Origin of the sequence: Streptomyces cavernae, assembly GCF_004023625.1 — a bacterium.
Taxonomy (GTDB): domain Bacteria; phylum Actinomycetota; class Actinomycetes; order Streptomycetales; family Streptomycetaceae; genus Streptomyces; species Streptomyces cavernae.
In genome coordinates this window covers 1-113,355 of the sequence record NZ_RPDJ01000014.1, presented here as the reverse complement: position 1 = coordinate 113,355, position 113,355 = coordinate 1, and the positions used below count along the sequence as shown (strand labels likewise).

Below are 113,355 nucleotides of genomic sequence, written 5' to 3'. Positions count from 1 at the left end.
GTCCACGAGTGGGTCGACTTCCGCTCCGCCGCCCACGCCAGCGCGATCGGCAAGAGCCTGCTGGGGCAGCTGGACGTCACCGGGCGCCGCGACCACCTCGCCCGGCACAAGCTGGCCCGGCTCACCTCCCGGACGATCACCAACGAACGGGTCCTGCTGTCCCGGCTCGCCGCCCAGCCTCCGACGGTGCCGTTCCTCGACCTCCAGGAGTACGCGATCGGCACCGTGTGCGCGGCGGTGCCCGTCACCGCCGGGTCCGCCGTGGGATGCCTGGCGCTGTCGCTGCCGGTGGAGCGGGCGCATCGGCTGCGGGAGGCGGCGGACGCCCTGAACAAGGGCGCGGCGCCCGTGCTGCTGTCACTGGCGATCTAGTGCCCCGGCAGGCATACCTGGGCCGCTTCGGGGTGGTCAGAAGCACCCTTGCGGACCAGGTAGTATTTCCTGTGTCGCTGACCGCGGAGGCGGGAGGCGAGAGTCATGCGCCGCTAGCTCAGTTGGTTAGAGCAGCTGACTCTTAATCAGCGGGTCCGGGGTTCGAGTCCCTGGCGGCGCACGAAGTCGATGGCGAGGCGTCTCCACGGAAAGCGTGGAGCGTCTCGCCTTCGTCGTTTTCTGCGCGGCTGCGCCGCGCGTTGTGGGGGCTTCGCCACCCACACCCCTTTTGGGTTGCACGGGGTGGGGCCCATGCGGCGTGGGGCTCATCCGCCGGGGCTTCGCCGGCCACGCCCGCATCGGGTTGACCTCCCCCAAGCTCTCGGCTGCGCTCGAGCAGGGGGACCCCCGTTTCAGCCCCTCCGGCGCTTGAGGAGCGGGGGTCTGGGGGCAGCGCCCCCAGGGATGGGGTGGGTAGGGGCGGAGGGGGCGAGTGTTCATCGTCCGCGAACACGCGATGCCCACCGTGCGGCGCGCCTACGTGTACGTGCAGGGCGATGCCCTCGCCGAACCGGCCGCCGGACTCCTCGCCCGCATCGAGGAGGCCGACCCCGTCAGGCGGTAGCGATCACCGACCCCGGTGAGGGCGTCCGGGCCCGCAGCCGTGAACGCTGCTGACCGCCGCGGGTTTCGCCCCGACCCCGGTCGGCGCCGCGGCCTGCTACGCGGACCTGGCCGCAACGTTCGTCCTCGACCGGGCCGATCTGCCCCTGCTGCCCGCGGTCGAGCGGCAGGGCGTGCGCATCGTCACGGGCGACACCCTCGTCCACCGCGGCGCGGACCCGGCCGCGCTGATCGCGGAGCTCCTCGCAACCTGTGCGGCCGGAGCGGCGAGCTCACCCTGAGACGACGAACTCCGTCAGCACCCGCGCCAGCATCTCGGGGTCCCGGGCGCCGCACAGCTCACGGGACGAGTGCATCGACAGGCCGGGGACACCGGCGTCGACGGTCGACACCCCGAGCCGCGCCGCCGTGATCGGTCCGATCGACGTCCCGCACGGCATCGCGTTGTTCGAGACGAACGGCTGCCACGGCACCCCGGCCCGCTCGCTCGCCGCGGCGAACACGGCGAGACCGCGGCCGTCGGTGGCGTAGCGCTGGTTGACGTTGACCTTCACCACCGGCCCGCCGTTGGGCAACGGCCAGTGGTCCGGGTCGTGGCGCTCGGCGTAGTTGGGGTGGACGGCGTGCGTCATGTCCGCCGAGACGCAGAACGCGCCCGCCAGCGCCCGCTCGAAGTCCTCCCGGCGGCCGCCGCGCGCGGTCACCGAGCGGCTGAGCACCCGTTCGAGGAGCGGGCTCTGCGCCCCGGACTCCGAGCCGCTGCCGACCTCCTCGTGGTCGAAGGCGGCGAGGACGGGGACGTACGAGGAAGGCGCCGCGGCCGCCGCGACCAGCGCGGTGACACCCGCGTGCACCGACACCAGGTTGTCCAGCCGCGCGGAGACGATGAACTCCTCGTCCCCGCCGAGGTAGCCCGGCGGCTGGATGTCGTGCAGCATCAGGTCCCAGCCGAGGATCTCGTCGACACCGGTACCGGCCTCCGCGGCGACCCGCTCCAGCAGCGCGCCGGACCGGGTGCCGCCCAGCCCCCAGAGCGGGGCCATGTGCCGCTGCCGGTCGAGGGAGAGGCCGTCGTTGACGCCGTGGTCGAGGTGGATCGCGAGCTGCGGTACGCGCAGCAGGGGCCGGTCGACGACCACCAGCCGGCTGGAGCCGTCCCGCAGGGTGATCCGTCCGGAGACGCCGAGGTCCCGGTCGAGCCAGGTGTTCAGCGGCACCCCGCCGTAGATCTCCACGGAGATCTGCCGCCAGCCCGCCGAGCTGGTGTCGGGTGCGGGCTTGACCCGCAGGTTCGGCGAGTCGGTATGGGCGCCGACGATCCGGAACGGGGTGTGCGCCGGCAGCCCTTCGGCCACGTGCCAAGCGATCAGGGCACCGCCGCGGACGACGTACCGCCCGCCCGTCGCACCGGTCCAGTCGTGGGTCTCGGTCAGCTCCTTGAAGCCCGCCCGCTCCAGCCGGCGCACGGCACTCGCCACCGCGTGGTACGGCGAGGGACTCGAGCGGAGGAAGGACAGCAGATCGTCGCCGTGACCGCGGTCATGCGTGGGGGACATGGAAGTTCACCTTTCGTTCCGCCCGCGGACATCGTTCTCCGGCCGGTGCCCGGACATAAGGCCGACTCAGCCGTCGTTTTGTAACCTGCACACTTGTGAACGACGATCAATTCCTGGCGAGTGGGTGCGAATGTGACATTTCGTTGCCCTCAAGGTCCGACACGCCATCCCGATCGGGCCCCTGCCGACCGGCGCTCGAGTGCTACCGAAGGCTGGCCGGCGGCGAACGGCTGCCCCGCGCCGAGACGCCCGCCTGTCTGTGGGAACTGCGGCTCGTCGTGGCGGACCCTCAGGCGCCGGATTCGGTGATGGCCGTTCCGCCGGAGGCCGCGGCCTTCTCCGTGCTGACACCACTGGAGGAGTCGATCGCCGGGCAGCAGAGCGCCCTGCGGTCGGCACGGTCGGTGCTGGCCGCGTTCGGTGAGGTGTACGCGGACGTACGACGCGGGGAACGGCCCCCGCTGACCCTGCTCGACGGCGTCGAGCTGATCAACCGCATGCTGGAGGCGGCGGTCGACGCCTGCCGCGAGGAGATGCTCACCGCGCAACCGGGCGGCGGACGCCCCGAGGGCGCGCTGAGCGAGGCCGTCGAGCGTGACGTACGGCTGCTGTCGCGAGGCGTGCGGCAGCGCACGATCTACCAGCACACCGTGCGCTCGCACCCCACGACGCTCTCCTACATCGAGCGGGTCACCGCCGCCGGAGCCGAAGTCCGCACCCTCGCCGAGGTCTTCGACCGAATGATCATCTGTGACCGGGAGGTCGCGTTCATCCCGGTGGCCGAGGAGGACGAGGTGGCACTCCAGGTGCGCCACCCCGCGCTGGTCCGCTTCCTGGCCCGCTTCTTCGACAACGCCTGGACCCGTTCGGTGCCGGTTCTGACCGACTCCCTGCGCACCCCGACGATCACCTCCGACATCCAGCGCACGATCCTCACGGGCGTGGTCTCCGGCGAGACCGACGATTCGATCGCACGCCGCCTCGGGATGAGCCGCCGGAGCGTGGCGGAGCACATACGCAAGGTGTCGCAGCGGCTTGAGACCAACAGCCGGGCCCAGTTGGGGTTCCGGCTGGCGACGTCGGGACTGCTGGACCCGGAGCCGCGGCCTTCACCGTGACGGTTCCCCACCCCTGGCCCGCGCTCGCGGGCAATGCGGTGCGGTGCCTCCCCTGCTCCGGGCGGGCAGCCGTCGGCGTCCGGCGGCAGGCCGAGCAGCCGCCGCCCCTGACACCTACCGCCCCAGCAGCCCCTCCCTCCGCCGCACCCGGTACTCCTGGAGCAACCCCGCCACATCCCCCTCGCCCAGCAACCGGTACGCCTGCTCCCCCGGCGCCCGCCACCACACGGGATCCGCGCAGCGAAACCCCTCCCTCCGCAAGGCCACCCGATGGATCTTGTTGGTGGCGGTCACGGGCATCCGGGCCGTGACCCGTACGAAGCGCGGCGCCATCTTCGTGCCCAGGTCCCCCTGCTCGTGCAGGAACGAAGCGAACCGCTCCGGGTCGAAGGCCGCGCCCTCGCGCAGGGCGAGCGTCGCCATCACCTGGTCCCCGGCCACCGGGTCCGCCACCGCGTAGACCGCGACGGCGGCGGCGTCCTCGTAGCGGGCGAGGATGTTCTCGATCATCGCGGTGGCGAGGTTCTCGCTGTCGACACGGATCCGGTCGTCCGCACGGCCCGCGAAGTAGAGGAAGCCGTCGGCGTCGCGGTAGAAGAGGTCCCCCGTCCAGTACCAGCCGGCGCGCCGACGCGCGGCGTCCGCCTCCGGGTTGCGCCAGTACCCCTCGAAGGGGTTGGGCCCACGGTTCACCAACTCCCCTATGGCCTCGTCCCCGTTGAGCAGTCGCCCGGCCGGGGAGAACCGGGCGGCCGGGCACTCGGCCCCGGTCTCCGGGTCCACCACGGCCAGGTCACCCACCGCACGCCCGATCGCCCCGGCCGGCGTCCCGGGCGACCACTGGACCGCGGCCCCGCCCTCGGAGGAGCCGTACCCCTCCACCAGCCGCACCCCGAACCGCTCCTCGAACGCGGCGGCGTCCACCGCCCCCGCCTCCGTCCCGAAGCCCAGCCGCAGCGGGTTGTCGCGGTCGTCGGGCCGCTCGGGGGTGGCCAGCAGGTACTGCACGGCCCGCCCCACATACGTGAAGTACGTGGCCCCGTACGCCCTTACGTCGTCCAGGAACCGGGACGCCGAGAACCTCCGCCGCAGCGCGACCCCGGCTCCCGCGACGAGCGCGGGCGCCCAGTCGGCGATCACCGCGTTGCCGTGGAACATCGGCATGCACACGTAGTGCACGTCTTCGGCCCGCACCCCGAACTGATCCACGAGCGAGCGTCCGGCGGCGGCGAGCCGGCCCTGGGAGCAGATCGCGGCCTTGGGCGCGCCGGTGGAACCGGAAGTGAAGTAGAGCAGGAACCGGCTGTCGGGCGTGGCCCGCGCGACCGGCTCCGGCTTCGCACCCGCATACGGTGCGACCAGGGTCGCGTAGTCCTGAGTGTCCGTAACCAGCAGTCGCACATCGGGAAGTTCGAGCCCGTCGAGGAGCGGTAGATACCGCTCCTCGGTGACCATGACCCGGCACTCGGTGTGGCGGATGTCGCGGGCCAGTTCGGCTCCGCGCCGAGTGGGGTTGATTCCGGCCACGGCAGCGCCCGCGAGCGCCGCGGCGCCCAACCAGAGCGAATATTCGGGGGTGTTGTCGAGGAGCACCCCGAGATGTGGTTCTGCTCCGTCCGGCAGCAGGTCGGCCAGGAGCGCGGCCCGGGCGGCCGCGCCGGCCGCGACCTGATGGTGACTCAGCGTCTGCTGCCCGAACCGCAGTCCCGGCCGGTGGTCTCCCCACTGCCGCTGCACGAGTTCCGCGACGGTGGACCTCATGGCGCTCATGGCGGCGCACCATAGTTGACGGATCGTCAGATGTGGAGCCTCACGGCATACCCGGGACGCCGCTTTCGGTCGAGACGCCACCGTCGATCACAACGCCACTCTCGTCGATCACGACATCGCCGTCGGTCCAGACCTCGCCGTCGGGCAGGGCACCGCCGTCGGTCCAGCCCTCCTCCACGGAGCCGAAGACGAAGTCGATCCCCGGTCCGACGACCTGGCTGTACTGGAGCATGAACCCGACGCAGAACACGACGACGACCCCGAGGAAAGACAGGGCGCCCAGCGTGGCCACCGTGCTCCGGACGGGGCTGGGCCGACGCGCCGTGGCGAACACCTCCGCACCCTGGCTGTAGTGGACGGTGACGATGTCGCCCTCGAGCGTGGTCGCGGGGCCGTCCTCCTCCTCGAAGCGGATCAGCCGTCCGTCGCGGGTCGTGAACTCGTAGACGTGGTGGAGGGTGGTGCTGACGGAGGTGTCGTTGCTGCCGCCGCGCGTGGTCGTGAACATGCGCAGACAGCGCGCCTCAGCAGTGAGCCCGCTGTTCCAGGCGCCTCTGAGCTGGAGCCAGCGGCGAACCACCCGGCTCGCGATGAAGAGCGTCACCGCCGTGATCAGCGCCGGTACGACGTAGAAGAGAGCGTCCATCACCGTTTTCCCCCGAACTTCGGTCCTGCGCACACCAGTTGGTGTGCGCAGAACCTACCCGTGGCGGGTGCGCGGGAGCCTCAAGTGATCCTCAGAGCTTTCCGACGCCCGAACACGCCCGGAACATGCTCAGGGCACGCCCAGAACACGCGCGGGACACGCTCGCGACATGCTCAGAACGACGCTCGGAGCAGCGCTCGGAACGACGCTCGGAACAGCGCTCAGAAGGTGACGTCCGAGCAGGCGTAGAACGCGTTGCCCGTGTCGGCGATCGTCCACACCGCAAGGATGACGTGGTGTCCGCTCTTGCCGGTGGGCAGGGTGCCCGAGTGCGAGAGCGTCGCGGGCGGCTGGCCGCTGTACGGGACGGTCAGGAACGGCGTGGTCTGCAGCGCCGAGCGGGTCAGCGGGGCGTTCTGGTTCCAGCCGTTCTTGGTGATGTAGTACCTGAAGTCGGTCGTGGAGTGCCGCGCTGTGAACTGCCAGCGGAAGGTGTAGCTCTGGCCGCCGGTGACCCTGGTGGTGGGCCAGGCGCCGCCGCCGGGCTTGGTCGGCGAGTTGAGCTGGTTGAACCGGCTGTTGCCTCCGGAACAGATCTGCCCGTCGGCCGGCCCCCCGGACGGGAAGCCCTTGGGCCCCTCGACGCTCTGGGGCTCGTACTGGATGTCGCCGCAGCCGGTGACCGTGCCGTTCTGGCAGAGCTTCTGACGGCTGATGGGGAGGTCGGTGTAGCCGTGGCCGCTGGCCCCGCCGGCCGAGAGCACGAGCGCTCCGCCGGTGGCGAGCCCGACCGCGGCCGCGTACCACTTCGCTTTCCTGCTGGTCCGTATGCGCATGCTGCCGCTCCTGGAGAAACGTGGGGGAGTTCCGTGAGCCGTGCGGGCGACGCGCCGCTTGAATTTCAGGTCTAGACCAAGTCCAGATTATTGCTGAGCATTGAACATGTCCAGACCAATCGGGGACCCACCTCCACGAGTTGGCACGCCCGGCCCGAACGGTCCGCCGCACCAGCCCCAATGGCCCGCACCCAGCCCGAAGGGGCCCTGCACCACTCCCCAAGGAGCAGCCGCCCACCACCCAGAAGGGCCTGCACCCCCGAACGAGCCGACGCCCACCACCGACAGCCGCGGGCGGGCTCACCGCGCGGCGTCCCCCCGCCCCGTGTAGAACGCCACCGTCAGGTCCCTCACCAGCTCCTTGCGTTCGTGGTCGTCGAGCGCCACGAGCCCGCGCATGGTCAGCCGGGTCACCGTGTCCTCGACCGAGTCGACGACCGAGGAGAGCACGGTGTCGCGGTGCTGGGCGTCCAGCGCGGCGAGCCGGCTGCGGTGCATGACGGCGGCGACCTCGGGTGCGTACTCGACCCGGACCGGCTGCACCGAGAAGACCTCCAGCCCCACCGGCGCCACGTCCGCCGCGACCAGCCGCGTGAACACATCAGCGGCCGCCTCGATCCGGTGCGGGGTGGCGCCACCCCGCGCGGCGGACATCTCCACCGGCACCCGCGCGAGCGCCGCTTCGACGCACTCCCGCAGATACGTCTCGTGGTCGTCGACGCCGAGCACGGCCCGCGCGGTGTCCCGCACCCGCCAGACGACGAGCACGACCACACGCAGGGCCACACCGTTCGGGTCGACCGCCGGCATCGGCTCGCTGCGCCAGTGCCGCAGCCTTACGTCCACCCGGCGGCGCAGCAACAGCGGATTGACCCACAGCAGCCCGGTCCGCCGTACGGTTCCCCGGTACCGCCCGAACAGACCGAGCACCCAGGCGCCTCCGGTCCGGCCGCGCGCGAGTCCACCGAAGCCGAGGAGCGCCAGCGCCCCGGACCCGCCGAGCACGGCCCACTGCTCGTGCCCGAGTCCGGCCTCCACGTACGGCAGCCCGATCGCCCTCACGGCGAAGGCGGGCACCAGCCCCGCCCACCAGGCACCCAGCCCCGCGCCCGCCACACCCGCGCCCCCGGCCAGCACCCCCACGAATCCCGGCAGCACCCGCCCGCCCCGCTCGACCAGTTCCGGATCGGCATCGACCACGGGCCGCGGCGGCTGCGGCCGTACCGGGACGGCCCGGCGCGCCCGGGGCTGCTCCCCCGTGTCCGGGCGCCGCCCCACGAAGGCGGGGCCGGCCGACCCGGCCGCCGGTGCGGGTTCGTCGCGGAAGAGCAGATGGACGGGGATCTCGGTGGTCACCTCGTTGTGGATGAGCCGCTCACCGTGAGCGAGCCGCGCCGGACGCACACCACCCTCGTGCCGCGTCCCCCGCTCCTGCCCCCACTCCGGCTCCCGCTCTCGCTCCGGGGGCTGCGACGCACTCGTACTCATCCGTACCTCCCTGCCTCCGCAAAAGGCCCTGCGGGACGAGTTGCCGCCCGAACCGACGGCCGACGCCATCCCCTGCGGCCAGCCCTCTGTGGCGATAGGGCACGTAACGGCTGGAACTGCTCCAGTAGGCGTAGGGAGTGACCTGCCTCCGGGTGCGCGGCCGGGTCTGCTCGTACGCCAGGTAGTACGTGTGGGTGTGATTCGCCCAGCCGCCGAAAATCACGACGTGTGAACCGTTCAAGGGATCGGCGGAGTTGTGGAAGAGCAGAATGTCACCGGGCTGGAGCTGCTCCCTGGTGATACGCACACCGAATGCCGCGAGGCTCCCCGTCGATTCATTGGCGCCCAGGTTCCAGGCCATCGAGACGAAGCCCGAACAGTCCTGGCGATACCCGTCGGACCAGTAATCCCTCGTGCTGTACGGGACCTTCGCGGTGACCCACTTCCTGGCCCGATCGATGATGTCCGCGCGGGTGGTGGTGGGCGCTTCGGCCGGGTGGACGGGGTACCCCGGGGCCCCGTGGAGTGGTCCTTTCTCGCCTTGCGGGGTGGGGCCGTGGCCGTCGTCCGCGGTGCCCGCGGCGGGGCCCACGGCACTCGTGGAACTCGGGAAACTCGGGGAGCTTGTTGGATTGGTGGCCCCAGGCCGGTGGGGCTTGGGCGCGGCGGCCACGGCGGCGGAGAGAGCCGGGGTGGCGGCGTTGGCGGTGGCGGCCGTCGCCCCGGCGACGGCCAGGGCGGTGCCTGCGGCGGTGCTCGCGGCGGCGGCCACGAGGGCGTCGCGCACACCGAAACGCGCGCCGGTCACGGAATTCACCGTATTACGCCCGCCCAGCGCGCACCCGGGGCAGTCGCACTCGTCCGCCGGGTCGAATTCCTCGAATACCGGAGTATCCATGAGTTTCCCCTTGCGCGCCGGATGAGAATGCCCTCGCTGCGGTACGTCCGACAGTTTCGCAATTGTCCTGCGGTGCCGCATGCTGACGGTCCGAATGATGTACGCCCGGGTGGGCTTCGTCACCGCGCCGCCGTCGGCACGCCGAGCACTCCACGGCGCACACCCAGCCGCTGCGACCACCGACCGCCGCACCGACGGCCTCCCCCACCCACACAGAAGCCCCACCCCACGCAACCCGACGGGAGCTGGGCGGCGCAGCCCCCACACACCAACGCGCGGCACACCCCACGTGCACGCCCACCCCGCGCAACCCGAAAGGGGTGGGTGGCGAAGCCCACACACCAACGCGCGGCACACCCCACGTGCACGCCCACCCCGCGCAACCCGAAAGGGGTGGGTGGCGAAGCCCACACACCAACGCGCGGCACACCCCACGTGCACGCCCACCCCGCGCAACCCAATGAGGGTGTGGGTGGCGAAACCCCCACAAAGCGCGGCGCAGCCGCGCAGAAAACGACGAGGACGGAGCAGGTCCACGCTTTCCGTGGACACACTCCGCCCTCGTCCGAGTGCGCCGCCAGGGACTCGAACCCCGGACCCGCTGATTAAGAGTCAGCTGCTCTAACCAACTGAGCTAGCGGCGCCCGCTGACCCGAAGAGAATACCGGACGCGGAAGGGTGCTGCGGACCACCATCGGGGGGTTCCTCCCGGGACCGCCCACCCCGGCCGCGAGCCGCAGCTACCTTTGCCCCATGGTGCGCGACCTGCGGGAACGGATGGAGAGGCTGATCGTCGAGGAGCGGCTGCCCGCCGCCGGACGGGCCTCCCGGCTCGCGGGGCGGACACCGGAGCATGATCTACTTGAACTCGGGAGTCTCGTGGGCCGTATGGAGAGGCGGGCCGCGGAAGGGATCGGCCTCGCGGAGACCGACCGTGCCTTTCGCGCCACCCAGGTGGACATGCCGCAGGACCTCGAGGTCACCTGTCGGCAGCATCCGGGGGGTCCGGATGCGGTCAGATCCGGCGATTCCGGACGCGCAGAGAGTGCCATGCGTAATCACTTTGGCACCATCCGCGCACGAGCAGGCCCAAAGCAACAATTCAGTACCAATAGCGGCCCCAATTAGCAGGTATGACCGGTAAACACCACGTTTCGCGTCTTGCGATCATGCCGGACGGCGTAGAACCCTGGGCAGCAAGAGGCTGCCGGTACTCGGCAGTTGGGGGCCACAGAAATCGGTTGCGATGGCGCACGGGATGGAGGGTCCAGTGCACGCCGCGATGCCGAGGGGGGCATCATGCAACCGGAAGGTCGTCGTTCCATGTCTATAAGGTGTGGATGATGTGGTGACGGGGGCCCGCCATTGTTACGTCTGTGACGGTTTCAGGGGGACCCAACCGGACGTGAAGACCGACGACCACGCAGGAGGACTGCGTGCGGGGGGATGACTCATGACGTCGACGCCTAGCGGCGCCCGGCAGAACTATGATCCGTCTCAAACCACCCAGCTCAGGGTGCCGTCGAGGACGGGTGGTTTCAAGCGGCTGAAGAAGTCGCTTCCGCGATACGACTACGAGCACTACAGCCGGCTCGCGGGCCCGCTCACGCAGCCCGATCCCACGAAGCCGTACCGGGTGCAGTACCGCTCCTTGCTTTCCCAGGAGCCGCACCGGATCAGGGCCGCGCTCATGCTGGGTGCCGCACCGGTCCTGTCGATCGTCCTGCTGATCTGGCTGCTGCAGCCGGAGCACTGGACCGAGCGCGACTACCCCGCCTTCGAGTGGCTGCCCACCCTCGACGTCGTCATGCTCGTCTCGATCGCCCTGATCGAGCTCTTCCGTTGCCTGAACGTCCTGTCGAACGCGCACGCCACCCTGGTCGCCCGGGACCCGATCCCGGTGGTGCCGGAGAACGGCACCCGTGTGGCGTTCCTCACGTCCTTCGTTCCCGGCAAAGAGCCGCTGGAGATGGTGACGAAGACCCTGGAGGCGGCGGTCAAGATCCGTCACCGGGGTGTGATGCACGTCTGGCTGCTCGACGAGGGCGACGACCCCGAGGTGAAGGCGGTCTGCCAGCGCCTGGGCGTACACCACTTCTCCCGCAAGGGCGTGGCGAAGTGGAACACGAAGAAGGGTGCGCACCGCGCGAAGACCAAGCACGGCAACTACAACGCCTGGCTGGACGCGCACGGCGACAACTACGACTTCTTCGCCTCGGTCGACACCGACCACGTGCCGTTGCCCAACTACCTGGAGCGGATGCTCGGCTTCTTCCGTGACCCGAACGTCGGCTTCGTCATCGGCCCGCAGGTCTACGGCAACTACGACACCTTCGTCACGAAGGCCGCCGAGTCGCAGCAGTTCCTCTTCCACGCGCTCATCCAGCGGGCCGGCAACCGCTACGGCTCGCCGATGTTCGTCGGCACCTCCAACGCGGTGCGCATCAAGGCGCTGAAGCAGATCGGCGGTCTGTACGACTCGATCACCGAGGACATGGCCACCGGCTTCGAGATGCACCGGCACAAGAACCCCGCCACGGGCAAGAAGTGGCGCTCGGTCTACACGCCGGACGTGCTCGCGGTCGGTGAGGGCCCGAACGCCTGGACGGACTTCTTCACCCAGCAGATGCGCTGGTCGCGAGGTACGTACGAGACGATCCTCAAGCAGTACTGGAAGGGCTGGTACTCGCTGCCGCCGAGCAAGCTCTTCAACTACACGATGATGATCATCTTCTACCCGATGTCGGCCCTCAACTGGATCCTGGCCGCGCTGAGTTGTGCGCTGTTCCTGGGTGTGGGCGCCTCGGGTGTGAACATCGACCCGACGATCTGGCTGATGCTCTACGGCAACGCCTCCGCCCTGCAGATCGGTCTCTACGTCTGGAACCGCCGCCACAACGTCTCGCCGCACGAGCCGGAGGGCTCCGGCGGTGTGGCCGGCATGGTGATGTCCGCTCTGTCGGCGCCGCTGTACGCGAAGGCACTGATCGATTCCGTACTGCGCCGCAAGAGCAAGTTCGTGGTCACCCCGAAGGGCGACTCGGCCAGCCCCGACCGGCTGTTCGGGACCTTCCGGTACCACTGGTACTTCATGTTGATCTTCGGTGGTTCGATCGGTGCGGGCTTCTACTACGGCCACTCCCACCCCGCGATGATCATCTGGGCGTCGTTCGCGCTTCTGATCACCGCATCGCCGATCTTCTTCTGGCGCCACATGATGCGCCAGGCCAAGAAGAACCCGAAGCCGCCGGCGTCCGAACAGACGGCCGTGGTGCCTCCCCAGGCCACCACACCGCAGGATGCCCGGGGCCACGGTTCGCAGCACAAGCCCAGCTGGGCCGCGAACCCTGGCTCCGACCAGACCGTACAGATCGCCCTTGGGGGACGTAAGAAATGACAGACCGTTCCGGCCGCCGCCGTGCCCGTCGCATCGCGATAGGCACGGTGGTGGTTCTGGCGCTGGCCGGTATGAACGGGCCGGCGCTGTACCGCTTCGGCTCCGCGAAGTACCACGAGTACAAGATCAACCAGCCGGAGTACAAAGCAGCAAATGGCAAGTGGGAGATAGTCGAGTTCCCCGAGGAGTTGCGGCAGAACACCATTCACGCGGCCCTGCTGCACACCGGCAAGGTGCTGCTCGTCGCCGGATCCGGCAACAATCAGAAGAACTTCAACGCGAAGAAGTTCGACACCCGGCTGTGGGACCCGGTCAAGGGGACGATCAAGGAGATCCCCACGCCGAAGGACCTGTTCTGCACCGGCCACACACAACTGGCCGACGGCAAGCTGCTGATCGCGGGCGGGACGAAGCGGTACGAGAAGCTCAAGGGTGACGTCACCAAGGCCGGCGGCCTGATGATCGTGCACAACGAGAACCCGGACAAGCCGATAACGCTGCCCGCCGGTACCAAGTTCACCGGCAAGGAGAACGGCAAGACCTTCGTCTCCAAGGACCCGGTCCTGGTGCCGCGCGCCAAGAAGCGCTTCGACCCGGAGACGGGCAAGTTCCTGGGCAACGACCCGGGCCTCGGCCGTATCTACGTCGAGGCGCAGAAGAGCGGCCGGAAGTACGAGACGGGCACCCAGGACAACTACACCGTCCAGGGCCTGTCGGGCACGGACGAGCGCAACACGTACGGCATCGCCGAGAAACTCGCCCTGGATAAGAAGGACTTCCAGGGCATCAAGGACGCGTTCGAGTTCGACCCGGTCGCCGAGAAGTACATCAAGGTCGACCCGATGAACGAGGCCCGCTGGTACCCGACGCTCACCACCATGAGCGACGGCAAGATCCTCACCCTCTCCGGTCTGGACGAGATCGGCCAGCTCGTGCCCGGCAAGAACGAGCTCTACGACCCGAAGACCAAGAAGTGGGCGTACACCGAGAAGGAACGCCAGTTCCCGACCTACCCCAACATCTCGCTGATGCAGGACGGGCGGATGTTCTACTCGGGCGCCAACGCCGGCTACGGCCCGGACGACGTCGGCCGTGACCCGGGCATCTGGGACGTGAAGACGAACAAGTTCACCAAGGTCACCGGCATGAGCGACCAGAAGTTGCTGGAGACCGCCGGTACCGTTCTGCTGCCGCCGGCGCAGGACGAGAAGTACATGGTGATCGGCGGCGGCGGGGTCGGCGAGTCCCGGGAGTCCAGCAACAAGACCCGCATCATCGATCTGCTGGCCGACAACCCGCAGTTCGAGGACGGTCCCGAGCTGGAGAAGGGCACGCGCTACCCGCAGGCCTCGATCCTGCCCGACGACTCGGTGCTGATCTCCGGCGGTTCGGAGGACTACCGGGGCCGCGGAGACTCCAACATCTTCCAGGCGCGGCTCTACGACGCGAAGGACAACACCATGAAGCGGGTCGCCGACCCGCTGGTGGGCCGCAACTACCACTCGGGTTCGATCCTGCTGCCCGACGGCCGTGTGATGATCTTCGGTTCGGACTCGCTCTACGCGGACAAGGCCAACACCAAGCCCGGCAAGTTCGAGCAGCGCATCGAGATCTACACGCCGCCGTACCTGTACCAGGGTTCGCGCCCCACGCTCAGCGGCGGTCCGAAGACCATCGCCCGCGGGGAGTCCGGCACCTTCAAGTCGGAGCACGCGTCGTCCATCAAGTCGGCCCGGCTGATCCGTCCGAGCGTCTCCACGCACGTGACGGACATCGACCAGCGGTCGATCGCCCTGGACGTGGAGAAGTCGGCCGACGGTGTCACCCTGACCGTCCCGGAGAACCGCAACCTGGTCCTGCCGGGCTGGTACATGCTGTTCGTCACGGACGACCAGGGGACGCCGAGCGAGGCACAGTGGGTCAAGATCACCTGACGGTGACGAGGGCGGGGGGGGGGGGGCCCGGGCCCCGCCCCGCGGGCCCCCCCCCCCCGGGGGGGCGCCCTCCGTGAAGGAGGGCGCCCCCGGTTGTTTGCTTCGACTTCTCCCCCACTCTCGGCTGCGCTCAAGCGGGGGACCCCCATGAGCAGGGGGGATCCCCATGACGCCGCTCCTTACCGGGCAAACGTTGCCCGCCGCGACACTAGTCGCTGGCCTTGGCGAGCTTCAGGGCGTAGTCCGCCCACCACTCTCCGGCCTTCGGACCGCCCTTGCACGTGCCATCCGACTCACCCGGACGCTTGATCCACAGGTAGGCGTCCACCAGCGGGTCGGCGGTCTTCGTCGTCGGCGTCTCGCCCAGCGCACGGCCCGGCGGGTTGCACCAGCGCTCACTCTCGTCGCCCTTGGTGTAGGGCCCGTTGCCGTTGCGGCCGGTGTCTATCACGAAGGGCTTGCCGCCGACCTTCGCCGACAGTTCCTTGCCGTACGCGATGCTGTCCTCGGTCGAGTAGAAGTTCGCGACGTTGACCGAGAACCCGTCGGCCTTGTCGATGCCCGCCCGCTTCAGCGGCTCGAAGATCTGGTCCGGCTTCCCCCAGCCGGCGTTGCCGGCGTCCAGATAGACCTTCGTGTTCTTCAGTGACTTCAGCTTGGTGACGGCTTCGGTCAGGAGGTTGTAGCGCTCGTCGTGGAACTCGGCGGGTGTGCAGCCGTCCACCAGGTGCAGCACCGCGTCCGGCTCCAGGATGACCGTGGCCGGGCGGTCACCGATGCCCTTGGCCACGTTGTCGATGAAGGCACGGTACTGGTCGCCGTCCGCCGCGCCGCCGCCCGAGTAGTTGCCGCAGTCGCGGTGCGGGATGTTGTAGAGGACGAGGATGGCGTCCCGGTCGGCCTGCTGCGCCGCCTCGGTGAATCCCCTGGCCTCCTCCTCCGCGCTTTCCGGGATCAGCCACTGCCCGGTGGGCTGTTCGGCGATCTTCCGGATCTGCTGGGCGGAGTCCTCCTTGCCGTCCTTCTCGTAGATGCCCACCTGCTGGGCCGCCTTACCGTCCGGGTTGACCCAGAAGGGGTCGCTGGCCTTCGGTTGCTGGCCGATCTCCGTGCCCGTGCTCGTCGGCTTCGCGCCCCCTCCCTTCTCGCCGTCGGAAGAAGAACAGCCCGCAATCAGCAGCGCCGCCCCCGCCAGCGCCACGGACGCCCTGGCCCCGGCCCCCCAGCTCCCGTACATCAACTCCCCCTCGGGTGCATTGTCGAAGTTTCAATCCTGACATAGCGAGGCCCAGACCTAGGCGACAAGTCGGACCTTATACAACAGCTGTTTCGGCGCTGTACGCCGGGGTGAGCGATGTGCGACCGGGCCGTACGCCCGGTGCCGCGTCCGCCGCGAGTGGTCACTCAGAGCCACCGGACGGGGACTTGGCGTCAAACCGCCTCTAGGCCGGAGCGGCCATCCGTCCTATCCTCGGGCACACGCATGCCGCACATGCAGATCACGAACGCCCTACGGGCCCCGATAGGGAGCCGTAGGACGGCGGGACTCGTTGGGGCCCGTTGGGCCCGTCACCAACGGTCCGGGACCGCCGGACGGCCGGGACCCGTCGGACGGATGAGACCCGTCGGACGGCCTGGATCCGTGTTTGGACGGTACGGAACCCGTCGGACGGACGGGACCCGTTCGGACAGCGAGGCCGCTGTGCCTCCCGTGCGGCGCCGGGTTACTCCCACAACCCGTGCGTGCGCGGTCGAGGACCGGCCGGTCGGCGGCTCCAGGGGGAAGCGGGTCGCCGATCGGCCGGGATGCGGGAATCGGACCGTCAGACGCGGTCCACGAGGTCCGCGATCGAGTTCACGACGGTCGACGGCCGGTACGGGTACTTGTCGACGTCCTCGGGCGTGGTCAGCCCGGTGAGCACCAGGATCGTCTCCATCCCGGCCTCCAGGCCCGCCAGGACGTCGGTGTCCATCCGGTCGCCGATCATCGCGCTGGTCTCGGAGTGCGCCCCGAGGGTGTTGAGCCCGGTGCGCATCATCAGCGGGTTGGGCTTGCCCGCGAAGTACGGCTTCCGCCCGGTGGCCTTGGTGATGAGCGCGGCGACCGCGCCGGTGGCGGGCAGCGGGCCCTCGGTGGAGGGGCCGGTCTCGTCCGGGTTGGTGCAGATGAACCGGGCACCGTCGAGGATGAGGCGGACGGCCTTCGTCATGGCCTCGAAGGAGTACGTACGGGTCTCGCCGAGGACGACGTAGTCCGGCTCGTGGTCGGTGAGCACATAGCCGATGTCGTGCAGCGCGGTCGTCAGCCCGGCCTCACCTATGACGTACGCGGTGCCGCCGGGGCGCTGGTCGTCGAGGAACTGGGCGGTGGCGAGGGCCGAGGTCCAGATGTTGTCCACCGGCACGTCCAGACCCATGCGCTGGAGCCGGGCGTGCAGGTCGCGCGGGGTGTAGATGGAGTTGTTGGTGAGGACGAGGAAGGGCTTGGCGGAATCCCGCAACTTCCTGATGAACGCGTCGGCACCGGGAATCGGCACGCCTTCGTGAATGAGCACGCCATCCATGTCGGTCAGCCACGACTCGATGGGCTTGCGCTCTGCCATGTGCGATCTCCTGCCGTACGCCGTACTGCGTCGGGCACAGCCTAGCCACACCCCGGATCATGGTGAATCGTCACCTTCCGGGTACGGGGTTCGGCGGCCGGGTCGCGGGCACGGCAGGGTGCTCGAGGTGGTCGCCTCCGCCGGAGGTGTTCAGCGGCGGCGACCGCGGCGGGTGGTGGTGAAGAGGAGGGCACCTGCGGTCAGCAGGACGGTGACCACCGCGGCGGTGGTCAGCAGCGCGCCCGGACCGGTCGAGGCGAGCTCCTCGCCCAGCGGGACCCCGCCCGCCCCCGGGCGGCCCCCGGCGTTCTGCTCACCCGGCACACCCGGTTGGCCCTGATCACTCCGCTCCCCCGACGCCGCCGGCTCCCCGGGCTCCGACACACGCGCTCCCTTCCCCTGGTCCTTCCCTTGGTCCTTTCCCTGGTCCTTTCCCTGGTCCGCCGTCTGCTGTCCTTCCTTCTCCGGCTCGGCCTTCTCTTGCTCCGCCTTCTCCTGCTCGACCTGCCCCTCCTCCTTCTCCTCGTCCCGATCGCCCACCGGAGGTGCGTCCGCGTCGACGATCCGGAAGCGGTAGTCGTTCGACTCCCCGACCCAGTCGCCGTCGTCGTCACGGCGCTGGACGAGCGCGGCGTTGGCGACGACGTCATTGGCCTCGGTCCCGTCCGCGACGCCGAGCCGCACGGTGACGCTCAGGGTCCGTCCCGGCTGGACGGTGAATCCCGGGAAGTCGTCGAAGACTCCGATGTTCTCCGCCTTGTCGGACACCTCGAACCGGACGGGCCGCTGCCGGCCGCCGTCGAGGAAGTCCATCGCCAGTTGCTCCGGCCGCAGCGTCCGCTTCTCATCGACGAGGACGAGGATCGGGTGCACACCCACGCAGGTCGTCTGCGTGGTGTTGGTGAGCTCGAGCGTCCACATCCCGGGGGCGCCCCCGGCCTCGTAGGTGGTGGGGGCCCGGCGGATACGGGTGGTGAGGGGGAAGTCGTCGGGGTGGTCCGAGGCGCAGGTGGCGCGGGGAGGCGGGTCGGCGGGGTGAGCCACCGGCGCGACGGTCAGGCAGGCGAGTGCCACGGTCACGGGCACGACCACGGTGGCGGTCTTGCGGGCGAGAGGGAGGGACTTGCTCAGTCGCATGGGAGGCCTTTGCCGATCGGGAGTGGACGGGACCGGTGTCGGGGACGTAGGCGGCGGTGCCTGGCAAGACTCGTGACGCTGCCAGGGCCCCGCGCACCACCGCGGAAACCACGCCCTCACACGACCCCGTTCGGCGGCCGAACACCCCTCGCCCGGCCCAACACGGGCTCTTCCCGATTCCCGCCCAGCCGGCCACGGCCGCCCGCGTCAACCGGCCCTCGCCAACGGCCCCGCACGGTCGGCGGACGGTCCCCGCCCGCCAGACGGCCCCGTGCACCGGCCGTGCTGGTTCACCGGCCGTCCTCGTCCGCCGGCCGTCCCCTCCGCCCGCAATCCCCGTCCGCCGGCCGTACCCGTCCGCCAGTCGGCCCGTGCACCGGCCGTGCTGGTTCACCGGCCGTCCTCGTCCGCCGGCCGTCCCCTCCGCCCGCAATCCCCGTCCGCCGGCCGTACCCGTCCGCCAGTCGGCCCGTGCACCGGCCGTGCTCGTTCACCGGCCGTCCCCGTCCGCCGGCCGTCCCCTCCGCCCGCAATCCCCGTCCGCCGGCCGTACCCGTCCGCCAGTCGGCCCCGTCCACCGGCCGTCCCCGTGCACCAGTCGTCCTCGTCCGCACAGACTCGGTCAGCCCGGCAGAGAAACTCCGTGCCTCCGCCTGCCGACCGCGCCCCACCCGTAGGCTCCGTCCTCGCCGGTCAGCTCAGTCCTCGCCCGCCAGCTCCGTCCCCCGGTTAGCTCAGCCCACGCCAGTCGGCTCAGCCCCGCCCGTCACCCCGGTTCTCTGCCGAACACCGGTGCCAGCAGCAGCTGCGCCGCCCCCTCCGCGACTCCGCCGGAGGCGATCCGGACCGGGACCGGGGAGGTCGATCCCGTGCGCCGGGCGCGGGCCAACAGGACCGCTCCGACTCCCCGTTCGAACCGCTCCGGATCCACGGCGATCGCCCGTCCGCCCAGCAGCACCAGGTCGATGTCGAGCAGGCCCACGAGGTTCGCGGCCCCCGTGCCGAGGACGCGCGCCGCCTCGTCCACCGCGCCGCGCGCGACCGCGGCGAGACACAGCGCCTCGATGCACCCACGGTTCCCGCACTCGCACGGCGGCCCGTCCAGCTGGATCACCTGGTGGCCGAACTCGCCCGCCCCGGTCCGCTCGCCCCGGTACACGGTTCCGTCGAGTACGAGCCCGGCCCCCAGCCCCGTACCGAGATGGAGGTAGGCGAAGGAGCCGTACGCCCCGCCCAGTCCGCCGCCGACGGCGATCCCCAACGCCGCGGCATTGGTGTCCTTGTCCACGACGACCTCCATCTCGAGCCGTCGTGCGAGTGCGTCCCGCAGCGGGAAGCCGTCCCAGTCGGGAAACCCGGTGACCCGGTGGAGCACGCCTCGGAGGTGGTCGAGAGGCCCCGGCAGTGCGACTCCCACACCAAGCACGGGGGGACGGGCCCCGCTCCCGGAAGCGAAACGGGCACCGGTCCCAGCGGGCTCGGCGGCTTCAGGGGTCCCAATGGCCCCGCCGACGGCAAGGGCCCCAGTCCCAGCCGCCCCAGTCCCAGCCGCCCCACTGCCAGTGGGCCCGACGAATCCGGCAGGCCCAGCGGCTCCCGCCACCGGCCCAGCCGATCCGTTCGCCCCCTCGGCCCCGGCCAGCAGCGCGTCGACCTCTCCCACCACCCTGTCGAGCACCACCCCGGCCCCCGCCCCCAGGCCCAGTGGCGCCCTCCGTTCGGCCACCACCGCGCCGGTCAGGTCCGCGAGGACCACGTGCAGCTCGTCCCGGTCGAGGTGCACCCCCACCGCGTACGCCGCCCCCGGCTCCAGCCGCAGCACCGTGCGCGGTTTGCCCCCGGTGGACGCCCGGCGGCCCGCCTCCGCGACGAAACCCTCGGTACGCAGCCGGGCCGTGATCTTGCTGACGGCCTGGGGGGTGAGCCCGGTGCGCTCGGCCAGCTCCGTACGGCTCAGCCCCTCCGCCCCGGCGGCACGCAGCAGATCGAGCACCAACGCGGTGTTGTGGCTGCGCAGCGCGTCCAGATTCGCCCCAGCCGTGCCCGCTCCGGCTGCCGTACCTCCTGCGTACGACCCGGCATACGTTCCGGTCTGCGTCCTCTTCACAGGACCATTCTCCCCCGCTTGCACTTAATCAACAGCGTTGCTTAAGTGGACACATGACTGGCACAGGCTCCGGCTCCCCGTTCCGCGTGGCCCTGGTGGGCTACGGTCTCGCGGGCTCCGTCTTCCACGCCCCGCTGATCGCCGCCACCCCGGGCCTCACCCTGGACACGGTGGTCACCGCGAACCCCGAGCGCCGGGCCCAAGCGCACTCCGAGTACCCGGGAATCCGGTTCGCCGAAACCCCCGACGAGTTGTTGCGCCGAGCCGATGAGCTGGACCTGGTCGTGGTCGCCTCCCCGAACAAGACACACGTCCCGATCGCCACCGCGGCCCTCGAGGCGGGCCTCCCGGTCGTCGTGGACAAGCCGCTGGCGGGCACGGCCGCCGAGGCCCGGGAACTGGACCGGCTCGCGGACGAGCGCGGTCTGCTGCTGTCCGTCTTCCAGAACCGCCGCTGGGACGGCGACTTCCTGACCGTCCAGAACCTGCTGCAAAAGGGCGAACTGGGCGACGTCCGGCGCTTCGAGTCCCGCTTCGAGCGCTGGCGCCCGCAGCCGAAGGGCGGCTGGCGCGAGTCCGGTGCCCCGGAAGAGATCGGAGGTCTGCTCTACGATCTCGGCAGCCATGTCGTCGACCAGGCCCTGGTCCTCTTCGGTCCCGCCGCCCAGGTCTACGCGGAGGTGGACGTCCGCCGCCCGGGCGCGCAGGCCGACGACGACACGTTCATCGCGATCACCCACACCGGCGGGGTCCGCTCACATCTGTACGTCTCCGCCATTACCCCCCAGCTCGGCCCGCGCTTCAGGGTGCTCGGCTCGCAGGCGGGCTTCGTCAAGTACGGCCTGGATCCGCAGGAGGCTGCGCTGCGCGAGGGCCGGCGTCCGGCGGCCGACTCGGTTGCGATGGCCGACCAGGAGTGGGGCGCGGAACCGGAGGAGATGTGGGGCCGCCTGGGCGCCGGGGAGTCACCGCTGACCGGCGGCGGCCACCCCGTACCGACTCTCCCGGGCGCGTACCCGGCGTACTACGCGGCGGTCGCGGCGGCCCTGCGCGAGGGCCCCGGGCACAACCCCGTTCCGGCGTCGCAGGCCGCGGCGGCCCTGGGCGTGCTGGAGGCGGCGCGGCGGTCGGCGCGCGAGGGAATCACCGTGCACCTGTGACACTCACGCCTGTGACACTCATTCGATATCGCATCACCCTGGTGAACGATATCGTTGAAAGTGTTCACCTGTCTTGAGGGAGGGCCCGCGCATGTCCCGGACCGTGATCGACCTCGATGACCGGATGGTCGCCGAAGCCATGCGTATTTACGGCACGACCATAAAGGCCAAGGCCGTTCGTATGGCGATGGAAGACGCGGTGAAGCGCCATCTACGCCGGGAGTTCGCTGAGGCGATCAAGACGGGCGAGTTCGACTTCAGTGACATCGTGGCCTCCACCGGCCCCAAGGGCGCGGACGCGGCAAGCGCCACGGACGGGGAGAACTCCTCGGACAGGGGCGGAGCCGTCGCGTGACCGAACGGTTCCTCGTCGACAAGTCCGCCCTGGCCCGCTGGAACCAGAGCACAGTGGCCGCCGTGCTGGACGACCTGGACGAGCGGGGCCTGCTGGCCATCTGTGCCCCCGTCGAGTGGGAACTGGTCTACAGCGCGCGCAACAAGGCCGACGGCGACCGGATCCGTCTCCTGCTGTACGGCTTCGAACTACTGCCAACACCCGACGAGGTCTGGGACCGCGTCCTCACTGTCCAGCGGGAAGCTCTCGCCCGGGGTGTCCATCGTTCGCTGTCCATGGCCGACCTGCTGATCGCCGCCACTGCCGAGCGTCACCGCGTCACAGTGCTCCACTACGACGGCGACTACGAGACCATCGCCTCGATCACCGGCCAGGCCACCCGCTGGGTGGTACCGCCGGGCACGGCAGACCGCTGACCCGGCGGAGGCGCGCTACGCGTCCTTGAACTCCTGCCGCTGCCGCCCCAGCCCCGCGATCTCCAGCTCCACCACATCACCGGCCCGCAGGTACGGCTTCGGCTCCGGGTGGCCCATCGCCACACCCGCCGGGGTTCCGGTGTTGATCACGTCGCCCGGGTAGAGCGTCATGAACTGGCTGAGGTAGCGCACCACTTCGGCCACCGGGAAGATCTGATCCGAGGTGCTGCCGTCCTGCTTCAGCTCGCCGTTGACCCAGAGCCTGAGGGAGAGCGCCTGCGGGTCGGGGACCTCGTCGGCGGTCACGAGCCAGGGCCCGAGCGGGTTGAACGTCTCGCAGTTCTTGCCCTTGTCCCACTGACCGCCCCGCTCGATCTGGAACTCGCGCTCGGAGACGTCGTGCGCCACCGCGTACCCGGCGACGTGCGCGAGCGCCTCCTCGTGCGACTCGAGGTAGCGGGCCGTGCGGCCGATGACGACTGCGAGCTCCACCTCCCAGTCCGTCTTCTCGGACCGGCGCGGGACGAGGACGGTGTCGTGCGGGCCCACGACCGTGTCCGCCGCCTTCATGAAGAGCACCGGCTCGGCGGGCGGCTCGGCACCGGTCTCGGTGGCGTGGTCGTGGTAGTTGAGCCCGATGCAAACGATCTTCCCGATCCGGGCCAGCGGCGGCCCGACGCGGAGCCCTTCCGCGTCCAGCACGGGCAGCTCGCCGGAGTCGGCGGCCGACCGGATCCGCCCGAGTGCGGCGGCGTCGGCCAGCAGCGCCCCGTCGATGTCCGGCACCAGCCCGGACAGATCGCGCAGGTTCCCGTCGGCGTCGAGCAGCGCCGGCCGCTCCGCCCCCGCCGTACCCACTCGCAGCAGCTTCATGGTCTCTCTCCCGGTGCAGCCATCGGATGTCTCGTCGATCCTCTGATCTCGGAGGGCCCGTCCGCAATACCCGTCGACGAGAACCTGCGCTTCTCATGCGGCGAGGGCGGTCGCGCCTGCCGCGCCGGGCATGTCGCGGTAGAGCACCGCCCGCTCCACCGCGCTCCATGTCGTACTGGTCACCACGTACAGCGCGGCGGCCAGCGGTACGACGGCCACCGTGATCAGGGTGAAGAAGGACATCAGCGGCATGATCTTGGTGATCGCGCCGAGCCCGGGCACCTGCTGGTCCCCGCCCGCCCCGGCGATGGGCATCGGCGAGGCCGCCATCATCAGCTTCGTACGGCGGTAGTTGAAGGTCGCGACCGCGACGACCACCGCGAAGAGCCCGAGATAGACCAGGCCGTGCGCACCGAACGGCCCGCCCTCTGCCAGCGCGTCGGTCCATCGGTCCCCGAGCGGGGCCGCGAGCAGCTTGTGGTCGAGCAGGGAGTTGGGCTCCCCGCCGATCGAGGAGTTGGAGAAGAGGTGGTAGAGCAGGAAGAAGGCGGGCAGCTGGATCAGGCTCGGCAAGCATCCGGCCAGCGGCGAGACCTGCTCCTTGGCGTGCAGGTCCATGATCGCCCGCTGCAGTTTCTCGGGGTGCTTCCCGTGCTTCCTGCGCAGTTCGGCGATCTGCGGCTGGAGCCTGGCCTTGGCCCGCTGCCCACGTGCCGCGGCCCGGGACAGGGGGTGGACGAGGAGCCGTACGAAAGCGGTGAACAGGATGATCGCGACGGCTACCGCCGAAGCGTGGAAGAGCGGCTGCAGCAGGTCGGCCAAGTGCTCGACCAGGCTGGCGAAGACGGACATGGGTGAGCCCTCCGGGGTCTCGTCGTGCCGGGAGTTCCGTGGCGCCGGGGTTGCCGGTGCCACGGACTGGTGCTGCGGCAGGCAACGTTTGCCCGGTAAGGAGCGGCGTCCGGTGCGTGCTCTGGGGGCACCCCCTGCTCGAAGAGCTTGGGGGAGTGCCGGGCATCGCGACGGGGCGGACGTTGCCTGTTGCGGCACTAGGACATGCGGCGCGACGGCCACCCGCGGGGCGGGGCCCTTGTCGGAGGGGGAGTCCGCTACGCGGCGGCCGTCAGGAGGGCACGCCCGGGTGCTCGCGGACGCGTCCGGCCCGAGGCGTCGGGATCGCGTTGCGGCAGGAAGGCCGTGCGGTGTTCACGGTCGCGGATGGCCGTCCGCACCCGTGTCGGCGGTACGGCCGGGGCGCAGCGCGCGGCGATGACGGCGCAGAGGGCGAGTGCGGAGCCGGCCGCGGTGGTCGCGGCGACGGCGACGGCGGCGGTGAGGCTGCCGGTGTCGAGGAGGGCTACTTCGAGGAGGAGGATCAACAGCGCGGCCGCGGGACGCAGGTTCAGCCAGGGACGAGCCACGGTGGGCCTCCTTTCCTCTCCTCGATGCTGTGCCGGTCCTGCTTGCCGTTATACAGGATCGTCAGATTGTTCGACGGGGCGGACTTCCGATCACCCTTCTCACAACGGTCATAAGAAACCGTTGCAGGCATCTCGACAACCTCGCCCGCCACCCCCGATGCTTCTTTCCGCCCAGTGACCCTCCCAAGCCCCCTCCCCCTCAGGGGCTTCCATGGCATGCGCGCAACAGACCCACCCCCGGAGGGACGACCGGCAGCCGGCGGGACGACCGGCATTCGAGTGGGACGGAGACGAGACCATGATCCGACGAAGAAGCCTGCTGACCGCGGCAGGCGGAACGCTGCTCGGAAGCGCCCTGGCGACGGGCACCGCGCGGGCCGACGCGACCATCGCCGTCAACCCGGGCCGGACCTACGGGAACTGGGAGGGCTGGGGCACCTCCCTGGCCTGGTGGGCCAATGTGTTCGGCGCCCGGGACGACTTCGCGGACATCTTCTTCACCACCAAGTCGGTGACGTACAACGGCCGGACCCTGCCCGGCCTGGGCCTGAACATCGCCCGCTACAACCTCGGCGCGTGCAGCTGGAACAGCGTGAACGGCGAGAGCATGGTCGCCTCCCCCAACATCCCCGGCTTCAAGCAGATCGAGGGCTACTGGCAGAACTGGAACAACGAGGACCCGACGTCCTCGGCCTGGGACTGGACCGCGGACGCCACCCAGCGCGCCGCCCTGACCAAGGCGGTCGCGCGGGGCGCCACCACCGAACTGTTCGCCAACTCCCCGATGTGGTGGATGTGCCTCAACCACAACCCGTCGGGCGCCTCCGGCGGCGGCAACAACCTCCAGTCCTGGAACTACCGCCAGCACGCCTCCCATCTGGCGGCCGTGGCGCTGTACGCGAAGAACAACTGGGGTGTGAACTTCGCGACGGTCGACCCCTTCAACGAGCCCTCGGCGAACTGGTGGACGGCCACCGGCACCCAGGAGGGCTGTCACATGGACGCCACGGTCCAGGCGGCCGTGCTGCCGTACATGCGCAGCGAACTGGACAAGCGCGGACTGACGGGCGTGCGGATCTCCGCCTCCGACGAGACCAACTACGACACCGCCCGCTCGACGTGGGCGGCGTTCCCGTCCTCGTCCAAGGCCCTGGTCAACCAGGTCAACGTGCACGGCTACCAGGGCGCGGGCGGCCGCCGCGACCTCCTCTACACCGACGTGGTGACGACGTCGGGCAAGAAACTGTGGAACTCCGAGACGGGCGACGCCGACGGCACCGGCCTGACGCTGGCCGGAAACCTCTGCTACGACTTCCGCTGGCTGCACCCGACCGCCTGGGTCTACTGGCAGGTGATGGACCCGACGACGGGCTGGGCGATGATCGCGTACGACGCCAACACGCTCCAGCCGACCACGGTCCAGACGAAGTACTACGTGATGGCCCAGTTCAGCCGCCACATCCGCCCAGGGATGACGATCCTGGACACCGGCGTGAGCTACGCCGCGGCCGCACTGAACACCTCGGCCCGTCGCCTGGTGATCGTCGCCGTGAACACCTCCACCTCGGCCCAGACCCTCACCTTCGACCTCTCCCGCTTCACCACGGTGACCGGCGGAACGGGCGGCCTGGTGCGCCGCTGGAACACGCTCACCTCCGGGACGGGCGACCTCTACACGGCCCGCTCGGACACGTACCTGAGCGGGAAGTCGGTGAGCGTGCCGTTCGCGGCGGGGGCGGTGCAGACGCTGGAGGTGGACGGGGTGGTGGTCTGAGGTAACCCACTGCCGCGACCGTGAACACCGGGGAAGGATCACGAGAAAAACCGGGGGGAGAAAACGGAATCAACGGCACCAGGGGGACCTCTGTCGCCCTGGTGCCGCTCTGGCCTGCGAATCTCTCTTCCTTATTCAGTTGACGGCAGTACGGTGTCCCCCATGCGCCCCGACACCTCTGCCGAGCACGTCGACCACCAGGCCGAAGTGGCCCGCCTGGAGCGGACCGCCGCCCGCTACCCCGAGGACGCCGAACACCTGCTGCTGCAGGCCGCGGCCCACCTCGAACTGTCCGGCGACCGCGCCGCCGCCAGCACGCTCTACGACCGCCTGCTGCAGTCCGCGGCTCCGCTGGAGAGCCCCCAACTGGTACGCGCCCTCAAGGCGTCGAACCTCTGGGAGTACGGCCACGAGGCGGAGGCCAGGGCGATCATCGAGGGCGTACGGGCCGAAGCGCCCCGCGACCCCGCCCCGTGGGTGATCGTGGCGGAAGCCCTGGAAGCCCACGACGAGCTGGAGCAGGCGCAGGAGACCTTCACCCAGGGCGCGACCCTCCTCCTGTCCGACGTGACGGACCCCCCTTACTCCACCCACGCCCTCCTCTTCGGCCGCCACCGCGTGCGCCGCATGCTGGGCGTGCCCCACGACCACTTCGACACCCTGGCCGACACCCTCCACAAGGCCCCGGTCTCCCTGGACGAGCTCCACGACCCGAAACGGGTCTGGGCGCTCGGCTCGGACAACCCGGCCGAACTCCAGGCGGAGATCGCCCGCCTCCAGTCGGAACTCACGGCGGCGCGGGAGGCCCTGTCCCGCCCCTTCCCGGTGGCGGTCCTGCACTGGCCGGCGAACGAACTCTCGGAACTGGTGGAGTCGTACCCCACGCTCCTCACGGAGTACCCGTCCCACGAGGAACACCTGGCGACGATAGAGGCCTCGCTGAGGGAGCTGGCGTCATCCGGCACGTCCAACCTGGGAATCGTCTCGGGAACACTCCCGTCGTACGAGGCCTTCGCCGCCTCGGAACTCGCATCCCCGTCCGACCCGACCCTGCTCCCCCAGTACGCGACGACGCTGGCAGCGCGGGGGCGCGCGGTGGCCTGGCCGCCGCAGCGGGGGGCGTCCTGCTGGTGCGGGTCGGGGAGGGTTTACGGGGAGTGCCACGGGGACGGGGCCTGACGTCTGAGGGCGGGAGCCTGAGGGCGGGAGCCTGAGGGCGGGAGCCTGAGGGCGGGAGCCTGAGGGCGGGAGCCTGAGGGCGGGAGCCTGAGGGCGGGAGCCTGACGGGAGCCTGAAGGCCGAGGGAGGGCAGGAGCCTGACGGGAGGAGCCTGACGGCGTGGAACAGCCCTGGCTCACGTTCGCACTCATCTTCGCGGCGTTCTGGTTCGGCATGGGGGTGCACGTCACCCGCCTCGCCCTCCGGGCACGCCGCGCCGTGCGTCGGCTCGGCGTGCGTGGCGTGCGTACGAACGGCGAAGTGGTACGCGGCCCCCGCCAGGAAGGAACCACGGTCCATCAACCTGAGATCCGCTACCAGGCCCCACCCATCGACCAGCCCGGCGCCCCCGCCACCCAGACCTACCGCCGCGCGCCCCTCAACCCCGAGCAGCACCCACTCAAGCCCGGCGTCCCGGTCACCCTCCGCTACGACCCGAGGGACCCCCGCAGAGCGGTCGTCATCCACACGAACAGCGGCGCCCCCGGCACCGTGTCCTACTCGGCGACGGCCGGCTTGATCTGGGGCGTCTCCTTCCTCCTGTTCGGGCTGGGGATCGGGGCCTTGTCCTTCTTGTAGCGAGCTCGTGAGCGAAGAGGCCCGGGGCCCACACCGGCCACGCCCGACTGCACGCGCCGACGGAGATCCTCACTCGGCAGCACGCAGCAGCGTGACCACCACCGTGTCGAGAACCACGACGCCGCCGAACCACAGGGCGAGGTTGCGGTGCCCGATCGCGACGAGGGCGAGGACAGCTGCGCCGAACACCACCGCCTTCACGACGAGCACCCCCGCCAGGGGCAGGCTGTAGGTGGCCCGAGGCGCGGCGAAGGCTCCCCAGACGACGGCGGCGAGCAGCGGAGCACCGAGCCCCAGCACTACGGAGGCCACCCGCGAGCCGGGCCAGGTGAAACCCCACCAGGCGAGGACGGCGAGCGCCACCAGCTCGAGAAGGAAGGCCAGGCCTTCGGCGGTCCAGGCGAGTGGTGCGGGGATCGTCATGGTGCGTGGCCTCCCGTTGCTCAATCTTGATAGGCGCGTAGTCAGCGGTCAGGACGCAACAACTCGCGCCCCCCGTGCGCTCTACGGGGTCCGTTCCTGGACAGGATCAGGCAGGCGATGCAGATCGAACTGGCAGATCTTGATTTGTGATCCATCCGGTGCAGGCGACTTGGAGACAGCCGTGCGGATAGTTGTGATCTCGTAGAGGCCGTCATAGCGGTAATCATTCGCGAGCGAGTATTTAGGGTCTCTCTTATAGCCGCGAATTACGCGAATGGGATATTTGCGGTCATAACTGTGCTTCAGGGCAGCGTTGTCCTCGTAGTCCCACGACTGACTTCGGAGGAGCTTCCCGCCTTCCCCCTTGTCCTTGTCCGGCGAGGCACCCGTATACCTCACCCACGTCCAGTGGTCCTCGTCGTCTTCATATCCACCGTGAAGCACTATGGCGTCCCCGACCTTGCAGCCGTCCTCATCTATGAGCCAAGAAATGCCATTGCGGTTGGTGCGGTGCAGCTTGGCTGCCAACACATCCGCCCGCCGATGGAAGATCGCTCCAGGGGCGATGCCTTCAATGTGGCCGATGACTCGTTCGATTTCCATGCGCCCATGATCGATCTACATCGATCAGCAATGTCAAACCAATAGGCAAAGTTGACCGATTACTGCGCATCCCGCTCGCAGATCGGCCCCACAATGCTCGATGTCAGTGGCCCCTGTTACACATGGGCACAGTTGCCTGAGTAACCAAGGGGGAGCAGCGTGTCCGAGTCAGCGGATCTGTCACATCCTGTTGCGGGCGTGTACGAGGAGCTCATCACGCTGCGGTTCGAGCAGAAGTTGAAGGAACTCGCGGCCCTCGGGTGGCATCCGGTCAGCGAGGCCGTCGGCGCCGAGTCGGTACCGCACATCCTGGCACTGCACGTCGCCCGCACCGTACGGCGCGTACTCCAAGGCATCCCTTCTGAGGAGCGGGTCTACGCGGCCAACCACATCCTGGAGTCCATCAGCACACTCGAGGGGGCAAAGGAGTGGGTGGATCTAGTGGCCGATGGCCCTCGCCAACTCCTGGCGCTGACACGGCAGGAAGCCCCAGGTGTCTTCGCTGTCCGTCCCGCCACCCCCCTCTCCGACACTGCACTCATCACCAATGCCCCGGAAGACCCCAGCCTGGGCTTCGAGCTACGTGCTGAACTGGCCACTGCTGACCGTGTTGACCTGCTCTGCGCCTTCGTGAAGTGGCACGGACTGCGGATCATCGAACAGTCCCTGAAGGCAGCCCACGAGCGGAATGTGCCTATACGCGTCATCACGACCACGTATATCGGGGCCACTGAGCGGCGTGCGCTGGACCGACTGGTGCAGGAGTTCAACGCTGAGGTCAAGGTCAACTACGAGACTCGGTCAACGCGACTGCACGCCAAGGCTTGGCTCTTCCGTCGGCGGAGCGGCTATGACACGGCGTATGTCGGTAGCTCCAACCTCTCCAAGGCCGCCCTCCTCGACGGGCTGGAGTGGAACGTCCGGCTCTCCTCCGTCGCCACACCGGACGTGTTGAGAAAGTTCGAGGCGACCTTCGAGGCGTACTGGAACGATCCATCCTTTGAGTCATACGACCCTCACATCGACGGAAGTCGCCTCCAGGAAGCACTTGCTATCGCAGGGGGCTCATCCTCGGCATCAGCAGGGGACCGCAGGATCACCCTCTCCGGCCTTGAAGTACGGCCCTATCCTCATCAGCGCGACATGCTGGAGCGCTTGGAGGTCGAACGCGAGATCCATGATCAGCACAGGAATCTGCTGGTCGCCGCGACCGGCACCGGAAAAACCGTGATGGCCGCACTCGACTACAAGGAACTACGAAAGAAGCATGGCCGCGATCTGCGCCTACTGTTCGTCGCCCACCGCAGGGAAATCTTGGAGCAGTCGCTGCGCACCTACCAAGACGTCTTGGTAGACGCGAACTTCGGCGAATCGCTTCATAGCGGAGAGATCCCGGAACGTTGGGCGCATGTCTTCGCCAGCGTCCAGTCCTTGAACGCGAGAGCGCTGGGCAGGCTCGATCCTGATCACTTCGACGTGATCGTGATCGACGAGTTCCACCATGGAACCTCGCCTACCTACCGGAAAATCCTTGATCACTTCCAGCCGCTGGAGCTGTTGGGACTGACAGCCACGCCTGAGCGCATGGATGGCAGGAACATCCAGGACGAGTTCTTCGAGGGTCGGATCGCGGCAGAGATGCGCCTCTGGGAGGCTCTGGAGAACGATCTCCTCAGCCCATTCCACTACTTCGGCGTCAGCGACAACACCGACTTGAGTGCGGTGGAGTGGAAGCGCGGTGCGTACGACACGAACGCGTTGAGCAATGTACTGACCGGCAATGACGCACGGGCTCGGTTGGTCGTGAAGGCGGTCAGGGACAAGATCGCCGAGCCAGGCGCCATGCGAGCACTGGGTTTCTGCGTATCGGTCGCGCATGCACACTTCATGGCAGAGTACTTCCGCGCCGCCGGCCTCAACGCCGTAGCCCTGTCTGGCGACACTCCCCCAGAGCAACGTAAGCAGGCGCTGGATGAGCTCACATCGGGAACGTTGCAGGTGATCTTCTCGGTCGACCTCTTCAACGAAGGGCTCGACATACCCAACGTGGACACGCTTCTACTACTGCGTCCCACCTCCAGTGCGACGGTTTTCCTGCAGCAGCTCGGCCGAGGTCTCCGGCGTACCGAGGGCAAAGCGGTGCTGACCGTTCTGGACTTCATCGGCCAGCATCGCAAAGAGTTCCGCTTCGAGAATCAGTTCCGCGCCCTGACGAACCTGACCCGGAAGCGGCTCCTCGACAACATCGAGCAGGGCTTCCCCAAGCTGCCGTCCGGCTGCCAGATCATCCTGGAGGAGAAGGCCAGGAACACGATCATCGCGAACATCAAGGATCAGATCGGCATCAACGTAACGGCCTTGGCCCGCGAGGTGGCTGTGTTCGCCGAGCCGAAGCTGAGCCGCTACCTCGACGAGAGCGGCCGCGAACTCAAAGAGCTCTACCGCGGCAATGGCAACTCATGGACTGGGCTATTGCGCCGGTCTGGCCTCTTGAAGGGCGAGGTGCCGGTAGGAGAGGCCGCGATCCTCAAGCGCGTCTCCGCCTTCCTGCACGTAGACGATCCGCTACGGGTCGCGGCGTACACACGGATGCTGGAAGACGACGCCCCTTCCTACAATGAACTCGACGAGCAGGCCCAGGCATACGCCCGGATGCTCTTCTTCCAACTGTGGCCCCTCGGCGGCGAAACTCGTAAGGGCTTCGCGACGTACGACGCCGGCTTTGCAACACTCCGTAAGCAGCAAGCCTTCCGGAGCGAGTTGCGCCAGGTGTTGCAGTACAACCTCGCTCACACCGAGCACGTTCCGATCCCCCTCATGGGGATTGGCGAACCGCACGGGCTGCCCCTGACCGTGCACGCTTCTTACAGCCGCGAGGAGATCCTCCCTGCCCTCAGCCAGTCCGTTATCGGTGGATTTATGCCGGGTGATTTCCGGGAAGGCGTGAAGTGGTGTGAGTCGATCAAGACCGATGCTCTTCTCATCACCCTGGACAAGGACGAGAAAGACTTCTCCCCACAAACCCGTTACCACGACTACGCGCTCAGCGAGACCCGCTTCCATTGGGAGTCCCAGAATCAAACCTCAAACACCTCCCCCACTGGGCTCCGCTACCAACACCACGTCAGGGACGGCAGCCACGTACTGCTCTTCGTGAGGCGTTACAAGAGCACCGACATCGGCGGACCTCAACCGTGGATACTCCTCGGCCCCGCCGAGTACGAGGAGCACGAGGGGAGCAAGCCGATGGCCATCACGTGGAAGCTGAGGCACAAGATCCCGCCGGATGTGTGGACGTACTCAGCTATTGCCGCGGGTTAACGTGCCACTCAGCTTCGCATCGGGTCTGCGCTCGGTCCAGAACCTCGTCAGGGTCGCAACCTTGCGCCCGAAGCCAGTGGAGGAGGTCCGTGATGGCAGTAATCGCGGTCTCCTCCGCCGCGAGCACTTTAAACCGACTCGGGCCGGCTGGAGGCGGTAGTTTTCCTCCGCTGTGGAGGTCGAGCCATCCATGGGCCTTAGCGACGCGGGGGTCTGCGCTGCCTCCGCCACATGTGGTCAGCCCGGTGCCGAGCTCGCACCACGTCACCTTCCGGTCCGCCAGGAGTTGGACGCCCCAGCAGTCTGCGGTTGCGTCGATGAGAGTCATGCCTCGGCCGTTCTCGGCGTCGTTGTCCACTGCGATGAGCATGGGGAGAGCACGCGTGTCTGGGTCGTGGACTTCGATGCGAAGGCGGCTGCTCTTCATGGAGACCGCGAGCGTGGTCGGCGTGCCGCGGCCCACGTGGGTGATGACGTTGGAGACGAGTTCGCTGACGCAGAGTTGGGCCGCGTCGATCACCTCGTACAGGCCCCAAAGTCCCAGGTGGAGCCGCATGATGCGTCGGAGGGGCGCCACTTCCTCGGGTTCCGCCAGGAACGAGAGGTCCCAAGGCTTCCTGGGCATGCAGGTCGTACAGCTCATGGCCAACTCCTCTGTCGCCAGTCTCCAGTTGCTCTACGCAATGCACCGCACACTGAGGGTTGCATTGAAACTCTCAAAATGGAACTCTCATCACGCCGGCAAGAGGAGCGTTCCCTTATCCCGCGCGCCCCCGGCGCACACCGCCTTGCCGTCCTGCTGGTCCACCCAGCACGATCGGTTGGATCGACCTGAAGGGCCGCGCCAATGCCAGTTGGACCCACCACCCGCAGGCGCCAACTGGGTGCCGACCTCCGTCGTCTTCGCGAGCTCAGGGGTTTGACTCTTGAGGAGGCGGGCGCACGCGTCGGTATCTCCAAGGCAACGCTGAGTCGTTACGAGACCAAAGAGGGGGCGGTCAAGTGGCCCGCCGTAGATGCCCTTTGCCGTGAATACGGGGCCTCAGACGAAGAGCGCTTCGCGCTCGTGGAACTCGCCAAGGGTGCCAAGATCCAAGGGTGGTGGCGATCCCTCGCCGACCCCATCCCGGAGTCCATGAACCTCATGCTCACGTTGGAGGATGAGGTGGTGCGCGAGGACCACTACGCGTGCATGTACGTGCCTGGCCTACTACAGACCCGCCCGTACGCCGAGGCGGTCCATCGGGCTTCGGAGGTGCCGTGCCCGGAGCGCGAGGTGCAACACATGGTCGACGTCCGCATGAAGAGGCAGGAGCTTCTTCAGCGCGACGAGCCACCACACATCTGGTGCGTGATCGACGAGGCGGCGGTCCGTCGAGTCGTCGGTGGACGGCAGGTCATGCAGGAGCAACTAGGTCACCTGGTGGCTGCTTCGGCGCTCCCCCATGTGACTATCCAGCTTCTTCCGTTTTCTACTGGTGCCCATGCCGCCGCCGTCGGCAGCTTCGTCGTCCTTCGCGGCCCGACGAACGAGTTGGACGTCGTGTATGTGGACATCCTCGGTGGCGGCCTCTTCATGGAAAAACCACAGGAACTGGAGCGCTATAGGTTGGCGTTTCAATACCTCAGCGCCCAGGCCCTCGACCTGGAGTCGTCGGTGGCGCTGATCCGCCGCATAAGTGAGGAGCTCGGATGACCACACCATCGAAGCCCCGCTGGTTCAAATCTTCCTATAGCGGTGGTAGCGGCACGGAATGTGTCGAGTGTGCCCGCGTTACTGACGGCACACTCGTTCGGGATTCCAAGGACCCTGTAGGTGCCGTCATATTCATAGGAGGGCAGGCCTGGTGCACCTTCATACGTGCTCTGGACCAAGGCGGCGTCAACGGACATCCGTAGGGTTCGGGCCTGACAGGGACCTTCAGCATCCACACTGCATTAACCAGCGCGTTGCACAACCCCGTTGAATGCCTCGAGATGGCCCTGCGCAAGGCGGTGCACTGGATGGAGGGGTGCCCCCGCGGTTCGGGCAGCCGGGAACGGGGGCGGTTCGGGGCTCAGGCGCGGTGGCGGTGTTGTACTGGCTGATCGTGCCGACGCGGACTACGCGTCCGAACTCGCGCAGGGCCCCCACCGCGGCGGCGAGTTGCTCGCCGCCGACGTTGTCGACGAACACGTCAATGCCGTCGGGTGCGGCCTTGGCTAGCAAGTCGAGGGCGGGGCCGTCGTGGTAGTCGAAGACGGTGTCGTAACCCACCTCGCGTATGAGGTGGGCGGCCTTCGCCGCCGAGCCCGTGCTGCCGACGAGCCGACCGGCGCCGAGGAGCTGGCGAACCGTCCGGTCGCCGTGCCGACTCTGCCCGCGGCCGACATGAACAGGTCCTCGCCCTCCCGGAGCCGGGCGATCCTGGTCAGGCCCACATAGGCGGTCACCGGTGCCGCCGAGGACGCTCAGGTACGCGGTCAGGGGCACCCCGTCGAAGCGGGGCAGCCGGCGGATCTCCTCCGGTGTGACCACCGCGTGCGTGCGCCAGCCCTGCGGGTGGAAGACGATGCGTGCCGGTCGTAACAGTGGGAAGCACGGCTTGGCGTTCCTTCGTGGCAGCCTTGGCCAAAGGACATCCGGCGCGCTGAGGAAGATACTGGCTGCGGGATCCGTAGGACGCGTCCGTTCCTGCGCCGTTGTCATTGAGGACCATCGGCGACATTCGAGCGGCTCTGCGATCCGGGCACGGCTTCCCCGGCGACCGGGAGTCCTTCGAAGCGGACCTTCAGCATGCGCTGGAAACGTCGACGGAGACGGACCTCAACGCGGTCGCTGCGGTGATCGTCGATTACCGGGGAAGAATCCGTCTCTACCAGGACCCTGAATTCGACATCGCAGTGCAGGAAGGCATCGACCTCACAGCCCGGCTGAAGCGGGAGGCCCAGGACCGGTGACCGGCGTAATCGCGGCCGTGACAGTCAGAGCAGCCGATCGGGCGAAAGCCCTCGGAGCGGAACAGCCCCTCGAAATACTGCGGCAGGAGCTGGAGCAGGCGCCGCGGCTCGGGGTACTGCTGGGGCCGGCTCAGACGGGCGGCACGGAGGTACGCAAGACACGGATCGAGCCCCGAGACACCCGTCGACACGGTCCCGAGGCCGCCGAAAGACAACCGGGTGAGTTGTTGCCAAGGGAGGTAACGGGCTCTCCACGGTCTTCCTGGTGCAGACGCTCCCGGACGCTTGAGCTATGCCGTAGACCGGTATACCTGCCACCGGTACGGTCGAAGTATGGGCAAAGACTCTGGTTCCGGACCGCTGCGTGAACCCACCTTCCTTACCCTGGCCGCCCTCGGCCCGGGGCCCCTGCATGGGTACGGGATCATCAAGGCCGTCGAGGAGATGTCCGAGGGGCGGGTCGTTCTGCGGGCGGGGACTCTCTATGGGGCGCTCGAGCGGCTGGAGTCTCAGGGGTTCGTCGCGTTTGACGGGGAGCGCAGCGAAGGGGGCCCCGTGCGGCGGTACTACCGGTTGACCGCGGAGGGGCAAAAGCTGTTGGCCGAGGAGGCGGCTCGGCTGGCCGCCAACGCGAGGTTGGCCTTTTCCCGGCTGGGGATCGAGTCGCCGTGAAGGGCGGCGGTGCGGGCCTGTACGGGCGGGCCGTGGACTGCGTGGTCGCCCGGTTCGAGGGCGTCGACGCGTCGTTCCGGCATGAGGTTGCCCTGACCGCGCGTCAGGTCAGTGTCGAAGGCGAGGCCGGGCGGTCGGTGCGCTTCCAGGAAGTGTGCTCGCTGGTCGGCCTCGCCCTGCGGTTGCGTTCGCGGTTTCGGACGGGGGGACGGGGTGCGCTCGTCTGGCGGCAGGGGGGCTATCTCGGTGCCGTTCTACTCATGTTCGTGGGGGCCGCCGCCGCATGGGGCGAGACGGCGGTCCGCGGGGGTGTGGGCGGGGTCGGGGGCCTGCTCGCCGTCGGGCTCGCCGGGGCCGCGGGCTGCGCCCTCGCCGGGCCCGTGTGCCGTGCGCCGTGGTCGGCGCGGGGGCTGGCCCTGGTGCCTGCGGGATGTGCGGTCGTCGCACTCGCCGGCCGTGGGCCGGACGTGCTGAGCGGGATGTGTGCGGTGGCCGCCGGTGGGCTGGCCCTGGGCTCGCCGCCACCGGTTCCGGCCGGTCGAGGGGTCGCTCTCGGACTGGCTCTGCTGCCGTGTCTGGCCTGGCCGTTGGCCGTCGCCGTCGGGGCGGGGGCCATGCGGGCCGGTGTTCTGGCCGTGTTGACCGGGGTCGTGCCCGGTGTGCTGATCGTTCTCGGGTGGTTCGATGCTCGGCTGGCCGCCATGGGGGCCGTCGTGTGGTTCGCTCGGCTCGTCGTGGGGGATCTCGGCGCGCTCGGGGACGCACTCCTCGCCGCAGGTGACGGGGAGCAGCGGTTGTTGTTGCTGCGCTGGGCGCTGATGAGCTCCGGGGTCGCCCTGGCGTGGCTGGTCGCGCGGCGGTCGATCCGTGAGCTCGGGCGGTTGTGACACCGGAAGGCCCCCGCCCCGCCCCGTCTGCCGGAGTTCCGGCTCCGACCGCCGGCCACACAACGGCCCCGCCCCTGGCCAACGGCCCCGCCTCTGGCCAATCGCCCCCGCCCCTGGCCAACGCCCCGCCGCTGTCCGCCCGAGCTCCGACTCCAACCTCCGCCCAGACCGCAGCTTCAGCTCCGGCCAGACCGCGGCTCCACCTCCGGTGTCAGACAGCTGACTCCCCTCCAGGCAGGCAGCGGCTCCACCCCCGGCCGGACCACGGCTCCACCCCCGGCCGGACCACGGCTCCATCCCCGGCCAGACAGCGACTCCTCCCGGCCGGACCACGGCTCCACCTCCAGCCATACAGCGGCGCCACCTCCAGCCATACAGCGGCGCCACCTCCAGCCAGGCAGCGGCTCCGCCTCTAGCCATATACCGGCTAGCGATATACCGTGTAACGGCATACTCATTGCCGACCCTTCGGAGGGCCCCATGACCGTGGTGGCACCGAAAGTCCTCTCCTTCGCCGGTGGTCTCGGGATCGTCGGCGGGCTGTGCTTCGTCCTCGATTCCCTGGTGGTCGATCTGCCCGGGAACGAGGAAGCGCTCCCCAACACCCTCGGTCTCCTTGTCCCGTTGCTCGGCGTTCTGCTGCTCGGCGGGCTCTACGTCGTCGCCCGCGCCGAACGGCCCGGACCGCTGCTCGACTTGGGATTCCTGCTCAACGCCGTCGGACTGGTGCTCGTTGCCGGAGTCGACTTCACCCGTACGTACGCCCTGTCCTCCCTCGACGACGACACCGTCGACGTCCTGCTGGAAAGTGGGCCCACGCGACCGGCGTTCCTCGTCGCGGGAGTGACGTTCGTCGTGGGGGCGCTGCTGTTCGGCGCGTCGCTCATCCGGGGCGGATACGGCGTCGCCGCATGGCTCTACGCCCTCACGGCCGTGCCCTCGGGCTTCGCGGCGGTCCTGCCGGGCGCCGTGGGGGCGTCGGCCCAGGTTCTCGCCGGGGTTGCCATGACCTGGCTGGGGCTTGTGCTGGTGCGCCGTTCCGGTGCCCGCGCGGCAGACAGTGCCGGTGCGGGCGCCGACACCGGCCGGACCTCCGTGGCTCCCTCACCCTGACCGTTCGCGGATCACACCGCACCCGGGCAACCTGAAGGGCGTCCGAGGGCTCCGAGGGCTCATAAGAACGCCCAAGCCCAAGGACGCCAAGTCCAAGAAAACTCAAGTCCAAGTACGCCCAAGTCCAAGTACGCCCAGACGCCCAAGAACACCCGAGGGCGTGCCGCGAGCTTCTGACGGCCGGTATCTGTTCCCCTCGCATACCGACTGGTACCGTCCAGGCTTTCAGGACGAGCCCTGGATGCTGATGGCGCCGATGCCGCAGTCGGCCCGGACGAGGAGCAAGAGCCTTGCGCGAACTGAGCGTTCCGGCCCTGTACGACGTTCCCCCGGACGGCAATCTGACGGATCTAATCCGCCGTAACGCCGTCGAGTATCCGGACCGGGCCGTGCTCGCCCGCAAGGTCGGCGGGCGGTGGCAGGACGTCACCGCGGCAGCCTTCCTCGCCGAGGTGCGCGCCGCGGCCAAAGGGCTGATCGCCTCCGGAGTGGGACCGGGCGACCGGGTCGCGCTGATGTCACGCACCCGCTACGAGTGGACGCTGCTGGACTTCGCGATCTGGAGCGCGGGCGCCGTCTCCGTCCCCGTCTACGAGACCTCCTCGGCCGAGCAGGTCGAGTGGATCATCGGCGACTCGGGCGCGGTCGCGTGCGTGGTGGAGACCGAGGCGCACCAGGCGGTGGTCGAGGACGTACGGGAGCGTCTGCCACTGCTCAAGAACCTCTGGCAGATCGACGCGGGCGCGGTCGAGAAGCTGGCCGCGGCAGGTACGGACGTCACGGACGCGCAGGTCGACGAGCGGAGCACGAAGGCCGACGCCGACTCGCTCGCCACCATCGTCTACACCTCCGGCACCACCGGCCGGCCCAAGGGCTGTGTGCTCACCCACCGCAACTTCCTCGCGGAGTGCGGCAACACCATCGCCCGCAACAAGCCGCTGTTCTCCGAAGGTGCCTCCCTGTTGCTCTTCCTGCCGCTCGCGCACGTCATCGCGCGGGTAGTCGAGGTCGGGGCCATGATGGCGCCGATCAAGGTCGGACACGTCAGCGACATCAAGAACGTCACCGGGGAACTGGCCTCCTTCCGGCCCACCTTCCTGCTCGGCGTGCCGAGGGTGTTCGAGAAGGTCTACAACTCGGCACGGGCGCAGGCCCGGGCGAGCGGCAAGGGGAGGATCTTCGACCTGGCCGCGGACACCGCCATCGAGTACAGCGCGGCGCTGGAGACCACGTCCGGTCCCGGCCTCCTGCTGCGACTGCGGCACAAGGCCTTCGACCGGCTGGTCTTCAGCAAGCTGCGCGCGGTGCTCGGCGGCCGGGCCTCGTACGCCATCTCCGGCGGCGCTCCGCTGGGCGAGCGCCTCGGCCACTTCTACCGCGGGCTCGGCTTCACGGTGCTCGAGGGCTACGGTCTGGCGGAGTCCTGCGCCGCGACCACCCTCAACCCCCATGACCGCCAGAAGATCGGCACGGTGGGCCTGCCGTTGCCGTGCAGCACGCTGCGCATCGCGGAGGACGGCGAGGTGCTGCTGCGGGGCGAGCACCTGTTCACCGGTTACTGGAACAACGAGGAGGCGACCGCGGAGGCGTTCTCCGAAGGCTGGTTCCACACCGGCGACCTCGGCTCCCTCGACGAGGAGGGCTATCTGAAGATCACCGGCCGGAAGAAGGAGATCATCGTCACCGCGGGCGGCAAGAACGTCGCCCCGGCCGTGATCGAGGACCGCATCCGTGCCAACGCGCTGGTCGCCGAGTGCATGGTGGTCGGTGACGGCAAGCCCTTCGTCGGTGCGCTGGTGACGATCGACGAGGAGTTCCTGCCGCGCTGGGCCGCGCAGAACGGCAAGCCGGAGGGCACGTCCGTGGCGGAGCTCCGCGACGATCCGGAGTTGCTCGCCGAGATCCAGCGCGCCGTCGACGAGGGGAACGCGGCGGTCTCGAGGGCGGAGGCGGTGCGGAAGTTCCGCATCCTGGACGTCCAGTTCACGGAGGACTCCGGGCACCTCACCCCGTCGCTGAAGCTGAAGCGGAACGTGGTGCTACGGGACTTCGCTGACGAGATCGAGGCCATCTACGCACCCTGAGCGCGCCCACGCACCCTGAGCGCTCACCCCGCCTCCCGAGCGCCCACGCGCCTTGTGCGCTCACGCGCCCGTGGTGGACCCCGGGCGAACGATCATCAGTACCGTGACCGTCGCCCACAGCAGGTTGAAGACTCCGGTGAACATGGCGAGTTGGACCGTTCGCTGCCGCTGTGGTCCCTCGACCAGCACGGCCGAGGTGACGGTCGTCTCGTCGAGGGCTCTGCCCGCAGCGCCGGGCGCTGGACCAGCGTCGCCGGGCGCTGCCGAGGAGGAGCCCCGGGGCTGGTTCGCGTCGGCTTCCCATTCCTCCAGTTCCTCCAGCAGCGCCTCCTGACGCGGCAGCACCAGCACCGCCAGGATCCCGGCCGCGAGGGCCGTCAGCACGATCGAGGTGATCAGCCAGGCGTCGCCGAGCACGCCCATGTTCTTGGCGGTAGCCAGGCCGAACACCGGCACCGCCACGCCCATCGTCGCGTACACGCGGCAGATCCGGTGCAGCAGGCGCAGCGTGGACAGGGCCTGGGGATCGTCCGGTGTCTGCAGGGCCTTGCGGGCGGCCGGCGGGAACATGCTGGCCGCGACGGTGACGGGGCCGATGGCGACGATGGCCGCGAGGACGTGGACGGCGAGGAGGAATTTGGTCACGCTCGACGCTAGATCGGCGCCGGGCCGGCTCGGAAGTGGCGGTATTGCCGGGGTTCAACGGATTCTCGCCAGTCGGCGGGCTACGCTCACACCATGCGTTCCGTCCATACCGTGGCCGTGCTCGCCCTGGATCAGGTCATCCCCTTCGATCTGTCCGCCCCGATCGACACCTTCAACTGGGCGAGGCTGCCCGACGGCCGGTCGCCCTATCGGGTCGTCGTGTGTTCGGCGGGGGGCCGCGGTGAGGTGAGTGCGGGGTCGTTCACGCTTCGTGCCCCCTACGGGCTCGAAGCGCTGGCGGAGGCGGACACCATCATCCTGCCGGGCACCGTCGACCCGACCGTCCCGCTCCCGCCGGGGGTGGCGGAGGCACTGCGCGCGGCGGCGGCGAACGGTACGCGGATCGCCTCCATCTGCGTCGGCGCGTTCATCTTCGCCGCGACCGGCCTGCTCGACGGGCTGCGCGCGACCACCCACTGGATCGCGGCGGAGGACCTGACGCGGATGTTCCCGGCCGTGACGGTCGATCCGAACGTTCTCTACGTCGACAACGGCCAGTTCCTCACCTCGGCCGGCGCCGCCGCGGCCATGGACATGTGTCTGCACATGATCCGCATGGACTTCGGTTCGTCGGTCGCCGCGCAGACGGCGCGGATGTCGGTGATGCCGCTGGAACGGGAGGGCGGGCAGGCCCAGTTCATCGTCCACCCGCAGCCGCCCGCCCCGGCGGGGTCGGCCCTCGAGCCCCTGCTGGAGTGGCTGGAGGAGAACGCGGAGCGGGAGTTGAGCCTGGAGGACATGGCTGCCCGCGCCGGGATGAGTACCCGCACCCTGAATCGGCGCTTCCGCGAGCAGACCGGTACGACGCCGCTGCAGTGGCTGCACCGGGCCCGTGTTCGCCGGGCCCAGCTTCTGCTGGAGACGACCGATGATCCGGTCGAACGGATCGCGGTACGGACCGGCTTCGGGTCGCCCACCGCGTTCCGTGATCGCTTCAAACGGGTGGTGGGGACGAGCCCTCAGGCCTATCGGCGTGCCTTCCAGCGTCCGGCACAGCCCGCAGCGGTCCCCTAGCGCGCGGTCCGGCCTTCCAGCGTCCCGCACAGCCCGCAGCGGTCCCTAGCGCGCGCTCCGCGCCGGCCTTCCACGGGCGGCGGTGCGCGACAGCCCTCCAGGCGCGGTCAGACCCGCAGCAGCCCCTGGCCACGGGACCCCGAAAAGCCCCTCGGCACGGCGGCCACCCGCCACAGCTCCGCGATCATGTAAAGCCGAAACCTCAGGGAGCGGGGCGGGGCGCCGGAGCCCGCGACCAAGGCATAGCAACCCCTGAAAGCCCGCCGCCAACGGCGATCCCGACAGCCCCCCAGCCCCAGGGACCCGAAGCCCCCTCGGCACGGCGGCCACCCATAGCCTCCTAGGCTCGGCGGTCCGCGACCGCCCAGGACGCCAGGGCCACGGCCCCGGCGACCCCGAACACCGCGGGCCAGGCGCCGACCTTCTTCGCCAGCGGATGCGATCCGGCGAAGGCAGCGACGTACGCGGCCGTCAGCGCGCCCGCGGTCCTGCCGCCGGCCTGGCGGCGCCACTGCTCGGCCGCCGCGGCGCCCGCGACGGCCAGCACGGCACCGCCGAGCTGGCGCTGCTTGGTCCAGCGGGCCACCCCGTACCCGCCGACGAGCCCACTGGCGGCCACCACCGCGGTCGGCACCTTCGCCATCCCAGCCTCCACATCACTGCACGCTTCTCGGTGATCGAGACTAACCCGCAGACCGCATTGAGCCGGGGGTTGTCAACTTTCCTCCCTCGCGCTATATAAGAAGCCGTAGGGCATCGCACCCAACACCTGAAGGAAGGAGTGACCTGTGATGCTCATGCGTACCGACCCGTTCCGCGAGCTCGACCGGCTCACGCAGCAGGTCTTCGGCGCCGCTCGCCCCGCCGCGATGCAGATGGACGCCTACCGGACCGGTGACGACCTCGTGGTCCACTTCGATCTCCCGGGCATCGACCCCGAGACCATCGAACTCGACGTCGAACGGCATGTGCTCAACGTCCGCGCCGAGCGCCGCTCGCCCGCCCCCGAGGGCGCCGAGATGATCGCGGCCGAGCGTCCCGCCGGGGTGTTCACGCGCCAGCTGTTCCTCGGCGACACCCTCGACACGGAGCGGATCGACGCCTCGTACGAGGCCGGCGTCCTGACCCTGCGCATCCCCGTGGCCGAGCAGGCCAAGCCGCGCCGCATCCAGATCACCGGAGGCAGCACCCGCAAGGAAATCAACAGCTGAACCGTCCCGCCGTTCCCACGATGCGCCCCGCGGGTCCGTGCCCGCGGGGCAAGACCTGGATCTTTGAAACTGGAGGAGCAGCCCGCACGATGAGATGGAGCGAACTGATAGAGGCGGTACGGGAATCCGGCCAGTACGCGACGTCGGCCGAGGCGGAACGCGTCACCCGCACCGTTTTGTCCGCCCTCGGCTCTCATGTGGTCGGTGACGAGCGCGTCGACCTGGCCCGCCGGCTCCCCCCTGAGGCGGCACGGCTCGTCGCGGCCGAAGTGCCTGCGCCACAGCCGCTGAGCGCGGCGGAGTTCGTGAACGCCGTGGCGGCCCGTTCACCGGAGGCCACCGCGGCGACCGCCCGCTGGGACGTCGGCTCGGTCCTGAGGGTGCTGCCGGTCGCGGTGGGCGCCGAACTGGTCGGCCGCATCATCAGCCAACTGCCCGTCGGTTACGCCCTGTTGTTCGGCCGGGCGGAACTCGCCCCGGCGGCCTGACGGAACGGCGCCCGCCCGGAACCGCGCCAACGGAACGGCGCCCGACCGAAAACCGCGCCCGGCGGAAGGGCGCGCGAGGAACCGCGCCCAACGGCAGCGCGCACGACGAACCGTGCCCGGCGGAAGGGCGCGCGACGGATCGGCGCCCGGTCGCCGGCACAGGTAAGGTCGCGGTCGCCATGGAGCTGACCACCGTCGACGGCGTCTCGCTCGCCTACCGCGACCACCGCCCGGCCGGGCGCACCGCCGAACCCGCGCCCGCCGAACCCACGCCCGCCGTCCCCGTCCTCCTGCTGCACGGCCTGGCGGGGCACATGGGCGAGTGGGACGCCCTCACGGACCGCCTCCTCCAGGAGGGAGCGGACGCGTACCGCGTCGTGCGCTACGACGCCCGGGGGCACGGCGACAGCACCCTGCGGCCCTCGGACATGTCGAGGGCCGCCACCGTCCGGGACGCGGTGGCCCTCATCCGCGACCTCGGCCTGGCACCCGTCACGTTGATCGGTCAGTCACTGGGCGGGCTCACCGCCCTGCTGGTCGCGGCGAACCATCCGGAACTGGTCCGCTCCCTGGTCCTGATCGAGGCGGGCCCCGCGGGCGCGGACGCCGGCCTGCCCGCCAGGATCGCCGGGTGGCTGGACGGCTGGCCGACACCGTTCAGAACCTTCGCCGAGGCCACGGCCTTCTTCGGCCATGAGGCCTGGGCGAGGGGCCTGGAGCAGCGGCCGGACGGCTGGTACGCGCGCGTGGACCGCGACACGATGATCGCGGCCGTCGCCGAGCCGGCCGAGCGCTCCTACTGGGCGGAGTGGGACCGGATCCGCTGCCCCGTCCTCGTGATCCGCGGCGCGCGGGGCACGCAGCGCGAGGCGGAGACGGCCGAGATGCGGACCCGGCGGCCGGGGACGACCAGGATCGAGGTCGCCCCGGACGCGGGCCATGACGTCCATCTGGACCGGCCGGACTGGCTGTACGAGACGATCCGGACCTTCCTCCCGGGGATGGAGTGACCCCGCCCGGTCACGCCGCCGACAGGGGCTTGGCGATCTCCTCCAGCGAGCGTCGTTCGGCGTTCACCGCCAGGAACGCCGCCACCACGCCCGCCGCGCACATCAGCGACGCACCGATCTGGAACGCCAGTACGGTGTCCGCGACCTTGCCGCTCTCGGTCAGGTCCGCGAAGACCAGCGGGCCGCTGATGCCTCCGGCCGCGGTGCCGATCGCGTAGAAGAAGGCGATCGCCATGGCGCGGGTCTCCATGGGGAAGATCTCCGAGACGGTCAGATACGCGCTGGAGGCACCCGCCGAGGCGAAGAACAGCACCGCGCACCAGCAGGCCGTCAGCGTCGCCGCGGTCAGCGAACCGTTCTCGAAGAGCCAGGCCGTCGCGAAGAGCAGCAGACCGGCAAGGAGGTACGTCGACGAGATCATCTTCTTTCGGCCCAGGGTGTCGAAGTGCTTGCCCAGCAGCAGCGGGCCCAGGAAGTTGCCGAGCGCGATGACGGCGAAGTAGTAGCCGGTGTCGCCGGAGGGCACGTCGAAGAACGCCGTGAGGATCGCCCCTAACGGCCCTGACGGCCCTGACGGCCCACGGCCCGCCGCCCTGCCGGCCGCTCACGCCCCCAGCGCCCGCGACACCGTGTAGATCAGCAGCCCCGCCAGCGAGCCCACCACCGTGCCGTTGATCCGGATGAACTGAAGGTCCCGGCCGATGTTGGCCTCGATCTTCTTCGAGGTCTGCTCCGCGTCCCAGCCCGCGACGGTGTCGGTGATCAGTGAGGTGATCTCTTTGCGGTAGGTCGTGACGACGTACACCGCCGCTCCCTCCACCCAGCCGTCCACCTTGGCCTGCACCTTGCCGTCGCTCGCCATCCGGGCCCCCAGCGACAGCAGCGAGGCCCGCACCCGCAGACGCAGTTCGCTGCGCTCGTCCTCCGCGGCGGCCACGATCATCTGCCGTACGGCCGACCAGGCGGAGGCGATCAGGTCCTGGACCTCGCCACGGCCCAGCACCTCGCCCTTGAGGCGCTCCACCCGGGCCCGGGTGTCGGTGTCGGACTGCAGGTCGTCGGCGAAGTCGATCAGGAAGCGGTCGAGGGCGGCGCGGGCGGGGTGCGAGGGGGAGTCGCGCATCTCGGTGACGAAGCGGAGGAGTTCCTTGTAGACCCGCTCGCCGACCTTCTTGTCCACGAACTTCGGGGTCCAGCCGGGTGCCCCGCCCTGCACCGCGGCCATCACCTGCTCGTCGTGGAACACCAGCCAGTCGTGGGCGCGTACCACGATCAGGTCGACGACCCGTCTGTGGCCGCCGTCCGCGACTACCTTCTCCAGCATCTTGCCGATGCCGGGCGCGATCTCCTGGGCGTCGGCGCGGCGGGTGATCGCCTCGCCGACGACCGCCTGGACGTCCGAGTCGCGCAGGACGGCGAGCGCGCCGCGCAGGGCTGTGGCCAGTTCCGCCGTGACGCGGTCGGCGTGGTCGGGGACGGCCAGCCAGGCGCCGAGTCTGCTGCCGATGCCGACGGCCCGCAGCCGGCCTCGCACGACGTCCTCGGAGAGGAAGTTCTCGCCGACGAACGCACCCAGGGTGACACCCAGCTGGTCCTTCTTGGTGGGGATGATCGCGGTGTGCGGGATGGGGAGGCCCAGCGGATGGCGGAAGAGCGCGGTGACGGCGAACCAGTCGGCCAGCGCACCGACCATGCCGGCCTCGGCCGCGGCGGCGACGTACCCGGCCCAGGCGCCCGCGCCCGCGTTACCGGCCCATTTGGCGAGGACGTAGACGAGCGCGACGAACAGGAGCATCCCCGTCGCCGTGAGCTTCATCCGGCGCACCCCGCGGAACTTCTCGCGGTCGGCCTCGGTGAACATGAACCGTCTCGTCACGTCGCCCGACCCGGCGGACCGCCGCGCGACGCCGTCCGGCCCGGAGAGCCGCCCGGTCGCGTCGCCCGTCACGGACCGGCTCGGCCCGGCCCCGTCCGCCCCGGAAGGCCGCACGCCGGCACCGTCGCCCGTCCCGGACCGCCTCGCCGCGTCACCCTTTTCCGCCACGTTCGTCCGATCCATCCGCTTCACCGTCCGCAGGTCTCGTACCCATTGTCCCTTCCTGACCTACTCCTGGAACGGAAGACGAGTTCCCCGCGTCTCCTGCACCGGGGGATGTGTCATGTCCGCCTTCCCCATGCCTCATCATGGATTCGTAACACCGGAGCCCCGAACTCGTGGACTCCCTTGTGCTTTAGGAGACATGCACCGCATGACCAAGCGTCATGGTTATGCCTTGCTTGCCGCGATGATCGCCGTCGTACTGATCTTCTCGGCCGCCATTTACCTCGGGGTCGCCTCCGACGACGGCAGCAAGGACACTTTCGCCGGGGGCCGCTCGCTCCAGGGTTCCGCCGCTCCCGCCTCCGTCGGCACCTGGGTGGGCGCCTGGTCGGCGTCGCCGGCCGGAGCCGAGCCCGGCACCGTCCGGAACGGTCTGGCGGGCCGCTCCCTCCGCAACGTCGTCCACGCGGGATCCGGCGGCACCAGCGCCCGCGTCACCCTGTCGAACCTCTACGGTCACCGGCCGCTCACCATCACGCACGCCTCGATAGCGGTGGCCGCCGAACCGAGCAGCGCCACCGCCGTCGCCGGCACCCTGCGCCGGCTCACTTTCGGCGGCAGCGACCGGGTGAGCATTCCGGCAGGTCAGCAGGTGGTCAGCGACGCCGTCGCGATCGTCATCCCCTACGACAGCGACGTCCTGGTCACCACCTACTCGCCGACCCCGTCCGGCCCGGTCACCTACCACCCGCGGGCGCAGCAGATCTCGTACGCGGCGATCGGCGACCGCACCCAGGAGACCAGCGGGGCGGCGTACACCGAGCAGACCCCGTACTGGCGCTATGTGACCGCGCTGGACGTGCTGAGCCACGAGACGGACGGCACGATCGTCGCCTTAGGTGATTCGCTCACCGACGGTGCGAACTCCAGCGTCGGCGAGAACCGGCGCTGGACCGACGTGCTCACCGACCGGCTGCGCGCGGCGGACTCGGACGGGCCCCGCTACACCGTGGTCAACCAGGGCATCAGCGGAAACCGCGTCCTGGGCGGCGGGAGCGCGGTGGCGTCGGCCGGGCGCGGCGAGAGCGGCGGGATGCGTCTCGCCCAGAACCCGAGCGGGCTGAGCCGCTTCGGCCGCGACGTCCTCGGCCGGACGAACGTCAAGGCGGTCGTGATCGCGCTCGGCGTCAACGACATCCTGCGCACCCCGCACCAGACCGATCCGGAGAAGATCACCGACGGTCTGCGGGTGCTGGTGCGGCAGGCGCACGCCCGTGGCCTGAAGGTGATCGGCGCGACGCTGATGCCGTTCGGGGGACACCGGGGGTACGAGGACCAGCTCGAGGCGGTGCGCCAGGCCGTCAACGCCGAGATCCGGGACGGCAAGGTCTTCGACGCGGTGGTCGACTTCGACAAGGCGCTCCGCGACCCGTACGACCCGCGCCGCCTGCGCGCGGAATACGACTCCGGCGACCACCTCCACCCGAGCGACCGGGGCTACCAGCGGATGGCCAAGGCTTTCGACCTCAAGTCCTTGAAGGGTTCGGCTCCCGCTCAGCTGTGACCGCCGAGGCCAACCGCGCCGCAGGGTTGGAGTCCGGGTCTTGAGCCGGCCCGCTTCGGGAGCGGCGATCACTGGTCGCGGTGCCGCCGGGACCGGTGATCGTCCATCGCCTCGCGGTGGGCGGCCCGGTGTTCCTCCAGCGCCTCGCGGTGGACGTCCCGATGCTCGTCGACCATGTCGCGGTGGGTGGCCCGGTGCTCCTCCAGCGCCTCGCGGTGAGCACCGTGCAGCTCTCGCCGAGCGGCCTTGCGTTCCAGCTTCTCCTGGCGGCGGGCCTCCTTCAGCCGCTGCCGCTCCGCCCTGGGCAGCTTGCGTTCCACACCGACGCCGCCCCAGAAGGCCAGCCCCGTCACGATCACGCGCGGAGCGCCCGGCTCCCCCGGCACGCCCTCCTCGCGATGGTCGAAACCGCCCATGATTCCGACACCGCGGACGACGACCTCGACGCCCGGCGGCACCACGACGTTCATCCCGCCCATGATCGCCACGCAGTTGATCACGACCTCGGCGTCCGCGAAGTCGGCGTCCCGCAGATCGATCTCACCGCCGCCCCAGAACGCGAAGCAGTTGAACCGCCTGGGCACGGTCCACCGCCCCTTGCGTTCGAAGCCGCTCATGATCGCCACGCCCCAGGTGGAGGAGCCCTCACCGCCGACGATCCGGTCCGCCCAGGAGCGGTCGCCCACCGGCTTCTTGACCATGGACACGGGCATGCCGGGTTTACCGGGCGTACCGATCGCTCCGGGTCCGCCGGCCGCGCCCGGACCCGGCAGATCGCGGGTGATCGGCACCAGCTCGCCGTATGTCCGCGCCCGGTACGTCGCGTCCAGCCGCTCCTCGAACTCCGTCATGTCGAGACGGCCCTCCGCGAGGGCGTCCCGCAACTGTTCGGCGACCTGCTCGCGGTCGGCGTCGGAGGCCCGCAGCTCCAGGTGCGAGGGAGCCGGAGGCTCGGGGGTTGCTCCTGCGGAAGGCTCGGCGTCCGTCATGTACAGCAGCCTACGAGGACACGGCCCGCGAGACTACGCGGCAAGCCCTACGCGGTGGCCCGGTCCGCGTACATCTTCGCGATCACGGCCTCGATGTCCGGCTCCCGCACCGACAGGTCCACCAGCGGATACGCCTGGGCGATCCGCGCCACCAGCGGCGCCGCCGACTGCGCCGCCGGGAACGCCAGCCACTGCCGCGGCCCCTCCACCTTCACCACGCGCGCCGACTCCACCGTCAGGGGCGGCAGTTCGCGCTCCAGGTCGACGACGAGCATGCGCTCGCTCTCCCCCACCTCGTGCAGCCCGCTGAGCGGACCGTCGTACATCAGCCGCCCGTGGTCGATGACCATCACCCGTCGGCACAACTGCTCGATGTCCTGAAGGTCGTGGGTGGTGAGCAGCACCGTGGTGCCGCGTTCGGCGTTCAGATCGCGCAGGAACTCCCGTACCTTCGCCTTGCTGATGACGTCGAGTCCGATGGTCGGTTCGTCGAGGTAGAGCACCTCCGGATCGTGCAGCAGCGCGGCGGCGATGTCCCCGCGCATCCGCTGGCCGAGGGAGAGTTGCCGTACCGGCCTGTCCAGCAGTTCGGCGAGATCGAGGAGTTCTACGCACCGGTCGAGGTTCTCGGCGTAACGGGCGTTCGGGATGCGGTACATACGGTGCATCAGTCGGTACGAGTCGATGAGCGGGAGGTCCCACCACAGGGTGGTCCGCTGGCCGAACACGACGCCGATGCGGTGCGCGAGCCGGATCCGTTCACGGGACGGGTCGATGCCCGCGACCCGCAGCCGCCCACCGCTCGGGGTGAGGATGCCGGTCAGCATCTTGATGGTGGTCGACTTGCCCGCGCCGTTCGGCCCGATGTAACCGACCATTTCGCCGCGCGGCACGGTGAAGGAGATGGAGTCCACGGCCCGCACCTCATGCCGCTCGCTCCGCAGGAACCCGGTCTTCTTGCGTACGTCGAAGACCTTCTCCACCCGGTCGAGTTCGATGAAGTCCTGACTGTCGCTGTCCACTGCTGGCTGACTCATTTTTGCTGACTGACTCACTTGCCGACTAACTCCCTGTACTCCGGTACGAACGAAGCCCCACGCGCCACGCGGCCCCGGCGAGCGCGCAGCAGCCCGCCGCCACCAGCGGCGGCAGGAACGCCGTCCAGTGCGGCAGGTCGAGGGGGTAGGGCCGATCCAGCACATACAGCGCGGGCAGCCAGTTGACGAAGGCCAGTGGCAGCACGAAGGTCACCGAGCGCACGATGTCCTTGGCGAAGACGGTCGGTGGGTACTGCAGGAGCGTGTTGCCGCCGTAGGTGAAGGCGTTCTGTACCTCGGAGGCGTCCTGCGCGACGAACTGGAAGGCCGCGCCCCCGACGAACACCGCGCCGAAGATGGCCGCCCCGCTGAGCAGCATCACCGGGATCAGCAGTGCCTTGGCGGGGGTCCAGGAGATGTCCAGGACCGCGAACGCGTACGCGAGGACGAGCACTCCCTGGGTGACCCGCCCGAGCCGGCGCAGCGCGAAGCGGTCGGCGGCGACCTGTGCGAGCACCGGCGCGGGGCGCACGAGGAGGGCGTCGAGCGTCCCGTCGCGCACCCGCCGGCCGAGCCGGTCCATCGAGCCGATCGCGAGGTCCGCGAGCCCGAAGGAGGTGCTGGTGCACCCGTACAGGAGGGCGATCTCACCCAGCGAGTAGCCGCCGAGCCGGTCCACCTGGGCGAACATCAGCAGGATGGCCAGGAAGTCGAAGGCGGTCACCGCGAAGTTGACGAAGGCGGTGATCGCGAAGGAGGTGCGGTAGGCCATGGTGGAGCGGATCCACATGGCGGCGATCATGCGGTACGCGCTCAGCGAACCGCGCAGGCCACCGTACGGGGCGCCGACCACGGCAGCTTCGGAGCTGCCTGGGGCCCGGCCGCTGCCTGCCCCGCGGCCACTGTCTACGTCCCGGCCACTGCCTGCGCCCCGGCCACTGCCTGCGCCCCAGCCACTGCCTACGTCCCGGCCACTGCCTGCGCCCCGGCCACTGCCTGCGCCCCGGCCACTGCCTGCGCCCCAGCCACTGCCTACGTCCCGGCCACTGTCTACGTCCCGGCCGCTGCTGGGAGCCGCGCCACTGCTGTGAGCCCGGCCGCTGCCTGGGGTCGGACGGGTCGTGTCCGTGTCGTCAGCCACCCTGGACCACCACCCGTCGGGTGGCCGCCGACTGCACCAGCCGTCCCACACCGAGCAGCCCCACCGCCCAGGCCGCCTGGAAGACATAGGCGTTCAGCAGGCCGAGGCCGGTGTGCGTGCCCAGCAGGACGTCCGCGGGGACCTGGAGCAGGGCCGACCAGGGCAGGGCCCGGGCGATCTCGCCCAGCGCGCCCGGGAAGACGTTCAGCGGGAGCAGCATCCCGGAGAAGAACAGCCCGGCGAGCCAGGACAGCTGCGCCATCCCCGCGCCGTCCAGCAGCCAGAACGCGGACAGCGCGACCAGATAGCGGATCGCGAAGCTGACCACCACACCCAGGGCGACCGCCACCAGGAAGGCGAGCCAGGGCAGTGGGCCGGTGGGCAGCGCCAGGTCGAAGACCAGCGCCCCGAACACCATCGGGACCACTCCCCTGCCCAGCAGTTGGAAGGCCGCCCGTCCCGCGTCCGCGGCCAGCCACCACAGCTGGAGGTCGGCGGGACGGTACAGGTCGACGGCGATATCACCCGTACGGATGCGTTCGATCAGTTCCTCCTCGAAACCGCCTCCGCCCACGCTGGTCACGGTGAGGAGCGCCTGACCGACCCAGACGTAGGTCAGCGCCTGCGCCTGGTCGTAGCCCCCGAGTCCGGGCCGCTCCTGCCACAGCGCGACGTACGTGTACGCCAGGATCAGGCCGAAGACGGTGTTGGTGAATATCCCCGCGGCGGTCGCCGCCCGGTAGGTCGCGTACCGTCGGAAGCCACCCGCCGCCACGGCCGCGTACAACCGGCCTGCCCGCATCTCGCCGCCTTTTCCGCCGTTCCGAGCAAAGGGAAAGAGGCTAGCGGTCGGTCAACCCCCCGTGCCACGCATTTTTCAAGGGGGCGCGCGGCGCGAGTTGGGAACGATTCGCCGGATGCGACAGTCTTGACATCGGGGGACGCGGAAGGCGTACGGCGACGTACGGATGTATCAGTGAAACGGGAGTCCGGCACAACATGAGCAACGAGCCGCAGCAGACGCCCCGGGGCCGACCGCCCAGGGAGCCGGACGCGGTTCCGGGGGGACCCGGTGCGAACCCGAACCAGGGGCACCCCGGCGACGACCGGGGGGACCGCGGTGGGCCGGGAGAACCCGGCGACAACCAGGGGGACCGCGGCAGGACTCCCACTGAATCCGGCAGGACCGCCGACGCCGACGCTTCCGCTGCGACGGCCGGCAAGTCCGGCACGACCACCGGCGAGTCCGACCCGACCGAGGAGGAGTCCGGCCCGACGACCGGTGCGACCGACCGGCCCAACAGTGGGTCCGACCCGACGACCCGCGCGACCGACCGGCCCAACAGTGGGTCCGACCCGACGACCCGCGCTTCCCTCGAGGCCTCTCGCGGCTCCGCCACACCCCCCGGAGGATCCGGTCCCTCCGCGCGTCCGACCGGCCCAACCGGCCCGTCCGCCCCGTCCGCCCCGTCGGCTCCGTCCGCCCCATCCGCTCCGTCGGCTCCGTCCGGCCGAGAAACCGCGCGCTCCGCCGGAGAATCCACCAGGGCCCTCAGAGAACCCACCAAGGCCCTCGGAGAACCCGCCAGGGCCCAGGGAGAACGCCCCAGCGCCCAGGGAGAACCCGCCAAGAGAGCCGAAGAACCCGTCAGGGCAGCCGGAGAGCCCTCCGAGACCGCCGGAGAACCGGCCAAAGCCACCCGCGCGCCCAGCGGGTCCAGCAGCGCGTCCGACACGCCCCCGGGAGCGTCCGGCAGGCCCTACGGAGTTGCCGCCGGCCCGCCCTCCAGCGCATCCGGCCCGACCCCCGGACCAGTCAGCCCGACCGCCGGCGGTTCCGGCCCGACCACCCGAGACTCCGCCCCCAAGGCGACCGACGCCTCCGGTGGGACCCCGGTGGGTACGGGCAAGGCCCGGGAACACACCCCCCAGGAGCCCAAGAGCCCGGGCAGGCGCCCCGGCGAGTCCGGCACGGACCCGTCGGCCTTCCGGGCGGGCGAGGACCGCCCGGGGAGCCGCGGCAAGAGCCCCGGAGCACCCAGCCGGGCTCCGGCGACTCCGGCCGGCCGGAATCCGGACGGCCCGACTCCAGTCGGCCCGACTCCGACCCGCCCGGCTCCGGCCGGCCCGACTCCGACGCCGACTCCCGGTTCGGGCCCCGACCGCACCCCCGCCAAATCCGACCAACCCGACAAGACCGAAAAAAGCGCCGCGGAGACCGACACGGACACGACGGTCCTCGCCGCTGTCAATCGGATCCCCAGGGACCCCACCAGCACCCTGAACCTCGGAAAGGCCCTCAGCGGACCGACCGGGGCCCCGAGAGGAGCCTCGGCGGCCTCGTCCGCGGCGGCCGCCACAGCAAGGATGGCCCCAGTACCCCATCTCGCCCCGACCGTTCCAGGGGCATCAGCTACTCCCATGGTTCCGCCGGGCACCCACACCCCGGGGCCTCACACCGCCCGGCCGACCCCGGAATACACCCCTCCGGCGCCCACGCCCCCCAAGAAGAAGTCCCGGCCCAAGCGCACGGGCTGGCGCAGGCTCGTGCCCACCTGGCGGTTCGTGCTGGGCAGCTTCATCATCAGCGCGATGCTCCTGATCGGCCTGTTCGCGCTCGGCTACTACCTGGTCAAGATCCCGCCCGCGAACGCCGCCGCGACCAAGCAGAGCAACGTCTACTTGTTCGCCAACGGCTCCCAGCTGGCCCGCGACGGCGAGGTAAACCGGGAGAACGTGTCGCTGACGCAGATCCCCAAGTCCGTCCAGCAGGCCGTGCTCGCCGCCGAGGACCGTGACTTCCACTCCGAGTCCGCGGTCGACGTCAAGGCGATGCTCCGCGCCGCCTGGAACACCGCCACCGGCAAGGGCAAGCAGTCCGGCTCGACGATCACCCAGCAGTACGTGAAGAACTACTACCTGGGCCAGGAGCAGACCGTCACCCGGAAGGCGAAGGAGTTCTTCATCTCCATCAAGCTCGACCGGCAGAAGACCAAGGACGAGATCCTCGAGGGCTACCTCAACACCAGCTTCTTCGGTCGCAACGCCTACGGCATCCAGGCCGCGGCACAGGCCTACTACGGCATCGACGCCGAGGACCTGAACACCGCCCAGGGCGCCTACCTCGCGACTCTGCTGAACGCCCCCAGCGAGTACGACGTGATCGCCCACCCGGAGAACGAACGCGCGGCGAAGGCCCGCTGGAACTACGTCCTGGACGGCATGGTCAAGGAGAAGTGGCTGACGGCCGCCGAGCACGCCGACATGAAGTTCCCCACGCCCAGGCCGGCCAAGACCTCCGGAGCACTGTCCGGACAGCGCGGCTACCTGGTGGAGGCCGTCAAGGACTACCTGATCAGCAACAAGATCGTCGACGAGGCCGAGTTCGAGACCGGCGGCGGCTACCGCATCACCACCACGATCCAGCCGAAGAAGCAGAAGGCCCTCAAGAAGGCCGTCGACGAGCAGGTGATGGACAACCTCGACAAGAAGAACAACAAGGTGGACCGGAACGTACGCGTCGGCGGCGTCTCCATCGACCCGGCCACCGGCAAGGTCGTCGCGATGTACGGCGGCATCGACTACACCAAGCAGTACGTCAACAACGCCACCCGCCGCGACTACCAGGTCGGCTCGACGTTCAAGCCGTTCGTCTTCACCTCGGCGGTGCAGAACGCCTCGACCACCCAGAACGGCGTCCCGATCACCCCGAACACGATCTACGACGGCAGCAACGTCCGCCCCGTCCAGGGCTGGAACGGTCCCACGTACGCGCCCGAGAACGAGGACCAGGCCTCGTACGGTGACATCAGCGTGCGCACCGCGACCGACAAGTCCGTGAACTCCGTGTACGCGCAGATGGCCGTGGATGTCGGCCCGGAGAAGGTCAAGCAGACCGCACTCGATCTGGGCCTGCCCGAGAACACCCCGGACCTCAACCCGTACCCGTCCATCGCGCTGGGTACCGCCACCGCGAGCGTCCTCGACATGGCGGAGGCGTACGCGACGCTCGCCAACCACGGCGAGCACGGCACGTACACGCTGGTCGCGAAGGTCACCAAGAACGGCCAGGAGGTGCAGCTGCCGGAGCAGCGGACCACGCAGGCTGTCACCCGGGAGGCGGCCGACACCACGACCTCCGTACTGCGGAGCGTGGTCGACGGCGGCACCGGCACCGCCGCGCAGGCCGCCGGGCGGCCCGCCGCGGGCAAGACCGGTACCGCGGAGGAGGACAAGGCGGCCTGGTTCGCGGGCTACACGCCCGATCTCGCCACCGTCATCTCCGTCATGGGCCAGGACCCGGTGAGCGGCAAGCAGACCCCGCTGTACGGGGCGCTGGGCCAGGCCCGGATCAACGGCGGCGGGTACCCGGCGCAGATCTGGGCGCAGTACACACGGGAGGCGCTCGAGGGCAGAGACGCCAAGGACTTCAACCTCCAGCTCCAGGACGGAGCCGAGGAGTGGGCCGTGCCGCCGGTCGCCCCCGACCCGGAGCAGGACACCGGTACGGCCGGTCAGGACAACGGTGGTACCGGTGAGGTCCCGCCGGAGCAGGACGCGCCGGAGCAGGACCCGGGCGCCGACCCGGGCCAGACGGACGGCGGAACCGACCCCACCGGCGCCCCGGTCGACCCCGACGACGGCGCGGGGAACACAGCCGGCACGGGGGACGCGGGCGGCACCGCCGACGGCGGCACGACGGACGGCACGGAGAACGGCGGCCAGACCGGCGACGACCCCGGAACGGACGGCGGTGCGGACGGCGGAGCCCCGCTGAACGGCTTGGGCTCCCAAGGCTGATCGGTCCGGCCTGGGCCCCAGCGGCTGATCCGGCCGCCCGGGACCGGACCGGGGCCGGGCCGGGGCCAAGGGCGGACCGGGCCGGACCGGGCCCGGGCCGAGGGCGGACCGGACCGATCCCGGGCCGAGGGCGGACCAGGCTGGGCCCCGAAGGCTCATCCGGCCGGCCGGCCGGGACCGGGGCCGGGGCCGAGGGCGGACCGGGCCCGGGGTCGGACCGGGCCGGGGCCGGTCCGGGCCGAGGGCCGGGTTTCGCAGCACCACCGCCGCCGCGGGACCCGCGCCCTCCCCCCAGAGCCGCCCCTATCGACTCAGGGCGGACCGGGTCCCCGGCACTGCGCGCGGCATTGCTCGCCGTGGAGACGTACGCCTGGCGCGAGCGGCACCGGTCCGGGGCTCGAGGCACCCGCCTCAGACTTCGGGCCGGGCCCGCGGCCCCCGCGAAGCCCCCGCGGCCCCGGGAGATGCACACAGCGTCGAGGCTCGTACCCGGCCCGCGGCCCCGAAGGGCCTCGCGGCCTTGGGAAGGCCCCGCGGCGTCGAGGCCTCCCGCCCGGCCCCGGTGCCCGGGGCCCTTGACCGGGGCCCTTGACCGGCCTTGATCGCAGGCCTTCAGAGCCCTGTCGTCAGCAAACCCGCACCCGGCACCCGGCACCCACCTCACGGACACCTGCCCGCTGCCGCAGCGACGCACCGGCCCGCTGCCGCGGCGACGCACGGGCGCCCCGGCCCGGCGTGCGCACGGACGCACGGCCCGCGCCTCACGGACGCACCGGCCCGCCGACGCCCCGGCCAGCTCGTCACAAACGGCGCCCGGCGCCCCAGAACGAACGGCACCCAGGGCACCGCAAAAGCGGCACCCCGGCTCGTCACAAGTACAGACCGGTGGAGTCCTCGGAACCCTCGAAGCGGTCGGCGGCCACGGCGTGCAGGTCGCGTTCGCGCATCAGCACATAGGCGATCCCGCGCACTTCGACCTCGGCGCGGTCCTCCGGGTCGTACAGGACGCGGTCGCCCGGCTCCACGGTCCGTACGTTCTGCCCGACCGCGACGACCTCCGCCCAGGCCAGGCGTCGGCCGACCGCCGCCGTGGCGGGGATCAGGATGCCGCCGCCGGACCGCCGCTCGCCCTCGTTCGTGTCCTGCCGCACCAGCACTCGGTCGTGCAGCATCCGGATGGGCAACTTGTCGTGGTGGGTCTTCTCGCTCACGCCCCGAACTTACCTGCCTTTCGCCCACACGTCGGCGGGCGGCCCCCTCAGGGGGCGGAGTGTTCAGCGCCTGCGGCGACGGCCGCTCACCGTGAGCAGTCCGACCAGCCCCACCACCACCAGCGCCACCGGCACGATCCGCTCCAGCCGCGGCGTGCCGTTCTCCGACACCAGCTGGCCCCGGACGTCGGTGACGAAGCGGTTGGCGCCCACGTACGCGCGGCCGAGCGTGTGGTCGATGTTGGAGACGACCTTGGCCTTGGCATCGCCGATGATCGTCTTCGGGTGCACCCGGGCGCCGATCTCGTCGAGCGTGTCGGCGAGGGTTTCCCGGCGCCGCTTGATGTCCGCCTCGATCTGCGCCGGAGTCCTGGAATCCGGCGTGCTCGACGTTTCCGACACCGCGCTGCCTCCGTGGTCGTATCGGGTCTGAAGGTTTCTGCCGGACAGTCTGTCAGCTAACCGCCTGCTCGCACCCCCGGCACCCCCATTACGCTCGTTCTTCAACCGACCCACGTGAGGTACCGATGAGCGAACGACTCCAGCCCGGCGACACCGCCCCCGCCTTCACGCTGCCCGACGCGGACGGCAACGAGGTCTCCCTGGCCGACCACAAGGGCCGTAAGGTCATCGTCTACTTCTACCCGGCGGCCCTGACCCCCGGCTGCACCAAGCAGGCCTGCGACTTCACCGACAACCTGGAAGTGCTGGCGGGCGCCGGCTACGACGTCATCGGCATCTCCCCCGACAAGCCGGAGAAGCTCGCGAAGTTCCGCGACAAAGAATCCCTGAAGGTCACCCTGCTCGCCGACCCCGACAAGGGGGTCCTGGAGTCCTACGGCGCCTTCGGCGAGAAGAAGCTCTACGGCAAGACGGTGGTCGGCGTCATCCGCTCGACGGTGGTCGTCGACGAGGAGGGCAAGGTGGAGCGGGCCCTGTACAACGTGAAGGCGACGGGCCATGTCGCCAAGATCATCAAGGATCTGGGAATCTGAGGTCCGGTGGAGGCCGTCCGGCCAGTAACATGACCGGACGGCAGGCGGCCGTGGTGGAATTGGCAGTCACGCTGGGTTTAGGTCCCAGTGGGGTAACACCCGTGAGGGTTCGAGTCCCTCCGGCCGCACCAATGCATCGGATTCATCCGAGCAGTTCCCGGACCACCGGCACCAGCGCCCGGAACGCCTTCCCCCGGTGGCTGATCGCGTTCTTCTCCTCGGGCGTCAGCTGGGCGCACGTCCGCGTCTCGCCCTCCGGCTGCAGGATCGGGTCGTAGCCGAAGCCGTTCGTACCCACGGCAGCGTGGCGCAGCGTGCCCATCAACCGGCCCTCCACGACCCGCTCCGTCCCGTCCGGCAAGGCGAGTGCCGCCGCGCAGGCGAAGTGGGCGCCGCGGTGTTCGTCGGCGATGTCGGAGAGTTGGGCCAGCAGGAGTTCGAGGTTGGCCCTGTCGTCGCCGTGGCGGCCGGACCAGCGGGCCGAGAAGATGCCGGGGGCGCCGTTCAGGACGTCGACGCAGAGGCCGGAGTCGTCCGCCACGGCGGGCAGTCCGGTCGCCCGGGCGAGTGCGTGGGCCTTCAGCAGGGCGTTCTCGGCGAAGGTGACGCCGGTTTCCTTGACGTCGGGGATGTCGGGGTAGGCGTCCGCGCCGACGAGGTCGTGGGTGAGACCTGCGTCGGCGAGGATGGCCCTCAGCTCGGTGAGCTTTCCGGTGTTGCGGGTGGCGAGGATCAGGCGGGTCATGCGCACCAGTATCCCGGGCCGGACCCCGCGCCGGCCGGGGAGTTACGGCGTGCAGACCTTCGTCAGCTCGCCCGCCGCGTCCGTGACCGGGCTGATGTCGGGGGTCTCGTCGCCGTTCTTGACGGCGTCGCGGACGTTGGTGACTGCCTTCTGGAGGTCGTCGACGGCCTTGTTGATGTCGGCGTTGTCCGTCTTGTCGCCGATCGTGTCGAGGTTCTTGTCGATGGAGTCGAGCGCCTCGGTGGTCTGCGTCGGGTCGTTCGCCGCGTTCTCCACGGCCTGCTGGAGGTCGGTGACGCTGTCGGCGATCGTTTCGGCGGTCTGGACGCAGTCCAGTGCCTTGTCGACGGCGGCGCAGCCGACCGCCGCCGGAAGGGCGACGAGCACGGCGGTGACAGCGAGTGCGGCGGTACGGCGCCGGCGAGCGGCCATGGAACGGTTCCTCCCCGTGTGGACGGTACGCACGGTCCGGCCGTGCGCCCTGGGTGCACGGGGCCGGCCCGTGCACTCTTCGGCGCACGGTCCCGCCCGTGCGCCGTCGGCTTGCTGAGAAGCCTTGTCTTTGACGTCGTTCAGGACGTTGTGGTTCAGGACGTTGTCTTGGTCCAGGACGTTGCCTTGGTCCAGGACGTTGCCTTGGTCCAGGACGTTGCCTTGGTCCAGGACGTTGCCTTGGTCCAGGACGATGTCTTATAGGACTAGAACGCGAACTCCCGCTACGCGGTTGCTTCGAGCGCCGCCCGCTGCAACTGCGCGAGTTCGTCGCAGCCCGCGACGGCGAGGTCGAGCAGGGCGGTGAGTTCCTTGCGGTCGAAGGGTTCCGCCTCGGCGGTGCCCTGGACTTCGACGAAGCGTCCGTCGCCGGTGCAGACGACGTTCATGTCCGTCTCGGCCTTGACGTCCTCCTCGTAGCAGAGGTCGAGCAGGGGCACGCCGCCGACGATGCCGACGGAGACGGCGGAGACGGTGCCGGTGAGGGGCTTGCGGCCGGCCTTCACGAGTTTTCTGGCCTGTGCCCAGGCGACGGCGTCGGCGAGTGCGACGTAGGCACCGGTGATCGCCGCGGTGCGGGTGCCGCCGTCGGCCTGGAGGACATCGCAGTCGAGGACGATCGTGTTCTCGCCGAGGGCCTTGTAGTCGATGACCGCGCGCAGGGAGCGTCCGATGAGGCGGCTGATCTCGTGCGTACGGCCTCCGATCTTGCCCCTGACCGATTCGCGGTCGCCGCGGGTGTTGGTGGAGCGGGGCAGCATCGCGTACTCGGCGGTGACCCAGCCTTCCCCGCTGCCCTTGCGCCAGCGCGGGACGCCCTCGGTGACGGAGGCGGTGCAGAAGACCCTGGTGTCGCCGAAGGAGACGAGGACGGAGCCCTCGGCGTGCTTGCTCCAGCCGCGTTCGATGGTGACGGGGCGGAGCTGTTCGGGCGTACGGCCGTCGATTCGAGACATGGCGACGAGCCTATCCGTTGCGGCGAAGGCCCCGTTCCGGATGAGCGGAACGGGGCCTCGACGCCAGGTCACATCGCGTCACATCACGTCACGGGTCACATCATGTCTTCGATCTCGGCCGCGATCGGGTCCGCGTCCGTACCGATGACCACCTGGATCGCCGTGCCCATCTTCACCACTCCGTGGGCGCCGGCGGCCTTGAGCGCAGCGTCGTCGACCTTCGACGCGTCGATGACCTCGGTGCGCAGTCGGGTGATACAGCCCTCGACCTCTTCGATGTTGTCGATGCCGCCCAGTCCGGCGACGATCTTCTCAGCCTTGGTGGCCATGTCTTTCTCCCTGATGCTCCAGGACGTGATGGGTCCCTCGTAGCACTGGTCTACACCACAGTCGGGTGCGCGCGAAACCCGGCTGCGCCACCGGTGCGCACAGTGGACGGCCGGTCTCGCGCGGGGCATCGACACAGTGCCGACAAACCGCCCGGCTGTCGACCGGCTGCCCGCACACCCCACCCGTACCGCAATGCGCCGTCGACGGACGGCAGTTGGCGCTCCTCTGGCGGAGGGGGGCGCTCAGACGCGCGGACATCGGTTGGTGATTCGTCCCGTTGGGAGTCATTCGACCGGTAATCCAATCGCGACAAATTGATGGGTTCCTTATCTGGCCTTCACCGTGCTACAACATGGTCTACACCACTGAGTGGTGTAGACCACGCCCCCTTGGAGGCACCATGAGCACCGCCACAGCCACGGCGGCCCCCGCGAAGAAGTGGGGATCCGGCCTGTTCCAGGGCCTGCAGAAGATCGGCCGCAGCCTGCAGCTCCCCATCGCCGTGCTTCCGGCGGCGGGCATCCTGCTGCGACTCGGTCAGCCCGACGTGTTCGGCGCCGACGGACTCGGCTGGCCGAAGGTCGCCTCCGTCTTCGCGACCGCGGGCGGCGCCGTCTTCGACAACCTGCCGCTGCTCTTCTGCGTCGGCGTCGCGATCGGCTTCGCGAAGAAGTCGGACGGCTCCACCGCACTCGCGGCCCTGGTCGGATTCCTCGTCTACAGCAATGTCCTCAAGGCCTTCCCCGTTACCGAGGCCAAGATCCAGGATGGCGCGGACGTCGCCGCCACCTACAACAACCCCGGTGTCCTCGGCGGCATCATCATGGGTCTGCTGTCCGCCGTGCTGTGGCAGAAGTTCCACCGCACCAAGCTGGTCGACTGGCTCGGCTTCTTCAACGGCCGCCGGCTCGTCCCGATCATCATGGCCTTCGTCGGTACCCTCGCGGGCGTCTTCTTCGGCCTGGTCTGGGAGCCGATCGGTGAGGTCATCTCCAACTTCGGCGAGTGGATCACCGGCCTCGGCGCCGTGGGTGCGGCCTTGTTCGGTCTGATCAACCGCGCGCTGATCCCGATCGGCATGCACCAGTTCGTGAACGCCGTCTCCTGGTTCCAGATCGGTGACTTCAAGAACGCCGCGGGCGAGGTCATCCACGGCGACCTGAACCGCTTCTTCGCCGGTGACCCGACCGCCGGACAGTTCATGACGGGCTTCTTCCCGATCATGATGTTCGGTCTGCCGGCCGCCGCGCTCGCCATAGCGCACACGGCCCGCCCCGAGCGCCGCAAGGCCGTCATGGGTCTGATGCTCTCGGTGGCGCTGACCTCCTTCGTGACCGGTGTGACCGAGCCGATCGAGTTCTCGTTCATGTTCATCGCGCCGCTGCTGTACGCGATCCACGCGGTGCTCACCGCCCTGTCCATGGCGGTCACCTGGGCGCTCGGCGTACACGCCGGCTTCACCTTCTCCGCCGGTGCGATCGACTACGCCCTGAACTGGAACCTCGCCACAAGGCCCTGGCTGATCATCCCGATCGGTCTGGTGTTCGGCGCGATCTACTACTTCGTCTTCCGGTTCGCCATCGTCAAGTTCAACCTCACCACCCCGGGCCGCGAGCCCGAGGAGGAGGTCGAGGACCTGACCAAGGCGTGAGCCCACCCGTCCCGTCCCTGTAGGGCTCACCGCGAAGGCCCCCTCAGCGCTCGGCTGAGGGGGCCTTCGCATGTCTTCGGGTACGCCCCCGGGGCCGCCGGTCGGGGTACTTGCGCCGGGCCCGAGAGCCGGGATGCCCGCGCTGGGGACCGAGGGCCGGGATGCCTGCGCGGAGGGGGGTGTGCCCGAGTGCCGGGCCGGCAGGCCTAGATCTCGTACGTCGTGCGCGGCGCCGCCAGCTCCACCGGGCCGGCGTACGCGGCCCGGGCGTCCGCCAGATTGACCTGGGGGTCCGTCCACGGCGGAATGTGGGTGAGCACCAGTCGGCGGGCCCCGGCCCGGGTGGCGGTCTCGCCGGCCTCCAGCCCGTTGAGGTGCAGGTCCGGGATGTTCTCCTTGCCGTGCGTGAACGCGGCCTCGCAGAGGAACAGATCGGTGTCCTGCGCGAGTTCCTCCAGGGCGCTGCTCACGCCCGTGTCTCCGGAGTACGTCAGCGACCGTCCGCCGTGCTCGATCCGGATCGCGTACGCCTCCACGGGATGGCGCACGCGTTCGGTGTGGACCGTGAAGGGGCCGATCTCGAAGGTGCTCGGCTTGACGGTGTGGAAGTCGAAGACCTCGCTCATGGAGGACGCCGAGGGAGTGTCGGCGTAGGCCGTGGTCAGGCGCTGCTCGGTGCCCTCGGGTCCGTAGACCGGGATCGGGGCGCAGCGACCGCCGTCGTGGCGGTAGTAGCGCGCCACGAAGTACGCGCACATGTCGATGCAGTGGTCGGCGTGCAGATGACTGAGGAAGATCGCGTCGAGGTCGTAGAGACCGCAGTGGCGCTGTAGCTCGCCGAGGGCGCCGTTGCCCATGTCGAGGAGCAGCCGGAAGCCGTCGGCCTCTACGAGGTAGCTCGAGCAGGCCGATTCCGCGGACGGGAACGACCCCGAGCAGCCGACGACGGTGAGCTTCATAGAGCTGGAACCTCCGCGCTGGCGTGAAGTGGAGATAAGGAAAACGGGGGTCGTGCGGTTCGTCGAGCGTAAGGCGCAAAAGGGTGCGTCGCTCCTCCGGCAGGGGCCGTTGTGGGCGAACTCACCTGTGCTGTCACCGGTTCGATGGAAGTCGGCTGCTGCGCCCGGGCTTCTCGGCGTGGCTCGCGGTTCCGTACGAGCCTACGCCGGGTATGTCGGATTGGTCGCTTTTCACCCCCGCGCCCCTGCCCGTCCCCCCGTCAAGCTCCCGGCTTCTCCACGGCTCGCCCCCGGCTCGTCCCCCGCTCCTCCCCGGATCGTCCCCGGCTTCTCCACGGCCTGCCCCCGGGTCGCCCCCGGCCTCTCTCGACCGACACGCGGGACCCCAGGGCCGGCGGGCCCGGGAGTCACGCCCAGAGCTGGCCCTGCAGGGTCTTGATCGCCTCTTCTGTCGTGGCCGCCGTGTACACGCCGGTCGACAGGTACTTCCAGCCGCCGTCCGCGACCACGAACACGACGTCGGCGGACTCCCCCGCCTTCAGGGCCTTCCTGGCCACTCCGATCGCGGCGTGCAGGGCCGCGCCCGTGGAGACCCCCGCGAAGATGCCCTCCTGCTGGAGCAGCTCACGCGTGCGGGTGACCGCGTCCGCGGAGCCCACTGAGAAACGGGTGGTCAGAACCGAGGCGTCGTAGAGCTCGGGGACGAAGCCCTCGTCGAGGTTGCGCAGCCCGTAGACCAGGTCGTCGTAGCGCGGTTCGGCGGCGACGATCTTCACGTCGGGCTTGTGCTCGCGGAGGTAGCGGCCCACACCCATGAGGGTGCCGGTGGTGCCGAGGCCGGCCACGAAGTGGGTGACCGAGGGCAGGTCCGCCAGGATCTCGGGGCCGGTCGTCGCGTAGTGCGCGCCCGCGTTGTCGGGGTTGCCGTACTGGTAGAGCATCACCCAGTCGGGATGCTCGGCCGCGAGTTCCTTGGCCCTGCGGACGGCGGTGTTGGAGCCCCCGGCCGCGGGGGACGGGATGATCTCGGCGCCCCACATGGCGAGCAGGTCCCGGCGTTCCTGCGAGGTGTTCTCCGGCATCACGCACACCATGCGGTAGCCCTTGAGCTTGGCCGCCATGGCGAGGGAGATCCCGGTGTTGCCGGAGGTGGGTTCGAGGATCGTGCAGCCAGGGGTCAGTCGGCCGTCCTTCTCCGCCTGCTCGATCATGTGGAGGGCTGGGCGGTCCTTGACCGAACCGGTCGGGTTGCGGTCCTCGAGCTTCGCCCAGATGCGGACGTCCTCGGACGGCGACAGCCGCGGCAGGTGCACCAGGGGGGTGTTGCCTACCGCGGCGAGCGGGGAGTCGTAGCGCATCAGCGATCAGGACCGATCAGGACATGCCGCCGGCCACGGCCGGCAGGATCGTGACGTTGTCGCCGTCCGCGACCTTGGTGTTGATGCCTTCCAGGAAGCGGACGTCCTCGTCGTTGAGGTAGACGTTGACGAAGCGGCGCAGTTCACCGCCGTCGACGATGCGCGCGTGGATGCCGGTGTGCCGGGTCTCGAGGTCGGCGAAGAGATCGGCGAGGGTGTCCCCGTTGCCCTCCACCGCCTTCTGACCGTCGGTGTACTGGCGGAGGATGGTGGGGATGCGGACCTCGATGGCCATGGTTGCGGCTCCTGTCGGAAGAGTCGAGAAGGTCGGTGGGCGCACGGCAGCGCGGAACAGCTTCAGGAGGTGCGGGCGGACTCGCGCCGCGGCCACGGGCCTACGGCGGCAGGGCGCCGGCGCGGGGTGCGTCAACAGATGGCGCTGGCGAGCCTGCACAGGTCGACGTGCAGCCGCGCCACGAGCAGCATGCCCGGCGTCTTGTCGCTCACGTCGTGGGTAACCATGCGCTCATGGTATCGATTCCCGTTCGGGGTCCCAGGGTGTGATCTCACATACTGGATGAATTCTGACCGAACTGCGGGACTCCCCTGGTCAGTACGCCTCCACGACCTTGACCTCCTCCTCCGTCACCTCTCCCTCGACGATCCGGAAGGAGCGGAACTGGAAGGGGCCGGCGTCGTCGGTGTCCGCCGTCGAGACCAGGACGTAGTGCGCACCGGGCTCGTTCGCGTACGAGATGTCCGTGCGGGACGGGTACGCCTCGGTCGCCGTGTGGGAGTGGTAGATGATCACCGGCTCCTCGTCGCGGTCGTCCAGCTCGCGGTACAGCTTCAGCAGATCGCCGGAGTCGAACTCGTAGAAGGTGGGCGAACGGGCGGCGTTGAGCATGGGGACGAAGCGCTCGGGGCGGTCGGAGCCGGCCGGGCCGGCGACCACGCCGCACGCCTCGTCGGGGTGGTCCTGGCGGGCGTGGGCGACGATCTGGTCGACGAGCGCCTGGGTGATGGTCAGCATGAGCGTCAGGATAAGCAGAAGGGCAATCCCGTACCGAGGGTTGGTACGGGATTGCCCACATGCCGGACGCGCGCCTCGGGCCGGACGGCCCGGATCACCTCTGCGGCGCTCGTACGTCTTTACTCGCGCCTGGTCAGCCGACCTTCTCGAGGTCCGGGTCCCGGCGCTGGGTGACCTCGGGGTTCTTCGCCTTGAGCAGTGCCCAGCCGACTGCCAGCGCGGCGGCCCAGCCCGCCATGACGAACAGGCAGATGCGGGAGTCTGCGTCGTAGGCGATCAGACCGGTGACGAAGACCAGGAACGCGATGGCGATCCAGCTGCACACCGTGCCGCCGGGGGCGGGGAAGGAGGAGGCGGGCAGTCGGCCCGCGTCGACCGCGCGGCGGTACAGGACGTGGCTGATCAGGATCATCAACCAGGTCCAGATGCCGGCGGCGGTGGCGACGGAGGTGACGTAGCCGAAAGCCTTCTCCGGGACGATGTAGTTGAGGACCACGCCGATGCCCATGAAGGCGGTGGAGAGGGTGATGCCGACGGCCGGGGTCTTGGTGGCCGAGAGGCGGGTGAAGGCCTTGGGTGCCTCGCCGCTCTCCGCGAGGTTGCGCAGCATCCGGCCGGTGGAGTACATGCCGGAGTTGCAGGAGGACAGGGCCGCGGTGAGGACCACGAAGTTGACGATGCCCGCGCCGGCCGGGATGCCGATCTTGGCGAAGGCGGCGACGAAGGGGCTCACACCGGGCGCGAACTCGGTCCACTTCACCACGCAGAGGATGACGGTGAGGGCGCCGACGTAGAACAGGGCGATACGCCAGGGCAGGGTGTTGATCGCCTTGGGGAGCGTCTTCTCGGGGTTCTCCGACTCACCGGCGGTGACGCCGACCAGTTCGACGGCGAGGTAGGCGAACATCACGCCCTGCAGGGTCATCAGGGAGGAGCCGACGCCCTTGGGGAAGAAGCCGTCGAAGGCCCAGAGGTTGGAGACTGCGGCGGTGTCGCCGGCGGCGCTGAAGCCGAAGGTGAGCACGCCCAGGCCGATGACGATCATGCCGATCAGGGCGGTGACCTTGACCATCGAGAACCAGAACTCGATCTCGCCGAACAGCTTCACCGAGATCAGGTTGGCCACGAAGAGGATCAGCAGGAACGCCAGTGCGGTCACCCACCGAGGGACCGCGGGGAACCAGTAGTTGACGTAGATCGCGGCGGCGGTCAGCTCGGCCATGCCGGTGACCACCCACATCAGCCAGTACGTCCAGCCGGTGAAGTAGCCGAAGAACGGGCCGAGGAACTCCCGGGAGTACTCCGCGAAGGAGCCCGAGACGGGGCGGTAGAGGAGCAGTTCGCCGAGGGCCCGCATGATGAAGAAGACGATCGCGCCCGCGAGGGCGTACATCAGGATGAGACTGGGCCCGGCCTTGGCGATGTTCGCCCCGGCCCCCAGGAAGAGGCCGACGCCGATGGCGCCGCCGATCGCGATCATCTGGACCTGACGGCTGCCGAGCCCGCGCTCGTACCCCTCTTCGGGGGCGTCGCCGCCCACGGCCTCATTGCCGTCGTCGTACTGACTGTCGACCTGCGCTGAGGTCATGTGTGGTGCGCCTTTCTCCATGCCGACCCGGGCCGTTCGTCGGCCTCGGATCGGGTCCCGATCCCCCCGGATGTGACGGAGTCCTGCCAGACCGGCGGTGGCCGGCTCGGTGGCGCCCCTGCGGGGACATGGGTGGTCCCGGCAGGCGGTCGTGAAGATTTATCACGCCGAAAACATTGATCGACTCAGCGACTCGTGGCGCACGCCACAAGGAGAACCGGACAAAAGGACATCGGGCGCCGCATAGGACGCGGTCGCGGTGACGTGATCGTTATCCGGATTTGAGCGTCCTCTGAGCGAACGCGAGAGCGGACATGTCCCGATTTGCCACCGCCCGAAGAGAGACATGCCCCAACGGGGACATGTCCGGACAGCGGCGTTCCCCGACAGGCCAGGGCGTCAGGAAGTCCGGACAGCGGCCGTTCTCCGACAGACCGGGGCGTCAGGCTCTCGGCGGGTCAGGGCATCAGGGTCTCGACGAGCGTCTCCTGGAGCCCGCCCAGCCAGAGGTAGGCCATCACCATGGGCTTGCGCGGGTCCTCGTCCGGCAGCCGGTAGAGCAGGTCGGTGTCCTCCTCGTCGGCGATCTCCAGACGGGCGCCGATGGCCAGACGCAGGTCGTTGAGTGCGCCGAGCCACTGCACGGATTCCTCGGCGGACAGTTCGAGGACCGCGCCGCCGTTGCCCGCGGTGGTGAGCGCGTCCAGGGAGCGGATCACCGCGAGGGCGTTGTCGCGTTTACCGGCCCGCAGATCGTTCTCGGTGAAGCGGCGGAACTCCGCGGAGTGCGCGTGCTGCTCCTCGGCCTCCTTGGGGGGGACCGGTTCGCCGCCGGGACCGCCGTAGGCGTCGGGGAAGAGCCGCCTGAGCACCGGGTCCTTCGGCGGCTCGCTCGGACCCTCGGCGAACAGTTCGGCGAGCGGGTCCTCGGGGGCACCCTCCGCCGGACCGGGGCCGATCAGCTCCAGGAGCTGCACGGCCAGCGAGCGGATGATGGAGATCTCGACCTCGTCGAGCGCGACGGCGGCGCCGCCGCCGGAGGTCGGTTCGAAGTGTCCTGGCATGGAGTGAGTTCGCTGCTTCCGGCCGGCTGTGAGGAGGGCTGCTTGCGGAGTGCTGCTACTTGCGGTCCTGCTGGAGGGTGGCCCACAGGCCGTAGCCGTGCATGGCCTGCACGTCGCGTTCCATCTCCTCCCGAGTCCCGGTGGAGACGACAGCCCTGCCCTTGTGGTGGACGTCGAGCATGAGCTTGGTGGCCTTGTCCTTGGAGTAGCCGAAGTACGTCTGAAAGACGTACGTCACATAGCTCATCAGGTTGACCGGGTCGTTGTGGACGATGGTCACCCACGGGACATCGGGCTCGGGTACGGCGAAGGACTCCTCCGCCGACTCGGTCTTTTCGATCTCTAGGGGTGCGGGAGCCGTCACACGGCCCATGCTGCCACTTAGGACCCCGGGTCGCACAAACGAGCCGGTGGCTGAATGTGAGCACGCACACGCGCAGCAGAAATCGTCAGAGTGACGAGATTGCGGTTAACATTCCTGTTATGAACACTGCGGACCTTGGACTGCCGGTGGACGTCCCGTCCACGGCTCTCTTCACGGACCACTACGAGCTGACGATGCTGGAGGCCGCCCTGAAGGCGGGTACCGCCGACCGGCGCTCGGTCTTCGAGGTCTTCACCCGGAGACTGCCGGAGGGCCGGCGCTACGGCGTGGTCGCGGGCACCGGGCGCGTCCTGGACGCCGTCGAGAACTTCCGCTTCGACCAGGGTGTACTGGGCTTTCTGAGCGAGCGGAACATCGTGGACGAGCCGACGCTCGAGTGGCTGGCCTCCTACCGCTTCGGCGGGGACGTCTGGGGTTATCCCGAGGGCGAGGTGTACTTCCCGGGCTCGCCGATCCTCAGGGTGGAGGGCTCGTTCGCCGAGTGCGTGCTGCTGGAGACGGTCGTCCTGTCCATCCTCAACCACGATTCGGCGATCGCGGCGGCCGCGTCCCGGATGTCCTCGGCGGCCGGGGACCGTCCGCTGATCGAGATGGGTGCCCGGCGCACCCACGAACTCGCGGCGGTGGCGGCCTCCCGGGCCGCGTACGTGGGCGGATTCACCTCCACCTCCGACCTGGCGGCCGGCTTCCGGTACGGGATCCCGACCGTCGGCACGAGCGCACACGCGTTCACCCTGCTGCACGACCGCGAGCGGGACGCGTTCACCGCCCAGGTGAGGGCCCTGGGCCGGGGCACGACGCTGCTGGTGGACACCTACGACGTGGCCGAGGCGGTGCGCACGGCGGTCGAGGTGGCCGGGCCCGAGCTGGGCGCCGTCCGGATCGACTCGGGGGACCTGCTGCTGGTGGCCCACCGGGTCCGGCAGCAGCTGGACGAGCTGGGCGCGACCGGCACGAAGATCGTCGTCACCTCCGACCTGGACGAGTACGCGATCGCCTCGCTGGCGGCGGCGCCCGTGGACGCGTACGGCGTGGGCACCCGGCTGGTGACGGGATCCGGCCATCCGACGTCTTCGATGGTCTACAAGCTGGTGGCACGTGCGGAGTCGGCGGACCCCAGGGCTCCGCTGGTTCCGGTGGCCAAGAAGAGCACGGGCGGCAAGACCTCCCAGGGCGGGCGCAAATGGGCCGCACGGCGGCTCGACGAGTACGGCGTGGCGGAGGCCGAGGTGATCGGCACGGGGCCCGTCCCGGCGGAGCTCCAGGAGCGTCAGCTGCTGGTGGAGCTGATAAAGGGCGGCCAGGTCCTCGGCCGCGAACCCCTGGACGTGGTGCGCGACCGGCACGCGGCGGCCCGGGGCAACCTGCCGATCTCGGCGACCCAGCTCTCGAGCGGGGAGGCCGTCATTCCCACGGAATACCTCTAGGACGAGCGCGGGCGCGCGACCGGGGCGCACAGGCCGCGCGCCGCGCCCGGCGGACGCAGGGCCGCCCCGGTCCGCACGGGTAGGGCTCCGGCCACCCTCCGGACCGGGGCGAATGAACCGGCGACGAGGGGGAATGCAACGGCAGCGCGCCCCACTACCAGTTGGGTGCCCCCTCCCGCAATGGACGTGAAGTCTCTAGGCTCGGACAAACGGCCGGGCCCGCACCTCCTAGCCGAACCTTTGTCAAGCTGAAGGACAACGACCATGCGTCGCGCCTTGATCGTCGTAGATGTGCAGAACGACTTCTGCGAGGGCGGCAGCCTCGCGGTGGCCGGGGGTGCCGATGTGGCCGCCGCGATCACCGAGCTGATCGGGCAGGCGCCCGCCGGCTACCGGCATGTCGTCGCCACCCGGGACCACCACATCGCGCCCGGCAACCACTTCGCCAGTCAGCCCGACTTCGTCCACTCCTGGCCCGCGCACTGCGTGGCGGGCACCGAGGGCGTCGGCTTCCACCCGAACTTCGCTCCGGCGGTCGCCTCCGGGGCGATCGACGCCGTCTTCGACAAGGGGGCGTACGCGGCGGCCTACAGCGGGTTCGAGGGGGTCGACGAGAACGGCGTCCCGCTCGGCGACTGGCTGCGGGCCCGGGAGATCGACGAGGTGGACGTGGTCGGCATCGCCACCGACCACTGCGTACGGGCCACCGCTCTGGACGCCGCCCGCGAGGGGTTCCGTACGCAGGTGCTGCTGGACCTCACGGCGGGGGTCGCCGAGGAGACCACGGAGAAGGCGCTCGAGGAGCTCAGGCAGGCCGGGGTGGAGCTGTCCGGCAAGCCGGTGCTGGCCTGACCTCCGCCTTCCCCACGTGGGCGCCCTCGCCGTCAGTACCGCCGGGCGGTCGCGCCCTGTCTGAGCAGCGCTCTGATCGGGTGCCACAGCTCCGCCGTCGTCGTCGGGGACTCCGGGGCCGTGCGCCATATCAGGCCGTCCGGGTGGTGCAGGACCGCGGTGACCTCGTCGGGGGTCGGCGGGGCAGCGTTGCCGCGGAGGTAGACGGCGCGCAGGCCGAGGTTGCGCAGCCGGGTCAGCGCGCGGGCGCGGTTCGCCGCGTGCACGAGCACACGGACCTGGCCCTCGCCCACGGTCCCCGAGCCGCCCGGTGCGGCGCTGGGCGCGGGCAGTACCAGCGCCACCACCACCGTCCCGTTCGGCAGCTTGCAGAAGCCTCCTGCGGCCATGAAGTCACACCCCCGTGCGCCCGGTGTCAATAAGAAGCCAACAGGAGGCACCTAAACACGATCGGCCGCGACCCGCCAGGGGGTCCCGGCCGATCATGCTCTGACCTGCCGTTACGTCAGCCAATTCAGGGAGCGGCCGACCCGGGCGGTGATCCTCGAGCCGCTCCGGACCGCGTGGATGATCTTCATTCGGCTGCCGGTGTCAGTTGTCCGGGCGCCTTCCGTGGGGTCCGCCGCGGGTTCGCCGGGCCGCGGGGGCTCCCGGAAATCGTGATCGGTCCGGCTCGGCGCTCAGCCGGCCGCCGCCCTCCGGATCGCCACCGGAGAGGGCGCGGACGGGCGCTCGACCGGCGCCTGACCGCTCCCCCGACCGGCGCGCCGCACAGTCCACTTGCTGGACGTCATGAACCCGTGCGCCCCCCGTGCACCTGGCCCGTGGGTTAGGTCACGCTTACTCTTCGTTCCGGAAGGGCATGCAGCCGTCTAGAGTCTTTTGTTGGCGCGCTTCAGCTAAGTCGACCAGCGTTGTCGTGAACCCCCATTTCTGTCCACACCTCCCCCATCGCGAGAGGCACGGGGGGAGACCCCCATCTCAAGGACTGATACGCCATGCCTCGTCCGACTGTCGCACAGCTCGCCTACGGTTCGTGCACCGTCATCCTTGCCACTCTCGCCATGTTGCTGCTGTCGCAGACGAGTTCGACGCTTGGGATCGCGGTCGTCGCGGTGTCGGGGCTCGCGCTGGGGCTGCTCGTCGCCCTGACGGTTCCTTCGCCCAGGCGGGCGACGGCGGTGCGGACGGGGGCCGGGTCCGTGGCGGCCCAGCAGCTTCCGTTGCGGCGGCCCACGGTCTCCGCCGGCTCGGCGCCGGCCTCGGCGTCCGCCTCCACCGCGCCGGAGCCGTTGCGCGAGAGTGCGTGATCGCCGCGCGATGCTGAACCGGCGGACCCGCCGCTTCCGGGGTTCGCCGGTTTTTTGCGCCCGCATCCGAATGTTCCGCCCAGCTTGTTCCCGTGCCGGAGCCCGGCCGCTCACACCGTGCTGACCACCACCGTCCTGCCCGCCTTGTCGTGCAGGCCCTGCTTGTACGGCCGGTCGAAGAAGCTCCAACCGCCGCAAATCGCGGTCCAGACGCAGGCACAGCAGAACGCGAACGGGATCCACAGCACGGCGGCGCGCAGGAGGGAGCTGCCCCAGTCGGGGTTGGCGCCGTCGCTGAGGCGGGCCACCCTCATGTTCAGCAACTTCTTGCCCACGGTCTGGCCCGTCCTGGCGATCAGGACGGTGTCGTACGCCGTGTAGAGGACGGCGGCGATCACGGACTGCCCGAGCGAACTGCCGTAATCGACCCTGTCCGGGTCGACGTCCCACTCCATCGTCCCGACGCCCCACGACAGCAGGCCGACCACGATGCCGACGATCAGCATGTCGATGATGCGCGCGAGGACACGCTTGACGCCGTCCGCGAGTGGGGGCATACCGGCGAGGGGATCCGGGGCACCGGTGTCGTAGGGGCCGCCGGGGGCTCCCGGGGCGCCGGGACCACCAGGACCGCCAGGGGCACCAGGCCCGCCCGGGGCACCGGGACCACCAAGACCGCCAGGGGGACCAGGACCGCCGGGGCCGCCTCCCGGAGGTGGGGTGCCGTTCTGCTCGGGCGGCGGCTTCTTCCGGAACGGGTCCTCCTCCGGTTCCCCGGAGCCCGGCGGCGGTTCGGTGCTCATGGCCCGAGTCGACCGCGAACTGCCCGGCTCCGCATCCGGCGCGCAGCCGTCCGGAGTAGACCAGATCCATGGACCGGATCCGGCGGAGACGGACCCCGCCCGGAGCAGACCGGACCACGAACGAACCCGGCCTCGAGCAGCCCGGACCCCCATCAGACCGGAACCCGAACAGACCGGACCGGAGCGGAGCAGACCGGAACCCGAACAGACCGGAACCCCGAACAGACCGGACCCGGAACAGACCAGACCCCGAACAGCCCGGACCCGGAACAGACCAGACCCCGAACAGCCCGGACCCGGAGCAGAGCGGACCGGACCCGGAGCAGACCGGCACCTGAACGGACGAGACCCCGAGCAGACCGTCCCCGGGATCAGCTCGCCACGAACGTATGGGCCGCCTTGTCGTGCCAGCACTGCCGCCACGGCTTGTCGATCAGGCACCACAGAACGCCGACGACTCCCACCACCAGCAGCCCCGGCAGCACCAGGACGAGCCACCGGCGCAGTGCCGCGCCGAAGGTCGGGCTCTCGTGGTCCTCGATGTCCTGAACGTGCAGCCCGCACAGCTTCTTGCCGAGGGTGCGGCCCCATTTCGCGGTGGGCAGGGCCTCGTAGAGGACTCCGAAGACCACCAGCACGCCCAGGACGATGCCGAGGTAGGTGCCGGTGGTGCCGTCCAGCAGCCAGACCGTGACGGTCTCCCCGGAACGCTTGGCCGCCTCGATCTTCGCGTCGATGTGGTCCACGGCCTTGCCCACGAGGGGCACCGCCGCGGCCCCGGTCACCACGGCGAGCACCAGGGTGTCGATGAGCCTGGCCGCGACGCGTCTGCCGAGCGCGGCGGGGCGTGCGGCGGCCTGGGCGCGGGCCGCGGCGAGGAACGGGTCCTCCCGGGGCGGCTTCCAGGGCGCGGGTCGCTCCTCGGCGCTGTTGTCGGCGAGCCGGTGCACCTGCTGGGCCCAGGAGGGCTGGCCGCCACCGGCACCGGTGGCCATGGGCGTTTCGTTCTCCGGCGCGGAGACCCCGCCCACCAGGCCCGGTCGCAGGCCCGCGCCGGCTCCGGAGCCGCCGACGCCACCGGAACCGCCGGTGCGGCCGGAGCTGCCCGTGCCACCCGAACCCCTGGAGCTGCCCGCGTTGTCCGAGCCCCGGGACTTGCCGGCGCCGTCGGCCGCCGACGAGGGGTCGTTGTGCTTGCGGAACGCCGTCGCACCCTGCTGCATCGCGGAGGCGGACGGCTGCCCCGGACCCGAAGCTCCGGTCTGCGACGGTACGCCGGGCGCCCCCCGGCCTCCCGGCGCACCCGCCGCGTCCACGCCCCCGCCCTGCGCCCCGCCCCGCTGCCTCGCGCGCGGGGAGAGCGCACGGAAACCGTGGGTGCTCTCAGCCGGCCCGGAGCCCATCTCCGAGGTGCCGGTGGTGCCCGAGCCGTCGGAGCGTGCGGAGGCAGCTGCGGGGGCGCCGGAGGACGAGCCCTCCGTCGGGCCGGCGCCGGCCGTGGCAGAGGTGCCCGCGGCGTCCGGGAACGCCGGGTTGCCGCCGCCCGCCGGACGCATCGGCCCCTGCGGCCCCTGGAAGACCGCCGAGCCGCCCGCCGGACCCTCCGGTGCCATCGGGTCGATCGTCGCGGAACCGTCCGCGTGGTCACTGGGCCGCGCGGGCGACGGAACACGCGGGTCGGATCCGGGTGCCGCGTCGTCCTGCGGGGAGCCCCACGAGATCCGGCGGTCCTGTTCGCCGCCGAAGCCGGACTGCCGGGAACGGTCGGCGCCCCACGCGGACGCGGGTTCCGGCCGGCTCCCGTGCTGGGCCTCGGCGCGCGACAACGCGGGCTCGGCCGCGCCGAACCCGGCGTCCGGCGGGTCCTCGTCGAAGAAGTGCGGGCCGGTCTCCTCGACCGGAACGGCGGACGCACCCGGAGCCGCCGACCCGGCCGGAGCCCCGCCTCCCGCCGGTGGTGCGAGCGGTGTGCCGTCGGACGGCGCCGGTCGGCTGGTACCCGGCACCCACGCGGCGCCGTTCCAGTACCGGACGTATCCAGGAATGGACGGGTCCGGGTAGTACCCCTCGCGGGGCCTGTCGTCGCCGGGGGCCGGAGTTGGGGCGCTCATGTCCGTCGTCCCGTATCTGCTCGAGGGCTTGTTTTTGGGGGGTCCACATCTATCAGACCTGCCCAACCCCCTGCGCCACTCCCACCGTTCCCATCCCTTTCCGGGCACACTTGCGCCCCGACTTCGCACAGGTCGGAAAAATTTCCTCACGAACTCGCGTAATGCTCCGTCGCAAAGGCCCTCTTCCTCGTACGGGTCCGACCGCAGGGCCCGTACGAGGAAAGGGAGCGCATCGACATGCACACCGTGGTGGAACGCGACCTGGTGCTGGAGCTCGTCCTCTCGCCCGAGCACAGCATCCCCGTCCCGGCCAGACTGACCTACCGCAGCGACGACCCGTACGCCGTCCACATCAGCTTCCACATCGGGTCCGAGCACACCGTCCACTGGACGTTCGCCCGCGAACTGCTCGTGGAAGGGGTGTTCCGGCCGTGCGGCCGCGGTGATGTGCGGGTGTGGCCCACCAAGGGCGCGGGCCGCTGCACCGTGATGATGGCGCTCAACTCACCCGACGGCGACGCGCTGCTGGAGGCGCCCGCCGCTTTGGTGTCGGCGTGGCTGGAGCGCACCCTGCGGCTGGTTCCGCCGGGCACCGAGAGCGAGCGGCTCGGCATCGACGACGGTCTGGCCGAGCTGCTCGCTCCCTGATGCGTGCGTTTCACGGTCGGACGTGCCGCACGTGAAAGCGTTCGAGGGTTTCCGCAAAGCCTTCGGAGGTTCCGCGAGGCGTTCGAGGGTTTCCGCGAAGTGTTCGAAGGTTTCCGCGCGGTCGTCCCGGCGCGCGGACACGGGCCTTCAGAACAACTTGCCCGGGTTGAGGATGCCCAGCGGGTCGAAGGCCGCCTTGACGGCCCGCTGCATCTCCACGCCCACCGGCCCGATCTCACGAGCGAGCCACTCCTTCTTCAGGATGCCGACACCGTGCTCCCCGGTAATCGTGCCGCCGAGCTCCAGACCGAGGCCCATGATCTCGTCGAAGGACTCGCGGGCGCGCCGGCACTCGTCGGGGTCCTGGGCGTCGAAGCAGACGGTGGGGTGGGTGTTTCCGTCTCCGGCATGTGCCACGACCCCGATGGTGAGCGCGTACTTCTCCGCGATCCGCTCGACCCCCTCGAGCAGCTCGCCGAGCCTGGAGCGCGGTACGCACACGTCGTCGATCATCGTGGTGCCCTTGACCGCTTCGAGCGCGGTGAGCGACAACCGCCGTGCCTGGAGCAGCAGTTCGGACTCGGCGGCGTCGTCCGCGGGGACCACCTGGGTGGCGCCCGCGGCCTCGCAGAGCGCTCCGACCGCGGCGAGGTCGGCGGTGGGGTCGGGGGTGTCGAAGGCGGCGAGCAGCAGTGCCTCGGTGGTCTCCGGCAGGCCCATGTTCGCCAGGTCGTTGACGGCCTTCACCGTCGTACGGTCCATCAGTTCCAGCATCGAGGGGACGTGCCCGCCCGCCATGATCCGGCAGATCGCGTCGCAGGCGGCCGTGGCGGAGGCGAACTCGGCTGCGAGGACGAGTTGCTGCGGCGGCTGCGGCTTCAGCCCGAGGATCGCCTTGGTGACGATGCCGAGGGATCCCTCGGAGCCGACGAAGAGCCGGGTGAGGTCGTATCCGGCGACGCCCTTGGCGGTGCGGCGGCCGGTGTTCATCAGCCGTCCGTCCGCGAGGACGACCTCCAGACCGAGGACGTACTCGGCGGTGACGCCGTACTTCACGCAGCACAGCCCGCCGGAGGCGGTGCCGATGTTGCCGCCGATGGTGCACATCTCCCAGCTGGAGGGATCGGGCGGGTAGTAGAGCCCGTGTTCGTTCACCGCGCGGGACAGCGCCGCGTTGACGACGCCGGGCTCGACGACGGCGATCCGGTCCACGGGGTTGATCTCCAGGATCCGGTCCATCTTGGTGAGCGAGAGAACGATGCAGCCCTCGGAGGCGTTCGCCGCGCCCGACAGGCCGGTGCGCGCGCCCTGCGGGACCACCGGGACGCGCAGTTCGGTGGCGACGCGCATCACGTGCTGGACCTGTTCGACGGTGCGGGGCAGCACCACCACCGCCGGGGAGCCCGCTTCGCAGAAGCTGGCCATGTCGTTGGCGTAGGAGGCGGTGACGTCCGGGTCGGTGAGCACGGCCCCGGCGGGCAGGCCCGCGAGCAGCCGGTCCACGAGGTTGCCCGTGACGGCATCGGAGGGTGCTTCGATACGGCTCATGATCAGAGGGTCGCACCCGGGGGCCATCGGTGTGAACCCCGCAGGCTGGGGGCTTTCGTGCCAGGGAGCCGTCGGCGTGTTGACGCACAGTGAGCGGCATGGACATCGAACGGACCGAACGGGTACCGCCGCCGCCCCGCTCGCGTCTCGCCGGGTCGTGCTCGCGCCGTCCTCGGCCGCGGTCGCGTCTTCCCCGGCCGCGGTCGCGTCTTGCCAGGTCGGCGCTGATCGCCGGGGCGGGGTGTGTGCTGCTGGGCGGGGTGCTGGTGTTCGTGCAGTGGGAAGGACCGGCCATGGTGCCGCCCTCGTCCGGGCCCGTCGGGCGGGCCGCGACCGCGGTGGGGACCGGGGCACCGGCGACGCTGTCGGACCTCGCGGCGCTGACCGGGGACTACACGGCGTATCTGCGGGGCCGTCCGGATGACGCCCGGTCCTGGGCGGTGCTCGGGTCCGCCTATGTCGAGCAGGGGCGCCTGACGGGGCGGCCCACGTACTACCCGAAGGCCGAGAAGGCGCTCGAGACCTCGCTGGAGGTGCTGCCGCGGGGGAACCGGGACGCCTACGACGGGCTGGCCGCGCTCGCCCTCGCCCGGCGCGACTATCCGGCGGCCAGGCGGTGGGCGGAGAAGGCGGTACGCGGGGCGCCCGAGCGGTGGGTGTCGTATGCGGCGCTGATCGAGGCGCACGAGGGGCTCGGCGACCACAACGCGGTGCACGGCACGCTGAACAAGCTGCTGGCCCTGCACTCCGGACCGTCGGCGCTGGCGCGAGCGGCGCAGGTGTACTGGGACCGGGGCCGGCGGGAGGACGCCGAGGCGGCGATCGCGGACGCCACGGCGGGGGCGTCCACCGCGGCGGCGGAGGCGGCCTTCTCCTGCCGGATGGGACAGCTGGCGTGGGACCGGGGAGAGCCCCGGCGGGCGCTGCGCCATTACGAGGCGGCGCTGCGGGCCGACCCCGATCGGCAGGCGGCGCTCGCCGGGAAGGGGCGGGCGCTGGCGGCCCTGGGCCGCACCGCGCAGGCACTGCGCGCGTACCGGACGGCGCTGCGACGCCAGCCCGAGCCCGAATACGCCCTGGAACTGGGCGAGTTGTATGAGTCGCTGGGTCGGCGCCGGGAGGCCCGCGTGCAGTACGACACCCTGCGCGAGAGGGTGCGTGAGTCGGCCGCCGGCGGGGTGAACGAGACGTTGGTCGCAGGTCTGTTCGAAGCGGACCAGGGGGACGCGGCGAAGGCGGTACGACGGCTGCGGGCCGAGTGGGACCGGCAGCCCGGGATCGCGGTGGCGGACGCCCTGGGCTGGGCGCTGCACCGGGCGGGGCGGGACGAGGAGGCCCTGGAGTTCGCCGCGCGGGCGACGGACAAGGAGAAGAGCGGCGGGGTGCGCAGCGCGCTCTACGCCTACCACCGCGGCGAGATCGAACGGTCGCTCGACAGGGAAGGCGCGGCCCGCCGCCATCTGGCGGAGGCGCTGCGCCTCAACCCGCACTTCTCGCCCCTGCTGGCCCCCAGGGCCGAGAAGGCCCTGAAGGCGCTGGGAGAGCCGTCACTCGAGCCGCCGCCCGAGGGATGAAACCGGGAACAGGCGGGGCTCACCTCACAGATTGCCGCGCTTCGCCTGTTCCCTCTCGATCGCCTCGAACAGTGCCTTGAAGTTGCCCTTGCCGAAGCCCATGGAGCCATGGCGTTCGATGATCTCGAAGAAAACCGTCGGACGGTCCTGGACCGGCTTGGTGAAGATCTGCAGGAGGTAGCCGTCCTCGTCGCGGTCGGCGAGGATCTTCAGCTCGCGCAGGGTCTCGACGGGGACGCGGGTGTCGCCCACCCACTCCCCCAGCGTGTCGTAGTACGAGTCCGGGGTGTCGAGGAAGCGGACCCCGGCCGCGCGCATCGTCCGTACCGTCTCCACGATGTCGTTCGTGTTGAGCGCGATGTGCTGGACGCCCGCGCCGCCGTAGAACTCGAGGTACTCGTCGATCTGCGACTTCTTCCTGGCGACGGCCGGCTCGTTGATCGGGAACTTCACCTTCAGGGTGCCGTCGGCGACGACCTTGGACATCAGCGCCGAGTACTCGGTCGCGATGTCGTCGCCCACGAACTCCTTCATGTTGGTGAAGCCCATGACCTTGTTGTAGAAGCCGACCCATTCGTTCATGCGGCCGAGTTCCACGTTGCCGACGCAGTGGTCGATCGCCTGGAAGGTGCGGTGGGCGGGCGGTTCGACGATCGGGTCCGCGGCCACGTATCCGGGCAGGTACGGGCCCTTGTAGTCGCGGCGTTCGACGAGTGTGTGCCGGGTCTGGCCGTAGGTGGCGATCGCGGCCAGGACCACCGTGCCGTAGTCGTCGGTCATCTCGTGCGGCTCGGCGATCGGCCGTGCCCCGTGCTCGACGGCGTAGGCGAATGCCTGGCGGGCGTCCGGCACCTCGATCGCGAGATCGACCACGCCGTCGCCGTGCTCGGCGACGTGCCCGGCGAGGAAGCGGCCCCAGTCGGTCGCCTCCTTGATGACGGAGGTGAGGACGAACCGGGCGGAGCCGTTCTCCAGGACGTAGCTCGCCGTCTCGCGGTTGCCGTTCTCCGGGCCCGAGTACGCGACGAGTTTCATGCCGAAGGCGGTGGAGTAGTAGTGCGCGGCCTGCTTGGCGTTGCCCACGGCGAAGACGACCGCGTCCATTCCCTTGACGGGGAAGGGGTCTGCCTGCCGTGCCGTTTCAGGGGTGGGGGATGTGGTCTGCGTCATGGCGGCAGGTTCGCCCCCAACCGCAAGGTGCGCAACAGTTCGCGTTTTCGCTGGGCAATGTGTTCAGCTGGATGGGCTACCGGGCAGGCCTTCTGTACAGGATGCTCACCTTGGAGACCGTCTTGGAGACCGTATGGCGATCGATCATCTGGACGGGCGGATCATCGTGCTGCTGGCGCGGGAGCCGCGTATCGGGGTGCTGGAGATGTCCCGACGGCTCGGGGTGGCGCGCGGCACGGTGCAGGCCCGGCTGGACCGGCTGGTGTCGAAGGGGGTCGTCCGGGGTTTCGGGCCCCAGGTGGACCCGGCGGCCATCGGCTATCCGGTGACGGCGTTCGCGACGCTGCAGATCCGGCAGGGTCAGGGCGCGGACGTACGGGCGCATCTGGCGACCGTTCCCGAGGTGCTGGAGTTGCACACGACCACCGGCAGCGGCGACATGCTGTGCCGACTGGTGGCCCGCTCCAACGCCGATCTCCAGCGGGTGATCGACCTGGTGGTGGGAATCGACGGCATCGTGCGGGCCTCGACGGCGATCGTCATGGAGAACCCGGTGCCGCTCAGGATCATCCCCCTGGTGGAACAGGCGGCGGAGGACCGGGATCCGACCTGACCCCTTTGAGGAGGCCATCAGGTACGCCGCCCCTCTCAGGTCGCCGTCAGGAACGCCGCCCTTGAGGTGCCCTTCAGGAACGCCGCCCCTTCGGGGCGTGCTCAGCAGCTCGGAACCGTTCCGCCCTTCTCCAGCGCGACCAGCGAGTCGACCGCGCCCTTCAGCGTGGTCACCGGAATCAGCCGCAGCCCCTTGGGCAGTTCGGCCTCAGCGTCGGAGCACTCGGCCTTCGGGACGAGGAAGACGGTGGCACCGTCCCGCCTCGCGGCCTGTGTCTTGAGGGCGACCCCGCCCACCGCGCCGACCTCGCCGCTGTCGTCGATCGTGCCCGTACCGGCGATGACGCGACCGCCGGTGAGGTCGCCGCCGCTGCCGTCGCCCCGCAGCTTGTCGACGATGCCGAGCGAGAACAGCAGGCCGGCGCTGGGCCCGCCCACGTCGGCGAGCTTCAGCGTGACCTTGGCGTTCTTCTCGCCGACGTAGTCGAGCGCCGCGGTGGTCGCGGAGTTCTGCGACTGCTTCATCTGCTGGAGGTTGTGCCGCTCGATCTCCTTGACGTTGTCCCCGGCCGGGTAGACGGCGTCGCGCGGCATCACGGCCCGGTCCGTGCGGAACCAGTTGTCGACGACGTCGGCGAGGCCCACGTGGGCGTCCGGTCCGGTGGCGAGGATGGTCGTCATCCGCAGCTCACCGGCGGTCTTCCGGGTGGGCGCGCCGCTGATGGTGATCACCGGGTCGCCCTTGTTCTCGCCGAGCACGTCCGCCGTCGTGCCGGGCTCCGCCACGGAGAAGGGCAGCGGCGCGAGCACCGCGGTGGCGAGCAGGGCCACGACGGGGACCGCGAAGACGGCGACGGCCTGGGGGCGCGTGAGACGAGCGAACACGAGGTCAATGTAACGTCACGCCTCGCGGCGCCTCCGTGCAGGTCGCGCCTGACCGCCGGGCAGCGCCACGTAACTCCTCCGGCCGAACCGCCCGCGCCTTGGGCCGTACGCGTCAGCGCAGCGCGTCGGCCACTTCGCGCGCCGCGTCGACGACCCGGGCGCCCACCCGCTCGGGTACGGCGTCCGCGAGCATCACGACCCCGACGCTGCCCTCGACCCCGGTGACCCCGATCAGCGGAGCCGCGGCGCCGCTCGCGCCGGACTCCAACTCCCCGTGTGTCAGCGTGTATCCGGGGTCGCCCACCGGCTGTTGCCGCGCGGCGAGTATGGCCTTGCCGGCGGCCCCCCGGTCCAACGGATGCCGGAAGCCCGCGCGGTAGGCGACGTGGTATTCCGTCCAGGTCGGTTCGACGACCGCGACGGCCAGCGCCTCGCTCCCGTCGACCAGGGTGAGGTGGGCCGTCGCCCCGATGTCTTCGGCCAGCGCGCGCAGCGCGGGCAGCGCGGCCTCGCGGACCAGCGGGTGGACCTGGCGGCCGAGCCGCAGCACACCGAGCCCGACCCGGGCGCGACCGCCCAGGTCACGGCGGACGAGAGCGTGCTGCTCGAGGGTCGCCAGCAGTCGGTAGACAACGGTGCGGTTGACGCCCAACTTGTTGGACAACTCGGTGACGGTCAGCCCGTGGTCGGTGTCTGCCAGCAACTTGAGGACGCGCAGTCCCCGGTCGAGCGTCTGAGAGGTCTCCGCGGTCACGACGCCCACTCCTTAGTGGTGAGGGTCGACGGCCCCGTCCGCGGCGCTTGCGTCACCGGTCCCGTAGGCGACGCGCTTCAGAGGCCGCCGATCGGCAAGCGGCCCGGGCCACCCCGGGCGGAGTCGCTTCACGGCTGCGCTCCGCGGCGGCGCTGCCACGGGGCGTTTGCGTAGCGGGACAGTAGCGAGCCAGTTCGCTCAGCGGAAGACTTTGTCCAGAATCCGGTCACGAGTTACCGCACGTCGACCTCTTTGGTCGGGAATGTTCCTGAGTTGCCACTCATCGTGCACAGGTGCGACACGGAGAGTGGACAGTGCGGAGAAAGCACGGAGAAAGCGCGGACACGGCACGGGCACAGCGCGGACACAGCACCACAGCACGGACAGAGCCCGACACAGTCACAGCACGGAGAGGGCGAATGCAAAGGCATTCGACGGTCACGGCCGGACACCCGGACACAGCCCGGCCCGCCGGCGTCACTTCATCCGGGTCGCCCACTCCTGAACCTTGGCGATCCGCTGCCGCAGCTGCCCGGCCGTCGCCTCGGCGCTCGGCGGGCCGCCGCAGACCCGGCGCAGTTCGGTGTGGATCACGCCGTGCGGTTTGCCGCTCTGGTGGACGTACGCGCCGACGAGATTGTTGAGCTGCCGCCTGAGCTCCATCATCTCCTTGTGGCTGACCACCGGCCGCCGCTCTGCGGGCAGTTCCAGCAGGTCGGCCTCCGCGTCCGGCTTCTTGCGGCTGTGCGCGATCTGCCGTGCCTGCCGCTTCTGCAGCAGGAGTTGGACCTGGTCGGGTTCGAGGAGGCCGGGGATGCCGAGGTAGTCCTGCTCCTCCTCGCTGCCGGGGTGCGCCTGCATCCCGAACTCGGCGCCGTCGTAGAGCACCCGGTCGAAGACGGCGTCGGACTCCAGCGCCTCGAACGGCAGCATGTCCTGCTCGCCGGTGTCCTCGTCCTGCTCCCGGTTCGCCTCCTCCATCTCCTTCTCGGATTCGGCGTACGGGTCCTCCTCGACCTCCTTCTTGGGCTTGTCGAGGGCGTGGTCGCGCTCGACCTCCATCTCGTTGGCGAAGGTGAGCAGATCCGGAATGGTCGGCAGGAAGACGGAGGCGGTCTCGCCGCGCCGCCGGGACCGCACGAAACGGCCGACGGCCTGGGCGAAGAAGAGAGGAGTGGAGATGGTGGTGGCGTACACCCCGACCGCGAGCCGGGGTACGTCCACGCCCTCGGACACCATCCGCACGGCGACCATCCACCGGTCGTCGTTGTTGCTGAACTCGTCGATACGGTCCGACGCGCCGGCGTCGTCGGAGAGGACGAGCGTCGCCTTGTGCCCGGTGATCTCCCGGATCAGCTTGGCGTAGGCGCGCGCGGAGTCCTGGTCGGAGGCGATGACGAGGGCGCCGGCGTCCGGGATGCCCTTCCTCACCTCGGTGAGCCGCTGGTCGGCGGCGCGCAGCACGCTCGGCATCCACTCGCCGCGCGGGTCGAGCGCGGTGCGCCAGGCCTGGGAGACGGCGTCCTTGGTCATCGGCTCACCGAGCCGGGCGGCGATCTCGTCCCCCGCCTTGGTGCGCCAGCGCATGTTGCCGCTGTAGGAGAGGAAGATGACGGGCCGGACGACGTGGTCGGCGAGCGCGTGCCCGTACCCGTAGGTGTAGTCGGCGGCCGAGCGCCGGATCCCGTCGTTGCCCTCCTCGTAGGTGACGAAGGGGATGGGGTTGGTGTCGGAGCGGAACGGCGTTCCCGTCAGGGCCAGTCGGCGCGTGGCGGGCTCGAACGCCTCCAGGCAGGCCTCGCCCCAGGACTTGGAGTCACCGGCGTGGTGGATCTCGTCGAGGATGACGAGGGTCTTGCGCTGCTCGACGCGGTTGCGGTGCAGCATGGGCCGTACGCCCACGCCCGCGTAGGTGACGGCGACGCCGTGGTACTCCTTGCCGAGCGGGCCCGCGCTGTACTCCGGGTCCAGCTTGATGCCTATCCGCGCGGCGGCCTCGGCCCACTGCTTCTTCAGGTGCTCGGTGGGCGCGACCACGGTCACCTGCTGCACCACGTGGTGGTGCAGCAGCCAGGAGGCGAGCGTCAGCGCGAAGGTGGTCTTACCGGCACCGGGCGTGGCGACCGCGAGGAAGTCACGCGGCTGCTCCTGGATGTACTTCTCCATGGCGCCGTGCTGCCAGGCACGCAGCTTGCCGGCCGTGCCCCAGGGGGCGCGGCCGGGGAAGGCGGGAGAGAGGTGGTGGTTGGAGGAGGCGGCGGTGGTAGTCACGGTCTCCGGTTCGGGTCGGGCAGCTCTGCTTTGTTCTGCCGGGCGCGGCTCGGCTCAGCCATGTCATGGCATGCGGCACGTATGACAACCGGGCCACCTTATCGGTGGCCCGGCGGGGTGAGCGGGGCGACGGTGGCGCGTCGTACGGGATGGGATTCAGCTCACATCGCGCGGCAGGTCAGCGCGCGAAGCGGGGCAACTGCGCCGCGATCTTCGGTACGTCCAGCGCGCCCTGGCAGACGTCGAGAACGAATGTCTCAGCTTCGTCAACGTCGAAGTCCGCATCCAGCGGATGCCCGTTCATGTGCAGGAAAACCCAGGTCGCGTACCAGGCAATGCGCTTGTTGCCATCGACGAGCCCATGGTTGCGAGCGAGTGACTCCATCAGCGCCGCCGCCTTCTGCCAGACGTCCGGATACGCGTCCTGTCCGAACACACTCGACTGGGGCCGTGCCAGCGCCGAATCGAGGAGCCCGAAATCTCGCACCTCGTCCGCCCCGAGCCGCTTCGCGAGGTTCAGCAGCTCGGGGAGCGTGAGGTAGTGCATCAGGCAAGCCTCCTGTTCAACTCGGCGCTGGCCTGCAGCACGTGCTCAGCCGCCTCGTTGAACAGTCTCGAGTGCTCGTTTATGGCAGCGATCACCGCGTCGTGCGCGAAGGCCTGCATACTCCGCCCTTCCGCCGCCGCACGTTCCCGCAGGGCGTCGAGCTCCTCGTCCGTGAATCGCAGGTTCAGTCCAGCCATGGGCAGATGGTACTACGCGGTACCACTCGGTGTCACCGCATCGCGGGCTGCACCCTCGTCGCCACCCACGCCCCCATCAACGCCACCCCCACCATCGGCAGGAACACCGCGGCGAACGCCGCCGGATGGGAGCCGTTCGCCGAGGCCGCGTCGGCCGAATGGGTGATCGCGCCGCCGCCCAGCGCCGCGAACGCGGCCCCACTGGCGGCCAGCAGGATCACATTGCTCAGCCCGTCCGAGATCTGCAGCGCGGCGGAGTTCGCCCCCGCCTCCTCGGGCGGTGACAGCTGGAACAGCAGCACGCTGGTCGAGGAGATCACCAGCCCCATTCCGAACGTACCGAAACTCCAGGCCACGGCAACCGTCCACCAGGCCGGCACCGCGTCCACCAGCACGCTCGGCACGACCGCGATCGCCACCGCGACCAGCAGCATCCCGGCGAACATCATCCGCTGCCGGTACGGCTCCAGCCGCGGCCTCGACTGGAGGTACGACCCCAGCGCCCAACTCCCGCCCGCAGCGGCGAGCGAGAACCCGGCCATCGTCGGCGACAGCCCCCGCTCGGTGACCAGCATCAACGGGATGAAGCTCTCCGCCACGACGAAGGCCCCGGCCGCGACACCGCGCAGCAGCACGACCGAGGGCAGCCCGCGGGCCGCCCGGTACGTCCCGCGCGGCAGCAGCCCCCGCACGGCCGGTACGAGCAGGACGGCGCCCAGCACGCCCGGGACGAGCGAGGCCCAGCGCAGATCCTGCGCGGCGTACTGGAGCAGCCCGGCGCCGAGGGAGACGGCGAGCGCGAGCCGGATGCGGCGGCGATCGGAGGCGCCGTCTTTCGTACCGGCGCCGGCCCCTGCGTGGGCCTCTGCGTCGGCACCGGCGCCAGTGGGGGTTCCGGTGGGGGCTCCGGCCCCGGTGCCGGCCGGACCCGACGCCCGTCGCCGGATCTGCGGCAGCGCGAGCGCCAGCGGCAGCACCACGAGGACCGGTATACCCACGAACACCCAACGCCAGCCGAGGTGTTCCGTGACGGCGCCCGCCGCGAGCGGGCCGACCACCGTCGGGATCACCCAGCACGCCGCGAAGGCCGCCATGATGGCCGGCCGCAGCCGTTCCGGGTAGGCCCGGCCGACCACCACGTACAGCGCGACGATGACGAGTCCGCCGCCGAGGCCCTGCACGGCCCGGCCGAGCACGAACAGCCACATCGAACCGGCGGTCCCCGCCAGCACCAGCCCCGCCCCGAACGCCCCGATCCCCGCGCTCAGCGCCCCCAACGGCCCCGTACGGTCGGCCCATTGCCCGGCGAGCACCATCCCGAAGAGGCTGGTGGTGAAGTACCCGGAGAAGGCGAACGCGTACAGCGCCACCCCGTCCAGTTCCCGCGCCGCCACCGGCATGGCCGTGCCGACGGCGGTCGCCTCGAAGGCGATGAGAAGCACCACGGATACGATCCCGATGCTCAGCGCCCGGTACCCGCGCCCCAGCACCCCCTCGCCCCCATCACCGGCCGCACCGACCGGGACACTCACCCGTCCGGCCGAATCAGGGTCCGCGACTTGGTCTGAGCCGATGCCAGGGCCGACGTCAGGGCCGGCTTGGCCGGGGTCAAGGGCAGTCATGCGGGCCAGCGTAAGAGGCAAAGATGGTGTTGACCCCTGTCCGTGGTCGGGGTCACCCCCGGACCTTGGTCGTACGACCTCCGCGGGACCTGGCGCCAGGCCCTTTCCTGACTCCAGGCTCCGTTCCTGGCCCCAGGCCCCTTTTATGAACGGCGATGAACGGCGTATGGCAGTCCTGTTGCAGCCCACCGCCAGCGGTTGAGCCCCGGATCGGGCCCGCTTACGGTCGATGCATCGAGTTCGGAAGAAACGGACAGCCCGCCGGCGTCCATCCGACTTGGCCGTGTGCCCGAGTGGTTCAGGGACTCGCCTGCAAAGCGAGTTACGCTGGTTCGATTCCAGTCACGGCCTCAACTGCCCAACACGCGGCCGACCAGACACCACCAGCCGACCGCGAACCCAAGCGCCCCAGAGGCTCGCCTGCGCCGAATCCAACAGCAGGCTCCGCCCGCCGAGAGTAACGCGGATTCGATTCCCGCCACGGCCTCCGCCGGCTCGACCAGACAGAACGAAGGGGCGGCACCCAACACGGGTGCCAGCCCCTTCTTGTGTGCGCGTCTCAGTTTCTTGGGTGTGCGCGTCTCAGTTCTCGTCCGCGTTGAGCATGGCCGAGGAATGTGGCCGATGGGTCAGGCGAACGACGGCCCGCTCCCGGCGAGACCGCCGGGGCGCGGGGTGGTGCCCCAGCCGCGGTGGAGCAGCCAGAGGGTGACCACGAAGGTGGAGATGTCGGTGCTCAGGGGGCTCAGGGTGAGGTCCTGTTCGTGCCAGCCGTGGACGGCGCCCGTCGTCCCGTCGAGCACCGGGGTCGGCCCTCCGGCCAGTCGGCCCAGGCGTATCAACCGGCCTGTTCCTGCGGGGAGTTGCGCCTCGGTGAACTCGCCGGGGCGTTCTTCCGCGTAGTACTCGGCGAGCGTCGGCAGTGGAACGTCGGTGTCGAACTGGAACAGGAACCCGTCCTCCGGGAGTCCGGTCTCGCGCAGGAAGCAGCGGGTGGGCTCATGGACGAGCTCCGCCGGGAAGTCCACGTCCTCGAAGCGCATCACGGCGCCCGGGCCGAACTCCTGGACGAGGAACCGGTGGGACAGGGCCTGCGCCGGACCGGAACCGCGGCGTCCGCGTTCGGCGGCCGGTCCCACGATCAGCGCCCACTGCTCGTCGGTCACACCGGTCACCGCTCCGGCTTCCGTGATGCTCACGCTTCCCCCTGCGTACTGTCCTGTGGGCGGGCGGCACCCCGTCGGCCGCTCCCACCACCAAGAACCCTACGCGCCACCACTGACAACGGCCCCGTCGCAACATGCCCGCCACAGGTGAGAACCACCACAGGACCGGTGGGAGCGCCTCCAAGGGGACGCCGTCGTCGCCGAGGTTGTAGCGGGCGGCGAGGTGGAGCGCCTCAAGCGCCTCAGGTGAGGTACACCCCGGCCGGCACGACCACCACCCGCCGACGCCACTCCCGCCGCCGTCACCGCCACCAACAGCCACACCGACACCGTCACCGCCGGCAGTGGCTTCACGGCCGTGGCCTCGCGGCCCCGGTCGGATGCGGGCTCACTGCCCGGTCACCACCGCCGCCTGGGGCCGGATCGGGAGCCGGTTCACCGGGCGCCCCGTGGCCGCCCGCACTGCCGACGCCACGGCCGCCGGTGTCGTCACCACGGGCACCGCGCTCACCGACTTGGCCCCGAAGGGCGCCACCACGTCCCGTTCCTCGACCAGCTTCACGATCTGGATGTCCGGCGCGTCGAGCGCGGTCGGCAGCGCGTAACCGGTCAGGTCGGGGTGGCGTACCAGGCCGCGCGGCGTGCGCAGGTTCTCCGTGAGGGCCGCGCCCACGCCCTGGGTCACGCCGGCCTCGATGCGGGCGGCGATCTGGGCGGGGTTGAGCACCCGGCCGACGTCCTGCGCCACCGCCAGTTCGACGACGCGTACGGATCCGATCTCGATGTCGACGTCGACGACCGCGCGGATGGCGCAGAACGACATGCCCACGAACGCGTCGCCCTGCCCGGCGCCGTCCAGCGGCTCGGTGGGGTGCGGGCGGCACTGCGCTGTCGCCCACAGTTCCTTGCCGTCCATCGCCTCCGTGACGGTCGTCGACAGGACGCCGTCGTAGGAGGTGATCTTGCCGTCGGTGATCTGGAGCAGTTCGGTGGACATCCCGAACTTGTGCGCGAGGGGCTGCAGGAGCTGGGTGCGGACCATCTTGGCCGCGCGCTCGACCGCGCCTCCGGACACCCAGGTGTGGCGGCCGCGGCAGCCCGCGCCCGCCGGTGGCTGGTCGGTGTCGACCGGCGCCACGTGCACCTCTTCGATGCCGAGGGTCTCCTGGACGATCTGCCGGGCGAGGGTGGTGAAGCCCTGGCCGGTCTCGACGGCCGCGCAGAGCACGGTCGCCACACCGTCATGGACCTTCACCGTGGCCGTGGAGACCTCGTCCGCGCCCTCGGCGCCCAGCATGTGCACCATGCCGATGCCGTAGCCGACACCCCGGCGGACCGCGCCCGGTTCGCCCGCGCCCTCCGGTCCGCCCGGCAGCAGCCACTCGTCCTCGGGGGTGTCCTTGGGCAGCGGGGGCAGCGGGTGGTCCCGTACGGCCTCCAGCAGTTCGGCCACCGGAGCCGGGCACGTCACCGACTGGCCGGTGGGCAGCATGTCCCCCGTGGCCATGACGTTGCGCATCCGCAGGTCCGCCGGGTCCACGCCCAGTTTCTTCGCGAGCTTGTCCATCTGCGCCTCGTAAGCGGCGCACACCTGCATCGCGCCCTCGCCGCGCACATGGCCGGAGGGCGGGTTGTTGGTGCGGACGGCCCAGCCCTCGATGAAGGCGTTCGGGACGACGTAGGGTCCGCAGGCGAACGCGACCGCCGCGGCGAGGGCGTCGGAGGAGGTGTCCGCGTACGCGCCCGCGTCCAGCAGGATCTGCGCCTCGACCTTCACCAACGTGCCCTCGGCGTCCGCATGGTGGCGGTAGCGCAGGAGCGTGGGGTGCCGGTGTACGTGCCCCAGGAAGGATTCCTCGCGTGTCGCGCTGAGCTTCACCGGGCGGCCGGTGGTCAACGCCAGGAGACCGAGGGGGAGTTGGAAGCCCTGGTCTTCACGGTCGGCGGTGGCGCCGGGCACCCCGGTGACGACGATCTTCACGCGCTCGGGCTCCAGCCCGTAGCACGCGGCGGCCGCGTCGCGGTCGGTGTGCGGGTCGGTGGAGGCGACGTAGAGCTCGACCCCGCCGTCGGGGCGGGGCACGGCGAGTCCGGCCTCCGCGCCGATCGGGGCGGGGTCCTGGCGGCCGATGCGGTACAGGCCCTCGACGACGACCTCGCCGATCGCGTCCGGGTCGCCGTGGCGCAGCGGGATGTGCCGGATCAGGTTGCCGTCGGGGTGCAGCGGTTCAGCCTCGAAGGCCAGCTCCGGGTCGGTCACCGGGTCGAGCACCTCGTAGTCGACCATGATCGCCGCGGCGGCCATCCGCGCGGTGTCGGGGTGGTCCGCGGCCACGGCGGCGATGGGCTCCCCGTGGTGGCGGACCACTTCGGAGGCGAACATGGGCCGGTCGGCCGTGCCCCGTCCGTGCAGCGCGTTCCCGGGCACGTCCTCGTGGGTTACGACGGCCTGGACACCGGGCATCGCGCGCGCGTGGGAGGTGTCGATCGACACGATGCGGGCGCGGGGGTGCGGCGAGCGGAGTACGGCAGCCCACAGCAGCCCCTCCGCCCACAGGTCCGCCGCGTACGGGAAGGTGCCCTCGGTCTTGGCGCGGGCGTCCTGGGACGGCAGCGTGACGCCCAGGCCGTGCGGCACCGGCTCGGCGGCGGGCGCGGGCACCGCGCTGGGCGCCGTGGCGGTCTCGTTGGTCACGCCTGGCCTCCGTCCTGGCCGTAGGGCTCCTGCGGGTCACCGTAGGACTCGGGGTCGCTGTAGGGCTCGTTCGGGTCTTCGTAGGCGGCCGGGTCGGCGATGTTGACGCCGCCGGCGCCCGGGCCCGCCTGGTGCGGGATGCGCGCTTCCTCGGTGTTCTGCTGTTCCGCCTCGGTGTGCGCCTCGCGCTCGGCCACGACCTCGCGCACGGCCTCGAGGACGCCCCGGTAGCCGGAGCAGCGGCACAGATTGCCGCACAGCGCCTGGCGGGTCTCCAAGTCGGTGGGCGCGGGATTGCCCTCCAGCAGGTCGTGCACGGTCATCGCCATTCCGGGGACGCAGAAGCCGCACTGCACGGCGCCGCACCGGGCCAGGGCCCGCTGCACGTCGGAGGGCTGGCCTTCGACGGCGAGGCCCTCGACCGTGCGTACCTCGCTGCCGGCCGTGGTCACCGCGGGCACCAGGCAGGAGGCGACCAGCCGCCCGTCGACCTGGACGTTGCAGGCCCCGCACTCGCCCTGCGAGCAGCCGTCCTTGGCGCCCGCGAGGCCGAGCCGCTCGCGCAGTACGTAGAGCAGCGACTCGCCGATCCAGGCCTCGCTGACGGGCCGGTCGATGCCGTTGACGCGCAGCACGTAGGAGGCGAGGGGGTGTTCCTCCCTGGGGAGGAGGGGGGTCGCCTCTTCGGCGTCGGCGTCGTCATCGGTCCCGGAACGCGCTGCTTCGGGGTCCCCTTCCTGGCCACCTTCGGGAACGGGCTCCACGAGGTCGTCGGAAACGGGGGCGGCAGCGGAGCCCTCGGGGGCGCGCTCCTCCTGGGCGGCTTCTTCGGGAGCCGCGGAAACCGTCTCCTCAGGGGCCGCGGTTTCGACCCGGTCCTCCGTGCTGCCCGCGGTGTTCGCGGTACCCGCCGAAAGGCCGTCGCCGTAGGTGCCGGCACCGGTTCGGTCGGCGTCGTACGCGTGGGCTTCGTAACGATTCGCTCGGCGCGGGTCCACGTGGTGCGGGTCCGCTTCGCGCGAGTCGGTTGCGAAGGCGTCCCCTTCGGGTGCGTTCGCCGAGGCTCCGTCCGGCCCGGGGCCGTCCCCTTCGGGGCGGTCCGTGGGACGGCGTTCGGCGTCGTCGTCCACCTCCGGCGCGCGCGTGCCGCGTTCCGGGATGCGCCTGAGGAGGGTGGTCTCCACGACCCCGGACTCCTCGGGAACGTCGGCCGGGGACGTGCCCTCGGCCGTCGCGACCCAGGCCCGCATCTCCTCCGCCCAGGGCGCGGCAGCCCCTCCGGGGAGCGTGGCCGGCGGAGTCCGGCCGCCCCACTGGGTGGCCAACGAGGACGCCGAGAACTCGCCCGACTCGTCCGGGATGTCCCCGTCCGCGACGGGGATGGACCACTGGCCGGTGACGTCCTGGCCGGCGGCCTCGGCGGCATCGTGCCGGGAGTCCGCCGGAGCGTCCTGTGAGGCGTTGGGGAAGTCCCACTGGCCCGTGGAGCCCGGGTGGTACTCGAAGCCCTCCTGAGCGCCCCTGGAGGGCTGCTCGGGCTCGGGCCAGCCCGGCGCGTTCGCGGGCGGCGCGGGCCAGGACGGCGACTCGGGGTTCGGCAGCGGCTGCTCTATCCGTGGCGGCGTGTAACCGTGACCGGGCGCGGCGAGCAGTTCGTCCACGCCGCCCTCGGGGAGCTGCACGAAGGCCGTGGCGTCGGAGTCGTACTCCCCGGTGGGCTCCCAGGCACCGGGCGTGCCCGGCGTCCGGCCGTGCCCGTTCCCCCTGTGCTGGTCGTCGGTCACGACAGCGCCCTCCCCAGTGCTCGTCGGGCCAGTACGGCGACGGTGCGCCGCAAGTGCAGTACGGCGGGCGGCAGTTGGCCCGGTGTCCCGTCCTCGGCGGGGGCCGGATCGGGGATGCAGGCGGCGGCCACGTAGTCACCGAAGGCGTTCAGCGCCTCCGGGACGATGGTGCGCCCGCCGTCCCAGTCGATGAGCTGCGCGACCCACTGCTCGGCATCCAGGGGCCGCAGCGGCATCGGCGCTATGGCCCCGACCGCGCACCGCACCCCCCGCCGGGCGGGGTCGAGGACGAGCGCCACCGAGGCGATCGCGCGCCCGGGACCGGTGCGCCCGGTCGCCTTCAGGAAGACCTGTGGCGCGTGCAACAACGGCACGCGCACGAAACCGATCAGTTCGCCGCCGCGCAGCATCTCCATGCCCGCCAGCAGGTGTGAGACCGGGATCTCACGGCGGGCGCCGTCCGGACCCGCGATGATCAGCGTGGCCTCCAGGGCGGCCAGCACCGGCAGCGCGTCCCCGGTGGGCGCCGCGGCGGCGATGTTGCCGCCGAGCGTGCCCGCGTTGCGGATCTGCGGCGGCCCGGCCGCGCGCGCGGCGGCGGCCAGCGCCGGGATCAGCGCGGCGAAGTCCGGGCGCCCCATGCGTGCGTGTGTGAGGCCCGCGCCGAGCAGCGCGTGCCCGTCCAGGTACTGCCAGCCGCGGATCTCGCTGATCCGGCCGAGGCCGACCAGTGCCGCGGGTCGCAGCTGCCCTGAGTTGACGGCCGCCATGAGGTCGGTGCCGCCCGCCACGGGCACGGCCGTCGGCATGGCGGCGAGCGCCGCCACGGCCTCGTCCAGCGAGCCCGGCAGCGTCACGGCCTGCGCCGCCTGCGGTGCGTGCGTGGTCAAACCGGCTGCCCCTTCCCGCTGCCCCACCTGGTCCCACCTGTTGCTGCCGTACGGTACGTGCTGACAGGGCGGACGTGGCAACTCTGGCACATCATCGCAGCACCCCGACGCGGGGGTCCGCTAGGAGACATTCGCCCCGTTCACCGATGAGATGGACCGTTTTGCCACTGCCTCACCGGTGAAGGACGATTGCCCCTGTTCGACGCCCCTTGCGCGCGTTGTCCACGGTCCCAGGGGTGGCGCCTCAGGACACCCGCCTCCGGGGCGGCCTCACACGTTCGGGGGCGCCCCCTCGATCGGACGTCCGAGCACTCCGGGGCGCCGCTGCCAGGGACGCGGTCCCGTAGCGGGCCGGTAGGCCACTCCCAGGGCGTCGAGACGCTCGTAGTGGGCGCCCATCCGCCGCTCGAAGCCGGCGAAGTCACGCTCGGCGGGGGGCGGCAGCGCGCTCCAGGTGACCTCGGCGAAGGCCGCGAGCCGCGGAAAGGCCTGGTAGTCCACGCGGCCCTGGTCCTCCATCACCTCCGTCCACAGGTTGGCCTGGGTGCCGATCACATGCCGGGCCTCCTCAGGAGCGAGCTCCGGTGGAACGGGCTCGAAGCGGTAGACGTCCTCCAGGGTGCGCACATAGCCGATGGGTACGGGCTCGTCGGCGCCGCCGTCCTGACGGTGGTCCAGGTAGACCTGCTGTTCGGGGCACATGACGACGTCGTGGCCGGCCCGTGCTGCCGTGATGCCGCCCTGGTAGCCGCGCCAGGAGGACACCGCGGCACCGGGCGCGAGGCCGCCCTCCAGGATCTCGTCCCAGCCGATCAGGCGACGCCCGCGCGCGGTGAGCCAGGCGTCGAAGTGCCGGATGAACCAGGACTGCAGCTCGTCCTCGTCGGCGAGTGAGAGTTCCTTGATGCGCGACTGAGCGACCGGCGAGCGCCGCCACTGCTCCTTGGGGCACTCGTCGCCGCCCACGTGGACGAACGACGAGAACGGGGCCGCGTCCGCCGGGAACAGCTCGAGGATCTCCTCGAAAACTCCTTCGTAGAAGCGGAGGGTGTTGTCAGTGGGGGCGAGTACGTTCGGGTTGATGCCCCAGGTGTCCCAGACGGAAAGGGCGGTGGTGTCGATGACGTCGGTGTTGCCGAGTTCCGGGTACGCGGCGATGGCGGCCTGCGAATGGCCCGGCACGTCGATCTCGGGCACGACGGCGATATGCCGCTCGGCGGCGTAGGCGACGATCTCGCGGATGTCGTCCTGCGTGTAATAGCCGCCGTGCGGTCGCTCGTCCCACAGTGGTGAGGCTCGGTGGCCGAATTTCGTGCGGGCCCGCCAGGAGCCGACCTCGGTGAGCCGGGGATGGCGCTTGATCTCGACGCGCCAGCCCTGGTCGTCGGTGAGGTGGAAGTGGAAGACGTTCAGTTTGTGCGCGGCCATCAGATCGAGGTAGCGCAGGACGCCGTCCTTGGGCATGAAGTGCCGGGCCACGTCGAGCATGAGGCCGCGCCAGCGGAAGCGGGGCGCGTCCTCGATGGTGACCCTCGGCAGTTCCCACTTCTGTCCCGGCCGCACGGGAGCTCGCCGGTACGCGTCGGGGCCGAGCAACTGCCGGAACGTCTGGGCGCCCCAGAAGACGCCCGCGGCGCTGCCGCCCTCGATGCGTCGGGCGTACCCGTCGATGACGACGCGGTACGCCTCGGGGGCCAGGTCCGGCTCGACGCTCAGCACGATGCGGTTGTCGGTGTGGTTCCCGTCCGGGAAGGGCAGACCGGTCGCCGCGCCCAGCGTCGCCCGCAGCCAGCGTGCGACACCCTCGGTGCCCGCGCGCGCCTCAAGGTGCGTATCGGCGTCGAGGCTCTCGTAACCAGGGGCGGGCGGCGACCAACTGACCTTTTGCGGGGCCGGAATGAGATCGATCACGTCAGTCCTTTACCGCGCCGCCCAGTCCGGAGACCAGGCGCCGCTGCACGAGTACGAAGAACACCAGAACCGGAATCGTCATCACGGTCGACGCGGCCATGACGCCGCCCCAGTCCGTGTCCTCCGGCTTGAAGAAGACGAGGAGGGCCATGGGGAGGGTCGACTGGGAGGTGTCACTGATGATGAACGACTTCGCGAACAGGAAGTCGTTCCAGGCGGAGATGAAGGAGAAGACGCTCGTCGCGACGAGACCGGGGAAAACCAGCGGGAACAGGATTCCCCACAGGAACCGCGCACGGCTGGCGCCGTCGATGTAGGCGGCCTCCTCCAGCGCCTCCGGGACGGCCTTCACGAAACCGCGCAGCATCCAGATCGCGAAGGGCAGCGAGAAGGCGATGTGAGGCAGGATCAGCGAGCCGAGGGTGTTGAGTTGCCCGAAGTCCCGCATGAGGAAGAACAGCGGAATGGTGAGCGCTTCCACGGGCACCATCTGGGCGACCAGAAACATGATCAGCAGGGTGGTACGGAAACGGAAGCGGAATCGCGTCACGGCGGTGGCCGCGAGGAATGCGATGAACGCGGAGGCGACGACGACACTGCCCGCGACGATCACGCTGTTGAGGAAGTAGCGGCCGAATTCCTGTTGTTCGAAGACGCGCCGGAAGGAATCCAGGCTCGGGGCGAGCGTCCAGGGCCGGGGCTCGCTGGACTCGATCTCGCCCGCGGGTTTGATGGCACTGAGCGCCATCCAGTACAGCGGGAAGGCGACCACCAGCGCGATCAGCAGCGCGGAGACCTCCGCGGCCAGCCGCCAGGGCCGCCGGATACGCAGGCGCGCGAGCAGCGAGGGCCGCGTGACGACTACGGACCGGCTCACAGTTCCTCCCCCTGCCGCCGGAGCAGCCGCAAATAGACCAGGGTGACCGCCAGCAGAATGAGCAGCATCACGACACCGATCGCGGAGCCGAGGCTGTACTGCGAGGACGCGAAAGCCTTTTGATACGCGTACACGTTGAGCACCAGGTTCTGTCCGGCGATGCCGCCGCCGTTGGTCATCACGTAGATCTGGGTGAACACCTTGAAGTCCCAGATGACCGACTGGATGGTGACGACCACCAGGATCGGCCGGAGCATCGGCGCGAGCACCGAGCGCCAGGTGCGCCACTGCGAGGCGCCGTCCAGGGCCGCCGCCTCCAGCACCTCGACGGGTACGGCGCGGATGCCCGCGTAGACGGTGACCATCACGAACGGGAAGGAGCACCACACCACCTCGAGCAGGACGAGCGCGAAGGCGCTGTAACGGCCGTACGTCCACGAGTGGTCGCCGATGCCCAGCAGCCGGTTGACGGGGCCGAAGTCGGGGTCGAAAAGGAACAGCCAGACGGTGGACCCGGTGACGGCGGGTGTGGCCCAGGCGCCGAGCGCGGCCAGCATCAGCGCGAGCCTCGGCAGGGCACGCACCCGGGTCAGCAGCACGGCCAGCGCACAGCCGACCGCCAGGGTCGACACGACACAGGCCGCCGCGAACACCACGGTGGCGCCGAGGACCTGCCAGAACTGGTCGTCGACGAAGAGGGTCCGGTAGTTGCCGAACCCTTCGAAGGTGGTGGGTCGACCGCCGCTGACCTGCGCCTGGGTGTACCTCAGGAACGAGATCAGCCCGAGTTGGTAGATGGGATAGACCAGCAGCGCACCCAGGACGACCAACGCGGGCGCGAGATACACCCAGGGAGTCCAGCCCACCCCACGCGGCCCCAGCCGGCCGCCCCCGGACGACTGCCGCGCCTTCCCGGGGGCGGCCGCCCGGACACTCCGGGGAACGGCCTGCCCGCCGGACGGCACTCCCGCCGGCGTGCGCGCAGCATCCGCCACCGCTACGGGCACCTCGCCGTACGCCCGGACCGGTACGTCATCGGCCTCGGCCGTCGCACTGCGGTCGGGCGTGACGGGGTTGTCGGTCATCGGGGTCACCCCGCGGAGCTGAACGCGTCGTTCATCTTCTTCGCCGCTTCGGCGGACGCCGCCGCCACGTCCTTCTTGCCGCTGATGATCTCCTGGAACATGGTCGGCAGCACCAGCGAGGAGTCGATCTGCGACCAGGCGGGCGAGGCGGGCACGAACTTGGTTCCGGCGCCCAGGGTCTTGATGAACGGCGCGACGAACGGCTCCTTCGTGGCGGTCTCTTCACGCACGCTCTTGAACGTCGGCAGGAAGCCCATCGCGTCGAAGAGTTCGCCCTGGGTCTTCTTCGAGGCGAGCTGTTCCATCAGGTCGACGGCGAGCGTGCGGTGCGAAGTGCTCTTCAGGACACCGATGTTGTTGCCGCCCGCGAAAGCGGGTGCGATGGAGCCGGCCGTCAGACCCGGCAGCGGCACCACGGCGTACTTGCCCTTGACCTTCCCCGCCTCCACCGCTTGGTGGTTGAAGTCACCGCCGAGGGCCATGCCCGCCTTCCCCGCCGCGAAGGCGGTGACGACATCGTTGCCGGTCATGCTCGCGCACTTGGCGGCCGGGCAGTTGTCGTCGTCGAAGAGGGAGGTGAAGGCCTTGATGCCCTTCTGGGCGGCTGCGCTGTCGATGGCGGCGGTGTACTTCCCGCCGCTCTCCTCGGCCAGTTCACCCCCGTTGGCCCAGATGTACGGCAGGGCGGCGAACGTCTGCGCACCGCCGACCGCGAACCCGTACAACTCCGGCTCGGCCTTGCGGATCTTCTTCGCCGTCGTCGCCAACTCGTCCATGGTGGCGGGGGGCTTGAGGCCGAGTTCCTGGAAGACGTCGGTGCGGTAGTACAGGGAGCGGACCCCGACGAAGAACGGCGCGCCGTAGATCTTGCCGTCGACGGTGACGGACTGCTGGGCGGTCGGGTCGGTGTCCGCGGCCTCCTTCCAGGCCTTGAACTCCTCGGTGATGTCGGCGAGTCCGCCGTCGTTGACGTACCCGGCCGTGTCGGTGTTGCCGTACTCCACGATGTCCGGCGCGCTCTCGGGGTCGTTGAAGGCCGACTTCATGCGCTCGGCTCGGGTGTCGACGGGTATGTACTCGACCTCGACCTCGGTGCCCTCGTGCTCCTTCTCGAACGCGGCGACCACGGAGTCGACGACCTTCTGTTTGGGCGTGTTGTCGACCTCCTGGAAGAGCCAGACGCGGAGCGTGCCGCTCTTCTCGTCACCGCCCGAGGAGTTGTCGGAGGTTCCGGGGGCGCAGGAGGTGGCGGTCAGTCCGGCCACGAGGAGCGCCGCGAGGGAGACGGTGGTCCTGGCAGAGAGATTCATCGGAGCCCTTCGGAAGAAGTGTTGCAAGGTGTGCAATGGCTGTTTCGCTCTCCACAACACGTCGGAGGCTAGAAGGAAGGCGAACGGCCCGACAAGAGGTCTCAACCACTCTGTGACCGCCGGAAGCAGCCCGTGCAACGACCCGGGCAGCACAAAGGCCCCGGACGCGCAGAGAACGCACATCCGGGGCCTTGCTGTTTTCAGCCGCGCACGCGGCGCGCCTTGGTCATGCCGTGGACGCTCGATGAGCCGGCGAACGGCGAAGGGCACTCATGAGCCAAAGTCCGCCATGGGACGAACGGGGCCGCTTCCGGGCAGGCCGTACACAGCCGCGGGAAAAGGTCGCTTCCGGGCAGCCCGCGCCACCGGCCGTACCGCCGCCGGTGGACGGGTCCGTTACTTGTCGCCGCCCTTGCCCTCGTCGCCGCCCGAGCCCATGGATTCGTAGATCTCCTTGCACATGGGGCATACGGGGTACTTCTTCGGGTCGCGGCCGGGGACCCACACCTTGCCGCAGAGGGCGACGACGGGCGTGCCGTCGAGCGCGCTCGCCATGATCTTGTCCTTCTGGACGTAATGGGCGAAGCGCTCGTGGTCGCCGTCGCCGTGCGACACCTGCGGTGTCGGCTCTACCAGGGTCCCCGTACCGGTACCGCGCTCGGGCTCAAGAGTGCTCATGACTGCAAGAGTACTGAAGCTGACAGACATCAGTTCAGCGAAGGGTCGTCGGGGTACGTGGCGACCATCGCCAACTCGTTGCGCTGGCGTCTGAGGACCTCGCGCCACAGCCGCTCCGGGGCCGGCGAGGATACGTCGCCGGGCTCCGACTCGACCACGTACCACGCCCCCTCCGTCAGCTCGTCCTCCAGCTGGCCCGGGCCCCAGCCCGCGTAGCCCGCGAAGATCCTGAGCGAACCCAGCGCCGCGGCGAGCAGCTCCGGTGGCGCCTCCAGGTCGACGAGACCGATCGCGCCGTGCACCCGCCGCCAGCCGAGCGGCGCGCGCTCGGCCGAGCCGCCGGGGATCACCGCCACACCGAGTGCCGAGTCGAGCGAGACCGGACCGCCCTGGAAGACGACACCGGGCTCGCCCGCGTAGTCCGCCCAGCCCTCCAGGATGTCCCCCACGTCCACCGGCGTGGGGCGGTTGAGGACGACGCCGAGCGAGCCCTCCTCGTCGTGGTCGAGGAGGAGCACCACCGCGCGGTCGAAATTCGGGTCCGCCAGGGCGGGTGTTGCCACGAGCAACCGCCCTGTGAGCGAGGACACCTCGGTCATGCCAGACATGATCCCGCATCTTCCCCGCTCATGGGGAGGCAATCGGGGTCAGTGAGTGAATGCGCCCGGGAATCGGACCGCCCATGCGACGACCGCGCTGGTGGGACCCGGTCCGAGGGGCGGGCGGCGGGGAACGGACCGGCGCAGGGAGGCACGACGGGCGCGTGCATCGTCTCGTGACGCGGTGTGGCCGACCGGGCGCGGGTCGTGTTGTGGCAAATCTATGACGTGGCTGAGGGCAACGCGGGCTTACGGAAGGGGGGTGTGACGCGACTACCCTTTCCCCTTGCCCCTGCCCATCTCATCGGAACGCGAGATTCATGACCGTCAACGACGTTGATGACGTACTGCTTGTCCATGGCGGAACCCCCCTGGAGGGCGAGGTCCGTGTCCGCGGTGCGAAGAACCTCGTGCCGAAGGCCATGGTCGCCGCCCTGCTCGGCAGCGCGCCAAGTCGACTGCGCAACGTCCCCGATATCCGCGACGTCCGCGTGGTCCGTGGGCTTCTCCAGCTCCACGGAGTGACGGTCCGGCCCGGGGAACACCCCGGTGAGCTGGTGCTCGACCCGTCGCACGTGGAAAGCGCGAACGTCGCCGACATCGACGCCCACGCGGGCTCCTCGCGCATCCCGATCCTGTTCTGCGGCCCGCTGCTGCACCGGCTCGGGCACGCCTTCATCCCGGGTCTGGGCGGCTGCGACATCGGCGGCCGGCCGATCGACTTCCACTTCGAGGTGCTGCGGCAGTTCGGCGCGAAGATCGAGAAGCGTGCCGACGGCCAGTACCTGGAGGCCCCGCGGCGGCTGCGCGGCACCAAGATCCGGCTGCCCTACCCGTCGGTGGGCGCCACCGAGCAGGTGCTGCTCACAGCGGTCCTCGCGGAGGGTGTGACGGAACTCTCGAACGCGGCGATCGAGCCGGAGATCGAGGACCTCATCTGCGTGCTGCAGAAGATGGGCGCCATCATCGCGATGGACACCGACCGCACCATCCGCGTCACGGGCGTCGAGAAACTCGGCGGCTACACCCACGCGGCGCTCCCGGACCGGCTGGAGGCGGCCTCCTGGGCGTCGGCGGCGCTGGCGACCGAGGGCAACATCTACATCCGGGGCGCCCAGCAGCGCTCGATGATGACCTTCCTGAACACCTTCCGGAAGGTGGGCGGCGCCTTCGAGATCGACGACGACGGCATCCGCTTCTGGCACCCCGGCGGCCAGCTCAAGTCCATCGCCCTGGAGACGGACGTCCACCCGGGCTTCCAGACCGACTGGCAGCAGCCGCTGGTCGTCGCCCTCACCCAGGCCACGGGGCTGTCGATCATCCACGAGACGGTGTACGAGTCCCGGCTCGGATTCACCTCGGCGCTCAACCAGATGGGGGCGCACATCCAGCTCTACCGCGAGTGCCTCGGCGGCTCCGACTGCCGCTTCGGGCAGCGCAACTTCCTGCACTCCGCGGTGGTGTCGGGCCCGACCCGGCTGCAGGGCGCCGACCTGGTCATCCCCGACCTGCGCGGCGGCTTCTCGTATCTGATCGCGGCGCTGGCGGCGCAGGGCACGTCCCGGGTGCACGGCATCGACCTGATCAACCGGGGCTACGAGAACTTCATGGAGAAGCTCGTGGAGCTCGGGGCGAAGGTGGAGCTGCCCGGCAAGGCCCTCGGCTGACAGGAACACGCCCTCAGCGGCGGGCTGCGCAGCAGCCGGCACCGAGCAGCCGGACACGAGCCGGCACAAAGCAACAGGAGCCGGCACAAGCAGCCGGGCCGGACACGAGCCGGCACAAAACAAGGGTGGGGCGGTACCCGAGTTCGACTCGGGTACCGCCCCACCGGCGCTTGTGATGCGGCTCTCGTGCCCGGGGATCGGTCCGACCCGGGGGCCCGTGTGCCCGGGGCTTACTTGCCCTTGGCGGCATCCTTCAGCTTGGAGCCCGCCGAGACCTTGACGCTGTAGCCCGCCGGAATCTGGATCGGGTCACCGGTCTGCGGGTTGCGCGCGGTGCGCGCCGCACGGTGGGTGCGCTCGAAGGTCAGGAAGCCGGGGATGGTGACCTTCTCGTCGCCCTTGGCAACGATCTCGCCGACGGTCTCGGCGAACGCGGCCAGCACGGCGTCGGCGTCCTTGCGGGTCACCTCGGCGCGGTCGGCCAGCGCGGCCACCAGCTCACTGCGGTTCATGTTGTTACTCCCGTGTTCATCTTGCCGTTGAGGCGTGCCACGCGGCGGAGCCGCATGTTTGGGCACAGCGAAGCCGATGCTGCCAGGGCCATCGGCGGTCCCCGGACCCGGGTCCTTGGCGGACCCTCGCGCCCAGAGACGCATCCTGCCCCCACCTGCGGCGGGAAAGCCAATCCGGCACCCCTGGGAGTCACACGAAAAGCGCCACTGCCTCGAACTGGTGACACTCCGCTCGCTCCCGGCAGCGGACCGCAGGATCTTCGGGTGTGTGCCCGCCACCCTAAAGGGCGGTTTCGACCGCCACACTCCGCGACGCGCCGCGCGGGCCCGCCGTGGCAGTGGTCACAAACCACAGCAGTGGCCTGCTCACAAACCACTGTGGTGGCCTGGTCACGGACCACCGACGTCGCGGTGGTCACGATCGCCCCGGGACCGGCTCCGCCGACGCCCCGCCCATACGATCGCGGACGAGGCGACCGCGGACGAGGCCACGGCCGGACCGCTGCGGGGTCCGGGGTGACAGCCCCCAGGATACGGCCCCGTCGACGCTCAGGAGCCCGTGCCTGAGCCGGCTGCCGCTCCCGCGGCCTTCGCGGCGTTGCGAACCGCACCCGCGACCGCACCCGCGACCTTGTCGTTGAAGACGCTCGGGATGATGTAGTTCGGGTTCAGCTCGTCCTCCGTCACCACGTCCGCCAGCGCGGTCGCGGCGGCGAGCATCATCTCCGTGTTGACCGTGCGCGACTGGGCGTCGAGCAGGCCGCGGAAGACGCCCGGGAAGACCAGGACGTTGTTGATCTGGTTCGGGAAGTCGGAGCGGCCGGTGGCCACGACCGACGCCGTCTGACGGGCGACCGCCGGCTCGACCTCGGGGTCCGGGTTCGCGAGCGCGAACACGATGGAGCCGTCCGCCATGGCCGCCACGTCATCGCCGTCGAGCACGTTCGGAGCCGAGACGCCGATGAACACGTCGGCGCCGCGCACGGCCTCCTTCAGGGTGCCGGTGACGCCCTCGGGGTTGGTGTTGTCGGCGATCCAGCGCAGCGGCGAGTCCGGGGCGGCCTCCACGAGGTCCTCGCGGCCCGCGTGCACCACACCGTGGATGTCGGCCACCACGGCGTGCTTGACGCCGGCGGCGATGAGCAGCTTGAGGATGGCCGTGCCGGCCGCGCCCGCGCCGGACATCACGACCCGGACGTCGCCGATCGCTTTGCCCACGACGCGGAGGGCGTTGGTCAGGGCGGCGAGGACCACGATCGCGGTGCCGTGCTGGTCGTCGTGGAAGACGGGGATGTCGAGGGCCTCACGCAGCCGGGCCTCGATCTCGAAGCAGCGCGGGGCGGAGATGTCCTCGAGGTTGATGCCGGCGAACCCGGGGGCGATCGCCTTGACGATCTCGACGATGGCGTCGGTGTCCTGGGTGTCCAGGCACAGCGGCCAGGCGTCGATGCCCGCGAACCGCTTGAAGAGGGCCGCCTTGCCCTCCATGACGGGCAGGGCGGCCTTGGGACCGATGTTGCCGAGGCCGAGGACGGCGGAGCCGTCCGTCACGACCGCGACGGAGTTGCGTTTGATGGTGAGGCGGCGGGCGTCCTCGGGGTTCTCGGCGATCGCCATGCAGACGCGGGCCACACCGGGCGTGTAGACCATGGAGAGGTCGTCACGGTTGCGGATGGGGTGCTTGGAGGCCATCTCGATCTTGCCGCCGAGGTGCATCAGGAACGTACGGTCGGAGACCTTGCCGAGCGTGACGCCCTCGATGGTGCGCAGCTTGCCCACGATCTCGTCGGCGTGCGCGGTGGAGCTGGCGGCGATGGTGACGTCGATACGCAGCTTCTCGTGACCGGAGGCGGTCACGTCGAGGCCGGTGACCGAGCCGCCGGAGGACTCGACGGCCGTGGTGAGCTGGGAGACCGCGGTTCCGCTCGCGGGCACCTCCAGGCGAACCGTCATCGAGTAGGACACGCTGGGCGCCGTTGCCATGGCCGACTTCCTCTGCTTTCACCGTCTGTCACTGTGGAGCGTGTACGCCTAACGGGGCGCGATCGCGCCGAGACGTTCCCCGATCGTCGCACCTACCGCGGAGTACGTGGTAACCGCCCCGGATTGCGAACGTATTGTTCGCGCAGGTGGCACCGGGTGCCACGGAGAATCCGGCTCACTTGGGACAGACGAGAGGGGTCCACGTCACCTGGTGACGTGGACCCCTCTCAGAGGTTCAGTGGCACCGACCCGCCATGCTCGCCTCGCGGCAAGTGGTCGCTCGAAGCGACTAAGGTTGGGCCCGGGGGCTTGGATCGAGCCGGTGCCACGTCAACGGTAACAAACGATCCCCGTAAGGCAATTCCCGTACCGAGAGTTCATCTTGCGGGGTACCGGGACGTGCCGGAACCGCCGGGCCGGCACCTCACAGGACCCGGTCGGTCCCGGACATCCGGGTCCGTACTTCACGACATCCGGGCCAGTGCTCAGAGACATCCGCGTCAGTCCCTCAGCAGATCGGGCACGCCGTTCGCGTCCGGCTCGTCCCGGTCCGCCGAGACGACCGTCAGCTGCTGGGTCGCACGAGTCAGCGCCACGTACAGCACCCTGAGGCCGGCCGGCGACTCGTCGGCGATCTCCGCGGGCGAGACGACGACCGTCGCGTCGTACTCCAGTCCCTTCGCCTCCAGGCTGCCCAGCGCCACCACTCGGTCGCCGAGCCCGGCGAGCCAGCGCGCCGCCTCCGCGCGCCGGTTCATGGCGACGACCACACCCACGGTGCCGTCCACCTGGTCGAGCAGCCGTGCGGCCTCCGCCCGTACGGTCGCCGCGAGGGAGTCCCGTACGGGGGCGAACCGCGGTCGTACTCCCGTCGAGCGGACCGCGGACGGTGACGGCGAGCCGGGCATGGCCAGGGCCAGCACCTTCGACGCCAGTTCGGCGATCTCCGCCGGGTTGCGGTAGTTGACGGTGAGGGTGAAGCGGCGGCGGGGGCGGGTGCCGAGGGCCTCGTCGCGGGCCTCCGCGGCCTCGTCCGGGTCCGACCACGACGACTGGGCCGGGTCGCCGACCACGGTCCAGGTGGCGTGCCGTCCCCTGCGGCCGACCATCCGCCACTGCATGGGCGTGAGGTCCTGGGCCTCGTCCACGATGACGTGCGCGTACTCCACCCGTTCCTGGGAGAGCCGTTCGGCGCGTTCGCGCTGGGACTCCTCCCTCACCGGCATCAGCTCCTCGAGGCCGGTGAGCTGGTCCAGCGGGTCCGCCTCGCGCTTGCGCCGCGGACGGGCCGGGACGCCGAGGATCGCCTGGAGCTCGTCGAGCAGGGCCACGTCGTGCACGGTCAGCCCGTCGCGCCGCAGCGAGCGGGCGACACGGCGCACCTCGCCCGGGTTGAGCTCGCGCCGCGCCCAACGCCCCAGCCGTCGCTCGTCCGCCATGGCGGCCAGGACGCCGCGGGGCGTCAGCTCGGGCCACCAGGCGTCCATGAACGCGATGAAGTCGTCCTCGGCGGTGATGTCCTCGTCGAAGGAGGAACGCAGTTCGGCGGCGAGTTCCGGGTCGGTGTGCCGGCCGGCGGCGCCGGACTGCTCCCAGAGCGCGTCGAGGAGCAGCCTGCGGGCCCGGGGCCGCAGCAGGTTGACGGGGGCGGTGCCGCTGAGCGCGGACCGGCGGATGCGGGTGAGTTCCTCGTCCTGAAGCTCCAGACGGCGACCGAAGGCGACCACCCGGAGCCGGGTGGGCGTTCCGGTCCCGGCGAGGGCGAGCGCGGGGGCGGCCGGTTCGTCGTCCTCGCCGAGGGCGAGCTGCGCGGGCGCCTCGGGCGGGGTCTCCAGAGCTCCCCGCGCCGCCTTCCGCAGCACCCTCAGCATCCGGTACGAACCCTTGACGCGCGCCACCGCCGGCGCGTCGTACAGCGTGGCCTCCGCGCCGTCGACCAGGGACCCGAGCGCCCGGATCGCGACCTGGCCCTCCTCGCCGAGCGAGGGCAGGACGCCTTCGGTGTAAGCCACCAGCAGGGGGGTGGGCGAGACGATCAGGATGCCGCCCGCGTACCGGCGGCGGTCCTGGTAGAGCAGGTACGCGGCCCGGTGCAGCGCCACCGCCGTCTTGCCGGTGCCGGGGCCGCCCTCCACATAGGTCACGGAAGCGGCGGGGGCCCGGATCACCAGGTCCTGCTCGGCCTGGATGGACGCGACGATGTCCCGCATCGTGTGCGTACGGGCCTGGCCCAGCGCGGCCATCAGCGCGCCGTCGCCGATCACCGGCAGTTCGCTGCCGTCGAGGTACGCCGTCAGCTCGGGCCGCATGAGGTCGTCCTCGACACCGAGCACCCGGCGTCCCTTGGAGCGGATCACGCGGCGGCGTACGACGCGCCCCGGGTCGACCGGGGTGGAGCGGTAGAAGGGGGCGGCGGCGGGCGCGCGCCAGTCGATCACCAGGGGTGCGTAGTCGGCGTCGAGGACCCCGATGCGCCCGATGTGCAGGGTCTCCGCGATGTCGGCCGTGCTGTCGGCTCGGACGGCGCCCTCGGCCGGTTCCACCGCGGTGTACGCGCCGTCGGGCCCCTTCTTCCCGTCCTTGCCGGGAAGAAGGTCGATCCGGCCGAACAGGAAGTCCTCGAACTCGTTGTTCAGCCGGTTGAGATGGATCCCGGCGCGGAAGACCTGCGCGTCCCGCTCCGCGAGCGCCCCCGGCGTGCCGACCTGGCCGCGCTGGGCGGCGTCGCGCATGAGGAACTCCGCCTCGTGGATCTTCTCCTCGAGGCGCCGGTAGACCCGGTCGAGATGCGTCTGTTCGACGCTGATCTCACGGTCGCGGGTCGAATCGACCGTGGCGTGCGCGGCGTGCTGAGCGGCCACCGGGCCCCCTTCTGACGTGCAATGCAGCCGTCAACCGTACGCGAAGGGGGCCCATGGAGGCTACGTGAGCGCTACAAGTGCGCTCCGGATTTCGCTCAGACGTCCACCGTCACCAGCTTCTTGTCGTCCTCGAGGCTCACGACCTCGAAGTGGTCGATCTCGTTCATGCTCATCGCGGCGCCGCCGTTCACGTAGAGCGGGGACCTGCCGCGCTCGTCCGTGGCGTTCGCGAGGCCGTAGCCCCACTTGGGAACGGCCCATGAGGAGAGCGTCTCCCGGGTGCCGTTCTTGCTCACGGCAACCAGTGCGCACTTGTTCGGTCCCTCGACGTTGCTCAGCTCCACGACCGTCTGGGTGCCCCAGGGGCGCGACGCCATGGCGACGGTGGCGCTGACCTTGGTGGTGGGGTCGGTCGCGGTGGCCTTGTCCGAGAGGGTGGTGAAGTCCTTCTGCGCGCTGCTGCCGGCCACCGGGGGATTCGAGCCGCTGTCGCCGCCGGATGCCGCGGCGAATCCGCCCGCAACACCGCCGAGGCCCAGCACCGCCGAGGCGGCGAGCATGAAGAAGTTGCGCCGGCTCTTCTTGGCGCGCTGGTTCGTCACCTCGACGGCCAGCCGGTCCGACAGCCGCTGGCTCGGCCGGGCCGCGAGCTGTTCGCCGAGCGCCGGTGTGCCGCCGTGGGCCGAGGGCAGATCGGCGAGTTGGGCGAGCATCGGCTCCATGCCGGCCAGCTCGTCCAGTTGCTGGGCGCACCACTCGCAGGTGGCGAGGTGTGCCTCGAACTGTGTGGCCTCGGCGTCGTCGAGAATGCCGAGCGCGTAAGCGCCGACCGTCTCGTGAATCTCGCTGGGCCCCCGTTGGAACGTGTTCATGCCGTCACCCCCCGCTCCTCCAGCGCCAGCTTCATCGAGCGAAGCGCGTAGAACACTCGTGAACGCACCGTGCCACTGGGTATGCCGAGAGTCTCGGCTGCCTCATTGACGGTACGCCCTTTGAAATACGTTTCGACCAGGACCTCGCGATGGGCAGGGGTCAGGTCTTCCAGTGCGTCCGACAGTGTCATCAGCCACAGTGCCTTGTCGATCTCGTCCTCCGCAGGAATGACCTCCAGCGGCGACGGGTCCACCTCCTGCGGCCGGGCCTGCCGGCTGCGGTGTCCGTCGATGACGATGCGTCGGGCGACCGTCACCAGCCAGGGTCGAACGGAACCGGTAGCTCGGTTGAGCTGACCGGCATTCTTCCAGGCACGGATGAGCGTCTCTTGCACGACGTCCTCGGCACGCTGCCGGTCCCCCGCGACAAGCCGCAGCACATAGGCGAGCAACGGACCCGCATGCTCCCGGTACAGGGCACGCATCAGTTCCTCGTCTGGTTCCGAGGGCTGCTGGGACATTCGATGTCGGGCCCTCGGAGTGCGTTCATCAGCCACGGCTGGATCCTTGCGCACGCCTACCTCCGGTGTCCGGGGGTTCCCCCGAGTCGGTCGCTCACATCCGGATACGCGTACGGACGTGTCTGTGTTCAAGAGATTCTGAGAGAAGTTCAGAGAATCGAGAAATCGGATGTTTGAGGCCCCTGAGACGGGTGGTTCTGTTCCTGCTTGGGTGATTTGACGGGCAGGTTTCCCCTGTCACCGCTCCGCCTCAGGCGGCACGACTCTGCCCCCGGCGGCAAACACCGAGGGCCGAGAACAATATGTACAAAACCCCGGGTCAGACCGCCTCGGACCCTCTCGAGCCCACTCACCGACCCGTGCGGGGCGCTTGACGCCGACTCGCCTCTCCCGCGGGGCACGCCTGACGCCGGCTCAGCCGGTCGACCGTGCCGCTTTCGACGGGGTGCCGAGGTGTTCCGGTGGCCCGCTCACTACGCCCGGGCGAGCGCCGCCCGCCGCCGGTGCCGGGCCACCCGTTCCCGGTTGCCGCACACCTCGCTGGAGCACCACCGCCGACGGCGGCCCCGGGACGTGTCGAGGTACACGATGGGGCAGTTGTCCCCCTCGCACTGGCGCAGGCCGGCCCGGGCCACCGGGTCCGTCAGCAGTTCGACGGCGTCACGGGCAACCACGGCGAGCAGTTCCGCACAACCGGGCGGGGCGTGCAGCCTCCTCAACAGGGTTCCGTCGTCCGTGCGGACCGCGCGAGGCGCGGGCGTCCGGTACATCGCGAGCCCGTTGACCCGGTTGAGGGCGGCGTCGGCGGGCCGGCCGTCGAGTTCGCCGCACACCAATTGTTCGACGTGTCCGCGCAGTTCGCAGAAGGCGACCAGCCACTCGGGGCCGACCGCCGCGAGCGAGGTCCCGGCCGGTATCAGCCCGGCCCTCATGATCCAGAACCTCAACCGCTCCACGGAGCCGAGCCGTTCCTCGGGATGCGTGGTGGCGACGAGATCCAGACAGATCCGCCCGGAGTCGAACCGCATCTCGTACGGGGCCGTGGGCGTCGTAGTCGCGGTCGTGGCCGTACCCAGTGCCATGTGCCTGTCACCGCCTTGGGGTTACCGCCGCAGGGTCGGGCCGAGGGGTTGCCGGCGCGAAGGCCGCCCGGGGCCGCCCGGAGTCCGTATCCCTACAGTGCCCTCCCGGAGGCGTACCGGGAAGGCCGCGTGCGGAAGGCCGCGTGTTCGGTCGCACATTCCGGGGAGCCAGGGCCCGGGCGTCTCGGGACATCAGCGACCGCGTGTCATCGGTGACCTGCGTACGTCACGGTGACATGCGCGGTCATCGGTAACGCACGCCCACGGCTCAGCCGCCGCCGTATCACCCGGCGCAGGACGGAGGGCATGGCTGACGCCCCGGTGGCACGGTTCACATGTCGGCGTACTTGGCGTCCGCAGCGGGGTCCAGGGCCAGCCGGTAGCCGCGCTTGACCACCGTCTGGATCAGCTTGGGCGTGCCGAGGGCAGTGCGCAGGCGGGCCATCGCCGTCTCCACCGCGTGCTCGTCACGGCCCGACCCGGGCAGCGCCCGCAGCAGGTCGGAGCGGGCCACCACCCATCCCGGCCGCTTCGACAGGGCCCGCAGCAGCGACATCCCGGCGGGCGGTACGGGACGCAGTGCGTCGTCCACCATCACCGCGTGCCCGCGGATCTCCACCCGGTGCCCCGCGATCGGCAACGTCCGGGCCCGGCTGGGGAGTTCGGTGCAGAGCAGCTGGACCAGCGGCCCGAGCCGGAACCGGTCGGGCTGGACGGTGTCGATGCCGCGCGCCTGCAACGGCAGGGCGGTGACCGGCCCCACGCAGGCGGTCAGCACATCGTGGCGGAGGGCGTCGAGCAGTTCGGGCAGCATTCCGCGCTCCTCGGCGCGGGAGAGCAGGGAGGCGGCGGCGGGCGCGCTGGTGAAGGTCACCGCGTCGAGGCCACGGCTCACGGTGGCGTCGAGCAGCCGGTCGACCGGCCCGATGTCCTCCGGCGGCATCCACCGGTACACGGGAACGCCGACGACCTCCGCTCCCCCCTCGCGCAGCGCCTCCACGAACCCGGGCAGCGGTTCGCCGTGCAACTGGACCGCGATCCGGCGCCCCTCGACGCCGTGGTCCAGCAGCCGGTCGAGCACCTCGGCCATCGACTCGGAGGACGGTGACCACTCCTCGGTGAGCCCGGCGGCCCGGATGGAGCCCTTGACCTTCGGTCCGCGGGCGAGCAGTTCCACGCTGCGGAGCTGGTTCAGCAGTTCCTCACCCAGTCCCCACCCGTCGGCGGCCTCGATCCAGCCGCGGAAACCGATGGCTGTGGTGGCGACCACGATGTCGGGTGCCTGGGCGAGCAGGCCCTTCGTGGCGGCGAGCAGTTCACTGTCGTCGGCGAGTGGCACGATACGCAGGGCGGGCGCGTGCAGGACTGCGGCGCCCCGCCGCTGGAGCAGGGCGCCGAGTTCGTCGGCCCGGCGTGCCGCCGTCACTCCGACGGTGAACCCCGACAGGGGACCGTGTTGCTGCTGTTCGTGGTACATGGCTCTCGTCCCGGGCTCGAGTGGTGTCCTCTGGGTCTGGGGCAGGGGCTTGAGTGCGGCTCTGTGCGGACCAGGGTCGGGGACAGTTTGCGGCTCTGTGCACTGGCGCACAGCGGTCGACCGAGCCTGTCAACGGTGAGTGACAGGCTCGGTTCAACTCGATGTCAGGCGTGTTACGTCACACCTCGGCGTAGCTGAGCTGCGGCTTTGCTTCCGATGCAGAAGCCTTGGCCTGAGCTTCCGCGTTCGGCTTGCGAAGGTATACAGCCCAGGTGACCGCGAAGCAGAGCCCGTAGAAGGCGAGGAAGGAGATGAAGGCGCCCGTCCCGGAGCCCACGGTCAGGAAGGACTGACGGAAGGCGAGGTTGATACCGAGTCCGCCGAGCGCACCCACTGCTCCGATGATGCCCATCGAGGCCCCGGACAGCCGCCGTCCGTACGAGGCGGCCTCCTCACCCTCCAGCCCCTTGGCGGCGGCCTTGGCCTGGAAGATGCCCGGGATCATCTTGTACGTGGAGCCGTTGCCGAGGCCGGTGAGCACGAACAGCGCGATGAACGCCGTGGTGAACAGCGGCAGCGACTTCTGCATCGACGCGATGACGATGATGCCGGTGGCGAAGGCCATGAGGACGAAGTTCCACAGCGTGATCTTCGCGCCGCCGAACCGGTCGGCGAGCGCACCGCCCACGGGCCGGATCAGCGAACCGAGCAGCGGGCCGATGAAGGTGACGTAAGCGGCCTGCAGCGGCGTACGGCCGAACTGCGTCTGCAGCACCAGGCCGAAGGCGAAGCTGTAGCCGATGAACGACCCGAACGTCCCGATGTAGAGGAAGGACATGATCCAGGTGTGCGCGTCCTTGACGGCTTCCTTGGCCGCGCCGGTGTCGTTCTTCATGTGCGCGATGTTGTCCATCTTCACCGCGGCGAGGACTGCGGCGATGATGATGAACGGGATGTAGATCCCGAGCAGCACCCGCGGCCCCGCACTGGCACCGATGACACCGAGACCCACGAGCTGCACGACCGGCACACCGATGTTGCCGCCGCCGGCGTTGAGCCCCAGCGCCCACCCCTTCTTCCTGAGGGGGAAGAACGCGTTGATGTTGGTCATGCTCGAGGCGAAGTTGCCGCCACCGACACCGGCGAGCATCGCGCACAGCAGGAAGGTGGTGAACGAGGTGCCGGGCTCCATGAAGATGAAGGCGGCGATCGTCGGCAGGAGCAGCATGCTCGCGGAGACGATCGTCCAGTTCCGCCCGCCGAAGATGGCGACCGCGAAGGTGTAGGGGATGCGGACGATCGCGCCGACCAGTGTCGCCATCGACACGATGAAGAACTTGTCGGCCGGGGTGAGCCCGTACTCGGGGCCCATGAAGAGCACCATCACGGACCACAGCGTCCAGATGGAGAACCCGATGTGCTCTGAGAGCACCGAGAAGATCAGGTTCCTGCGGGCGACCTTCTCACCGGTCTCCTTCCAGAACTGCTCGTTCTCCGGATCCCACTCCTCGATCCACCGACCACCCCTGCTCGGGGCTGTACCACTGACTGGGGCAGTCATCTCACGCCTCCACGCATTTCCGGCTACCGCGACGTTCCCGAAGGTAGGGAGCACGCGTTTCCGTGCTGTGGCTGTGGGTGACCGGAAGGGAACTTTGCTCTCACCTGAGCGCCGGGTCGCCCGTGAGGAAGAATCCTGGGACGGGCTTGCTGAGCATCCTGACATGGGACGAAGCACCGGGGCGGCCGGACGGCGCGATCCCGGTTGAGACGCTACTCACTGCGGCACGGACGGCCTTGCTCACCTGCGCCGGAGGCCTTGCTCCCGATCGGTCCCGCATCCTGGTTCACCGCGCGCGGAGTCAGCGAGCAGAGCAAGCGGGCGGCGACGGGTCACCCGTACTTCGGTGACCCATCGCCGCCCATGACACGGGGTTGGAAGGCGCGAAAATGGCCGGGCGG

At 70.1% G+C, this 113,355-nt stretch carries 100 protein-coding genes, 4 tRNA genes and 3 pseudogenes (1 of these 107 only partly in view); 38 read left to right on the top strand and 69 right to left on the bottom strand.

Translation table 11 applies throughout. The features are described 5' to 3' along the window. The 3 genes from EF387_RS24030 to EF387_RS49465 form a co-directional block, all read left to right on the top strand. Nucleotides 1-372, top strand: partial view of an IclR family transcriptional regulator gene (locus tag EF387_RS24030; protein ID WP_128378682.1) — the final stretch only. 387 nt of this gene lie to the left of the window's left edge; the window shows 372 of its 759 coding nt (coding positions 388-759); its start codon lies beyond the left edge, outside the window; its stop codon occupies nt 370-372. Between the two features lie 107 nt (nt 373-479). Continuing rightward, nucleotides 480-553, top strand: a tRNA-Lys gene (locus tag EF387_RS24025). A gap of 312 nt (nt 554-865) precedes the next feature. Then, on the top strand, nt 866-997 hold the full coding sequence (locus EF387_RS49465; RefSeq protein WP_274388954.1) for a hypothetical protein: 132 nt from the start codon (nt 866-868) through the stop codon (nt 995-997). Between the two features lie 271 nt (nt 998-1,268). On the opposite strand, the gene EF387_RS24020 is transcribed toward EF387_RS49465, so the two are convergent. Next, complete coding sequence (locus tag EF387_RS24020) at nt 1,269-2,552, bottom strand: M18 family aminopeptidase (RefSeq protein WP_128378681.1); 1,284 nt, start codon at nt 2,550-2,552, stop codon at nt 1,269-1,271. A 308-nt stretch (nt 2,553-2,860) separates the two neighbouring features. On the opposite strand from EF387_RS24020, the gene EF387_RS24015 reads away from it, so the two are divergent. Next, the gene (locus EF387_RS24015; RefSeq protein WP_128378680.1) at nt 2,861-3,670 is read left to right on the top strand and encodes a LuxR C-terminal-related transcriptional regulator; all 810 of its coding nucleotides are present in this window, start codon (nt 2,861-2,863) and stop codon (nt 3,668-3,670) included. 114 nt (nt 3,671-3,784) lie between these two features. Here the strand turns inward: EF387_RS24015 and EF387_RS24010 are convergent, their stop codons facing one another. The 6 genes and pseudogenes from EF387_RS24010 to EF387_RS23985 all read right to left on the bottom strand — a co-directional run bounded on the left by EF387_RS24010 (nt 3,785) and on the right by EF387_RS23985 (nt 9,952). After that, complete coding sequence (locus EF387_RS24010) at nt 3,785-5,440, bottom strand: AMP-binding protein (protein ID WP_128378679.1); 1,656 nt, start codon at nt 5,438-5,440, stop codon at nt 3,785-3,787. A 40-nt stretch (nt 5,441-5,480) separates the two neighbouring features. Further along, nucleotides 5,481-6,086 (bottom strand): hypothetical protein, encoded by a 606-nt coding sequence (locus EF387_RS24005; RefSeq protein ID WP_338058125.1) that lies wholly within the window; start codon nt 6,084-6,086, stop codon nt 5,481-5,483. A gap of 221 nt (nt 6,087-6,307) precedes the next feature. Next, nucleotides 6,308-6,922 carry a lytic polysaccharide monooxygenase auxiliary activity family 9 protein gene (locus tag EF387_RS24000; protein ID WP_128378678.1) on the bottom strand — a complete coding sequence of 205 codons (615 nt, stop codon included), beginning with the start codon at nt 6,920-6,922 and terminating at the stop codon, nt 6,308-6,310. A gap of 300 nt (nt 6,923-7,222) precedes the next feature. Beyond that, on the bottom strand, nt 7,223-8,410 hold the full coding sequence (locus EF387_RS23995; protein ID WP_128378677.1) for an SPFH domain-containing protein: 1,188 nt from the start codon (nt 8,408-8,410) through the stop codon (nt 7,223-7,225). A gap of 70 nt (nt 8,411-8,480) precedes the next feature. Beyond that, nucleotides 8,481-9,308: pseudogene (locus EF387_RS47540) on the bottom strand (NlpC/P60 family protein); the annotation flags it as partial. Between the two features lie 570 nt (nt 9,309-9,878). Continuing rightward, a tRNA-Lys gene (locus tag EF387_RS23985) sits at nt 9,879-9,952 on the bottom strand. A gap of 109 nt (nt 9,953-10,061) precedes the next feature. Between EF387_RS23985 and EF387_RS23980 the strand changes: the two genes are divergently transcribed. The 3 genes from EF387_RS23980 to glxA all read left to right on the top strand — a co-directional run bounded on the left by EF387_RS23980 (nt 10,062) and on the right by glxA (nt 14,639). Then, nucleotides 10,062-10,436: a hypothetical protein gene (locus tag EF387_RS23980; protein WP_202918355.1), complete on the top strand. Its 375-nt coding sequence runs from the start codon at nt 10,062-10,064 to the stop codon at nt 10,434-10,436. Between the two features lie 325 nt (nt 10,437-10,761). Further along, the gene (locus EF387_RS23975; protein WP_128378676.1) at nt 10,762-12,705 is read left to right on the top strand and encodes a glycosyltransferase family 2 protein; all 1,944 of its coding nucleotides are present in this window, start codon (nt 10,762-10,764) and stop codon (nt 12,703-12,705) included. Further along, nucleotides 12,702-14,639 carry a radical copper oxidase GlxA gene (glxA, locus tag EF387_RS23970; protein WP_128378675.1) on the top strand — a complete coding sequence of 646 codons (1,938 nt, stop codon included), beginning with the start codon at nt 12,702-12,704 and terminating at the stop codon, nt 14,637-14,639. The genes EF387_RS23975 and glxA overlap by 4 nt, the downstream gene beginning before the upstream one ends. A 208-nt stretch (nt 14,640-14,847) precedes the next feature. Here glxA and EF387_RS23965 read toward each other — a convergent pair whose 3' ends face one another. The 4 genes from EF387_RS23965 to EF387_RS23950 all read right to left on the bottom strand — a co-directional run bounded on the left by EF387_RS23965 (nt 14,848) and on the right by EF387_RS23950 (nt 20,486). Next, nucleotides 14,848-15,876 carry a glycoside hydrolase family 6 protein gene (locus tag EF387_RS23965; protein WP_128378674.1) on the bottom strand — a complete coding sequence of 343 codons (1,029 nt, stop codon included), beginning with the start codon at nt 15,874-15,876 and terminating at the stop codon, nt 14,848-14,850. Between the two features lie 586 nt (nt 15,877-16,462). Beyond that, nucleotides 16,463-17,242, bottom strand: coding sequence for an HAD-IIA family hydrolase (locus tag EF387_RS23960; RefSeq protein WP_128378673.1), 780 nt, complete (start codon nt 17,240-17,242; stop codon nt 16,463-16,465). A gap of 150 nt (nt 17,243-17,392) precedes the next feature. Then, on the bottom strand, nt 17,393-18,379 hold the full coding sequence (locus tag EF387_RS23955) for a chromosomal replication initiator protein DnaA (protein ID WP_128378672.1): 987 nt from the start codon (nt 18,377-18,379) through the stop codon (nt 17,393-17,395). A gap of 766 nt (nt 18,380-19,145) precedes the next feature. After that, entirely contained in the window at nt 19,146-20,486 is a 1,341-nt protein-coding gene (locus EF387_RS23950) for an ROK family transcriptional regulator (protein ID WP_128378671.1), read from the bottom strand. A 53-nt stretch (nt 20,487-20,539) separates the two neighbouring features. Between EF387_RS23950 and EF387_RS23945 the strand changes: the two genes are divergently transcribed. The 3 genes from EF387_RS23945 (at nt 20,540) to EF387_RS23935 (ending at nt 22,417) form a co-directional block, all read left to right on the top strand. Further along, on the top strand, nt 20,540-21,646 hold the full coding sequence (locus EF387_RS23945; protein WP_128378670.1) for a Gfo/Idh/MocA family protein: 1,107 nt from the start codon (nt 20,540-20,542) through the stop codon (nt 21,644-21,646). A 91-nt stretch (nt 21,647-21,737) separates the two neighbouring features. After that, on the top strand, nt 21,738-22,001 hold the full coding sequence (locus EF387_RS23940) for a type II toxin-antitoxin system VapB family antitoxin (RefSeq protein ID WP_128378669.1): 264 nt from the start codon (nt 21,738-21,740) through the stop codon (nt 21,999-22,001). Then, nucleotides 21,998-22,417, top strand: coding sequence for a PIN domain nuclease (locus EF387_RS23935; RefSeq protein ID WP_128378668.1), 420 nt, complete (start codon nt 21,998-22,000; stop codon nt 22,415-22,417). Before EF387_RS23940 ends, EF387_RS23935 begins: the two co-directional genes overlap by 4 nt. Nucleotides 22,418-22,432: 15 nt before the next feature. Here the strand turns inward: EF387_RS23935 and EF387_RS23930 are convergent, their stop codons facing one another. The 3 genes from EF387_RS23930 to EF387_RS23920 form a co-directional block, all read right to left on the bottom strand. Continuing rightward, the gene (locus EF387_RS23930) at nt 22,433-23,290 is read right to left on the bottom strand and encodes a fumarylacetoacetate hydrolase family protein (RefSeq protein ID WP_128378667.1); all 858 of its coding nucleotides are present in this window, start codon (nt 23,288-23,290) and stop codon (nt 22,433-22,435) included. A 93-nt stretch (nt 23,291-23,383) separates the two neighbouring features. Next, the gene (locus EF387_RS23925; RefSeq protein WP_128378666.1) at nt 23,384-24,142 is read right to left on the bottom strand and encodes a YidC/Oxa1 family membrane protein insertase; all 759 of its coding nucleotides are present in this window, start codon (nt 24,140-24,142) and stop codon (nt 23,384-23,386) included. A gap of 257 nt (nt 24,143-24,399) precedes the next feature. Next, the gene (locus EF387_RS23920; protein ID WP_128378665.1) at nt 24,400-24,711 is read right to left on the bottom strand and encodes a DUF6412 domain-containing protein; all 312 of its coding nucleotides are present in this window, start codon (nt 24,709-24,711) and stop codon (nt 24,400-24,402) included. Nucleotides 24,712-25,009: 298 nt separating this feature from the next. On the opposite strand from EF387_RS23920, the gene EF387_RS23915 reads away from it, so the two are divergent. From EF387_RS23915 to EF387_RS23905, 3 genes are all read left to right on the top strand, one after another. After that, entirely contained in the window at nt 25,010-26,485 is a 1,476-nt protein-coding gene (locus tag EF387_RS23915; RefSeq protein ID WP_128378664.1) for a glycoside hydrolase, read from the top strand. Nucleotides 26,486-26,647: 162 nt separating this feature from the next. Next, a complete protein-coding gene (locus EF387_RS23910) occupies nt 26,648-27,664 on the top strand; it encodes an SEC-C domain-containing protein (protein WP_128378663.1) in 1,017 nt (338 codons plus the stop codon). 159 nt (nt 27,665-27,823) lie between these two features. Next, nucleotides 27,824-28,282 (top strand): DUF3592 domain-containing protein, encoded by a 459-nt coding sequence (locus EF387_RS23905; RefSeq protein ID WP_128378662.1) that lies wholly within the window; start codon nt 27,824-27,826, stop codon nt 28,280-28,282. 69 nt (nt 28,283-28,351) lie between these two features. Here the strand turns inward: EF387_RS23905 and EF387_RS23900 are convergent, their stop codons facing one another. Together EF387_RS23900 and EF387_RS23895 are read right to left on the bottom strand one after the other, a co-directional pair. Then, complete coding sequence (locus tag EF387_RS23900; RefSeq protein WP_128378661.1) at nt 28,352-28,705, bottom strand: YrdB family protein; 354 nt, start codon at nt 28,703-28,705, stop codon at nt 28,352-28,354. Between the two features lie 81 nt (nt 28,706-28,786). Next, the gene (locus EF387_RS23895) at nt 28,787-29,308 is read right to left on the bottom strand and encodes a YDG/SRA domain-containing protein (protein WP_128378660.1); all 522 of its coding nucleotides are present in this window, start codon (nt 29,306-29,308) and stop codon (nt 28,787-28,789) included. 159 nt (nt 29,309-29,467) lie between these two features. Between EF387_RS23895 and EF387_RS23890 the strand changes: the two genes are divergently transcribed. Next, nucleotides 29,468-32,629 carry a DEAD/DEAH box helicase gene (locus EF387_RS23890; protein ID WP_128378659.1) on the top strand — a complete coding sequence of 1,054 codons (3,162 nt, stop codon included), beginning with the start codon at nt 29,468-29,470 and terminating at the stop codon, nt 32,627-32,629. On the opposite strand, the gene EF387_RS23885 is transcribed toward EF387_RS23890, so the two are convergent. Then, nucleotides 32,613-33,272 (bottom strand): ATP-binding protein, encoded by a 660-nt coding sequence (locus tag EF387_RS23885; RefSeq protein ID WP_238431658.1) that lies wholly within the window; start codon nt 33,270-33,272, stop codon nt 32,613-32,615. The two genes, EF387_RS23890 and EF387_RS23885, sit on opposite strands and share 17 nt — an antisense overlap. Before the next feature lie 204 nt (nt 33,273-33,476). Here EF387_RS23885 and EF387_RS23880 point away from each other — a divergent pair, with 204 nt between their 5' ends. Beyond that, a complete protein-coding gene (locus EF387_RS23880) occupies nt 33,477-34,325 on the top strand; it encodes a helix-turn-helix domain-containing protein (protein WP_128378658.1) in 849 nt (282 codons plus the stop codon). Then, complete coding sequence (locus tag EF387_RS23875; protein ID WP_128378657.1) at nt 34,322-34,528, top strand: DUF397 domain-containing protein; 207 nt, start codon at nt 34,322-34,324, stop codon at nt 34,526-34,528. Before EF387_RS23880 ends, EF387_RS23875 begins: the two co-directional genes overlap by 4 nt. Nucleotides 34,529-34,682: 154 nt before the next feature. Here the strand turns inward: EF387_RS23875 and EF387_RS23870 are convergent. Then, nucleotides 34,683-35,198 (bottom strand): annotated as a pseudogene (locus EF387_RS23870) (zinc-binding dehydrogenase); the annotation flags it as partial. A gap of 113 nt (nt 35,199-35,311) precedes the next feature. Between EF387_RS23870 and EF387_RS23865 the strand changes: the two are divergent. From EF387_RS23865 to EF387_RS23845, 5 genes are all read left to right on the top strand, one after another. After that, complete coding sequence (locus tag EF387_RS23865) at nt 35,312-35,569, top strand: DUF6247 family protein (RefSeq protein WP_238431657.1); 258 nt, start codon at nt 35,312-35,314, stop codon at nt 35,567-35,569. Nucleotides 35,570-35,902: 333 nt separating this feature from the next. Continuing rightward, a complete protein-coding gene (locus EF387_RS23860) occupies nt 35,903-36,241 on the top strand; it encodes a PadR family transcriptional regulator (protein ID WP_128378656.1) in 339 nt (112 codons plus the stop codon). Continuing rightward, nucleotides 36,238-37,128 (top strand): hypothetical protein, encoded by an 891-nt coding sequence (locus tag EF387_RS23855; protein ID WP_128378655.1) that lies wholly within the window; start codon nt 36,238-36,240, stop codon nt 37,126-37,128. Before EF387_RS23860 ends, EF387_RS23855 begins: the two co-directional genes overlap by 4 nt. 480 nt (nt 37,129-37,608) lie before the next feature. After that, entirely contained in the window at nt 37,609-38,241 is a 633-nt protein-coding gene (locus tag EF387_RS23850; RefSeq protein WP_128378654.1) for a hypothetical protein, read from the top strand. A 290-nt stretch (nt 38,242-38,531) separates the two neighbouring features. Further along, nucleotides 38,532-40,325, top strand: coding sequence for an AMP-dependent synthetase/ligase (locus EF387_RS23845; protein WP_128378653.1), 1,794 nt, complete (start codon nt 38,532-38,534; stop codon nt 40,323-40,325). 60 nt (nt 40,326-40,385) lie between these two features. Here EF387_RS23845 and EF387_RS23840 read toward each other — a convergent pair whose 3' ends face one another. Next, nucleotides 40,386-40,970, bottom strand: coding sequence for a DUF2269 family protein (locus EF387_RS23840; protein WP_128378652.1), 585 nt, complete (start codon nt 40,968-40,970; stop codon nt 40,386-40,388). Between the two features lie 93 nt (nt 40,971-41,063). Between EF387_RS23840 and EF387_RS23835 the strand changes: the two genes are divergently transcribed. Continuing rightward, a complete protein-coding gene (locus EF387_RS23835; RefSeq protein WP_128378651.1) occupies nt 41,064-42,044 on the top strand; it encodes a GlxA family transcriptional regulator in 981 nt (326 codons plus the stop codon). Nucleotides 42,045-42,384: 340 nt separating this feature from the next. On the opposite strand, the gene EF387_RS23830 is transcribed toward EF387_RS23835, so the two are convergent. After that, nucleotides 42,385-42,687 (bottom strand): hypothetical protein, encoded by a 303-nt coding sequence (locus EF387_RS23830; RefSeq protein WP_128378650.1) that lies wholly within the window; start codon nt 42,685-42,687, stop codon nt 42,385-42,387. A 148-nt stretch (nt 42,688-42,835) separates the two neighbouring features. Here EF387_RS23830 and EF387_RS23825 point away from each other — a divergent pair, with 148 nt between their 5' ends. The 3 genes from EF387_RS23825 (at nt 42,836) to EF387_RS23815 (ending at nt 44,753) form a co-directional block, all read left to right on the top strand. After that, nucleotides 42,836-43,255 (top strand): Hsp20/alpha crystallin family protein, encoded by a 420-nt coding sequence (locus tag EF387_RS23825; protein WP_128378649.1) that lies wholly within the window; start codon nt 42,836-42,838, stop codon nt 43,253-43,255. Nucleotides 43,256-43,344: 89 nt separating this feature from the next. Next, nucleotides 43,345-43,743, top strand: a complete 399-nt coding sequence (locus EF387_RS23820; RefSeq protein WP_238431656.1) for a DUF2267 domain-containing protein — start codon at nt 43,345-43,347, stop codon at nt 43,741-43,743. A 179-nt stretch (nt 43,744-43,922) separates the two neighbouring features. Next, on the top strand, nt 43,923-44,753 hold the full coding sequence (locus tag EF387_RS23815; protein WP_128378647.1) for an alpha/beta fold hydrolase: 831 nt from the start codon (nt 43,923-43,925) through the stop codon (nt 44,751-44,753). Between the two features lie 10 nt (nt 44,754-44,763). On the opposite strand, the pseudogene EF387_RS23810 reads toward EF387_RS23815, so the two are convergent. Both EF387_RS23810 and EF387_RS23805 read right to left on the bottom strand, forming a co-directional pair. Then, nucleotides 44,764-45,306, bottom strand: a pseudogene (locus EF387_RS23810) (MFS transporter); the annotation flags it as partial. A 51-nt stretch (nt 45,307-45,357) separates the two neighbouring features. After that, complete coding sequence (locus EF387_RS23805) at nt 45,358-46,614, bottom strand: DUF445 domain-containing protein (RefSeq protein ID WP_238431666.1); 1,257 nt, start codon at nt 46,612-46,614, stop codon at nt 45,358-45,360. 388 nt (nt 46,615-47,002) lie between these two features. On the opposite strand from EF387_RS23805, the gene EF387_RS23800 reads away from it, so the two are divergent. Then, nucleotides 47,003-48,358, top strand: a complete 1,356-nt coding sequence (locus EF387_RS23800; protein ID WP_128378645.1) for an SGNH/GDSL hydrolase family protein — start codon at nt 47,003-47,005, stop codon at nt 48,356-48,358. Nucleotides 48,359-48,426: 68 nt separating this feature from the next. Here EF387_RS23800 and EF387_RS23795 read toward each other — a convergent pair whose 3' ends face one another. The 4 genes from EF387_RS23795 to EF387_RS23780 form a co-directional block, all read right to left on the bottom strand. Next, the gene (locus EF387_RS23795) at nt 48,427-49,347 is read right to left on the bottom strand and encodes a DUF1707 SHOCT-like domain-containing protein (protein ID WP_128378644.1); all 921 of its coding nucleotides are present in this window, start codon (nt 49,345-49,347) and stop codon (nt 48,427-48,429) included. A 47-nt stretch (nt 49,348-49,394) separates the two neighbouring features. Further along, entirely contained in the window at nt 49,395-50,384 is a 990-nt protein-coding gene (locus tag EF387_RS23790) for an ABC transporter ATP-binding protein (RefSeq protein WP_128378643.1), read from the bottom strand. Nucleotides 50,385-50,409: 25 nt separating this feature from the next. Continuing rightward, on the bottom strand, nt 50,410-51,186 hold the full coding sequence (locus EF387_RS23785; protein ID WP_128378826.1) for an ABC transporter permease: 777 nt from the start codon (nt 51,184-51,186) through the stop codon (nt 50,410-50,412). Between the two features lie 331 nt (nt 51,187-51,517). After that, the gene (locus EF387_RS23780; protein WP_128378642.1) at nt 51,518-52,327 is read right to left on the bottom strand and encodes an ABC transporter permease; all 810 of its coding nucleotides are present in this window, start codon (nt 52,325-52,327) and stop codon (nt 51,518-51,520) included. 1,619 nt (nt 52,328-53,946) lie between these two features. Between EF387_RS23780 and EF387_RS48495 the strand changes: the two genes are divergently transcribed. Then, entirely contained in the window at nt 53,947-56,325 is a 2,379-nt protein-coding gene (locus tag EF387_RS48495; protein WP_238431655.1) for a transglycosylase domain-containing protein, read from the top strand. Between the two features lie 869 nt (nt 56,326-57,194). On the opposite strand, the gene EF387_RS23770 is transcribed toward EF387_RS48495, so the two are convergent. Continuing rightward, on the bottom strand, nt 57,195-57,536 hold the full coding sequence (locus EF387_RS23770) for a GroES family chaperonin (protein WP_202918353.1): 342 nt from the start codon (nt 57,534-57,536) through the stop codon (nt 57,195-57,197). Nucleotides 57,537-57,599: 63 nt separating this feature from the next. Next, nucleotides 57,600-57,938 (bottom strand): DUF3618 domain-containing protein, encoded by a 339-nt coding sequence (locus EF387_RS23765; protein ID WP_128378640.1) that lies wholly within the window; start codon nt 57,936-57,938, stop codon nt 57,600-57,602. Nucleotides 57,939-58,063: 125 nt separating this feature from the next. Between EF387_RS23765 and bcp the strand changes: the two genes are divergently transcribed. Further along, nucleotides 58,064-58,531, top strand: coding sequence for a thioredoxin-dependent thiol peroxidase (gene bcp, locus EF387_RS23760; RefSeq protein ID WP_128378639.1), 468 nt, complete (start codon nt 58,064-58,066; stop codon nt 58,529-58,531). A 44-nt stretch (nt 58,532-58,575) separates the two neighbouring features. Then, nucleotides 58,576-58,662 (top strand) — tRNA-Leu (locus EF387_RS23755). Between the two features lie 11 nt (nt 58,663-58,673). On the opposite strand, the gene rdgB is transcribed toward EF387_RS23755, so the two are convergent. From rdgB to EF387_RS23735, 4 genes are all read right to left on the bottom strand, one after another. Further along, nucleotides 58,674-59,276, bottom strand: a complete 603-nt coding sequence (gene rdgB, locus EF387_RS23750; RefSeq protein ID WP_128378638.1) for an RdgB/HAM1 family non-canonical purine NTP pyrophosphatase — start codon at nt 59,274-59,276, stop codon at nt 58,674-58,676. 42 nt (nt 59,277-59,318) lie between these two features. Next, nucleotides 59,319-59,708 carry a hypothetical protein gene (locus EF387_RS23745; RefSeq protein WP_128378637.1) on the bottom strand — a complete coding sequence of 130 codons (390 nt, stop codon included), beginning with the start codon at nt 59,706-59,708 and terminating at the stop codon, nt 59,319-59,321. A 284-nt stretch (nt 59,709-59,992) separates the two neighbouring features. Then, a complete protein-coding gene (gene rph, locus EF387_RS23740) occupies nt 59,993-60,724 on the bottom strand; it encodes a ribonuclease PH (RefSeq protein ID WP_128378636.1) in 732 nt (243 codons plus the stop codon). Between the two features lie 95 nt (nt 60,725-60,819). Further along, nucleotides 60,820-61,053, bottom strand: coding sequence for a PTS sugar transporter subunit IIB (locus tag EF387_RS23735; RefSeq protein ID WP_128378635.1), 234 nt, complete (start codon nt 61,051-61,053; stop codon nt 60,820-60,822). Between the two features lie 401 nt (nt 61,054-61,454). On the opposite strand from EF387_RS23735, the gene EF387_RS23730 reads away from it, so the two are divergent. Next, nucleotides 61,455-62,705: a PTS transporter subunit EIIC gene (locus EF387_RS23730; protein WP_128378634.1), complete on the top strand. Its 1,251-nt coding sequence runs from the start codon at nt 61,455-61,457 to the stop codon at nt 62,703-62,705. Between the two features lie 206 nt (nt 62,706-62,911). On the opposite strand, the gene EF387_RS23725 is transcribed toward EF387_RS23730, so the two are convergent. The 8 genes from EF387_RS23725 to clpS all read right to left on the bottom strand — a co-directional run bounded on the left by EF387_RS23725 (nt 62,912) and on the right by clpS (nt 69,080). Next, nucleotides 62,912-63,664, bottom strand: a complete 753-nt coding sequence (locus tag EF387_RS23725; RefSeq protein WP_128378633.1) for an MBL fold metallo-hydrolase — start codon at nt 63,662-63,664, stop codon at nt 62,912-62,914. A gap of 407 nt (nt 63,665-64,071) precedes the next feature. Further along, on the bottom strand, nt 64,072-65,022 hold the full coding sequence (locus EF387_RS23715) for a PLP-dependent cysteine synthase family protein (RefSeq protein ID WP_128378632.1): 951 nt from the start codon (nt 65,020-65,022) through the stop codon (nt 64,072-64,074). 16 nt (nt 65,023-65,038) lie between these two features. Next, nucleotides 65,039-65,317, bottom strand: coding sequence for a MoaD/ThiS family protein (locus EF387_RS23710; RefSeq protein ID WP_128378631.1), 279 nt, complete (start codon nt 65,315-65,317; stop codon nt 65,039-65,041). A 131-nt stretch (nt 65,318-65,448) separates the two neighbouring features. Beyond that, the gene (locus tag EF387_RS49775) at nt 65,449-65,544 is read right to left on the bottom strand and encodes a putative leader peptide (protein ID WP_338058124.1); all 96 of its coding nucleotides are present in this window, start codon (nt 65,542-65,544) and stop codon (nt 65,449-65,451) included. Between the two features lie 88 nt (nt 65,545-65,632). Continuing rightward, nucleotides 65,633-66,055 carry a M67 family metallopeptidase gene (locus EF387_RS23705; protein ID WP_128378630.1) on the bottom strand — a complete coding sequence of 141 codons (423 nt, stop codon included), beginning with the start codon at nt 66,053-66,055 and terminating at the stop codon, nt 65,633-65,635. Nucleotides 66,056-66,188: 133 nt separating this feature from the next. Continuing rightward, entirely contained in the window at nt 66,189-67,643 is a 1,455-nt protein-coding gene (locus EF387_RS23700; protein WP_202918352.1) for an amino acid permease, read from the bottom strand. 458 nt (nt 67,644-68,101) lie between these two features. Then, nucleotides 68,102-68,707, bottom strand: coding sequence for a DUF2017 domain-containing protein (locus EF387_RS23690; protein ID WP_128378628.1), 606 nt, complete (start codon nt 68,705-68,707; stop codon nt 68,102-68,104). A 55-nt stretch (nt 68,708-68,762) separates the two neighbouring features. After that, entirely contained in the window at nt 68,763-69,080 is a 318-nt protein-coding gene (clpS, locus tag EF387_RS23685; RefSeq protein WP_128378627.1) for an ATP-dependent Clp protease adapter ClpS, read from the bottom strand. A 110-nt stretch (nt 69,081-69,190) separates the two neighbouring features. On the opposite strand from clpS, the gene EF387_RS23680 reads away from it, so the two are divergent. Both EF387_RS23680 and EF387_RS23675 read left to right on the top strand, forming a co-directional pair. After that, nucleotides 69,191-70,519: a nicotinate phosphoribosyltransferase gene (locus tag EF387_RS23680; RefSeq protein ID WP_128378626.1), complete on the top strand. Its 1,329-nt coding sequence runs from the start codon at nt 69,191-69,193 to the stop codon at nt 70,517-70,519. A gap of 264 nt (nt 70,520-70,783) precedes the next feature. Next, nucleotides 70,784-71,371, top strand: a complete 588-nt coding sequence (locus EF387_RS23675) for an isochorismatase family protein (protein ID WP_128378625.1) — start codon at nt 70,784-70,786, stop codon at nt 71,369-71,371. A 32-nt stretch (nt 71,372-71,403) separates the two neighbouring features. Here EF387_RS23675 and EF387_RS23670 read toward each other — a convergent pair whose 3' ends face one another. Continuing rightward, nucleotides 71,404-71,760 (bottom strand): hypothetical protein, encoded by a 357-nt coding sequence (locus tag EF387_RS23670; protein WP_128378624.1) that lies wholly within the window; start codon nt 71,758-71,760, stop codon nt 71,404-71,406. 609 nt (nt 71,761-72,369) lie between these two features. Here EF387_RS23670 and EF387_RS23665 point away from each other — a divergent pair. Further along, nucleotides 72,370-72,681, top strand: a complete 312-nt coding sequence (locus EF387_RS23665; protein ID WP_128378623.1) for a hypothetical protein — start codon at nt 72,370-72,372, stop codon at nt 72,679-72,681. Nucleotides 72,682-72,791: 110 nt separating this feature from the next. Here EF387_RS23665 and EF387_RS50080 read toward each other — a convergent pair whose 3' ends face one another. Both EF387_RS50080 and EF387_RS23655 read right to left on the bottom strand, forming a co-directional pair. Continuing rightward, nucleotides 72,792-73,238 carry an RDD family protein gene (locus EF387_RS50080; protein ID WP_420802611.1) on the bottom strand — a complete coding sequence of 149 codons (447 nt, stop codon included), beginning with the start codon at nt 73,236-73,238 and terminating at the stop codon, nt 72,792-72,794. Nucleotides 73,239-73,855: 617 nt separating this feature from the next. Beyond that, nucleotides 73,856-75,595 carry an RDD family protein gene (locus tag EF387_RS23655; protein ID WP_128378621.1) on the bottom strand — a complete coding sequence of 580 codons (1,740 nt, stop codon included), beginning with the start codon at nt 75,593-75,595 and terminating at the stop codon, nt 73,856-73,858. 237 nt (nt 75,596-75,832) lie between these two features. Between EF387_RS23655 and EF387_RS23650 the strand changes: the two genes are divergently transcribed. Continuing rightward, the gene (locus tag EF387_RS23650; protein ID WP_128378620.1) at nt 75,833-76,243 is read left to right on the top strand and encodes an SsgA family sporulation/cell division regulator; all 411 of its coding nucleotides are present in this window, start codon (nt 75,833-75,835) and stop codon (nt 76,241-76,243) included. A gap of 147 nt (nt 76,244-76,390) precedes the next feature. On the opposite strand, the gene EF387_RS23645 is transcribed toward EF387_RS23650, so the two are convergent. Then, nucleotides 76,391-77,797, bottom strand: a complete 1,407-nt coding sequence (locus EF387_RS23645; RefSeq protein ID WP_128378823.1) for an FAD-binding oxidoreductase — start codon at nt 77,795-77,797, stop codon at nt 76,391-76,393. A gap of 92 nt (nt 77,798-77,889) precedes the next feature. On the opposite strand from EF387_RS23645, the gene EF387_RS23640 reads away from it, so the two are divergent. Further along, nucleotides 77,890-79,365 (top strand): tetratricopeptide repeat protein, encoded by a 1,476-nt coding sequence (locus tag EF387_RS23640; RefSeq protein WP_128378619.1) that lies wholly within the window; start codon nt 77,890-77,892, stop codon nt 79,363-79,365. A gap of 24 nt (nt 79,366-79,389) precedes the next feature. Here the strand turns inward: EF387_RS23640 and hppD are convergent, their stop codons facing one another. After that, a complete protein-coding gene (gene hppD / locus EF387_RS23635) occupies nt 79,390-80,535 on the bottom strand; it encodes a 4-hydroxyphenylpyruvate dioxygenase (RefSeq protein ID WP_128378618.1) in 1,146 nt (381 codons plus the stop codon). Nucleotides 80,536-80,668: 133 nt separating this feature from the next. Here hppD and EF387_RS23630 point away from each other — a divergent pair, with 133 nt between their 5' ends. Further along, on the top strand, nt 80,669-81,148 hold the full coding sequence (locus tag EF387_RS23630) for an Lrp/AsnC family transcriptional regulator (protein ID WP_128378617.1): 480 nt from the start codon (nt 80,669-80,671) through the stop codon (nt 81,146-81,148). A 101-nt stretch (nt 81,149-81,249) separates the two neighbouring features. Here EF387_RS23630 and EF387_RS23625 read toward each other — a convergent pair whose 3' ends face one another. The 6 genes from EF387_RS23625 to EF387_RS23600 all read right to left on the bottom strand — a co-directional run bounded on the left by EF387_RS23625 (nt 81,250) and on the right by EF387_RS23600 (nt 87,423). After that, complete coding sequence (locus EF387_RS23625; protein WP_128378616.1) at nt 81,250-82,032, bottom strand: S16 family serine protease; 783 nt, start codon at nt 82,030-82,032, stop codon at nt 81,250-81,252. 112 nt (nt 82,033-82,144) lie between these two features. Continuing rightward, complete coding sequence (locus tag EF387_RS23620; protein ID WP_128378615.1) at nt 82,145-82,786, bottom strand: IclR family transcriptional regulator; 642 nt, start codon at nt 82,784-82,786, stop codon at nt 82,145-82,147. A gap of 477 nt (nt 82,787-83,263) precedes the next feature. Further along, the gene (locus EF387_RS23615) at nt 83,264-85,057 is read right to left on the bottom strand and encodes a DEAD/DEAH box helicase (RefSeq protein ID WP_128378614.1); all 1,794 of its coding nucleotides are present in this window, start codon (nt 85,055-85,057) and stop codon (nt 83,264-83,266) included. A 178-nt stretch (nt 85,058-85,235) separates the two neighbouring features. After that, nucleotides 85,236-85,604 (bottom strand): type II toxin-antitoxin system death-on-curing family toxin, encoded by a 369-nt coding sequence (locus tag EF387_RS23610; protein WP_128378613.1) that lies wholly within the window; start codon nt 85,602-85,604, stop codon nt 85,236-85,238. After that, complete coding sequence (locus EF387_RS23605; RefSeq protein WP_128378612.1) at nt 85,604-85,801, bottom strand: hypothetical protein; 198 nt, start codon at nt 85,799-85,801, stop codon at nt 85,604-85,606. Before EF387_RS23605 ends, EF387_RS23610 begins: the two co-directional genes overlap by 1 nt. A gap of 32 nt (nt 85,802-85,833) precedes the next feature. After that, on the bottom strand, nt 85,834-87,423 hold the full coding sequence (locus EF387_RS23600; protein WP_128378611.1) for an MFS transporter: 1,590 nt from the start codon (nt 87,421-87,423) through the stop codon (nt 85,834-85,836). A 279-nt stretch (nt 87,424-87,702) separates the two neighbouring features. Between EF387_RS23600 and EF387_RS23595 the strand changes: the two genes are divergently transcribed. Beyond that, nucleotides 87,703-87,774 (top strand) — tRNA-Cys (locus EF387_RS23595). A 278-nt stretch (nt 87,775-88,052) separates the two neighbouring features. Here EF387_RS23595 and EF387_RS23590 read toward each other — a convergent pair. The 10 genes from EF387_RS23590 to EF387_RS23545 all read right to left on the bottom strand — a co-directional run bounded on the left by EF387_RS23590 (nt 88,053) and on the right by EF387_RS23545 (nt 100,418). After that, the gene (locus EF387_RS23590; protein ID WP_338058123.1) at nt 88,053-88,622 is read right to left on the bottom strand and encodes an SUKH-4 family immunity protein; all 570 of its coding nucleotides are present in this window, start codon (nt 88,620-88,622) and stop codon (nt 88,053-88,055) included. Nucleotides 88,623-88,977: 355 nt separating this feature from the next. Further along, entirely contained in the window at nt 88,978-91,284 is a 2,307-nt protein-coding gene (locus EF387_RS23585; RefSeq protein WP_128378610.1) for a xanthine dehydrogenase family protein molybdopterin-binding subunit, read from the bottom strand. After that, nucleotides 91,281-93,068 carry a (2Fe-2S)-binding protein gene (locus EF387_RS23580; protein ID WP_128378609.1) on the bottom strand — a complete coding sequence of 596 codons (1,788 nt, stop codon included), beginning with the start codon at nt 93,066-93,068 and terminating at the stop codon, nt 91,281-91,283. The genes EF387_RS23585 and EF387_RS23580 overlap by 4 nt, the downstream gene beginning before the upstream one ends. Beyond that, nucleotides 93,065-93,958: an FAD binding domain-containing protein gene (locus EF387_RS23575; RefSeq protein WP_128378608.1), complete on the bottom strand. Its 894-nt coding sequence runs from the start codon at nt 93,956-93,958 to the stop codon at nt 93,065-93,067. The genes EF387_RS23580 and EF387_RS23575 overlap by 4 nt, the downstream gene beginning before the upstream one ends. Nucleotides 93,959-94,228: 270 nt before the next feature. Continuing rightward, complete coding sequence (locus tag EF387_RS23570; RefSeq protein ID WP_420802610.1) at nt 94,229-95,869, bottom strand: beta-N-acetylhexosaminidase; 1,641 nt, start codon at nt 95,867-95,869, stop codon at nt 94,229-94,231. A 1-nt stretch (nt 95,870) separates the two neighbouring features. Continuing rightward, on the bottom strand, nt 95,871-96,746 hold the full coding sequence (locus EF387_RS23565; RefSeq protein WP_238431653.1) for a carbohydrate ABC transporter permease: 876 nt from the start codon (nt 96,744-96,746) through the stop codon (nt 95,871-95,873). Continuing rightward, entirely contained in the window at nt 96,743-97,831 is a 1,089-nt protein-coding gene (locus tag EF387_RS23560) for a carbohydrate ABC transporter permease (protein ID WP_238431652.1), read from the bottom strand. The genes EF387_RS23565 and EF387_RS23560 overlap by 4 nt, the downstream gene beginning before the upstream one ends. A gap of 5 nt (nt 97,832-97,836) precedes the next feature. After that, nucleotides 97,837-99,141, bottom strand: a complete 1,305-nt coding sequence (locus EF387_RS23555) for an extracellular solute-binding protein (protein WP_128378607.1) — start codon at nt 99,139-99,141, stop codon at nt 97,837-97,839. A 396-nt stretch (nt 99,142-99,537) separates the two neighbouring features. Continuing rightward, nucleotides 99,538-99,819 carry a DUF3039 domain-containing protein gene (locus tag EF387_RS23550; RefSeq protein WP_030651613.1) on the bottom strand — a complete coding sequence of 94 codons (282 nt, stop codon included), beginning with the start codon at nt 99,817-99,819 and terminating at the stop codon, nt 99,538-99,540. Between the two features lie 29 nt (nt 99,820-99,848). After that, a complete protein-coding gene (locus tag EF387_RS23545) occupies nt 99,849-100,418 on the bottom strand; it encodes a YqgE/AlgH family protein (protein WP_162467197.1) in 570 nt (189 codons plus the stop codon). Nucleotides 100,419-100,738: 320 nt separating this feature from the next. Here EF387_RS23545 and murA point away from each other — a divergent pair, with 320 nt between their 5' ends. Beyond that, nucleotides 100,739-102,085 (top strand): UDP-N-acetylglucosamine 1-carboxyvinyltransferase, encoded by a 1,347-nt coding sequence (gene murA / locus EF387_RS23540; RefSeq protein ID WP_128378605.1) that lies wholly within the window; start codon nt 100,739-100,741, stop codon nt 102,083-102,085. A gap of 230 nt (nt 102,086-102,315) precedes the next feature. Here the strand turns inward: murA and EF387_RS23535 are convergent, their stop codons facing one another. The 8 genes from EF387_RS23535 to EF387_RS23500 all read right to left on the bottom strand — a co-directional run bounded on the left by EF387_RS23535 (nt 102,316) and on the right by EF387_RS23500 (nt 112,954). Then, the gene (locus EF387_RS23535) at nt 102,316-102,597 is read right to left on the bottom strand and encodes an HU family DNA-binding protein (protein ID WP_128378818.1); all 282 of its coding nucleotides are present in this window, start codon (nt 102,595-102,597) and stop codon (nt 102,316-102,318) included. A gap of 549 nt (nt 102,598-103,146) precedes the next feature. Then, on the bottom strand, nt 103,147-104,580 hold the full coding sequence (locus EF387_RS23530; protein ID WP_128378604.1) for an NAD-dependent malic enzyme: 1,434 nt from the start codon (nt 104,578-104,580) through the stop codon (nt 103,147-103,149). Nucleotides 104,581-105,080: 500 nt separating this feature from the next. Further along, entirely contained in the window at nt 105,081-107,441 is a 2,361-nt protein-coding gene (locus EF387_RS23525; protein ID WP_238431651.1) for a HelD family protein, read from the bottom strand. Nucleotides 107,442-107,536: 95 nt separating this feature from the next. Beyond that, nucleotides 107,537-108,313, bottom strand: a complete 777-nt coding sequence (locus EF387_RS23520; protein ID WP_128378602.1) for an anti-sigma factor family protein — start codon at nt 108,311-108,313, stop codon at nt 107,537-107,539. Next, nucleotides 108,310-108,834, bottom strand: coding sequence for a sigma-70 family RNA polymerase sigma factor (locus EF387_RS23515; protein ID WP_128378601.1), 525 nt, complete (start codon nt 108,832-108,834; stop codon nt 108,310-108,312). Before EF387_RS23515 ends, EF387_RS23520 begins: the two co-directional genes overlap by 4 nt. Before the next feature lie 473 nt (nt 108,835-109,307). Beyond that, nucleotides 109,308-109,916: a CGNR zinc finger domain-containing protein gene (locus EF387_RS23510; protein WP_128378600.1), complete on the bottom strand. Its 609-nt coding sequence runs from the start codon at nt 109,914-109,916 to the stop codon at nt 109,308-109,310. 331 nt (nt 109,917-110,247) lie between these two features. Next, the gene (locus EF387_RS23505) at nt 110,248-111,393 is read right to left on the bottom strand and encodes a uroporphyrinogen-III synthase (protein WP_128378599.1); all 1,146 of its coding nucleotides are present in this window, start codon (nt 111,391-111,393) and stop codon (nt 110,248-110,250) included. Between the two features lie 178 nt (nt 111,394-111,571). After that, the gene (locus EF387_RS23500) at nt 111,572-112,954 is read right to left on the bottom strand and encodes a nitrate/nitrite transporter (protein WP_128378598.1); all 1,383 of its coding nucleotides are present in this window, start codon (nt 112,952-112,954) and stop codon (nt 111,572-111,574) included. Nucleotides 112,955-113,355 lie beyond the last annotated feature (401 nt).

Excerpts from the sequence above, each read along its gene's own strand:
- EF387_RS24020 (WP_128378681.1), bottom strand. The coding sequence starts at position 2,552 with ATGTCCCCCACGCATGACCGCGGTCACGGCGACGATCTGCTGTCCTTC.
- EF387_RS24015 (WP_128378680.1), top strand. The coding sequence starts at position 2,861 with ATGGCCGTTCCGCCGGAGGCCGCGGCCTTCTCCGTGCTGACACCACTG.
- EF387_RS24010 (WP_128378679.1), bottom strand. The coding sequence starts at position 5,440 with ATGAGCGCCATGAGGTCCACCGTCGCGGAACTCGTGCAGCGGCAGTGG.
- EF387_RS24005 (WP_338058125.1), bottom strand. The coding sequence starts at position 6,086 with ATGGACGCTCTCTTCTACGTCGTACCGGCGCTGATCACGGCGGTGACG.
- EF387_RS24000 (WP_128378678.1), bottom strand. The coding sequence starts at position 6,922 with ATGCGCATACGGACCAGCAGGAAAGCGAAGTGGTACGCGGCCGCGGTC.
- EF387_RS23995 (WP_128378677.1), bottom strand. The coding sequence starts at position 8,410 with ATGAGTACGAGTGCGTCGCAGCCCCCGGAGCGAGAGCGGGAGCCGGAG.
- EF387_RS23980 (WP_202918355.1), top strand. The coding sequence starts at position 10,062 with ATGGTGCGCGACCTGCGGGAACGGATGGAGAGGCTGATCGTCGAGGAG.
- EF387_RS23975 (WP_128378676.1), top strand. The coding sequence starts at position 10,762 with ATGACGTCGACGCCTAGCGGCGCCCGGCAGAACTATGATCCGTCTCAA.
- glxA (WP_128378675.1), top strand. The coding sequence starts at position 12,702 with ATGACAGACCGTTCCGGCCGCCGCCGTGCCCGTCGCATCGCGATAGGC.
- EF387_RS23965 (WP_128378674.1), bottom strand. The coding sequence starts at position 15,876 with ATGTACGGGAGCTGGGGGGCCGGGGCCAGGGCGTCCGTGGCGCTGGCG.
- EF387_RS23960 (WP_128378673.1), bottom strand. The coding sequence starts at position 17,242 with ATGGCAGAGCGCAAGCCCATCGAGTCGTGGCTGACCGACATGGATGGC.
- EF387_RS23955 (WP_128378672.1), bottom strand. The coding sequence starts at position 18,379 with ATGCGACTGAGCAAGTCCCTCCCTCTCGCCCGCAAGACCGCCACCGTG.
- EF387_RS23945 (WP_128378670.1), top strand. The coding sequence starts at position 20,540 with ATGACTGGCACAGGCTCCGGCTCCCCGTTCCGCGTGGCCCTGGTGGGC.
- EF387_RS23940 (WP_128378669.1), top strand. The coding sequence starts at position 21,738 with ATGTCCCGGACCGTGATCGACCTCGATGACCGGATGGTCGCCGAAGCC.
- EF387_RS23930 (WP_128378667.1), bottom strand. The coding sequence starts at position 23,290 with ATGAAGCTGCTGCGAGTGGGTACGGCGGGGGCGGAGCGGCCGGCGCTG.
- EF387_RS23925 (WP_128378666.1), bottom strand. The coding sequence starts at position 24,142 with ATGTCCGTCTTCGCCAGCCTGGTCGAGCACTTGGCCGACCTGCTGCAG.
- EF387_RS23915 (WP_128378664.1), top strand. The coding sequence starts at position 25,010 with ATGATCCGACGAAGAAGCCTGCTGACCGCGGCAGGCGGAACGCTGCTC.
- EF387_RS23910 (WP_128378663.1), top strand. The coding sequence starts at position 26,648 with ATGCGCCCCGACACCTCTGCCGAGCACGTCGACCACCAGGCCGAAGTG.
- EF387_RS23900 (WP_128378661.1), bottom strand. The coding sequence starts at position 28,705 with ATGACGATCCCCGCACCACTCGCCTGGACCGCCGAAGGCCTGGCCTTC.
- EF387_RS23895 (WP_128378660.1), bottom strand. The coding sequence starts at position 29,308 with ATGGAAATCGAACGAGTCATCGGCCACATTGAAGGCATCGCCCCTGGA.
- EF387_RS23885 (WP_238431658.1), bottom strand. The coding sequence starts at position 33,272 with ATGAGCTGTACGACCTGCATGCCCAGGAAGCCTTGGGACCTCTCGTTC.
- EF387_RS23880 (WP_128378658.1), top strand. The coding sequence starts at position 33,477 with ATGCCAGTTGGACCCACCACCCGCAGGCGCCAACTGGGTGCCGACCTC.
- EF387_RS23875 (WP_128378657.1), top strand. The coding sequence starts at position 34,322 with ATGACCACACCATCGAAGCCCCGCTGGTTCAAATCTTCCTATAGCGGT.
- EF387_RS23860 (WP_128378656.1), top strand. The coding sequence starts at position 35,903 with ATGGGCAAAGACTCTGGTTCCGGACCGCTGCGTGAACCCACCTTCCTT.
- EF387_RS23850 (WP_128378654.1), top strand. The coding sequence starts at position 37,609 with ATGACCGTGGTGGCACCGAAAGTCCTCTCCTTCGCCGGTGGTCTCGGG.
- EF387_RS23835 (WP_128378651.1), top strand. The coding sequence starts at position 41,064 with ATGCGTTCCGTCCATACCGTGGCCGTGCTCGCCCTGGATCAGGTCATC.
- EF387_RS23830 (WP_128378650.1), bottom strand. The coding sequence starts at position 42,687 with ATGGCGAAGGTGCCGACCGCGGTGGTGGCCGCCAGTGGGCTCGTCGGC.
- EF387_RS23825 (WP_128378649.1), top strand. The coding sequence starts at position 42,836 with ATGCTCATGCGTACCGACCCGTTCCGCGAGCTCGACCGGCTCACGCAG.
- EF387_RS23820 (WP_238431656.1), top strand. The coding sequence starts at position 43,345 with ATGAGATGGAGCGAACTGATAGAGGCGGTACGGGAATCCGGCCAGTAC.
- EF387_RS23815 (WP_128378647.1), top strand. The coding sequence starts at position 43,923 with ATGGAGCTGACCACCGTCGACGGCGTCTCGCTCGCCTACCGCGACCAC.
- EF387_RS23805 (WP_238431666.1), bottom strand. The coding sequence starts at position 46,614 with ATGTTCACCGAGGCCGACCGCGAGAAGTTCCGCGGGGTGCGCCGGATG.
- EF387_RS23800 (WP_128378645.1), top strand. The coding sequence starts at position 47,003 with ATGACCAAGCGTCATGGTTATGCCTTGCTTGCCGCGATGATCGCCGTC.
- EF387_RS23795 (WP_128378644.1), bottom strand. The coding sequence starts at position 49,347 with ATGACGGACGCCGAGCCTTCCGCAGGAGCAACCCCCGAGCCTCCGGCT.
- EF387_RS23790 (WP_128378643.1), bottom strand. The coding sequence starts at position 50,384 with ATGAGTCAGCCAGCAGTGGACAGCGACAGTCAGGACTTCATCGAACTC.
- EF387_RS23785 (WP_128378826.1), bottom strand. The coding sequence starts at position 51,186 with ATGATCGCCGCCATGTGGATCCGCTCCACCATGGCCTACCGCACCTCC.
- EF387_RS23780 (WP_128378642.1), bottom strand. The coding sequence starts at position 52,327 with ATGCGGGCAGGCCGGTTGTACGCGGCCGTGGCGGCGGGTGGCTTCCGA.
- EF387_RS48495 (WP_238431655.1), top strand. The coding sequence starts at position 53,947 with ATGGTTCCGCCGGGCACCCACACCCCGGGGCCTCACACCGCCCGGCCG.
- bcp (WP_128378639.1), top strand. The coding sequence starts at position 58,064 with ATGAGCGAACGACTCCAGCCCGGCGACACCGCCCCCGCCTTCACGCTG.
- rdgB (WP_128378638.1), bottom strand. The coding sequence starts at position 59,276 with ATGACCCGCCTGATCCTCGCCACCCGCAACACCGGAAAGCTCACCGAG.
- EF387_RS23745 (WP_128378637.1), bottom strand. The coding sequence starts at position 59,708 with ATGGCCGCTCGCCGGCGCCGTACCGCCGCACTCGCTGTCACCGCCGTG.
- rph (WP_128378636.1), bottom strand. The coding sequence starts at position 60,724 with ATGTCTCGAATCGACGGCCGTACGCCCGAACAGCTCCGCCCCGTCACC.
- EF387_RS23735 (WP_128378635.1), bottom strand. The coding sequence starts at position 61,053 with ATGGCCACCAAGGCTGAGAAGATCGTCGCCGGACTGGGCGGCATCGAC.
- EF387_RS23730 (WP_128378634.1), top strand. The coding sequence starts at position 61,455 with ATGAGCACCGCCACAGCCACGGCGGCCCCCGCGAAGAAGTGGGGATCC.
- EF387_RS23725 (WP_128378633.1), bottom strand. The coding sequence starts at position 63,664 with ATGAAGCTCACCGTCGTCGGCTGCTCGGGGTCGTTCCCGTCCGCGGAA.
- EF387_RS23715 (WP_128378632.1), bottom strand. The coding sequence starts at position 65,022 with ATGCGCTACGACTCCCCGCTCGCCGCGGTAGGCAACACCCCCCTGGTG.
- EF387_RS23710 (WP_128378631.1), bottom strand. The coding sequence starts at position 65,317 with ATGGCCATCGAGGTCCGCATCCCCACCATCCTCCGCCAGTACACCGAC.
- EF387_RS49775 (WP_338058124.1), bottom strand. The coding sequence starts at position 65,544 with ATGGTTACCCACGACGTGAGCGACAAGACGCCGGGCATGCTGCTCGTG.
- EF387_RS23705 (WP_128378630.1), bottom strand. The coding sequence starts at position 66,055 with ATGCTGACCATCACCCAGGCGCTCGTCGACCAGATCGTCGCCCACGCC.
- EF387_RS23700 (WP_202918352.1), bottom strand. The coding sequence starts at position 67,643 with ATGACCTCAGCGCAGGTCGACAGTCAGTACGACGACGGCAATGAGGCC.
- EF387_RS23690 (WP_128378628.1), bottom strand. The coding sequence starts at position 68,707 with ATGCCAGGACACTTCGAACCGACCTCCGGCGGCGGCGCCGCCGTCGCG.
- clpS (WP_128378627.1), bottom strand. The coding sequence starts at position 69,080 with ATGGGCCGTGTGACGGCTCCCGCACCCCTAGAGATCGAAAAGACCGAG.
- EF387_RS23680 (WP_128378626.1), top strand. The coding sequence starts at position 69,191 with ATGAACACTGCGGACCTTGGACTGCCGGTGGACGTCCCGTCCACGGCT.
- EF387_RS23675 (WP_128378625.1), top strand. The coding sequence starts at position 70,784 with ATGCGTCGCGCCTTGATCGTCGTAGATGTGCAGAACGACTTCTGCGAG.
- EF387_RS23670 (WP_128378624.1), bottom strand. The coding sequence starts at position 71,760 with ATGGCCGCAGGAGGCTTCTGCAAGCTGCCGAACGGGACGGTGGTGGTG.
- EF387_RS23665 (WP_128378623.1), top strand. The coding sequence starts at position 72,370 with ATGCCTCGTCCGACTGTCGCACAGCTCGCCTACGGTTCGTGCACCGTC.
- EF387_RS50080 (WP_420802611.1), bottom strand. The coding sequence starts at position 73,238 with ATGCCCCCACTCGCGGACGGCGTCAAGCGTGTCCTCGCGCGCATCATC.
- EF387_RS23655 (WP_128378621.1), bottom strand. The coding sequence starts at position 75,595 with ATGAGCGCCCCAACTCCGGCCCCCGGCGACGACAGGCCCCGCGAGGGG.
- EF387_RS23650 (WP_128378620.1), top strand. The coding sequence starts at position 75,833 with ATGCACACCGTGGTGGAACGCGACCTGGTGCTGGAGCTCGTCCTCTCG.
- EF387_RS23640 (WP_128378619.1), top strand. The coding sequence starts at position 77,890 with ATGGACATCGAACGGACCGAACGGGTACCGCCGCCGCCCCGCTCGCGT.
- hppD (WP_128378618.1), bottom strand. The coding sequence starts at position 80,535 with ATGACGCAGACCACATCCCCCACCCCTGAAACGGCACGGCAGGCAGAC.
- EF387_RS23630 (WP_128378617.1), top strand. The coding sequence starts at position 80,669 with ATGGCGATCGATCATCTGGACGGGCGGATCATCGTGCTGCTGGCGCGG.
- EF387_RS23610 (WP_128378613.1), bottom strand. The coding sequence starts at position 85,604 with ATGCACTACCTCACGCTCCCCGAGCTGCTGAACCTCGCGAAGCGGCTC.
- EF387_RS23605 (WP_128378612.1), bottom strand. The coding sequence starts at position 85,801 with ATGGCTGGACTGAACCTGCGATTCACGGACGAGGAGCTCGACGCCCTG.
- EF387_RS23600 (WP_128378611.1), bottom strand. The coding sequence starts at position 87,423 with ATGACTGCCCTTGACCCCGGCCAAGCCGGCCCTGACGTCGGCCCTGGC.
- EF387_RS23560 (WP_238431652.1), bottom strand. The coding sequence starts at position 97,831 with ATGACCGACAACCCCGTCACGCCCGACCGCAGTGCGACGGCCGAGGCC.
- EF387_RS23555 (WP_128378607.1), bottom strand. The coding sequence starts at position 99,141 with ATGAATCTCTCTGCCAGGACCACCGTCTCCCTCGCGGCGCTCCTCGTG.
- EF387_RS23550 (WP_030651613.1), bottom strand. The coding sequence starts at position 99,819 with ATGAGCACTCTTGAGCCCGAGCGCGGTACCGGTACGGGGACCCTGGTA.
- EF387_RS23545 (WP_162467197.1), bottom strand. The coding sequence starts at position 100,418 with ATGACCGAGGTGTCCTCGCTCACAGGGCGGTTGCTCGTGGCAACACCC.
- murA (WP_128378605.1), top strand. The coding sequence starts at position 100,739 with ATGACCGTCAACGACGTTGATGACGTACTGCTTGTCCATGGCGGAACC.
- EF387_RS23535 (WP_128378818.1), bottom strand. The coding sequence starts at position 102,597 with ATGAACCGCAGTGAGCTGGTGGCCGCGCTGGCCGACCGCGCCGAGGTG.
- EF387_RS23530 (WP_128378604.1), bottom strand. The coding sequence starts at position 104,580 with ATGGCAACGGCGCCCAGCGTGTCCTACTCGATGACGGTTCGCCTGGAG.
- EF387_RS23520 (WP_128378602.1), bottom strand. The coding sequence starts at position 108,313 with ATGAACACGTTCCAACGGGGGCCCAGCGAGATTCACGAGACGGTCGGC.
- EF387_RS23515 (WP_128378601.1), bottom strand. The coding sequence starts at position 108,834 with ATGTCCCAGCAGCCCTCGGAACCAGACGAGGAACTGATGCGTGCCCTG.
- EF387_RS23510 (WP_128378600.1), bottom strand. The coding sequence starts at position 109,916 with ATGGCACTGGGTACGGCCACGACCGCGACTACGACGCCCACGGCCCCG.
- EF387_RS23505 (WP_128378599.1), bottom strand. The coding sequence starts at position 111,393 with ATGTACCACGAACAGCAGCAACACGGTCCCCTGTCGGGGTTCACCGTC.
- EF387_RS23500 (WP_128378598.1), bottom strand. The coding sequence starts at position 112,954 with ATGACTGCCCCAGTCAGTGGTACAGCCCCGAGCAGGGGTGGTCGGTGG.